The organism is Oceanobacillus sp. HCA-5259 (genome assembly GCF_037892815.1).
GTDB lineage: Bacteria > Bacillota > Bacilli > Bacillales > Amphibacillaceae > Oceanobacillus > Oceanobacillus indicireducens.
Window position 1 is genome coordinate 1 of the sequence record NZ_JBBKBV010000005.1, and the last position, 115,343, is coordinate 115,343.

Consider the following 115,343-nt stretch of genomic DNA (forward strand, 5'->3'; position numbering starts at 1 on the left):
AAAAATCGTAGGGAGGAACAATTATGGAAAAAATAGTTGCAAGTATGGCAGGTAATGTATGGAAAATTGTTAAGAACGAAGGGGATGTTGTTAGCTCTGGAGAGGATGTCGTTATCTTGGAATCAATGAAGATGGAGATCCCGATTCCAGCTGAAGCTGATGGCGTAATCAAAGAATTGAAAGTCGCTGAAGGGGACTTTGTTAATGAAGGAGACGAAATTGCAATTATCGAATAATCAGGGAGAAAAGGGGGCAACGGGATGATTGAAGTTCATATAGAAAATCATGTATCAACCATTACTTTAAATCGACCTGAGGCAGCGAATGCAATGTCCACCGAGTTGTTAAATGAACTAAATCAAGTACTCGATTCAGTTGATGCAAATGAGGAAAGCTTTTGTACGGTTATTACTGGCAAGGGAGAGAAAGCTTTTTGTGCGGGGGCCGATCTTAAAGAACGGAAAACGATGACTGATCGGGAAGTCGTTCAGGCAGTTCGCTATATCGGTAAAACAGTGAACCGAGTTGAAAGCATGCGCATGCCGGTAATTGCAGCACTCAATGGTGTCGCATTTGGTGGTGGTCTTGAGCTGGCTCTTGCTTGTGACCTGCGCATAGCTGCAGAACATGTGAAGCTTGGGCTTACAGAGACATCATTAGCAATTATTCCAGGAGCGGGCGGGACACAGCGATTGCCGCGCTTAATTGGGTCCGGCAAGGCAAAGCGTCTCATCTATACCGCTCAATCAATTACTGCCCATGAAGCGGAAAAGCTCGGTATTTTAGATGAGGTAGTTTCGAGCTCGGAATTAATAAACGAGTCTAGGGAAATTGCGGAAAGAATTACTGCCAATGGTCCAGTAGCTTTGGAACAGGCAAAGCTTGCAATTAATCGTGGGGCGGAAACGGATCTCGTAACAGGACTTGAAATCGAGCATCTTGCTTATCAGAAAACGATACCGACTCAGGACCGGAAAGAAGGCTTGCAAGCATTCAGTGAAAAGCGGAAACCGATTTATAAAGGGGAATAATAGTTGGGGGGAGGACTAGAACATGTCATTTATTGAGGAACTAGAACAACGGGTAGAAACGATTAAACAAGGTGGGAAAGAAAAATATCACCTAGCAAACACAGAAAAGGGGAAATTGTTTGTACGGAAACGTTTAGAGCTTTTATTTGATGAAGATTTAGATATAGAAGATGCTTTTTTCGCCAACTGTATGGCCGGAGATTTACCTTCTGATGGAGTAGTTACAGGGATTGGCAAAATCAATGGTCAAAATGTTTGTGTGATGGCCAATGATTCGACTGTTAAGGCTGGATCATGGGGGAAACGGACCGTTGAGAAAATACTTCGGATTCAAGAAACAGCACTTAACTTGGAAATTCCGATTATTTACCTTGTTGATTCCGCCGGTGCAAGAATCACCGACCAAATCGAGATGTTCCCTGGTAGAAGAGGGGCGGGCAGGATATTCCATAACCAAATAAAACTATCTGGAAGGGTGCCACAGCTTTGTTTATTATTCGGCCCATCTGCAGCAGGAGGAGCATATATTCCAGCTTTTTGTGACGTTGTAGTAATGGTCGAAGGTAATGCATCGATGTACCTTGGCTCGCCGAGAATGGCGGAGAAGGTAATCGGTGAAAAAGTGTCTTTAGAGGAAATGGGTGGTGCAAGAATGCATTGTACCGTTTCCGGTGTCGGTGACGTCCTTGTGAAAACGGAAGAAGAAGCAATAGCTTATGCAAGAAAATATCTTGGCTATTTCCCGCCGAACTTTAGGAATAAGCCTCCTGAGTCAGCTCAGAAAGCTGTGAAAGCGTCGGATAAGACGATAACAGAAATTGTTCCGGAAAATCAGAATGCGGCTTTTAATATGATTGAATTAATTGAACAGGTAATCGATGAAGACAGTTTAGTTGAAGTAAAGAAAGAATTTGCAAAAGAATTGATTACCGGCTTAGCGCGGATTAATGGCCGAAGTGTAGGGATTATTGCGAATCAGCCTCGTGTAAAAGGGGGTGTCCTTTTCACAGATTCCGCGGATAAAGCTGCGAAATTCATCCAGCTTTGTAATGCATTTAATATTCCACTTCTTTTCTTGACAGATGTTCCAGGTTTTATGATTGGTACAAAAGTTGAAAGAGAAGGGATTATCCGTCATGGTGCAAAAATGCTCGCGAGTATGAGTGAAGCTACGGTACCTAAAATTTCTGTTATCGTGAGGAAAGCATACGGTGCAGGTCTATACGCGATGGCAGGACCAGCTTTTGAACCAGACTCGGTACTTGCATTCCCAAATGCCCAAATTGCTGTCATGGGCCCTGAGGCAGCAGTGAATGCGGTACACGCAAAAAGAATCGCTGAGTTGCCTGAGGAAGAAAGAAATGCGTTTATTAAAGAGAAGCAGGACGCCTATAAGGATGAAATTGATATTTATCGTTTAGCATCAGAAATGGTTGTTGATGATATCATTCATCCGGACCGCTTACGGGAAGAGCTTATTAAACGATACGAAATCTATGAAGATAAGAATCTTACCTTCACAGAAAGAAAGCACGGTGTTTATCCAGTCTAATTTTATAGCATTAGAAGAGCCTTGACTGCAAAACAGTTAAGGCTCTCTTTTCTGTGTATTAAAAAAATGGGACAAATGCTCTGACCCTAGTTTTCAATTTACGATAACTTTATTATGTTAACTAAGGGGGAGCGGTAGAAATATAGGTGATTTTTACGTATAATAGATTAAAATCGTTATTTTAAGAGGGGCAGGAGAAAGTATTCATGGTGCAGGTTAATACAGGAACAGAGTTGAACGAAGAACAGCTTGCAGCTCTTTATCAACTGATGCAGGCAAATAATGATGAGGAAAATGCAAAGAAAATATTGGAGTTGTATCAAAAGTTACATGATAAGGAGCTCGTCGTCAGTTTCTCAGGACATTTTTCAGCGGGGAAGTCATCCATGATTAATGCACTGCTTGGAAAGGAAATTTTGCCAAAAAGTCCGATTCCAACGAGTGCAAATATTGTTAAGTTAACATCTGGAGAGGGCTGGGCAAGAGTCTTCTTTACCAAAGGGGATCCTATTGAGTATCAGGAACCTTACGATCTTGATATGATTAAGGCCTATTCAACAGATAAAGATGAAATTAAGCGAATCGAAATCAGTACGAAAGAAGTAATTATACCACATAAAGCAGCGCTAATGGATACACCGGGGATTGATGCTGCGGATGATGCTGACCGCTTAATGACGGAGAGTGCACTTCACTTAGTAGATGTCCTGTTTTATGTCGTGGACTATAATCATGTCCAATCTGAAGTTAATTTGTATTTTCTTCAATCACTACAAGAAAATCAAATCCCATTTTATTTAATAATTAATCAGATTGATAAACATAATGAAAAGGAATTATCATTTGCCAGTTTCAAAGAAAGTATCAGGCAAACCTTTACAGCTTGGAATATTCAACCTGTCGAAGTTTTTTATACATCACTTTATGATCCTTCGCTAACAATCAATGAATTCAACAAGGTAAAAAATACATTGTTTTCCATCCTAGAAAATGAAGGAGACACGCATTTCAATATTCAAGCCTCAGTCAAACAGGTTATGGAGAAGCATAAATCCTTCCTGGAACAGCAGTATGATGAACTAAAGAGCGAAATAGAAATGGATGAAGATGTAGAACAACAGTTGGCTCATATGGAAACTGCTGAGAAACTAATGAGAAATCTTGCGAAAGAGCCAGAAGAATTGGAAGAGACGTTTCAATCGGAATTAAAACAAACATTGCAAAATGCGTATTTAATGCCGAAAGAAGTACGTGATCTTGCTGAAAGTTATCTTGAAGCCGAGCAACCAAGTTTTAAAGTAGGCTTGTTTGGATCCAAGAAGAAAACCGAGGAAGAAAGGGCCAACCGCAGAGAAGAATTTGAGCAATTAATCCAAGAAACAATTCGCTCATCAATTCAATGGAAGCTGAGGGATAAATATGTTCAGCTCCTGAAGGACTATGCACTGACTGATCAAGCGTTAATCGAAGAAGTGAATAATTTCTCAATCAATTATGATCATTCTGATTTTGAAAGGTTATTAAAGCATGGCGCTCAAGTGAACGGGGAGTATGTATTAAATTATACAAATGACGTCGCAAGCGATATTAAAGCTAAATTCAGGCGGCGCTCCTTAGATCTTCTTGAAGTGATCCAGCAAGCACTAGCGGATAAGCATGCTGAAACATTGGCAAAACAAGAAACATCTTCAGAAAATCTTGAAGAAATACGGAAGGTTATCGATAAATACAATAAAATTCAAGCTGAATTGGAAAGCAAGATCAGCGTAATAGATGAAGTATTCGCCTTCCCGCGTGTCGATGAAAGAGAATGGGAACAAACGCTGACTGAAGTAAAGCGGAAAGAAGATAAATTTGTTATCGCCGAGCAGTCTATTTATGAAAAAAATCAGGAAGAAACTAAGACGGAGATAAAAGCAGTAGTGGAAACAGAAGCACAACCTACGAATCTGTCAGCTGAAGAAATGCTGAAACGGATTGAGCAGACAATCACGCTTACGGAGAAAATCCCAGGTTTTACTGATTTAATAACAGATCTTAAAAGAAAGCAAGATAGACTTAAAAATCGAACATTTACGATTGCTCTATTTGGTGCATTCAGTGCTGGTAAGTCATCTTTTTCCAACGCATTGATTGGAGAAAATGTGTTACCTGTTTCACCGAACCCAACGACGGCAACTGTCAACCGCATCCATCCAATAACAGAAGAATACCCGCACGGTACGGTCGTGGTGACAATGAAGCAGGAAGCGAAATTATATGAGGAATTAACCGATATGACGGATAAATTCTCTCCAAAGGGGGATACCCTCGATCGGTTGCTTACATGGATTGATAAGAAGAATATTGCTGAAGATGCCCGTTTAAATAAGATGTACCAAGCTTATATCCGCGCCATGATGAAAGGCTATATTGCCAATAAAGAATATATCGGGAAAAAACGGACAATCCCCTTTGATGAATTTGGCGCCTATGTCGCAGATGAGACGATGGCTTGTTTCGTTGAAGCAATCGATGTCTATTATGATAGCCCCATTACAAGACAAGGTATTAGTTTAGTAGACACTCCTGGTGCAGATTCGGTGAATGCCCGGCACACGAATGTAGCATTCAATTATATTAAACATGCGGACGCTATCCTTTATGTAACGTATTATAATCATGCGTTATCACGCGCCGACCGAGATTTTCTTTTACAACTCGGCCGGGTAAAAGAAGCATTTCAATTGGATAAAATGTTTTTCATTGTTAATGCTGCCGATCTTGCGGAAAGTAAAGAGGAATTACAGCTCGTCACGACTTATGTCACAGACGAATTAACAAAACTTGGGATTCGGAATGCCAGATTATTTCCAGTATCTAGTAAACAGTCGCTTAGTGAGAAGGTAAAACAACTTCCATTAAACGGGCAAATGGAAGCATTTGAAAGCCAATTTTATTCCTTTATTCATCATGACTTAGCTTCATTAACAATTGACAGTGCCTTATGGGATATGAGGCGAGCGTATGAAACAATGGAACACTATATTTCCTCTATCACACTTGATGAAGCAGATAAAGAGCAGCAAAAAGAGCGGATAAAACAAGACCAGACACAAGCCGCTACATATGTTCGCACATATGAAACGGATGTCTATATGCAGCAGCTCGAGCAACGGATTGAGAAGCAGCTCTACTATGTTATAGAGCGACTTAGTATTCGTTATCACGATATGTTTAAGGAAATGTTCAATCCAACAACAATTACTGAAAATGGCAGAAAAGCAACTGCCGAGTTGAGGAATGCGCTAGAGAACTTAATCGAATATATTCAATTTGAACTTAATCAAGAACTTCAAGCCGTATCTTTAAGGATGGAACGCCATACATTACGATTGGCAAATGAGGTATACCAGGCAATGCATAAAAGAAATAAGGAGATTAATTCACTATTTGCTTTACCGGACCAGTTTGATTATGAATTATATACACCGGATTATGAGGAGAAAATGCCAGCTATACAAATGAAACTCTTCCAGCCTATTATTGGAAAATATAAAGGAACAAAAGCATTTTTCGTACAAAATGAAAAAGAAACAATGAAAGAAGAACTGTATCAAATGCTTTTACCATCAATTGAAAAGTTTATCCAAGCAAATCAAGAGAGGATGGTTTCAGGTTACAAAGAGCAGTGGCAAGAACTAATCAAGGTGATGAAAGAGTCAACCATCCAACGACTGGAGCAACAAGTTTCTAATTACTTCACGATATTAGCAGCACCAGCAGAACTTCCAAGATTAGGTGAAACACTAGAACAGTTGGAAAAACTCATAATGGAAGAAAAGGTAGGAGTAGATATATAAATGGAAAAGAATAAGATTTTATTAGTAGACGGAATGGCATTGTTATTTAGAGGATTTTTCGCTACTGCCTTCCGAGGAAACTTTATGAAAACAAGTGAAGGAATACCAACAAATGGAATTTATCAATTTTTACGGTATTTCCTTGATGCAGTTGACATGTATGAACCGAGCCACGTAATTTGTTGCTGGGACATGGGGAGCAAAACGTTCCGTAATGAAATTTATCCAGATTATAAAGCAAACCGCGAGGCACCTCCGGAAGAGCTTGTACCACAATTCGACTTAATTAAAGAAGTCGTCGAAGCTTTCAACATCCCAAATGTCGGTCTGGAAAATTATGAAGCAGATGACTGTATTGGTACCCTTGCTCGTCTATTTCAAGCAGATCACGAGATTATTATTCTAACGGGAGATCAGGATATGCTTCAGCTAGTTGATGAGAATATACACGTCTCAATCATGAGAAAAGGACAAGGGAACTATGAATTGTTTACAAGAGAAAACTTCTTTGAGAAAAAAGGGATATATCCACACCAAGTCGTTGATATGAAAGCATTAATGGGAGATAGCGCAGATAATTACCCAGGTGTAAAAGGAATAGGGGAAAAAACGGCGCTTCGATTAATTAAAGAGTATCAATCCATTGAAGGACTTCTAGCTAATACGGATCAATTAACAAAAGGGATCCGTACCAAATTAGAAACCGATCTTGAGATGCTTCACATTTCAAGGGAACTTGCTGAAATTAAATGTGATGTACCCGTCTCTTGTGAGCTGGAAACGGCACAGAAAAGATTTGATCGAACAAAGATTGAACCGAAACTGGAATCGCTCGAATTTAAAAATTTAGACCGGATGCTCGCAATAAGTGCCAAATAGGAGGAAGTCTATGTATTTTCCATCCATAAGAGACAAGTGGATAACTGGCATCGTCTGGATAATTTCGCTACTTGGGATATTATTTCCACTCTTAAAAGGGCAGGTTACAACCATGTTCATTATGTTCGGATTAGCTGCATTTCTGCTCTGGTTCTGGTTCCGGACTGGATATAAAATAGAAGGGGACAAGATAAAAATCTATTATGGCCCGATTCGGCAGACTGTTCATATCCCGGACATTAAATTAATTGCTTTGTCAAAAATGCCGCTTAACTCTCCGGCACTATCCTTAAAACGAATACAAATATCTTGTAGTAAACTTGACGTAGTTGCTATATCGCCGGAAAATAGGGATCAATTCATCTCTATGCTCTTAGATATAAGACCGGAGATTCCGGTTGATGACCGATTGCTTCCAAAAAATAAATAAAAATACAGCCTCGTACAAAAATGTATGAGGCTGTTTTCTATGCTTATTCTTTGATATAAGGTAGATGCCTTGCGTATCGATTGTTAAATCTTTTACGTATTTTATCAACGCCCAGAAGGCACTCTTGTGGTGAATATAAAGCGCTGGAGCAGATTCCATTGTATACACCGTCCATAATTTCCTGTCTGTTATTTGCCATAGCGAACAAAAAATAAGAATATTATAATTTACTTACTGCTTCTTTTATATCTTCTGCTCTCGTTACAGCGGATATGAAAGAAACACCATCAGCTCCAGCTTTTAATACTGAGCTCGCATTTGTTGTATTAATCCCACCGATTCCGACTATCGGAAACTCAGGGAATTCTGCACGCAAGAAACGGATCCAATCCAACCCGACACTAGATTTTGCATCCACTTTCGTTGTAGTAAGGAACACTGGACCAGCACCTATATAATCAATATATTCTAGCGCACTATTATTTAATTCGTCCTGATTTGAAACAGATAATCCAATGATTTTATTAGGAAACATCTCCCGTAATTCTTTCACCGATTGATCATCTTGCCCGACATGTATCCCATCTGCATCTAATTTGTCTACTAATTCTACATCATCATTAACAATAAATGGAATTTGATGTACGCTACAAACTGCCTGCAATTCTTTTCCTAACTTAATTTTACTATCTCCTGAAAGGGAGCCTGGACCTTTTTCCCGAAATTGGAAAATTGTAATTCCAGCTTGTATAGCTTGCTCCAGAACAGCAACGGGATTACCTTTAACATTTTGACTACCCATAATGAAATATTTCCTTAAGCTTAATGGATTAAATGATGACATCGTTACTCCACCTCAGTTGTCGTTAAATTATTTGTATGGATACGCGGTGCCCAATGATTCGTCGGTCCGCTACCAGCTCCTAAGTCCAAAGAATACTTGATCGCGAGCGTTACATAATGTTTTGCCTGTTTAACCGCAATGTTAAGAGGGAGGCCTTGGCTTAGATTAGCAGTTATCGCTGCTGCATACGTACAACCTGTACCATGTGTATTATTTGTATTTATTCGGGGAGCCGAAAAGCTATGGATCCTTGAACCATCATAAAGGAAATCAACCGCATCGCCTTCGCGGTGACCGCCTTTAACTAGTGCAGCTTTCGCGCCAAAATTTTTCACAAGCATTTCGGCAGCCTGCTTCATGTCCTCATCGGTTTCAACTTTTTCACCTATTAGATATTCTGTTTCTGGAATATTTGGAGTTACAATTGTTGTAAGCGGAAGCAAATTCTTCCGCAGATAATTACGGGAATCGCGTTCAATCAATGTGTCACCGCTTGTGGCAACCATGACCGGGTCCATAACATAAGGTGCATCCAAATGCTTTATTTTATTATAAATCAATTTCATCATATCCTGATTGGCAATCATCCCTGTTTTAAATGCATGGATAGGCATATCAGAAATAATCGAGTCTAGTTGCTGTTCGATCATTTCTAGAGAGACGTGGGAAACAGCTTGAACACCTGTCGTGTTTTGGGACACGATGGAGGTGATAACCGACATCCCATAAGTTTTCAATTCCTGAAACGTTTTCAGATCGGCGTGAATTCCAGCACCGCCGCTCGGGTCCGTACCCGCTATCGTTAGAGCACATGCAACATTCTTCATTGAACATTCTCCTTCATCAACTTACTTATTTTAATTTTTTATTAAGCCCTTGGTGGAAACTTTAGATACGACGAGCAGTCCAAGAATTGCTCCAGATATACTGCTTACAAGGAATGGGGGGATGAAAACAAATGCACCGGCCGATGTTCCCATAAATACATAAGCAAATGGCACTGCAAATAATGCACCAATAACCCCACTGCCAATTCCTTCACCTAATGCGGCGAGTGATTGCTTCTTGGTTTTCTTATACAGGAACCCTGCAAGAAAAGCACCGACCATTGCACCTGGGAAAGCTAATAAAGTTCCTAACCCGAGCATATTGCGTAATAGACTGATCATGAAGGCAATAATGACTGCCGGACCAGGTCCCAAGGTGACAGCGGCTATGACATTAATCGCATGCTGTACTGGATAAGCGCGGGCTACACCGGCGGGAAACCAGATTAATTGTGCGCTGATTGTTCCAATTGCGATAAAGACGGCCATCGTCGTGATGAGACGAGTTTTATTCATACTTGACCTCCAATCTTAAGGGGAAAATCAACCAATAAAAAAGCCAAGTCATGATTAGACCTGGCTTCACAAGAAAATAGTTATGAGAACAATCTCACTACTTCCCTACGCTGGCATTAACCAGATCAGGTCGATAAGAGTCGGAAACACACTTTCCTCTCAGCCCAGTTAGGGCACCCCTAGTAGTTTCATATTATTTAGTTCGAATCTAGCATAGCAAAAGTTTTCATAAATGTCACATGTTTTGAAAAAGGTAAGGGTGCAGTGTATCACCCGGATACTTTTGATCTTAAGAAATATCTGCAACAGCACAGGACATGGCGGCAATGTGCGAAAGCTGTTAAATAAAAAGACGGGCAGCTAAACATAAAGGTTTTAGCTGTCCGCTTATTAATCAATCGCCCCAAAGTTGACAATTGTCACATCGATATCAAATTCTATTTTGGCATCTTGATATTTTTCCATCCATTCCTTGTTAGTCGTCTTACTTCCTTTTCTTGAAGTGATATACTTTCTCCCAAGACCCAATGCATCTGAGTTTACTTCTTGAAGTTTCGCGAATAGGTTTTCATATTCTCTTACAAAGTATTTCTCTATATCACGTTCGAATTTCCGAGAAGTATCTTCTGATTTAATGTCCATTGGGATTGAGGTTTCTAATAATTCCAGTTTCATTGTGATATCTGCCTTAAACGCTAACGAATCAGAGTCGACAATTTTTATTTTCCCTTTACCTGTATTAAGCATTAAAGAAAGATAAATCGAATCTTCAATTTCTGACGGTTCTCCTTTATAAGCAATTATCTCGTCCAGATAATTTTCACGAGGGACGCCTACATCAATTGGGGTTCCTCTCAAACGCTGTCTCAATAAATTAGCCATGAATGATTCTTTTACTGATATGCTAGCAACATACTGGTCTGCCCGAAAAGCGGCTGCACCAGTTAGTGTAGGTTTACCATCCACTACGTCTATTACTGGAAGTATCGGATCAATGCCGACTTGTTGCACTAATCGCGTGAAAAACTGTAAGGTAATTCGTGGTAAAGTACCCTTTTCGACCTCTTTACTTATTAAGTCTTGTAAATACTCTGTTCGATTTAATTCTACACTTTGTTGCTCTATTTCAAGAATTTCTCTTGCAGTTTGATTGGTTACGGCTAGCTGCATAATTTCAGAAACAGTTGCATCACGAACTTGTGTATTTAGAAAGGGAAGAATGCCTGATTCAGCTGCTTCTTTTCCATAAAATTCTATACTGATTTTTCCGGGGACTAATGGATAGGGCGATTGTTTTTCAGCTTCTGAACGGGCCTCTTTAATCGTACGGCCCCTTCCAATCAACAAACTTGTCATTTCCGGAGCATGCGGATCAAAAATATAAGGAACGAGTGTCGTTTCAATCATTCTTTTTTCCCCTTCATCTATTAGATCAACTCCACGTGAATTAATGATTGCCAACTTCTCAATTTGCGTCGTTTCCAGACAAGCCTGCAGAAATACAATAAATATGAATAACGGTATTAACTTAGCAGTTCGCATGTATTCACCCTCCTTATTTCTTCCGTATTTTTTTCTTTAAAAGAACGAGTGGCAAAAGAAGGAAGGGATAAATATATACAATCCCATAGGATACCCTGCTAACATTATCAATCAAACGCTGAATGATAAAATGCTCATTAAAAAAAGGGATCAGAATTAGAAGGATACTTGCACTTGTGTAAACACTAATTTCGTTCGAAAGATTATAAATACGTTTCGCTATATAACTTATGCACCACATAAGAAGAATCACTTTTGGCATCGCAACCATCATCCATTCTGCAATGACAACGTAGTCCAACCGCTCGATGATAGGAGAGGTTTGAATTTTAAACAAGTTTAATACAACCCAAATTCTTCTTTCCAATTGAGCTGGACTTAAAAATCCAATCGCTATGTTTGTAGAAAGAAGGACGAGGAAAGTGAAATAGGATAGTCCTAAGAAAACAGGCTTACCAATCTTTTTTTTATTTGCTACAAAGGGATAGATAAAAAACAAGATTTCAAATCCTGTAAATGTATAAGACGCAGCAATTGTGCCTCGTAAAATATCCATTATATCTTTATCCATCACAGGCAGAAAGTTGAGAAAATCCATTTGTCGAATTGGTTGAATTAATAAAACAAATAACCAAGAAGAGAACATAAAGAAGAGAAAGGTGACGCCAACAACTGCTTTTAGACCGCCAAATACCGTATAGATAGCAATAATAAGAAGCATACATCCCAGCACGAATGCATTACTATCCGGTAAAACAAAAACCTTAATAATCTCGATATAGGTTACGAGTGTGGATAAGATATAGAATATAAAATAAAGGATGTATACCGTTCCGAGCACTTTTGAAATAAAACAGCCAAATAGGTCGGCCTGAACGCCGAGGATATCCGTATTTTCATATTGCCTCAATATATATAACATGACAAAAAGGAGCAGGGCAATATAGAGGTAGGCAATGAGTATCGAAATCCATGCGTCATGCCCTGCTTCCATAAAGACAATTCGTGGGATTCCAATCAATCCAACACCCAGCTGCATGGAGGCAATAATAAAAAGCATATAGAAAGAACGGAATTGTTCACCTTTTGGTATTTGAAGATTAATTTTCATATACAATCCCTACTCATCAATATCTCTTCTTTCCATAGCTTTCTCTTTGTTAAAAAATCGTTTATCTTTTGGTCGATACGATAAAAATCGTTGATATTTCGTTTGCTCTGGCAGACTGTAAAAAGTTTTGTTAAAATCGGCCAGCCGGAGTGGGTACAATGGTGATAGGTAAGGCCTGCCTAAAGACTCCAAACGGACTAAATGGATGACTAATAAACAGATACCAAACATCAGCCCGATAATCCCGTAAAAACCAGCAAGGAAAAAGAGTGGAAAACGAACAAATCTTACCGTATTACCCATGATATAACTAGGCGTCGCATAAGAAGCTAAAGCACTCATTGTAACCAAAATGATCAGAATGTTACTTGAAATACCAGCTTGAACCGCAGCAGTTCCAACAACCACACCACCAACAATACCAATGGTCTGACCAACTTTAGTGGGCAGTCTTGCTCCAGCTTCCCGTAATAGTTCAATTACAAGTTCGATCAGGAGTACTTCAATGAGCGGAGGAAAAGGAACAACCGCCCGAGATTCACCGAGTGAAACTAAAAGCTGGGATGGAACTAGTTCATAATGATACGTAGTTGCAACGACATACATTGGTGTTAACAGTAAAGTCACAAATGCAGCGAGAAAGCGAAGAAAACGGACAAACATGCTTAACATCCAATGAAAATAGCGATCTTCTGTGGACTCAAAGAAACTGAATAATGTGGAAGGTGCAATTAAAGCGAACGGGCTGTCTTCAACCAAAACGACAATTTTACCTGCTTTTACTGCATACATACAGCGATCCACCAATTCAGTAGATACAAATTGCGCAAATACAGAGGTGGAGGAATCTAAAATATATTGTTTAAGCATATGAATGTCTTCAACCATATCAACTTCAAGGTCGGTCAGCCGTTGCCTCATTGTATTAACATCTGTTTCATTTGCAACTGATTTAAGATAGATTATTCTCGTTTCTTTTGGATTTCTTTTGCCGACTTCAACTTTTTCCATTGCAAGGTCTGGTGTATTCATCCGCCAATTGATTATATTTAAGTTATTTTTAAGGGATTCTGTAAAAGCAATTGTCGGACCAATAACCATTGATTCCGTTTCCGCTTTTTCCAGTGCCCTTTTTTCCATTTTGCCCAGTTCGTACATGATAACTTGATTTTCTTGTTCGATGTAGAGACCGATATAGCCCTCGGTAATTTTATTTCGGAGAGCCGTAATGCTGGACAATTGTTTTCCCGCGGAGAGCGGAATCTCACTTAATATGGAGTCTGTTGTCCATTCTGTTTGCATATCTAATAATTTAGTCAAGACTTGTTGCTCGGCTTTAGTTTCATCAATAAGATAGGGAATATAAAAAAAAGCAATTTGCTTATTTTCTTGCTTATAAACCGTGAAACTCAGATCCTGATTATTGAGAATCTCTATATCCAGCTTGTTTTTCAATTCCTCTATAGAAAGCGGGAAATCCGCTTGATTTGCTCGTTTCTTTACAGGGCGCATAAGTGACCTCCATCTATCTAGCTAGTCCATTTTAGTATGGGTAAATCAGTTAAATTTATCCCATATTTCCTCTTCTTTTATAAATAGTTTTGATTGATGGAAGAAATATTTTAAGTTTGAATAATTAAATTAATTATTATTTCAACTCCCTCAGCCCCTCAACAAAAGTTGGATTTTTTCAAGAACTGTTTATTTGAACAAGTTAATGGAAACAATAAATAAATGTATCATTCAATTAATTTATAAAGGAGAAGAAAATGGCTGGGAACGAAACTAAGGATCGATCGATTTACTCCAAACGTAATCTGTGGTCTGGTATTTTATTTGGGGTTGGTCTAATCGCTTTTATAGACGAGACGGTATTTCATCAAATTCTACGCTGGCATCATTTTTACGACAAATCCACGACTGATATCGGGCTAATTTCTGACGGTCTTTTCCATGCTTTTAGTTGGTTTGCAACCATTGGGGGCTTGTTTATGTTCGCTGATCTCAGACGACGTAACGCACTGTGGTTAATGAGGTGGTGGGGAGGAGTGTTTCTTGGTGCAGGGGGGTTCCAGTTATATGATGGTACAATTCAGCACAAATTAATGCGGATACACCAGATTCGTTATGTAGATCATTTAATCATCTATGACGTGATTTGGAATACAACAGCTATTTTAATGATTATAATTGGTCTAACCCTTATTGTCCAGACAAGAAATAGCCAACAACCAGGGAAGGATGCCTCACATGAACATCAATAACCACATTCATCATACAATTGGAATAATACCTCAGCTACTTTTGGCACTACCGTTTATAATGGCTTTCGTCATGTATATCCTAGCTGTAATTGTCTCCAACAGGCGACAGAAACCTTGGCCAATATATCGAACGGTTTATTGGGCTTTTGGAATTCTTTTCGCTATTATCTCGGTTGCAGGCCCGTTAGCTGATCGTGCACATGTAGACTTCGCAGCTCACATGTTCGGCCACTTATTTTTAGGGATGCTTGCGCCATTGCTTTTAGCACTCGCTGCACCGATGACACTTATGCTACGAACACTAAGCGTTCCCTTGGCAAGAAGGATTTCAAAGGTTTTAAGAAGTTGGCCATCACGGATATATACCAATCCAGTTGTTGCATCCTTTCTTAATATAGGTGGACTTTGGTTATTATACACTACGGATCTATACTCGCTCATGCATAAGAGTATCCTTTTACATATAATCGTGCATTTCCATGTATTCTTAGCCGGCTACTTATTTACCGTGTCCATGATCTATATTGATCCGATACCTCACCGCACTTCTTTTTTGTACCGGGCAATCGTATTTGTTATTGCCTTAGCTGGACATGGTATTTTATCAAAGTACATCTATGCGAACCCGCCTCACGGAGTGCCCGCAGATCAAGCAGAACTTGGTGGCATGGTTATGTATTATGGTGGGGATATGATTGATATTGTTATTATCTTCATCCTTTGTTTACATTGGTTTAGAGCAACCCGACCTCGAATAAAATTAGCCTAAGGTCTATAGATGAAGATTTGTTTGTCTTAAAGCTTGCATGGAATTACCAATAACCTGTAGTAAATTTCAGCAGATATCATAAAGAGAGTTAAAGGAGTCATCCCATATGCGATTATTATGTTAGTGTTTATTATTGTCTTATCATTTATCCCAGAGATAGCCACCTATCTCGTTGATAATGTGGACTAACATGTTAAAAACATGTTCAATGAAACAAACCTTGAATATGTTTTGTAAAATATTGATGACAGCTCGGTAAAAGTTACCATTAATACTTTTCTCATCCTGCCGCACTATATAATAATGAATGTTTTTAGCTTAGACACATTAACATACACGAAAGGAAAATGTATATGGCAAAAGTTGCGGTAGACTTGATTCCACCTTAAAAGAATTTAAAAAGGAAGGAATACAAGTTGAAGGTGTTGTAGGCGATGTTTCAAAAAGAGAGGATCAATTCCAACTTGTGTCCCAAGCGGCAGAGGCGTTTGGACAGCTTGATGTATTTGTAAATAATGCGGGTATAGAAGTTGTAGGTCCTTTCCTAGACATTGAAGAAAACCAATTAAACAAGGCGTTTTCAGTCAACGTGAATGGTGTAGTTTTTGGCACACAAGCGGCTGCAGAGCAGTTTATAAAGCAAAAAACGAAAGGGAAAGTTATCAATGCTTGTAGTATCGCAGGCCACGAATCGTATGAAATGTTGGCCGTATATTCTGCGACGAAGCATGCCGTCCGTTCCTTCACCCATTCGTCCGCCAAGGAATTAGCTAAGCATAATATCCGAGTAAATGCTTATTGCCCTGGAGTAGCTGATACTTCGATGTGGACCCGTATCGACGAAGAAATGATTAAGTATAATCCGGAAATGAAAAAGGGAGATGCATTTAAAGAGTTCTCTTCTGGTATTTTATTAGGAAGACCGCAAGAACCAGAGGACGTTGCTAACCTTGTGTCTTTCTTAGCATCAGATGACGCTGACTATATTACAGGACAAGCTATTATCACAGATGGCGGTATTGTATTTAGTTAATAAATATCACTTTATCGAACATATGAATGATTATCCAGCAGGTGACGAATCGAGTAATGATTGGTCACCTGCTTGGTTTATCAGGCGTTTTCTATTTTTTCCTTTAACTTTTTTTGTTTCATAATTTTACTTATTGGTACATTCGTATAGAGGAAGAGTCCCATAATCAGCAAACTGAAAAACCATTCGGTTACTTGCCTGTAAATCAGCATTTGATTATACCCATCTACTCCGTACTTTTGTAGCAAGAGTGCCTTTAACCCGGCAAGAGTGAATCCACGAATAACGAATAGCAATTGTATATATTGAAACCACTTGAAAATGCCTTTTTCGAAAAAAGGGGAGTGCTTTGCTTTTTTGGCCAACCTTGCAAGTATACAAAATCTACTGCAAAGTATAATGCTAAAGGCCGTTTTATAAGAAGTGTAAATTTCCATCACCCTTCAACTGATGACCGTATGCATCTTCAATAAATGAAATTACATCCTCGTCAAGATAGACAAATCCAAGATTTTCTTTTTTGGTGCGATAGACTTGATACGCTTTTTTGGCTGTAGCTGCATTTTCACCATACATTTCCTTAGCTATCTCAAACCATTTATTAGCAAGCTGTTGGCCATTTTCAGAGTCAGGGGTTACTTGGTCAGCAATTGCTTGTCGTATATCGCGAAATAAATTGATAAAGTCCGCAACAACTGGTGTATCCTGACCGACTTTTGGCAAGGTATTCAGGATCTGCAATTCTTCATTTGAGAAATATTTTTCTCTTTTCTCGGTAACTTTGCTATTTATAGGCGAGAGGTACTTGAACGTATTAAAAATATCCTCCCAATTTTTATGACCGCCGAGCTCGATGACTTGAATAACACTTTCTAACGTATGTTTGTTCTTTTTTAATTGCTCAATTTTCGATTGAATCAATTCCATTTGCATCTGTAATAATTCCATTGGAGATTTTTCTTGATTCGTTATGATAGCCTTTATTTGTATCAGTGGGAAGCCTATCTCTTTTAATGTCAGTATGTAATAAAGCTGGGTAACTGCCTCTTCGTCATAATAACGATGCCCACCCTCGCTAATTTTAGATGGCTTTAAAATATCCATTTCATCATAATATAGATCGAATACAAATGATCCACCTCCAGTGTTATTCGTATTATACAATATGACGTAACGTAAGATTCAAGAGTTATGTAAAAACTAAAATATTTCAGATGCTGATATATAAGTTTTGAACCGAGGCAAGCAGGATTTTAAATTTTAATGGTGAATTGAATAAGGGGGAGGTGTTTATATGCGCGTGTAGCTGCGATTTATGATATTCATGCGAACTATTCTGCATTAAAAGCAGTTCTGCAAGAGATTAGAAATTCAAATGTTGATCAAGTGATAGTCGGTGGGGATTTAGCTTGGAGGCCTGAACCACGGCAAGTCATGGATCTGCTAATGGATTATAAAGACGAGTTTGTTTTTATTAGAGGCAATGTTGATCGTGAAGTTTCTTACCGTTATGGAAAAGAAAAAGGGTTAGACGATTTAACAGCAGCATTAAATCATTGGTGCGCAGATCAATTAACCGAAGAACAATTACAATTCCTTCAAAATTTACCCGAAAAAACAACGATGACAATTGATGGCTTAGGAGAAATCTTATTTGTACACGGATCACCCCGCAGTGATGAAGAAGCGATTCGAATACAACCTACTGAAGAGGAAATTAGACCAATGGTTGAGAAGGTACGACAAGATATTATCGTTTGCGGGTCATACGCATATTCAGTTTGATCGCATGGTTGCCGGTAAACGAATTATAAATGCAGGTAGTGTTGGATTGCAGAGCAGGGCTGCCGGAGCTTGTTGGGCATTACTTGGGCCTGACGTTGAATTAAAAGTCACGCCTTACGATACAAAAGCCGCCTCCGAAAGAATTCTCAAATCCAATGCTCCTTATAAAGAAGATTTTGCTGATCATTATTTAAACCCACCTTATGAGGGACCTTAGCCAATCTTAATTGCTAAGGGATAGATACATACCTTAGAAAGCGCGGAACTTTTACTAGATTTTCAAAACAACCCTTCTATGTACAGAACGATATATTCTGAAATGAATAATTGGAAGAGGGATGCAGATGTTATTAAGTATTTAGGAAAGTTCCCGCAAGCTCCTCTCGTTGTTATTGGACGGGATAAAGCGTACAACATTAAATTAGGAATGATGGAGGGTATACTGGAAGCGGAATTACGTTTATTGGAGGGGAAGTGGCAAGAACTTATTATGCAGCAAGCTAAACTGAGCAAGAACAGTGAATTAATATTTGCAAAGGATGCAAGCCATATGATTCATCTTGATAGACCAGATGTAATAATTGGAGCAATCCATAAACTTTTATCATGGATTGAAGTAAGATAGTAAAATGATGTTAGGGGTTTTACAATGAGTAATGATTGGAAATCGTGTCCTACTGAAATAAAGGTATTTATCTTTAATTTGAAAGAGAGGATTAAAGAAATTATAGATGATAACTTTGTAGGATTTTATATACACGGTTCTTTAGCGATGGGAGGGTTTAACCCTAAGCGTAGTGATATCGATATTTTGGTTGTTATGGAAAAACCTCTAAAACTTGAAGAAAAAAGAAGTTTAGCACAGTTTTTTCTAGACTATTCTTCTTCACCGTATCCGATTGAAGTAAGTTTCCTAAGTAAGAAACAATTAATGGATTGGCAGCACCCTTGCCCATTTGAATTCCACTATAGCGAGCATTGGAGAGAGCGATATGAAAATGATTTGTTTCAAGGGACATATCAATATATTAATGAAGTTATTCAAACGGACCCAGATTTAGCAGCTCATATAACCATTACGAACTACAGGGGAATATGTATAGAAGGAAAACCTATTGATGAAGTATTTCCTAAAGTCCCACTGGATGATTATTTATCGTCCATAATGGGGGATTATCTGGAATGTATAGAAAACATTGCAGAAGATCCGATTTATTGTTCATTAAATATGTTGAGGGTGCTTTGGTTTCTAGATGAAGGAGTTATTTCCTCAAAGCAAGAGGCAGGGGATTGGGGACAAAGAAATTTACCGATGAAATTAAGAAATACAGTGAAGAAAGCTGCTGAAAATTATGCGGATGGGAAAGATGGCTGGTCTTTTGAAAAGTTTGAACTTTTGTTGCTGAGGGACTATATCGCTGGAAAGGTGCAAGAGCTGCTCAAAAAAATGAAAACCCCTTGACATGAAATGGATCTCATAAACTAAATTTAAATTGAAAAGCAGCCCGTGATGATTTTAGTAATGGAGCGAAATCTTTTGTGAGTGTAGCCTGGTATGGGGCATGATCACATATGAGTTGTTGTCTTTTTACTAAGTTTAACCCGGGCTGCTTTTTAGAGACTTAAACGGCCACTCTTTCTATCAATTCAACGGAAACCTCCTTTTAAAAAAACACATTGTAGATTCCCGCTTCTTACATTAGAATACCTTGAACAATAAGACCGAGCACTAATCCAAGAAAGATAGAGGACAATGTCCCTAACAAGAAATATTCCGCCCAGTTGCGATCATCTAACTGTTTGAAGCGGGCGATGGATTTAGCCGCAATGATAAAAGCGATGGATGGGTAAGCGCCTATCACAGTAAGTAGTATAACAAGTAATCTTTCTATATAACCGATTAGCTTTCCTCGAGAGCGGGACGGGGAAGAGTAGGTGAAATAGTGATATTCTCCTGTAAAACTATTTTCCGTATTCGGTTGATTCCTTTCTTGTACATCAATCATTCTATTACGTAATGTTAATTCCCCTTCAAAGTTCGCGAATTCCGATGGCAAAGAACCAACAATGTATTTCACAATATGTCCACTTACGCTTGTGGCCAGAATATAAATTATAATAATAAACAAAACCGTATTAACAGGATGTAAACTGCTTGTCCCAGATAACTCTATCAAACTTGCAGTCATATCCGCAAAACTAATTTGAAAGAAGAGTATACAGGATAACAGTATGATTGCTGCATGTAACGCTTGGTCCACCAAGAAAAAAACCAGCTGTTTCATATTATCTGCTCGTGTGCTTTTTACAGAGTCTATTAGTTTTATTTTCAATAAATCAATTAATAGGTGCGTAATAATAATAAAAGATAGAGGCAGTATAAAATAGTGAATGATATGTTTAAATTCAAATTGATATGCCCAAATAATCGCAAGTGCTATTCCTGAGACTAGTAAATGATGGAGCAAATGTTTCTTTAAGTACTTTAATTTATCCTTAACCATTTGATCTGTCTGCAGCCAGAAATCAGCAATTAAATGGGCGAGGAACAACAATAATACAATCATTAAACTCACCTCTCTTTAGGTAAATATACTTGAAGACGGTTGTTTATATTTTGTCTAATGTTGAGTTGGAGTTCTTCAGTTTGATTATTAACTGGTCCCATCTCCAATGAATTTAACACATCTACAATATTATAAAATGTATCTAAAATGACATCCGCCTTGCCATTTTTCATATGACTCGATATAGTGGATTTCGTTCTGCCAAGATATTCGCTGACTTTGTTTTGTTGACCAAGCATTAAATATAATGAACAGACAAGGGACTGTATCTCCGTTTGTTCGTTTATTTGCTCTTGTTTTAAAGATAAACTTGTATTTAATAATGTAGCGAACTCCCTACTGTAAACTTCGAACCCGCTTGCGTCTTTTCGCGGGGCTAACTCAAAGCGAAATTGCATTCTCTTTTGCTGATTTTTAAGGAAATCATTAGCTAATCTAGACTGCTTCATTAATGGATGTATCCACGTTTCGATGTTTATATCATTTAAATTTCCTTCAATATTGCCAAATGAGAGACCGAAATATGGGGGATGGTCTGTGTATTTCCAAATACGACTTAAATAGAAAGCGAGTATATAAGTAGATGCAAATCCATTACTTACAACGACTAATTCATCACCAGCTCGGTGTGCGACTTTTGTTGTTGTAATATATTGTGTCCAGTAAGCGATGCTGATCTGCAAATCCTGGAGGTAATCACTCAACTCATTGCCGATATCTTCCTTGGAAGAATTACTTACGTCCATGATGAAAACTGAAACTTGATTTCCCATGAATAATCAGCTCCTTTTTCTTTTACTTGCACAGAAGTTCGTTTATATAATCGAACATACCATGAGTTTGATTGTTTAGTCAAACCTTCTAAAAGTTAGATCTTTTAATCTAACAAATTTGTACTCGTAAAGAATGCTAGCTTGCTTTCAAATGTTTATGGACTGGTCTAAATGAATGGTATGAAAATCTCGGTATTGTATATAAGCTTGCGGAGCTTCCATCGTTTAATTAGATAATTGGAAGAGCAGAGGTATTTAGGCGAAAAACTAGTTAGGGAGATGATCTAGAAAATGCTAAAATCAAATAGACTTCAGTTTCGAAAGATGGTGGAAAGTGACATTGAGAAATATCACTCATGGAGAAATGATTTTGATGTTATGAAAACAACAAGTCCATCGCTTGATTTATACTCTTTTGATGAAACAAGAAATTTTGTGGAAAATGTTATTCTCAACTCAACATCTTCCAGGAGCTATATAATCGAGGAGAGAGAAGGGAAGAGGGCAATAGGAGTAACATCACTGATAAATATTGATACAAAAAATAGAAATGCGGAATGTATCATTGATATTGGTGAAAAGGATTATTGGGGAATAACTTCATTAAAGTATGCACTAAGTCAAAATAAATATAGTAGGGTGTAATTAACAAATCGCGAATATATTAGAGTACATCCAGGAGTTCAAGTGAAGATACTGGATAAAATATAAACCTTTATCATCCAGTATCTTTATTAGAGGGGCTATCTAGAAGGTTTTTTCGTTATATGTTCGTTTCCAAGTTTAAAAAATTGCTAACTTCTTTTACATAATCTGTAAGTGGATAAGCTTTATATAAACGGCTCGATAATCGGATCGGATCTCCAAAAAAATACCTCTCATATTGGGTCTGCCTCGTTCCAAATGAACTCATTGTCAGATCCCAGGCCAACCTAAATATTTTCACACGATCCTCAGCATTCTTGGTTGCTGCTTGAAGGTACTGATTAAGATCGGTTTTAATAGGGGAGCTGAATGCATTTTCTGTAGGTAGACCAACCAGTCCGCTTAATAGCTCCCATCCTAACACTCCCATATCCATTTACTTTTATAATGTGAATTCATTTATACTATATTATTATATTAGTCGGTATGTTTGCCTATTCCATTACTTAAGCTCCATGCTTGGTTCATCTATTTAAAACCGGGTTTTATTTTTTTGATAAGAATGAATGAATATAACCACAGGAATTTACTCAGTTATGAGAAAATAAAAACATTCTTTCCATTAAAAAGACCCACTTTTATTTTGTCTAAAAAATGACATTTTCTGTTTATAAAGGAAACGAGCTGTTTTCTATATTGCTCTTTACAACTATTTTTCTTATGATTAGTGTAAGGGATTTTATATAGGAGTGGAAAACATATGAATAATGGTATCAACAATGCTAAACAGCGAAATTATAATCCGCTGATTTGGTTACTATCCATCTTGGTTGTGGGAGTTATTGTGGCAACGTATTTCTTGCCGGAAATCCCAGGTGGTACAATATGGGGAATTGAATTAACGGTATTGCCGATGCTGAATGCTATATTCAACAGCTTTACCTTTGTTTTTTTATTGATTGCGTTAGCCATGATTAAAAAGAATAACATTAAATTACATCGCAGATTTATCATCGCTGCATTTGTAACAACCTTTTTATTCTGTATCTCGTACTTAACGTATCATTCTATGGCTGCATCTACCAGCTACGGTGGAGATGGCCCGCTAATGTACATTTATTATTTTATACTTATCACACACATTATTCTTGCCGCATTAATCGTGCCGCTTGCATTAATCACACTCGGGAGAGGCTTGAATATGCAAGTGGAAAAGCATAAGAAAATTGCACGCTGGACAATGCCACTCTGGTTGTATGTAAGCCTTACTGGGGTATTGGTATACTTCATGATTTCACCATACTACTAGGCAAAATTCATGCCATAAAAAGGAAAATGGGAAACCAGATTTTTCATGGTTTCCTTTTTTTATAGCACGCTATACTTTGAATAAGAATGATAAGGATTTTACTGCAAGATATGTTTTTAGGAGGAAGAAAATTGTCAGCGATAACAATCGTTAAAGCTCTAAATAATAATGTCGTCATGGCCGAACACCCCGGAGAGGGAGAGGTCATTGTAATAGGGAAAGGAATTGGCTTTAATCGAAAAGAGGGTGATTCCCTCTCGGCGGCACAAGCGGAAAAACTATTTGTATTAAAAAATGAAAAAGAACAAGAACAATATAAAAAGTTGCTGCCGCAAATTGATGAAACCTGGCAAAGTGCGATTATCGAAGCTATTGGCCATATTAGTGAACGTGTGTCAGGCAAGTTAAATGAACACATCCATATCGGTTTAACGGATCACCTTTTGCTTGCGATGGAGCGTGTGCGCCAAGGACATACAATTGTCAATCCGTTTTTAACCGAAACAATCGCACTATATCCATTCGAGCAGGAACTAGCAAAAAAAGCTGTCGAAATAATTGGAGATAAGACAGGCATTTATTTGCCAAAGGATGAAATCGGGTTCATTACGCTTCATATACATAGCGCATTAATGAATAAGGATTTAGGAGAGATAAATAGACATTCACAGCTTGTTACAAACTTAATTCATATTATTGAGAGTGACTTTGAACTTATTCTCGACAAGGAAAGCCTAGATTATATGCGACTTGTCCGACATTTGCGATTTACGATTGAACGTGTCGTACAGGGAGAAAAAGTGAAAGAACCAGAAAAGATCGCACAGCTATTGAAATATGAATATCCATTATGTTATAATCTGTCTTGGAAGCTAATAAAAGTTATGCAAGAGTTTTTGAAGAAAAAGGTATATGACGCTGAAGCGGTTTATTTAACTATGCATCTTCAACGTTTAAAAAAATATGAATAGCAATTATATCTATACGTGTTACTGGATAGGCAGGCATAAGTATGGAAGATAATTGAAAAGACTTCACATGGGAATTCCCATGCTTCTTTTCGATATCTTCTAAACTTATGCCTGTTTTTTTATTTCATTTTTATTAGCTTAAATAAAAATAAGTGGAGGAATAGGAAGATGTGGAAAAAGTTTTTTGGTGTTTTACAGAAACTTGGTAAAGCATTGATGCTTCCGGTGGCGATGCTGCCAGCAGCTGGTTTACTGTTAGGATTAGGAAATGCGGCGCAACAGGATGCGATGTTACAGCTTTTACCGTTTCTTGATGCGGATTGGATACAATTAAGTGCTCGCGTGATGGAAGATGCAGGGAATATTATTTTTGCTAACCTGGCACTTATCTTCGCAGTCGGAGTTGCAATTGGACTTGCAGGTGACGGTGCAGCAGCACTTGCTGCGTTAGTCGGATACTTGGTAATGAATCAGGTGATGGGATCATGGTTAGGTCTATCTGCTGAAACGGTTGCATCAGAACCAGGATTTGCAAGTGTACTAGGAATCCCGACATTACAAACAGGGGTATTTGGCGGGATTATTATCGGTTTAATAGCGGCTTATGCTTATAATCGTTACCACGATATTGAAATGCCGTCCTTCTTAGGATTCTTTGCTGGTAAACGATTCGTTCCGATTATGACAGCAGCCCTTTCATTCATTGCAGGGTTGTTGATGTTGCTTGTTTGGCCTCCGGTTCAAGATGCAATGAACAGTGCATCACTATGGCTAATTGAAGAAGGAACATATATCGCAGTTTTTGCATTTGGGTTTATTAAACGTTTATTGATTCCGTTTGGTTTGCATCATATATTCCATGCGCCATTCTGGTATGAATTTGGAACATATACAACGGCTGCTGGAGAGATCGTAAGAGGGGATATGACAATTTTCTTTGCACAGCTAAGAGATGGTGTTGAAATAACTGCCGGTAATTTCATGGCTGGTGAGTTCCCAATCATGATGTTTGGACTTCCAGCTGCAGCACTAGCAATGTACCATACAGCACGCCCGGAAAGAAAGAAACTGGTTGCTGGTTTACTCGCTTCAGGTGCGTTAACTTCTTTCCTAACGGGAATTACGGAACCACTTGAATTCTCATTCATGTTCTTGTCACCAGTCCTATTTCTAATTCATGCGGTACTTGATGGATTATCTTTTGTGCTTATGACGTTTTTAAGTGTTAATATTGGTTATACCTTCTCTGGTGGGGGAATAGACTTCTTCTTATTCGGAATCTTGCCAGGCCAAGAACCTTGGTGGTTAGCCGTTATTGCAGGTCTTGTGTTTGCCGTGATTTATTACGTGATTTTCCGTTTTATGATTCAGAAATTTAATCTCAAGACACCTGGACGTGAAGCGGATAATGGCGAAGATGGGGATGAAGCTACTGGTAATGATCAAAATAGTTTACCTACCCAGGTACTTGAAGCAATGGGTGGAAAAGAGAATATTGCCCATTTGGATGCATGTATTACAAGACTTCGCGTATCTGTTAACAATCAAAGTGAAGTCGACAAAGAACGTTTGAAAAAGCTTGGTGCTTCAGGTGTATTAGAAGTTGGAGAGAATATACAAGCTATCTTTGGTCCACGTTCAGAGATTATTAAAGGTCAAATGCAAGATATTATGGCAGGTAAAACACCGCGAGTAGAAGAAGAACAAAAGAAAACAGACACTGGCTCGACTAGCCCTGTTCAGAATGATTCATTTGTTTCTCCAATGACGGGTGAAGTCAAACCGATCACCGACGTACCTGACCCTGTATTTGCAGGGAAAATGATGGGGGACGGATTTGCCATTCTACCAACTCACGGTACAATCGTTTCGCCGGTGAACGGGAAAATTGTCAACCTGTTCCCAACAAAACATGCAATTGGTATTGAATCCGATTCTGGATGTGAAATATTGATTCACTTTGGAATCGATACAGTGAAGTTGGAAGGTAAAGGCTTTGAAGCGCTTGTCGCGCAAGATGATGAAGTCAAAGTAGGACAGCCTTTATTAAATGTTGACTTAAATTATGTAAAAGAAAATGCACCATCGATTATAACGCCAATCATTTTTACAAACCTAAAAGACGGTGAAACAGTAAGTTTAACAAAACAAGGTAATGTAGAAATTGGTGATGAGGAAATTATTGAGATTCAGTAATACGTATGAGAACCCCACTTTGTAGTTGATGGCAAAGTGGGGTTTTTTGCATGAGCAGATGGTTATGGTGCGCAATTCCTGAGTGGCGTGCGAGTTTGTACGGTAATGGTGCACAATTAATGGGATAAAATATTTAAACCCTGAAGGACTTGAAATGAAGAATTACAGGAAGCAGTTGTATTAAAACAAATAATAAATAACAATAACGTATTAAATGAGGATATCCACTCAATTAAACTGTATAATGAGCAATTAATAAAATTAATATCTAACTTGCACAAGGATTCTATTTCCTATAAAATAATAATTGTCAAAATCTTGTCATTCTAGAGAGAGGAGTGTTCCCCCATGAAGAAAAAATCACTTGAGTTTTTACCTATTGTATATGGATACTCCACTGCTGTTTTTCTAGAAGTCTCTTTCTAAGGGTAGTATGTCTAAATTTGATCTCCTGGAGAAACGGCAGAAGAAACTTCTAAATGATGAGGTGAATAAATGGAAAACGAAAAAATTACGAGAAAAAACCCACCCAATATGCCTGTACCAATCGGTAATTACAGTCATATTACAAAAATTCCAAAGAATGCAGAGTTTTTTATATTCAGAGTGGGAACAATTATTTAGCAAAAATTATCCGGCAATGACGATTGGAAATATTACTGAATTAGGTTTACCTGAAATGAAAATTGAAATTGAAATTTGGGCAGCTAAAGTATAAAATTCAAACACACTTCACCACAACCATGGAACTCCTGAAACCAAGCGATTCCATGGTTTTTATTACGATCTGCGTGATTATATTTCTAGTGATGAAATTGAATGGGGAAGATGTAGAAAACTTGGATTTTACAGACAGCGTATGTTAATAATGTTCTAAATGAAAAAGTGGATAATAAGGTAAATATCAAAAAGAGGGATAAGAATGGGGGATCTTAACAGATTAGAACCAGTTAAAGCTGCACAAAAATTTATCAAAAATTATTTTCCATATTGCGATGGAGCTTTATTAGCAGGAAGTGTCGTTCGTGACGAAGCAACAAAAACATCGGATCTTGATATCATAATATTTGATAAAACATATAGCTCTTCTTATAGGGAGTCAGTAATTGAGTACGATTGGCCGATAGAAGTGTTTGTACATAACCTGAATTCTTATCAAGAATACTTTGCTAGTGATTATAAACGCGCTAGACCATCACTGCCACGAATGGTTTCAGAAGGTATCATACTTAAAGATAAGGGGGTGATTAACTCCATCAAAAGGGAAGCAAAAGAATTATTATCGAAAGGTCCGGAAAAGTGGTCAACTGAGATAATCAATACGAAGCGATACTTTATTACGGACACCCTTGATGATTTTATTGGTTGTAATAATAGAGCAGAAGGAATTTTCATTGCTAATACGCTCGCAGAACTTGTTAGTGAATTTGTATTACGAACTAATAATAAGTGGCTTGGTGCTTCTAAATGGATAGTACGTTCATTAAGAGAATACGATACAAACTTTGCCGAGCAATTTGTTGAAGCATTTGATATATTTTATAGAAGTAGTTCAAAAGATAAAGTAATTAAGTTAGTTGATGAAATTTTGAAACCCTATGGAGGACGGTTATTCGATGGTTTTTCTTTAGGTAAAAAATAACCGCCATTAAACAAATAAGCGCTTTAGAAGACCTTGATGGTAATGAGGATTTGGAAGATATTTTAGATTGTTGTGGATGGATAATGAAAATTATAGTTAGGGCTGGACTTGCCCTTGTGATAGATAGAGAAAATCAATATACAAGAGACCTGTACCCAGCATATAAAATATTTTCTAAACATTATCCAGAGAAGGAAGCTCAAATGAAACAAGCACTTAAATATGCTATTGAGCCAGTTATAAATGCTGATGATGTCATTGCCTTTTTAGATGATTTTGGAAATTGGATGATACTAGAATCGAAAAATGGTTAAAAGCTCATAATCCTAAAAAAGTAAAAAATTTGCAGCTATTAAATGAAGATGATCTTACTGCTGACTGCTAAAAGGAGGACTTTATTTGTTTCTTAAAGATGTTTTGTCCCAAACCTTTTTGGCTTTTGCTGAAAAGGAATGTAAGGGATCTAGCTTATTATACGAACATTTGTCCATTAAAATTGCCGCAGATGATGACCTTCTTGAAGTATGTAGTCACGCACGAGAAGGGCAACCTATTCCCAACCTCTTTTTTGGTGCAGTGCACTATCTCTTATTAAAAGGAACGGAACATCCATTAAAAGAGTATTTTCCGAGTATCGTAGGTAATACAAAATCATATAAAGGATCATTTGAATTCTTGAAGGATTTTTGCTTTAAATATCGACAAGAAATGGAGTCAATTCTTAAAACTAGGCTTGTTCAAACAAATGAAGTAAGGAGATGTGCTTATCTTTATCCTGTTTTTTGTACGGTTTACGAGAAAGCAAGGAAACCATTAGCACTAGTCGAAATCGGAACAAGTGCGGGATTACAGCTTCTTTGGGATAAATATTCCTATTCATACGGGACAAATAATATTTATGGTGACAAAGATTCAAAACTTACTATTACAGCAGAAATAAGTGGAGAAAACATTCCAAACCTGCGTGTCACACCGCCGCCGGTCTCTACTAGAATCGGATTTGATTTAAATACAATTGATCTAAATGATGAGGAAGAGAAATTATGGCTTAAATCCTTAATATGGCCCGAGCATAGAGAGAGGTTGTTTATGTTTGAAGAAGCTGCAGGTTACATGAAGGAATATCCTGTACGCTTGGTGGATGGAGATGGAATAAGTTTATTATCCAAATATGTTGAAGAGGTCCCGGAAGACAATGTGATTTGCATTTTTCATACTCACGTAGCTAACCAAATACCAAAAGAAAAAAATGATCAATTATTGCAAACCATTGAAACTATTGGTAAGAAAAGAGATGTATTCCATATCTACAATAACATTCAAGATAAATACTTACATCTAGATTATTATTTGGATGGTGTTGAGTATCGAAATACGATTGCGAAAACCGATGGGCACGGTAGGTGGTTTGAATGGTTATTGAAAAATGAAATGTAGTAGAAATTTAGAATTCGACGTCTTTATAACGTGCTTATATAACGAACAAATAAAGTTATGAATGAGAAAATCATCGGGGTTATAAACTTTATAACGAACAAAAGGGATATAAAGCTAAATATATGAAAAGTAAACGAGGGGGTGGTTAAAGTGAAAATACTTGAAACGAAGAGACTGTATTTAAGGGAAATGGTTTTAGAAGATATAGAAGAGTTATCAAAGGTTCTTTCTGACCCTAAATCGATGCAACACTACCCAGAGGCATTTAGCAAAGACAAGGTGGGAAAATGGATTCAATGGAATATTGATAACTATAATAAATATAACCATGGATTATGGGCTGTAATCTTAAAAGGTGGAGAAAATTTCATTGGAGATTGTGGAATTACCATGCAAATAATTGAAAAAGAAACAGTACCGGAGCTTGGATTTCATATTATAAAGGACTATTGGAATAAAGGATATGCAACAGAAGCCGCACTTGCATGTAAGGAGTATGCGTTTAGGGTATTAAATTATCCCAAGCTTTTTTCGTATACTACAGCTCAAAATATTCCATCGCAAAAGGTAGCGGAAAAAATAGGGATGCAGAAATATAAGGTATTTGAAAAAAATGGAGAAAAACAAATTGCTCAAGTAGCCGTTAATACTTTGAATCAGTAAATTTGCTCAAATAGGATATTTAAATGCATGTAGCATCTATCTAAGATATTCATGCAAACTGTTCGGCATTTAAATGGGAGATGAACATATGAATATTAATTCTATATCAATTAGAAAAATGAAACATACTGATTATGAGGTAATGGCTCAATGGCTAAGTACAAAAGAGGTTTTAGAATTCTATGGGGATGCGAATTCTCCATTTACATTGCAACAAGTTAAGAATAAATATGAACCAAGAGTGAATGGTGATATACCTGTAATTCCTTATATCGTTGAGTTAGACAACACTCCCATTGGTTTTATGCAACAATATAAATTAAATGAGGAAAAACAAAAAGAATTTGGATATCCTAAACATTCAACTGTTTATGGAATTGATCAAGATGTAGATATGATTATTTTAGACCCTGCTGTTTCCAATGTTAGGGCAATAAGGTGTTATGAAAAATGCGGATTCAGAAAGATTAAAAAAATTAATAGGGGATTATTTTGAGTTCTACTGCTAATTTGCCTCTAACAGACGTTGAAAAAGCCAAGCTTAGAAAAGCTAAAGTAAAGATTATGGAGTTACATACTTTTGAGAAAGAACATATAGCAGAGATGTTAGACGTTTCGCTTGAAAGAGCTAAGATTTTAAAGGGATTAGCAGACTTAAAGCGCGTTCCTTCGATTGGTTTTTAACTAGCTGAAAAACTAGTTTTTCAATTGGGATTTTCTTCATTATTGGAAGTCAAGGAAAGAAACGGTGCCAAGCTCTTTGATGAATTAGAGCAAAAGTTAGGCGTGTGGACTGATAGTTGTGTTGAAGATCAAATACGCTGCGTAATTCACTTTGCTAAAAATCCTCAGAGTAAAAAACAATGGTTTGATTTTACAGAAGAACGTAAGACTTTTTAGCAATTTACGCTGTTGCTCATTCAATTGAATATACTTGTGCGTGTATTGATATTAAACCATCAACGGTATAGAGATGGATTAACAATGATAAATTATTTAAATATAACTTTAATGTCGTATCAGAGAAACAAGGGGAATAGATATTAGTTTTACTTCATATCTTTTTTCCTCCTCTAGTTAACATAATATAAATTATGAGAAGCTACATTAAAAACAGCATTTATTATCTCAATAACAAAGTATACTCTTGATAGTGAGATATTTTAACAAAAACTACGAAATGTACTTAAATCAAAAAACCATGCAAATGATATGCACGGCTTTTTTGTGTAAAACGATTTAAATACAATTGTTTTTCTTATCTGTCCTCATAGAACTGGCGATTGAGTGTAATATACTCAGATTCTGATTCCGGAACTTCATCCTCAATGAAAATCGCTTCCACCGGACAAACTGCTTCACAGGCTCCACAATCTATACAAATATCTGGATCGATATAAAACATATCTTCGCCTTCTTCAATACAATCAACTGGACAAACTTCAACACATTCGCCAGCTTTTTCAGTTTTACATGGTGATGTAATTACAAATGCCAAATCGAACGCCTCCTTTAGCAGCTAAGTTTTACCACGTTAATTATACATGAACCCTTGCTAACGAACAAAGATTATTAGAGTTTAAACAACTCTAGGCCTTTTTGAAATTAAATTTCTTTAAAATAATCCTTTAAAAATCCACCAACTCGGTTGCTATTGTCGATAATGAAGTAAAACTCGTCTGTTTCATTGATTACATCATAAACTTTTCCCGCGGTTAATTTATTATGGACAACGAATTTTGCTGCATTTGTATGAACGCACTCAATTTGTTTAATTGCTGCTCTTTTTTCCCAATCTAAATGAATCATATTCTACTCCTTCTTAGTTTACATAATAAAGTTATCGTAAATTTGTGGTTTTTACTCATTGAATAAATGTAAATACTGACCGTATCCTTCTTCTTTCATCTTCTCTTTAGGTATAAAACGCATTGCTGCGGAATTAATACAATATCGTAATCCGCCTGCCTCGGCCGGCCCATCTTCAAAAACATGTCCTAAATGGGAATCAGCAGAGCCGCTTCTCACTTCTGTACGGATCATGCCATGGGATGTATCCATATTTTCTTTTATTTCATATTGGTCAATCGGTCGTGTAAAGCTTGGCCAACCGCAATTTGCATCGTACTGATCTTTCGACGAGAATAACGGTTTTCCGGATATGATGTCTACATATATTCCATCTTTAAAATTATTCCAGTACTCATTTTTAAATGGCAACTCCGTACCATTTTCCTGAGTTACATGATACTGTAATGGTGTTAATTTTTTCTTTAATTCCTCTTTGTCATACGTTTCTTTCCAATTGTTATTAATAAAATCTTCTCTTCCTGAACCTTTTTTGTATAAACGATAGTGGAACGACTGTTTCTTATAATAATCCTGGTGTTCTTCTTCTGCCGGATAGAACGTCTTAGCTGGAAGTATCTTTGTTACAATCGGCTTGGAGAATTTCCCACTTGCCTCAAGCGCCTGTTTTGATTCTTCCGCAATCGCCCTTTGTTCTTCATTGTGATAGAAGATTGCTGTTTGATACGATTCCCCTCTATCATTGAATTGTCCACCTGGATCAGTCGGGTCAATCTGTTGCCAGTACGTTTCTACAAGTTCTTTGTATGGCATCAATGCAGGGTCAAATGTAATTTCAACTGCTTCGACATGCCCTGTTGTATTGGAACATACTTGTTCATAGGTAGGGTTTTCTACATGACCACCTGTATATCCTGAAACGACACGTTCAATACCCGGGCGGCTGTCAAAGGGTTCAACCATGCACCAAAAACAGCCGCCGGCAAACGTAGCTTTTTCTAAAGAATTAGACATGAATTATTCCTCCAGTGCTCTAGTGATAATATCTATTTTTCCGTTTTTTTATTTAAAATGCAAGTATACTGCATATTTTTCATATATAAAGCTTTGGAGTTGATAAACCAGTTCTCTTTTCCACTTTCTTCTCTACCTTTTCCGTTGCTATATCTTTTTCTTTTTCATTTCCTTTTTCTTCACCTGTACCCTCTGCTTCCTTTTTTTCCTCCCCTTCCTCCTCTTCGGGGTCATCGATATTTTTAAAGGCTTTTACCATCCGATACATGGCTGGTAAATTTTTTAACATTGGCCCGTACTCCTTAATAATTGGTGTCGTCGTTTCTACGACTCTTAAAACCTGCTGTATATTATTCAGTATACCCGAAAAACCACTAATACCTTTACTGATTTGAGGATTATTTAATAAATTTCCCGAAGTTAGTTGCTGCAAGCTTACTGGAAAACGGCTGCGTCGCACTGGAGGTTGTGGGGGATTTCCAAACAAAAAGGAATTCATTCCTTGAGGTGGTTGTTGCCTATAATGGTAATTCAGGTTTCTTTGTCTTGGTCCGAGCATCTTCTCACCCCTGCCTTCTATTGCTTACTTTTATAATGTACGTAACACCTGATGAAAAAGTGTAGGCAATATATTATTTCCCGGGCAAGCGCAGGAATCAGCATAAAATTGCATGTTTGCAGTGTTTTCTTCGGTTTCTTTGACGAATCCTGTCAAATAAATTTCAAACAAACGTTTGATTTAATATATTCTGTCCATCCACACTGTATTTACCATTGAGCGCAAACGAATCAAAAAAGAGGATGGAACTGTTCTGCACCTTCCTCTTCCGTTCCCTTACAAAAAATTGCATTAAAAAATGAGGCTGATCATTCCCTAGCCTCATTTTTATCTATTATGATATAAATCCCATACTTCATCAAACGTGCGAAGTGCGCCTGGAAATGGACTATTCCACTCCAGGTAATCACTTATTTCATTGTAATCATCCGAATGCTTTGGGAAATCGTGCTCTCGAAAAACCCACTCGGCCAACTTACATTTGTCATCGGGAACTTTCATCCCGCGGAAAGTCATCAAATGCTGATAAAATGTCTTCAAGAAAACACCTCAATCTATTCTTCTCATCAGGTTGATGAATCATTTTGGTTCATAAATTCCTCATGTTTTTTTAACTTTCTCTTATACACTATCTTAGATAACTGCACGCCTATTTCGTAAAGAAGAATTAATGGGACGGCTACAACGAGCTGTAAAACAAAGTCAGGAGGTGTGATTAACACTCCAATTATGATCAAGCCGAAATATGCATATTTTCTATTTTTAATCATGAAGTCTGGAGTAAGTATGCCTAGACTCGTTAAAAACATAACAATAATCGGTAATTCAAACAGTAAAGCAAATGGTACTGTAACTCGAAATAGGAATGAAAAATAGCGATCGACTGTAAACATAATATTAAACATTCCGTCGTTCAACGATAACAGGAATGGCATGATCAGTTCTACGAAAACAAAATAGCCAAAGATGAGTCCACCAATAAATAAAAGAAATACTACCGGTATATAACCGATTGTCGCTTTTCTTTCGTGTGGAAGTAAACCAGGCTTAACAAAGGCCCAAATTTGATACGTAAGAAGTGGAATGGTTCCAACAATCGCAACCAGCCCTGCCATGGAGAAATAAATCCAAATAATTTCTGTTGGACTAATTGCCGTTAATTCCAAGTCTATATCGTTAACAAAAAACCAATAAATATCTCTAATGTAGATAAATCCGACAATGAAGAAACCGATAAAGAAAAGCGCGGTAACGATTAATCGGTTACGCAGTTCAGAAAGATGGTCAACGAGATTCATCTCTTTTTCTTCAATTTGACCTTTTTTAGCCATTTAAGAAACACCCCTAATCGAAAAAACACATAAAAGAAGATGTAAGGTAAAATAGAAACTTACATCTTCTTTTATCCGAAATTATTTTTTGAATTGGAATAATGTATTACTGTTTATTATTCTCTTCATCTTCAGTTTCAGTTAATCCCTTTGTTGCATTCTTAAATTCTTTCAGTGAATGCCCAAAAGCTTTACCAATTTCCGGAAGTTTATTTGGGCCAAATACAATAAGAGCAACAATTAAAATTAATATTAATCCAGGGATTCCGATATTACTTAGCATGTTCCTTCACCCCATTTATTTGGACTTGGTGTCATCATTCACAATGGATTTAACTTCTTTTATTTCATCTGTAACACCGCTAGTTAAATCATTTGTGGACTTCTTAAATTCCCGTAACGTATCACCAGCAGCCTTACCAATTTGTGGAAGTTTATCTGGTCCGAAAACAATAAGAGCAACAATCAGAATAAGAATTAATCCTGGAAACCCTATATTTGCCAGCATGTTTATCATCTCCGTTTTAAGTATAAGTCTATGATGCTAACCATTAGTATATAGCATTAGAAGAATCTGTACAAGTTCTATTCCTTATTCTTCCGTTCATAAACAAGATAATAATAATCATAAGGGTTCTTTTCATCTTTCTTCCCTTTCGTTTTCCCGGTTAATTCCCATTCATCTAAGGAAATGGATGGGAAGAACGTATCTCCTGCAAAATCTTCATCAATCCATGTAATGTATAACCGGTCAGCAAAAGGAAGTACTTGCTTAAAAATATCTCCTCCACCAATCACAAAATATTCTTCTTGCGGATTGTCATCATTCCATGTTTTGATTGGTTCCAAGTCATGGATCACTTCGACTTCTTCTGGAAATTCATAGTTCCCTCTTGTAAGGACAACATGCTTCCGATTCGGTAAGACGCGACCAATCGATTCAAATGTTTTTCTCCCCATAATGATCGTGTGACCTGTCGTTGTTTCTTTGAAATAACGTAGATCATCCGGCAAATGCCAAGGTAAATCATTGTCGGACCCAATTACATGATTACGGTCCATTGCTACGAGTAAGGAAATCATCGTTAACTCCTCCTTTCTATACAGCAATCGGAGCTCTAATAGCTGGATGCGGATTATAGTCAATTAATTCAAAATCGGATAGTTCAAAATCAAATACCGATTGCTTGTCCGTATTCAATTTCAATTTCGGTAACGGACGTACCTCCCTTTTGAGTTGAGTCTTCACTTGTTCCAGATGGTTGGAATAAATATGAGCATCTCCAATCGTATGGACGAATTCTCCTACTTCCAAATCGCATTCATGGGCAATCAAATGCGTCAAGAGCGCATAACTAGCGATATTAAATGGTACACCTAGGAATGTGTCTCCACTGCGCTGGTATAATTGGCACGACAATTTGCCGTCTGCTACATAAAACTGGAATAGTGTGTGACATGGTGGTAAGGCCATGAATGGAATGTCTTCCGGGTTCCATGCGGACACGATATGTCTGCGTGAATCGGGATTATTGCGGATCGAGTCAATGACATCCTTCAGCTGGTCAATCGCTTCTCCTGATTTTGTTTCCCAGTGACGCCACTGCTTACCGTAGACAAATCCTAAATCACCGTATTTACTTGCAAACGCATCGTCGGTTAAAATTTTTTCCTTGAAAGTTTCCATTTGTTTTTTGTATTCTAAATTAAAGGCCTCATCCTGTAAACTACGATGACCGAAATCCGTCATATCCGGTCCATCATAATCGTCACTCTCCACCCACTTTTCAAAAGCCCATTCATTCCAAATATTATTATTGTTTTCTAAAAGGTAACGGATATTCGTATCCCCTTTAATAAACCAAAGCAGCTCAGAAGCAATCAGATTAAAGTTTACTTTCTTCGTTGTAAGTAATGGAAAGCCTTCACTTAAATCAAAGCGCATTTGGTGACCGAAAACAGAGTATGTACCTGTTCCCGTCCGGTCCGCTTTCTTATTTCCATTTTCTAAAATTAAACGGCATAAATCCAGATATGCCTGTTCTCCTTGTACCATGTCGATACCCTCCCATTGTTAATATTCCCCTTCTTTCTCCCATCTATTTATCTGTTCCCCACTCTTTATGAAACTGATCTAGAAATAAAAGCATCCAGCGATGGCGTTCCATTGCAATCTGTTTTGCGTAAGAAGTATGGAGCTTATCTTTTATTTTCAATAATTTATCATAAAAATGTTGGATGGAAGTATGCGGATTACCCTGTTTATAGATCAATTGATTGTTCGCTCCACCATACTGGAAAGTCCGTGCAATCCCAATTGCTCCGATAGCGTCCAGCCGGTCAGCATCTTGTACAATCTTCCCAGTCCAAGTAGCAGGTGTTTTTCCCTCTTTAAAAGAAATAGTTGAAATAACATGATTGATATCATGTTTCGCTTGATTATGGATGGAGATATGATCTAAAAATATATTCATTTCATTAATCGCTTGGTCTGGGTCTGAGAAGAGTTTACGGTCCCCAACATCATGAAGCCATCCGGCAGCCTCACATAAGAAAGGGTCACGGCCTTCTTCTTTTGCGATTTTCTTTGCCATTAAAGCAACACGTCGCATATGTTCATAATCATGTCCTGTTGGATCATTATGGAATAACTGATATGTAAATTCACGAATTTCGTTTAATTGCTGCTGTTGGATTTCGTCCATCCTCTACCCCCTTTTTTCTATATTACTTTATTTTGTATAGGAATGCATTTGATTCATTCGTTTTTCCGACAAACTAATATTTAAAAAGATTCAGAAAAAAATACTGTAAATTTCTTGACTAGTCTAATTAAATGAGTTATCATAGGTTCAACAAAGCAGAAGTACGGATTCATTAAACACAAGACAGCTTCCAAAGAAGTGGGTGTAATTGTAATCCTACTCTCTAGAAAGCTGTCTCTTTTAATGTTTTTTGGCCTCTACTTTGTATTATAACCACGTTTTACGTGAAAGGTTTTAGGAGGAGTTTACATGCAAAACGGAGTAGTAAAATGGTTCAACGCAGAAAAAGGGTTTGGATTTATTCAGCTGGAAGAAGGAAATGACGTCTTCGTACATTATTCAGCAATCCAAGAAGAAGGTTTCAAAACGTTAGAGGAAGGTCAAGAAGTTTCCTTTGAAATCGTTGAAGGCGAACGCGGCCCGCAAGCAGCTAACGTAACAAAATTATAAAAAATTCCTAAGCAGTATTCGTAACAGAATACTGCTTTTTTTGTTTTCCGGAATCCTGAAAATCCTCAGGATTCTTTTTTACCCTCCCTTTTTAGACTTTTCTAAATTCGAGTAGTCTTTTAGCTAAACTTCACACAACGTTCAAATACTTTTATAACTAAAAGGTTAGTAAAATCGTTATTTCAAAGAGTATGCGAAGTATTGAACATATTGTGAAAAGTATCTGGAAGGGATAAATTCTATTTTCATTTTGTGTATGATGAAAATAGCAGCACATCAAACTTCTAGGAGGGGTGAAGGAATGAATACTGAAAAGAGAAAGCAGTTGAAATCCAGTCCAGAAAGTGAACCAAATCTAAAAGGAACGCTTATCTCCGTTTCTGTTTTAGGAGTTGTTATCTTAGTAACTTGGTTTGGAGTATTGATGCTATACCTTTCCAGATAAAAAAAGGGAGTGATACAGATGCATTTACACAAGTATGAAAAGTATTGGCTTGGGCTTGGGATAATTGGCCTTATCGCATTCTTATTAATTTTAGGTTTCGGAGCCTTTTATCTAGGGACACACCCACAAAGCCATGGTGAGTTGATTGATCCTGAAAATTTGGAGATGAATGAAGCTTTCCATGAAGAAAATCTTGGCTTGACCAAGGTCGATGAAGGCAGATACGTGTTAAATGTGGTTGCCTCTGCTTTCAATTATAATCTCGGTACAGATGAATCAGGCGCACCGATAAGTCATATCGAAATACCTGCTGGTTCGAAAGTGCTCGTCCAGGCTACGAGTCCAGATGTCGTTCACGGTCTAAATTTCGCTGGAACGAATATCAACATGATGGTTGAGCCCGGTTATGTAAGTGCTTTGGAAGTACAGCTTGATAACCCAGGAGAATACACACTCGTATGTAATGAGTACTGTGGTGTCGGTCATCATATGATGTTTGGGACAATGGAGGTCGTTGAGTAATGGAAACAGCAACAGCACCAGCTAAACAATCTAACGTTTTCCGTAATAAAGGAACAATGGAGCTTCGTTTATCGAAAAATGAACGCAGACTTGTCATGTCCTATATGTATGTCGCATTTATTTCCTTATTTATTGGTGGATTAATGGGATTATTACAAGTACTTGTCCGTTCCGGTAACTTTGAATTGCCTTGGGGAATTAATTATTACACGATCCTAACTGTTCATGGCGTTATTCTAGGCCTAGTACTTACAACTTTTTTCATTATTGGTTTCCAAAATGCCCTAATGGGTAAAACAGTAGGATATTCTAAGAAACAATTGAACTGGGCGTGGATTGGCTTTGCCGTCATGACAATTGGTATGGTTATAGCTGCAATCACCATCTTAGTAGGTAAAGCTAACGTACTTTATACCTTCTATGCTCCACTGCAAGCGCATCCTGCATTTTATACCGGGATCACACTTGTAGTTGTCGGCAGTTGGATTAACGCATTCGTCAATTTCCGTCAGTTCTATTTGTGGAAGAAAAAACATCCAGATGAAAAATCACCACTGCTTGCCTTTATGGTTGTCATTAATATGCTTATGTGGTTGATTGCAACACTTGGAGTTGCTACAGCAATGCTCGTTCAATTTATACCTTGGTCACTTGGTTATAAGAACACAATTAATGTATTACTAAGCCGTACCTTATTCTGGTATTTCGGTCACCCGCTTGTTTATTTTTGGTTATTGCCGGCATATATGGCTTGGTATGCAATTATTCCGAAGATTATCGGAGGGAAAATTTTCAGTGATACACTAGCAAGATTTTCATTTATTCTATTCTTGTTCTTCTCTATCCCAGTTGGTCTGCACCATCAGCTGACAGAACCAGGACTGGACTCAACATGGAAGTTTATTCAAGTCATCTTGACATTTATGGTTGTCATCCCAAGCTTGATGACTGCCTTCTCCATGTTTGCGACGTTTGAAATTACGGGTCGTAAAAAAGGATACGGGGGATTGTTCGGCTGGCTCAAACATTTGCCATGGAGTGATGTAAGATTCCTCGCACCATTTATCGGAATGCTCGCATTTATCCCAGGTGGAGCCGGTGGAATTGTTAATGCTTCTTATCAAATAAACACACTTGTTCATAATACGATTTGGGTTACAGGACATTTCCATTTAACAGCAGCAACGACAGTAGTGTTAACATTTTTCGGGATTGCTTATTGGCTCATCCCCCACTTGACGGGACGTAAGTTAACAAAATCAGTGAACCGTCTCGGAATTATTCAAACGATTCTTTGGACAGTCGGAATGCTGATTATGTCAATATCTATGCATATCCAAGGTTTAATTGGTGGACCGCGTCGTTCCGCCTACTCCGATTACGGGGGGACGGCACAGGCTACAGAATGGGGAGCTTATCAGATGGCTCAAGCAGTCGGTGGTACGATTCTTTTCATTGCGATCGTATTAATGGTATACATTTTCGTTAAAATGATTTTCTTCTCTCCAAAAGGTGAAGAAGAATTCCCGATTGCTCAGGAAGAAGACAATGCAGAACCAACGCCAAGATGGACAGAGAACTGGAAGTTGTGGATTGCCATTACGCTTGTATTGATTCTCTTTGCATATACAGTTCCGATAATGGATGTCATTCAAAATGCACCTCCAGGATCAGCACCATTCGATTGGCCAATTGGAAATAGCTAATCAACATAAGAGGACAAAGATTCATTAAACGAATCTTTGTCCTTTTTTGCAGCTCTAGTAATAATTCCGAGTTATGCTTGACTTTTCGTTCATAATTTAATACAACGCTCGTGATAGTTTCCCATGCAATTAGAAATTATATATCCGGCTGTATTTTTCTGTTAGGTAATTAACTAAAAGTGTCGGGTTTAAAGATTCATTGGTGATGTCCTGTAGCAGCTCCAAGGGCTTTTTCATTTTGCCATATTGATGAATATTTTCTTTCAGCCAATTCGTAATCGGAGACAAATCGCCAGACTGCACAATCGAATCTACATCCATCTGCTGGTTCAACGTACTGTAAAATTGCGCAGCATACATATACCCTAACGCATAAGACGGGAAATAGCCGAAATCTCCACTCGACCAATGGATATCTTGTAACACCCCTTCTCCATCATTCGCGGGCTCAATACCAAGATAATCAACCATTTTCTCATTCCATAAGGCAGGAAGATCTTTCACTTCGATTTCTCCATTAATCAACGCTTTCTCCAGTTCATAACGAACCATAATATGGAGTGCATACGTAAGCTCATCTGCTTCAATTCTGATTAATGTCGGTTTTACTTCATTGATCGCTCGGTAAAATTCATCAACATCCAACTCTTTGAAAAAATCCGGTGCGAAGGATTTAAACTTCTCATAGTTCGCCTTCCAAAATCCATCGCTTCTGCCGATCAAGTTTTCCCAGAATAATGATTGCGACTCGTGAATGCCCATGGATGTTCCGGTGGCAAGTGGTGTGTGGGCAAGCTGTGGATGGATATTTTGCTCGTATAAAGCATGACCACCTTCGTGAATAATTCCAAACACTGCCATGCGGAAATCATTTTCGTCGTATCTCGTTGTAATCCGAACATCGTGCAGATTTAATGTAATTTCAAACGGATGAATCGTATCATCTAATCTTCCCGCTTCAAAGTCATAGTTCATCTGCTTTAATACATCAATTGCAAAGTTACGTTGTTGTTCTTTCGGAAAATAACCAAGTACAATGGACGAATCAACATTCGCCTTACTATTATTCACTTTTTCCCGTAACTGAGTTAAGGATTCACGTAGTGCTGGGAATACTTCATCGAGCGTTTTTACGGTCATGCCTGGCTCATATTGATCTAATAGAGCATCATAAATATGGCCTTCGTATCCCCAATAATTCGCGAACCTTTTATTGAAGTCCACTAACTTTTCCAAATAGGGCTGGAATAATTGGAAATCAGCTTTCTCCCTGGCTTCTTGCCATGCTGCTTCAGCTTGTCCTTGTAAAGTGACATATTCCTTGTACTCAGCTTGAGGAATCTTATGGTTCCGTTCATAATCCAATTCACATTCTTCAACTGCTTTTTGAATGACTTCATCATCCGTCTTGTTCTTTAGTTCGTCAATGAATTGTTTCATTTTATCAGATGTCTGCATCTCATGAACTTTAGCAGAAAGAATTCCAATTGCTTTTGAACGGGATTCAACACCTTTTTTTGGTATTTTCGTCCGTAAATCCCAATGGGCGAGTGAAATTAATTCATGATAAGCATCAATTTCTTGTAAGTATGCCAGAAAATCTTTTTCCAAATTGCTTTTAGTCATCATTTATTCCCCCTTTACTTTTTTACCAAAATATTGATAATAATTCGTTTGGATAAAACCATTGAATAACTTTCTCTTCTTCGTTGCCTGCTGACCATATTGTTTTTCAAATGTCTCAAATGCTGTAATGATATAGACACTCCAGGATGGATAGTTCCTCATCACTTGACCAAGGTCATTATACATCTGAATGACTTCATCCCGCTCATTTAGCCGTTCACCATACGGCGGGTTACTTACCAAATATCCATTTTCCTTCTGTATAGACAGATCTGCTACTTGCATTTGTTTCCATGTTACAAGATCGCTTAGCCCCGCTTCAATTGCGTTTTCACTTGCTGCTTGGATCATCTTATGACTGATGTCAGAACCTGTTATATCTAAAGGCTGATCATAGTTGGCAAGATCTTCAGCTTCTATTAAAGCTTCATCCCAAAACTTGCTTCTAATCCATGACCATTTTTCTGAAACAAATTCCCGGTTAAAACCTGGTGCGATATTCTGTCCGATAAGGGCTGCCTCAATTGGAATGGTTCCCGAGCCACAGAACGGATCGATAAACGGCTCATCCGGCTTCCAGTTCGTTAATAAAACGAGGGCTGCAGCAAGTGTTTCTTTTAAGGGAGCTTCCCCTTGTCCAACCCGGTAACCGCGTTTATGAAGACCTGCTCCAGAAGTGTCTAATGTTAATGTCGCCACATCATTCAACAGGGAAATTTCTACTTTAAATAATGCTCCTGTTTCCGGCATTTTAGAGACCATGCCATATTTCAATTTCAATCGCTCTGCAATTGCTTTCTTCACGATTGCTTGACAGTCTGGAACACTATATAACGTTGATTTAACGGATTTGCCACTTACAGGAAATTGTCCATCCTCTGCAATATAATTCTCCCAATTTAATGCCTTCGTTCCCTCGAATAATTCATCAAATGTTTTGGCTTCAAATTCACCTACGATAATTTTCACACGGTCTGCTGTACGCAACCATAAATTACAGCGCGGGATTGCAGAAATAGGAGCTTCAAAGATCACTTTTCCATTATCTACTTCTACTTCATAGCCTAATTGCTTAACTTCCATTGCGACAATTGATTCAAGTCCCATCGCTGCTGTTGCAAGTAATTTCACCTTTTGCATACATGATAATTCCCTTCATTTACAGATTATTTTTAGTGTACCATATCAAAGTAAATAAAAAACCTATTTCAGCTACAAAATGTAGCTGAAATAGGTTTTATCATTTTTTATGGAAGACCGTTGAATACTCGATAAGCCATGTTCTGTCCCGCTGTACTGCAAACGGCGGTCTTTAACCTCGTACATTGGGTGTAATCATCTATCTACAGACAAATGTCTGTCCCTCTTTCGGTTCAATTCCCTAATCAAGAGTGCCCCTACCAAAGTTTGGGTTGCTCACTCGTGGGGTTTACCTCGTTCCACCTGAATTGTTTCCAATCCAGCTCCGTCTCTGTGGCACTTTCAAGGAGTGTCTTCCTTATCGTTAGACTTAGGAATTTCTCCTGCCGTTAACCAAATTGGCTACCTTGACTTATCGTTTCGTCAAGCACGAACACTACAAGCATCTCAGCCTGTGTGAGCATGGACTTTCCTCTGCGCAAACGCAGCGATTACATGAGTACTCAACTACCTGCTTACTTTATTTTAGCATAAGATCATCAGAAAGACAATGCACGGCAGTACTTACCAACTATTCCTCAGAGTTGGAGACTTTCTTGCCAAAAACTGCTTTTTCAAGATTGGACAAGCGTTTTAACACATCATAATTCACTTGTGTATTCTGTTGCGGAGCACGTGTTCTCGTATGCTGTTGTTCCACAGAAGATTTCTTTAGTCGATCATTTTCTTGTTGCAATCGCTGGATTTCTTGTTGAAACGCGTCATAATCTTGAATGACAACATCTAAAAATTCATCTACTTCCTTTTGGCTGTAACCACGGAACTCTGCTTTAAAATCTTTTTCATAAATATCTTTCGCATTTAATTGGATTTGATCGAAACTCATCTCTATCACCTCTTATTTTACGATTTTCCAGTTTCAATTATATGATATTATTTGGTTATAGATTCATTACATTATATATCATAACATATCTGTTTATCAAAGGTTATTATTAAATGGGTGTGTAGTCAAGTTGGGTCAATGCTTATAGATATTAATGCTTTTCCACAAAATTGAACCAGGCAGAAGAGTAAAATAAGAAATATATTTGGATTCAGTGATAATCAGTGTAAAGTACAAGAAAATATTTGGCGGTGAAGAATAATTGAGTGAAGATGTATTGCAGGAAATAAAGTATGCGTAACTAAAAACACACCAAGTTAAATTTTATTATGGTGTGTTTTTTAATAGTAATAACAAAGTGATTTACTAGATTATTTTATTTTATTATTAAGCGTCCAAATCAGTCGGAGTAAACGAAAATGGCAACAACTTCTCCATCGTAAATGTTTTAATATCCTGATTTAGATTGGTGAGATGGATTTCCATATCTTGCGAGAAAAATTCGCTCATCACTTGTCTGCAAGAACCGCATGGTGGTACGGGACGGTTCGTATCTGCTGCAACAGCCATTTCTTCAAATTCTGCTTCCCCATCCGATATTGCTTTGAATATTGCTACTCGCTCCGCACATAAACTGACCGGGTAAGCTGCATTTTCAATATTGCAGCCTGTATAAACTTTCCCTGATTTCGTTCGTACTGCCGCTCCCACTGCAAATTTCGAATATGGCACATACGCGTTTTCCATACTATCAATCGCTTGTTGAACTAATGATTGTTGATACATAATTCTCCCCCATTATTTGTTAGTATTTTCTAATTCCTGAAGTAATTGGTCAAAGATATAGAGAATAGATTTATACAGTTCCATATACCGCTTCGGCCGGGCATCTATAAAGTAGCTATGCATAAGCAGTAGCTCCATATTCTCTCTTGTAGATACGACCTGGTGCGGGTGAACGTTCACTTTCCTTTGCTTCACTATTTCTAGTGTTGCTTCTTCCCATTGTTCAAGCAGTTCATATACCGGATCTGTCTCTCCCTTTACCATTTGAAAGAAGTCCCTGTCCCGGCGATTTTTAGGTGGAGCAGTATTTTCAAATCTTTCTTTAAGACGAATGAGATGCTCTCTTAACTTAGCTGTTTGTTCTCTAACCATTAACATGACTGACCACCTTGTGTGTAAATTATGAAAGTCTAATTCTCTTTCTATCTATATTGTAATAAACTTCCGATCGTAGTTTCAACTTTTTCCATCTCTTGTTGTTGCTTTTGAAATAACTTCCAGATTTCATGATCAGTTCTATTCTTTATTATAACATCTATTTGTTCGAGTTGCTCTGCTATTTCCATTAAGAGTTTTTCTGTGTCCTGCTTCTTAATTCCGTCAGCTACATATAGTTGTTGCAATGCAAATGACATTAGCATCTCCTCCCTTTCCCTTTAGTCATTCGCGCTAGGAAGTTTAGTCTCCTGCCCCGTCGACAAAACTAGAAGTAATCAGTCAAAACTAGTTGTTTTTCTCAAGCAAAGTGGTAAAATATTCACTTCAATTCCGTTTTTCTAACTCACAATTTCATGGTATGATTTCTGTGTATATTTACCGAAAAACGTCTCCTAAATATGTCTCTTTATCATTTTTGTTATATAATGAATATGTACGGTTACTTCCAGACGTTTAATGTAGTAAGGGAGGATTATCGGTTTAGTCAGTAGGAGGAGAAATAATGAACTATCCAAATGGGCGGAAAAGGCGTCCATTGCAAAGGGTAAATAGAGAGATAAAAAATCATAAATATAGTAATCGGGGAATGTCGCTGGAGGAAGACATAAACACGACAAATGAATATTATCTTGCACATAATCAGGCTGTTGTGCATAAAAAACCAACCCCTGTTCAAGTCGTACGGGTGCATTATCCACAGCGAAGTGCAGCTGTCATAACAGAAGCTTATTATAAACAGGCATCCACGACAGATTATAATGGATTGTATCGTGGCAAATATATTGATTTTGAAGCAAAAGAAACAAAGAATAAAACACGATTTCCATTAGCTAATATTCATGAACATCAAATTGCTCATATGGAGCAGATCATTAATCACGGGGGAATAAGTTTTATAATTATCCGCTTTTCAAGCTATAATGAAACATATTTACTTGAAACAGAGAAACTTCTGCCCTTTTGGTACGATCTATTTAAAAAAGGGAAAAAATCAATTTCTTATGAAACAATCCGAGATGAAGCTCATCTCATCCCTTTAAAATTTCAAGCAAGAGTGGACTATTTGTCTGTGATTGACAAGCTTTATTTCACAAAATAATAGTTCAAATGATGGAGGTTTTTACTTATGACAGATAAGATGTCGCGATCGGCAAGAAGAAATAAGAAAACAACGAAAAAGAAAACATCGGGAAAACGACCCATATGGAAGACAATTCTCTTTACGATTCTCTTTATTGGATTGGCAGCGGGAATTGTCGGTGGAGCAGTTGGGATATATTGGATAGCGACTGCACCGGATCTCGATCCTGACAAATTGAATGTTCCCCTATCTTCTACATTAAATGATAAATACGGGGAACCCTTTACCACGTTGGAATTAGAGAATCGGGAACAGGTCAAATATGAAGATTTACCTCAAGTACTAATTGACGCTGTAGTTGCTACAGAAGATGCTCGTTTCTTTGAACATAAGGGAATTGATTTACGAAGACTGGGCGGCGCTATTGTCGCTAACATTACGGATGGGTTCGGCTCGCAAGGTGCAAGTACAATTACCCATCAGGTAGTAGAGAACTTTTTCTTATCCAATGAAAAGCAAATTAAATTAAAGGTGCAGGAACAGTGGCTCGCACTGCAACTTGAAAGAAAATATTCTAAAGAAGAAATTTTAGAAATGTATTTAAATAAAATTTTCTACGGAAATAATTCGTATGGCGTTGTAGCAGCAGCGAAATCCTATTTCGGTGTGGAGGATTTAAATGATCTAACCTTGGCACAAGCGGCGATTTTAGCTGGATTACCACAACGGCCTACTGCATATAACCCATTCCGTGATCCAGAGCTTACAGCTTACCGGATGAATACGGTGCTTGATCTAATGGTACGCCATGGCAAGGTTACAGAAGAAGAAGCAAACGAGGCACGTGAAGTTGATATTGTCGCAATGCTCGCAGAACCTGAGGAAAGCTCTACGAAATACGGTGCGTTTATCGATAAAGTGGCCGATGAAATCAGTGAGAAATTAGAAGGCATCAATATTTATACAGATGGTTTAAAAATCAATACAACGCTTGATACAAATGCTCAGGAACGGGTTGAACTTCTATTAACAGATACGGAAGCTAACCCGCTGAATTATGGTAGTGATAATGTACAAGGTGCGATTGTTGTTACCGATACGAAAACAGGTGCTATACAAGCAATTGGCGGACGTCGTAATAGTACGGGCAGTCAAGAATTGAACTATGCGATAGATAAAAGGCCTAATTTGCAACCGGGTTCCACGATTAAACCAATCATGTCTTACGGACCGGCAATAGAGTATGACAAGATTTCTACGTATCACCAAATCAATGACGATGCGCCATACCAAGGACCAGGAATGGAAAAACCGATTAACAATATCACCCGTACTTACTCTGGTTGGGTTAGCGCTCGGACAGCATTAAGTCAATCCCTGAATGTTCCTGCGGTGAAACTTTTTGAAGAAGTAGGTGCAGACCGGGCGAAGAGTTTTGGTGAACAGCTTGGACTGGATATGCCAGATGACCTTTATGCTTCCGATGCTATCGGCGGTGGTAGTTTAACTGTTACGCCGCTGGAAATGGCAAGTGCCTTCAGTGTGTTTGGTAACGGAGGAGTTTATACAGAACCATATGCTGTAGAATCAGTTGAATTCCCAGACGGAAGCACGGTTGAGCTTCGGCCGGATTCAGAACCAGCTATTGAAGACTACACGGCTTACATGATCACGGATATGCTGAAAACTGTCTTTACGGACGGAACATGGGCGTCTGGTAGCATGGGCGGTTTACCGGTAGCTGGTAAGACAGGAACAACGAACGTCGATGACGGTTCAGCGGGAGACCGCTGGTTTGTAGGATATACGACCAACTACACTGTATCTACTTGGGTTGGTGAGAATATTGTAGATGGAAAACGAGTAGGACTTCCAGATTCGGTGGATTGGACGATCGCCCAGCAAATGTTCCGGGAAACGATGCTCCATGTGTCGGAAGGTATTGATACAGCCGATTTCCAACAACCAGATTCTGTTGTGAAATTAGCGATCGAACGTGGAACAAATCCACCAGAGCTCGCAAGTGATCACACACCTGCCGCTCAAAAGGTTACCGAGCTATTCGTTCGGGGGTCTGAACCGACAACAACATCGGAAAAATTTGATCAGCTTGATGCAGTTAGCGGACTGAATGCAACCTATAATGAAGATGATCATTCAATCCACGTGGAATGGGATTATGACACGGATAGTGATGTCTCCTTTGCAGTGAGTGCGAGTGTTGATGGTGGCTCCATGCAGGAATTAGCGACAACAGAGGATATGTCCTTAGATATATCCGAAGTAGAAGCTGGGGCAAAGTACACGATTCAAGTCGTAGCGATTAGCAACGAAAATAATTCCATAACAAGTGAGCCTGCATCCACATCGATTACGGTACCAGGTGGAGATGAGGAGGAAGAGGAAGAAGAAAATATACCTCCAGTCTCTGGTCTAAGCGCAACGTACGTGGAAGACCAAGGAATAATCGATGTTTCATGGAATTATGATGGTCCTCCCGCTGCTTTTGAAGTTACTGTCAACGGTGGACAAACGCAAACCGTACAGTCTCAAGGTATTGAGATAAGTGGTACATTCTCCCCTGGAGAAACCTATTCAATCAGTGTAACTCCAATTGGGCAAGAAGGTGACGTACGCGGCGATAGTCAATCAACATCTGTCAGCATACCACAAGCAGAAGAGCCAGAAGAACCAGAGGAAGAACCAGTAGAAGAGGCACCAGAACCAGAAGAAGATGAGGATGATGGTGAAGAAGCACCACCTGAAGAGGATGAAACTCCCGATGAGGAAGAACCATCCGACGAATAACAAGAAAGCAAAGAAGGAAAAAAGGAAAGCTTATCTGTCGCTATACAGATAAGCTTTCCTTTATTTTTTGCTCTCTATTTCAAGCTTTCGCATCCGTTTTTTCCCTTCTCGACAAAGATCAAGAAGTGGGCATTCCGGACAATTTGGATTTCTCGCTTTACAGTGGTACCTTCCAAAAAAGATTAATCGGTGATGCGTCTCTGACCATTCTTCCCGCGGTATTTTCCGCATCAAGGTCTCTTCTACTTCCAGTACAGAATCCTTCCAGCGGCATATCCCTAATCGCTTGGACACCCGTTCCACATGAGTATCAACCGCGATCGCCGGCTCATTAAAAGCGATGGAAGCAACGACATTCGCTGTCTTTCTGCCGACCCCTGCCAGCTTCATGAGCTCTTCCTTTGTTTCAGGAACCTTCCCTCCATGTTTATCGATCAAAACGTGGCAAAGTTTTTGGATGTTCTTTGCTTTTGTACGGTAAAGCCCGATTGAACGAATATCCTGCTGAAGTTCTTCCAGTGGTACCGCGATATAATCTTCAGGTGTTTTATATTTCTTAAATAAGTCTGCCGTAACTTTATTCACTAGTTTATCCGTGCATTGTGCGGATAACACAACAGCAATCAATAATTCAAATGGATTTGAATGGACGAGCTCGCCCTCCGCATCAGGGAACATTTCTGCAATCGTATCTAATACATGTCTAATCTCTTTTAAATTCAGCATCTAACTAGTCTTCCCCTTCCAGCCAGTTATAGTAGATTGATGTGTCTCTTTTTGCCGTTTGCGCAGGTTGCTGCTGATTTACTTGCTGATGACTGTGAAACTTCCTGCTTGTATTTCTTGCTTGCTCGACGGAATGGATTCCCTTCTTCTTCCATTCTCGCAAGATACGGTCAATATATTTAAAGTTTAATTTACCCATAAGTACTGATTCTCTAAGCCCTGCCTTAATTAGCGCCGGGCTGATCTTGTCTTCATCCAACCACGTATTAATCATTTCGATTTCAAATGGAGAAATCGGCCGACCGAACTCCTGTTCAAACAAAATAAAAATCGTCCCTGTCGTGTTTTCTTCTTGTTCTTTTTCTTCACTATAAAGTTTTTCGAGTAACGGCTGGACAGAGTAGGCTTCTGAAATTTGACCTTGCTCATTTTCCCTTGGCTCAATCGTTAATAAATCCTTTTGAATAAGCTTCATTAAAATGTCGGAGCAATGTTTCTCACTAATTGTCAATGGTTCAGCCAGTTCAGCGGGGGTTGGGAAATTGTTCTTCTCTTTGAAAAAATAAATAAGTTGTAGAACAAGCACAAGCTCGGTTTCATTTAAACCAAGCTTCGTGTAGTTTGTCAGCAATCTGCCGGGGATATGTAATTGATCGTGTAATATTTCTTCCAGTGGATTTGTTTCAAACATGTTAGGTACCTCCTTATTAGAAAACTTAGTTGTCACCAAGCATTTCGGTGACAACCTCAGTTTCACTTAAGCAGTAAGAAAAGATTTATACTTATCCTTCTGCCAAGTAAACATGCGAATTCCGATTCTTGATTACTCAACTTCGCAGACTTAAACAACCAAGTATTCTTTTTGCTTCTTTTTTTAAAGCTTAACATATCTTCTTATTGCTTTCATACAGCGTAAGTGTCTTGCTCTTTCAGTTTTTTTTGCGTTCTGATTACCGTTCAGTTTCCCGGCGGACGGATGCTTTCCACGGGCACGGCCTCAGCCTCCTCGGAAGAAAACCGCTTCCTGCGGGGTCTTCGGACACGTGCTTTTCCCGTAGGAGTCACCGTCCGCCGGGCAACTGAACTAGTAGAGAACGTTATTATTAATGGAAACTATCGCATTGTAATGAGCTATTTATTTCTAAATGAAAAATAGTGTTCCAAATTAGGTTTACCCTCGGAGCAGTCCAGACACCTCGAGACTCCTGCAGGAGGAAAGGCATAGGTGAGACCCCACAGGGCGACAGCCCGAGGAGGCTCACCAGCCGCCTGCGGAAAGCGAGAGGTGTCTGGACTGCGAACCTCCAGGTAAGAGTTGCACTTACGCTGTATGAAATCAGTAGTTTAGGTTAAGTTAATCAATTATAAATCCCTTGCTTTAAGCTGCAAGGGATTTATAATCACATTTATTTATGGATGCAATCTATTCAACAGACGCGGGAATGGAATCGTTTCGCGAATATGTTCGACACCCGTAAGCCATGCTACAGTACGTTCAAGGCCGAGACCGAATCCAGAGTGTGGAATGCTTCCATATTTCCGCAGTTCCAAATACCACTCATAGGCTGGACCGGTTAATCCGTGTTCCTCATAGCGCTGTTTCATCAAGTCGTAATCATGAATGCGTTCTGAGCCGCCAATCACTTCTCCGTATCCTTCTGGCGCGATTAAATCAGCACATAGAACTACATCATCCCGATCCGGATGCGGCTGCATATAAAATGCTTTAATGTCTTTCGGATAGTTCACGATAAAAACAGGGTTATCGAAGCTATCGGCAATTGCTGTTTCATGTGGGGCACCGAAGTCGTCTCCCCATTCAATATCATCGAATCCTTTTTCTTTCAACAATTCAATAGCTTCATCATATGTGATTCTTGGGAATGGCGCTTGTATCTTCTCAAGTTTGGATATATCCCTCTCTAACACGTCTAACTCTAGTTTACAGTTCTTCAATACAGATTGAATCAGGAACATGACATAATTTTCTTGTATAACGAGGCTCTCTTCATGTTCGATAAATGCCATTTCTGGTTCAATCATCCAGAATTCAATCAAATGTCTTCGGGTTTTAGACTTTTCAGCACGGAATGTCGGTCCGAATGAGAATACCTTTCCTAGCGCCATCGCGGCTGCTTCCATATAAAGCTGTCCACTCTGGGATAAATAAGCTTCTTCATCAAAGTATTTCGTATGGAATAATTCAGTTGTCCCTTCAGCTGAAGATGCTGTCAGAATTGGTGGATCGACTTTAACAAATCCTTGATTATTGAAAAATTCATACGTTGCCCGAATGATTTCATTACGAACTTTCATGATTGCATGCTGCTTTTTCGAACGTAACCATAAATGGCGATGGTCCATTAGAAATTCGGTTCCATGCTCTTTCGGCGTAATTGGATAATCTTCTGCTTCATGGATCACTTTAAGATTTGTTACTTGCATTTCATAACCGAAAGCAGAACGTTTATCTTCCACAATTTTTCCTGTAATATAAATCGATGTTTCCTGTGTTAGATTTTTCGCTGTTTGGAAAACTTCTTCCTCTATATCATTTTTTGCGACAACTGCTTGCATAAAACCGGTTCCGTCACGTAATTGTAGGAAGGCAATCTTCCCGCTGGAACGTTTATTTGCAAGCCAAGCTCCTATTGTTACTTCTTTTTCACTATAATCAGGTGCTTGAGAAATCGTAATCTTCATCTTTATACCTCCATAAATCGATCTTTAATGAGTTTCGACAAAACGTTTAATCCGTTTTGCCGCTTCTTTTAAGTCATCCAATGATAAACAATAGGATAGTCTCACATTTTCTGGTGCGCCAAATCCAGTACCTGGCACCATGGCGACTTTTTCTTCTTCTAATATAGCTGTTACCCATTCATCAACCGTGTCAAAGCCATTTTTCCGCATGGTTTCTGTTACATCCGGGAATAAATAGAATGCTCCTTTCGGTTTTTCACATTTGATGCCTGGGATTTCACTGATTAAGTTGTAAAAGACATCCAAGCGTTCCGCAAATATATCTCTCATTTTCCCAACTTCACTTTCGTCCATGGAAAGTGCTGCAACAGATGCGTACTGAGCAATAGAAACAGGGTTGGACGTCGAATGAGAGGAAACATTATTCATTGCTTGAATAAGCTCTTTCTCTCCAGCTGCATAACCAATTCTCCAGCCTGTCATTGCATATGTTTTTGAAACGCCATTAATAACTACCGTTTGTTTCTTTAGCTCTGGACTGATGGAAGCGATGGATACATGTTCTTCATCAGAATAAATAAGCTTTTCATAAATTTCATCTGAAACGATAAGGATATTATGCTTGAGGCAAATTTCGCCAATCGCTTCAAGTTCTTCTTTTGAATACATCATTCCCGTTGGGTTGCTCGGTGAATTGATAATAATTGCTTTTGTGTTGCTTGTAATAGCTTTTTCCAATTCTTCTAGTTGAACCTTGAAATCATGTTCTGCCTTCGTAGGAATGAATACAGGTACTCCCTCTGCAAGTTTCACTTGTTCTGGATAACTTACCCAAAAAGGGGCAGGGATGAGTACTTCATCACCTTTATTTAAAAGCACTTGGAACAGTGCATAAAGTGCATGCTTTGCTCCCATTGTGACAATGATTTCATCTTTTGCGAAGTTGAGCTGATGATCCCTCTCCATTTTCTTTTGGATTGCTTCAATTAGCTCGGAGATCCCACTAGTCGGTGTATATTTTGTAAAGCCTGCTTGCATTGCTTGAATAGCCGCTTCAATAATCGGTTCTGGTGTATTAAAATCTGGCTCTCCGGCTCCTAACCCAATGATATCATGACCTTGGCTTTTCAATTCGTTCGCTTTAGCAGTAATGGCCAGTGTCGATGAGGGAGTTATTGTTTTTACTCTGTTCGCTAATTCCATCTGTTCTTTCCTCCTAATTGAACTGTCTTAAATAACGGATATCTTCATACTGGGATCCATCATAGATTGAGCGATAATCGAATACATATCGGTCAAACTCATCATAATAGACGAGTTCCCATAGTATTTCATCATCCAGCAAAGCCGGCGTTATTTTCACTAATTGACAAGCACTGCAGTCAGACTGCCACATATCGATCATGGAAGATGGTGACAGAACCTCGGTTGAATCGACTGTCGTCAATGTTTTCTCATTTCCTTCCAGTGGGTAAAAAATAATTTTACCCTTGCCTTCTTCATTTTTTCCGTAAACGACATGATAAGCAGCTTCCCCATTAAAGTTTTCGATTTTTGATATCTCCGTAATTCCTGTTTGATTTAACAATTCCCGTTTTGTATCTTCATGGCCTTTGGTGCGTTCGGAGTTTAAATCCATGTATAAAAAGATACCATAAATAAGCATAGAAATAAACAGAAGGAGAAAGATAATCATGCTAAAAATCAACCATTTTCGTCTTGTTTCAGCCATTTTTTCACACCTCTTCAGACAGGTTCACTAATTCTTCCCTGTGTTTATAAAAAATTGTTAGCCATAGAACAAATCCAGTGGCTTATACTAAGAGTAGTAACGGCTCTCGTGCCATTATTATTCCTCCCATAAAACTGGACGGGATCACGTTGCAAAATTTTTCTCCCCCATACCATTCGTTTGCTACTGTATTTATTACAGTAGCTTTTTTCTTAAAACCATGCCCTCGCTTGTTTAATTAAGGATTGGGTGGAGTCATTTAGTATTGGTACCTCTGGTATGGAGTCTGTGAAATATCTTCCATATCGTGCTGTCACAATTCTTGAGTCACAAATGAAAACAATCCCTCTATCGCTAGACGAACGGATAAGACGTCCAAATCCTTGTTTGAATTTAATAACAGCGTTTGGTAAAGATAATTCCATAAATGGATTTTTTCCCGCTTCCTTCAATTCCTGCGATTTTGCTTCATAAACCGGGTGTGCCGGTGGCTGGAAAGGAAGTCGGACAATCATCAGACAGGATAAATCCCCACCAGGAATATCAACACCCTCCCAGAAGGAGCTTGTACCGAGTAAGATCGAACGCTCAAAGCTTTGGAAATTCTTCTTCAATCTTGTTCTGCTTCCGCTCGTAACCCCTTGGCCAATAAGCATATATTTGTCATCTGTCATTATTTCTTTCAAGAGTTTATAGGACTTCCTTAACATATCATAAGAAGTAAACAGTACAAGCATTCTCCCTTCCGTCACTTCTGCCAGAGAAAGAATTGCTTCACTCGTCGCATAGATATAATCATCCATATTTCCATATTTAATATCCGGGAAATCATTTGGAATCAGCAATTGTACCTGGTCTTTAAATGAGAATGGTGAACGGATTTGTTTTGTAATCAGCCGCTCTTCCCGAAGACCTAGTCTTTTTTCAATAAAATTGAATGAATTCTTCATCGTCAGCGTAGCACTAGTTAAAATGACGCTGTCTTTCTTCGCGAATAATTCCTCGCCAAGCAACGTTGAGACGGTAGTCGGTTCACTATATAAATAAACGGCCTGTTGATACCCCTTCGTGTCCATTTCGAGCCATTGTACATGATTAATATGCTGATCCACTAAAAAGAGCAATTCCAAATGATCAATATGCTCTTGCAAATTCTCAATGACTTGAATAAGTTCCTGCCTGTCGTTCTTCACATAATCTTCCGTATCGTCAAGGCTCTTATCCATGAGGGATAGAAAATGAATGAGATCACGGTAATAAAAAATAAGGCGATTCACCATTTCTGTTATGGTTTCCCAATTGGAAGAATTCACTTCCTCTTTACTGAATCGGAACTGGATTCTGCCAACATCACTTAATGATTTATCTTTTTTCCGTTGTTTCGTCACGTAAGCATGTAAATATTGGAAGAGATCATCAATTTCATTTTTCGTATTTGCAATTAATTCATCCCATTTATCGACCGAAAAGTTATCCTCTATATTATCGTATTTGCCAATTATATAATTGAAAAATTTCGTATCCTCCGAACGGCCAATTTGATTTAACATATAATGCATCGTTATATTGTCCAGCTTTAATCCGTAATGATAGGCTGCAGTATCTTCCAAATGATGGGCTTCATCGATAATCAATTTGTCGTAATCAGGAAGAAATTGATAATCGTTAAACATATCCGTACATAACAGGGCATGATTCGTTATAATTAAATCAGCTCGTTGGGCTCTTCGTCTTGCGCGAGTATAAAACGAATACCGGAACCAAGGAGATGTGACATCGAGCTTCCTTTCCGCATCCGCTGAAACCCTTTGGAAAAATGTATAGCCACTCGTTGGGATTTGAATTTCATCAATATCACCAGTCAAGGTTTCCGTAAGCCAGACGAGTAAGATTGCCTTCGTTAGCGTAATATCATAATTGTCGCGTTCCGGATGGGTTAGTTCATAGGCAAAGCGTTCCAAGCTTAAATAATGGTTTCTACCTTTTAACAGTGCTGCTTCAAATGGAAAATCCACAGTTTTGTGTACTAAAGGAATCTCTTCGTCAAGGAGCTGGGTCTGTAATTGTGTAGTATGTGTGCTAATGATGATGCGTTTGTTTTGTTTCACGGCCTCATATACAGCTGGAAGCAAATAAGCAAGGGATTTACCTGTACCGGTTTCCGCTTCAATTAATGCATGTTCTCCACTACAGAAAGCATCATACACCGTTTCGGACATTTCTCGCTGACCACTTCTCTTCTCATACTTTTCAAATTGTTTTTCCAGTGTACCGTTATCCTCATAAATATGATCTAGATAGTCTCCAAAAGAAGTTGTTAATATCGTTTCTTCTTGGGTCATCTTCTCTGTCATTTTAAATGCGAGTCCATTATATGTAGTAAACTTCGCTTCATTGGCAAATTCAAAACTATTCTGCTCCATCGCTTCATCCAGTAAAACAGCAAGGTTTGATTTAAACATTGGTTCCAATTTCGCCAGATTAGCGAGCGTTTCATACGGAAGACTAAACAATTTCTCTTTTAATTTCAAGAACAACCTAGCCGTGACATAAGCATCAGATAACGCCCGGTGCGGGTCATCGTGATATATATCAAGATAATCCGTAATCTGCGATAATTTATAGCTTGGTGCTTTCGGATAAAGAATCCGAGATAATTCGACCGTGTCAATAACAGGATTCCTTAAGGGTTTCCTCCCACTGTTCACTAATTCAGTATTTAAAAAACCCATGTCAAAAGGAACGTTATGGGCAATTAGATAACTATCCTCAAATAACTCCATTATTTTGTCCGCTTTTTCGTTAAAGTACGGTGCGTCTTTAACATCATCATTTGTTATATTCGTCAGATTGGTTATAAATGGAGGAATTTGTTTGTTTGGATTTAAAAAGGTATCTCTTTTATCGATAATTTCATCATTTTTAATGATTACCATACCGATTTCGATGATTTTATCGTCATTATCAGGCGAATGCCCGGTTGTTTCTAAGTCAATCACAACAAATTTATTCAATTCCACACCTCCGTCCTCTCTATTATATACGTCAATTCGTCCAAAAGAAAACTCTTATCCCATTATTGATAAGAGTCTCTTCCCCGCCTATCTCTTTAACTTGTTATTCAAACCACTGGATTTCACCAGAATATATTTTTTCTTCTTTCCCATTATCATGTAAAACAAGGAGGGCACCGTCTTCTGCAATTCCGTGGAAAATCGCTTTTTTCTCTTCTTTTAGGTTTTTAATTTTAATTTTTTCACCTATTTTAAAACCATAGCTTTCCCATTTTTTCTTCACATCGGAAAAGCCATGGGCTAAATATGCATCAAATGCCGCTTCAAATTTTTGTAAAAACTGTTGAATCAGTTCTTGAATAGACCAATGTTTCCCTGTTTCCAAATAAAGGGAGGTCGCTTTAGATGCAAGCATTCCAGGTATATCATCACTTGTATGGTTGATATTTAGACCGATACCGACCACTATATATTGAATCTGGTCCTGTTCTGCTTGCATCTCTGTTAAAATTCCAGCCGTCTTCTTCTTATTAATCAAAAGGTCATTTGGCCATTTAATCATCGGCTCTACACCTGTATAGTCTTTTAACACGTCAGCCAACACAGTTGCTGTAAGCAATGTTAGCTGGGGAGCCTCTTGCGGAAGGATTTTAGGGCGAAGCAAGATGCTTAGCCACATCCCTTTATTCCCTGCAGAATGCCATTCTCGGTTCATTCTCCCCCTGCCCGCCGTTTGTTCATCAAGAATAGCAACTGTTCCATGCTTCGCTCCATCTGCGGCAGCTTGGTGGATTAATTGCTGGGTAGAAGCGGCGGAAGATTTATGGATGATCGTCTGACCAAGCCACTCTGTTTCCAGGCCCCATTTGATCGTATTATCACTGACTTTATCCGGATGTTTAAGGATACGATATCCTTTTCTTGGGACTCCTTCAATGACATAACCGTCTTTCTCCAATGCTTTCATATGTTTCCAGACACTATTACGGGATATTTGTAAAGCATCGGAAATATCCTGACCCGATATATAAGTCTCCTCATTCTCCGATAGGATATGAATTAATCTGTTTCTCGTTGAATCCACTCTAACCATTCCTTTATGTCACGATACTGATTATTTATTTTACCGGTAACTACAGCATCTTCCGTTTTTTCAAGCAAATGTTTCACCCATACTCCTGGTTTTTTGTCAGGAAAAAGAGCTAAAAGATCATTTCCATTGATGGCTAAGTCTTCCCTTGATTGAATTGGTAACCTTTGCTTCAATTGAATTAATTGTGCCAGAGATGGTTTAACATCTAATAACAAGTCGGCTAAGCGGATAAAGGGTTCAAACCGCTCGTCGTTAAGCTGATATATTCCAATCGCATCCAAGCCTCTTTGCTTGTAACGTTCGATATCGTCAATTAAATCACTTGCAAGCCGCTTCGTCCTGTTGGAACACTTCCATTCCTTTGCCCACTCATTGATAGCTATTTCAGGCTGATGATAGTGAAAGAAAGCAATAACTTCTGCAAAACTTAAGAGAGGCTTCATGTTTTGTGGAATTGCCTCGATTAAAGTCGGATGTTCTTTAAAAACCGGTAAAACAGTCTGAACAGCTGATTTCTTTAAATAATTTATCCCGACTGACACATATTTTCCTGCAAAAAAACGTGCCATTTCATTTGTAATTCTCTCCACTGAAATATCGAGTACTGCTGATTTACAAGCTACCATTGCTGCAAATGTTTCTTCTTCAATATGAAAGCCGAGCACACTGGAAAAACGGAGGGCGCGTATAATCCGCAGTGCGTCTTCCCCGAATCGTTTTTCCCCATTGCCGACAGTCCGAATCATTCGCTGCTTTAAATCTCTTCTACCGGAAAATAAATCCGTAATATGACCTGTTTTATCCATCGCAAGGGCATTGATTGTAAAATCACGCCGTTCTAGGTCTTTTTCAATGTTACGGATGAATTCAACGTGATCTGGACGCCTACCATCCGAATAACTGCCTTCTGTACGGAATGTAGTCACTTCATAGGATTCTTTCTCATGTCTCACGATGACAGTTCCGTGTTCAATCCCAACAGGTATGACACTTGGAAATATCGCTTGAACAATATCAGGGGTGGCAGATGTCGTAATATCGATGTCTTTGATCGGCCGACCGAGCAAATAATCCCGCACACAACCACCAACAAAATATGCTTCATAACCTTCTGCTTCAAGCTTTTCTAAAATCGGCTTTGCCCGTTGAAAATATTTCGTTAACATGCCTTCACCAAATTTCTTTTACTCCAGTAGCTTTTTATATAACTTAATATATTGCTCGACAATGATGTTAGACTGAAATTTCTGCTTTACAACTTCGAGGACCCGTTCCCGGAGCGCTTGCTGATATGCCGAATCTGTAAGGATTTCGAGCGCATAAGCTGCTGCTTGCTTTGTGTCGCCCTGCTCTACAAGATAACCGGTTTCTCCATGTGTGATCACTTCAGGAATACCACCAATATTCGTTCCGATGCCAGGAACCCCGCAAGCCATTGCTTCTAATAAAACAAGTCCGAAGCTTTCTTTTTCAGAAAGTAATAGCGTTAAATCACTGATTGCAAGCAGTTCATTAATATTATTCTGTTTCCCTAAGAACAACACATCAGAATCTAATTCCAATTCCCTAACTAGCTGCTTTGTTGCTGAATATTCCGGTCCGTCACCTACGAGCAGCAATTTGCTAGGTATCTCCTGGTGAATTCGATGAAACGTGTCTATAACGTCTGGTAGCCGCTTCACTTTCCGGAAATTAGAAATATGAATGATTACTTTTTCTTCATCTTTTATCTCGAACTGTTCCTTCAAATATGGTACTTGAAAAGGATGATATTCCGCTTCATTCACAAAATTATATATGACAGATATCGGATAATCCGTCTCAATCATTTCCATCGTCTGTTTGCGTAAACTGTTCGATACACTCGTTACCGCGTCAGACTGTTCAATACCATATTTTATCATTTTCTTAAATGCATCATCAATTCCAAGTACTGTAATATCTGTCCCGTGCAGAGTCGTGACAACCTTTACTTTATGTCCGGCCATATCCCGCGCAAGAATTGCACAAATCGCATGGGGTATCGCATAATGCACATGCAGGATGTCAAGCTGTTCCTGGTCGATTACTTCTGCCATTTTCGAAGCAAGTGATAAATCATAAGGCGGATATTGAAATACTGGATAATGATTTACTTCCACTTGATGATAAAAGATCTTCGGATGTACTTTATCTAATCGAAACGGAAGGCTTGATGTAATAAAATGGATTTCGTGGCCACGTTCTGCTAACAGTTTTCCTAACTCCGCCGCAATGACTCCAGATCCACCGACAGAAGGATAGCAAGTTATCCCAATTTTCATTGCTTATTCGTCTTCCTTTGCTCGAACGATTTCCCGCCATTTAAAATCTCCTCGTTCCAGGCCATGGATAAAGATTTCCGCTCCGGCAATATTTGTTGCAAGTGGGATTTGGTACACGTCACACAAGCGCATCAGGGCTGTTATGTCAGGTTCGTGCGGCTGAGCTGTTAATGGATCACGGAAGAATATTACCATATCCATTTCGTTATCGGCAATCAGTGCTCCTATTTGCTGGTCGCCACCAAGTGGTCCTGATTTAAATCTATGTACACTAAGTTTTGTAGCTTCTTTAATTAATTTACCAGTCGTTCCGGTAGCAAACAATTCATGCTCTTTTAATACATGCTCATAAGCGATGGTAAAGCGTATCATATCTTCTTTCTTCTTATCATGGGCTATTAAGGCAATTTTCATCATAGCCTGACCTCTTTTCTTTTATAAAATATTTTCTAATCCGTACACGAGCCTATCTAACTCCATTACTTTATAAATGGAAGTTTTTATCCCATCCATAAAGGAATCCCGGCTCATGGAATCATGTTTGATCGTAAGTAGCTGACCTGGGCCACCGAAGATTACTTCCTGGTGGGCAACAAGTCCAGGTAGTCTTACGCTATGAATATGCATGCCATCTAATTCGGCGCCACGCGCTCCCTCGAGTTCTTCCCTTTCATCAGGATGACCCTGAGCTTTCGTTGTCCTTGTTTTCTGAATCATCTCTGCCGTCTTAACCGCTGTTCCAGACGGTGCATCAACCTTTTGGTCATGGTGCATTTCGATAATTTCAACATCCGGGAAATATTGTGCGGCCATCTGAGAGAACTTCATCATCAGCACAGCACCGATTGCAAAATTTGGTGCAATAATACAACCAGAATTATATTCATTCGAAAGTTCTTTTAGTTCCTTTATATTCTCCTTCGTGAATCCAGACGTACCAATTACAGCTCGGACACGGTGTTCAATCGCGAGTTTTGTGTGTTTATAACCAGGTTCAGGACTCGTAAGATCAATGAATACATCTGCATCTATCTGCTGAAAGCATTCCGCCAAGTCTTCATAGACTGGAACTTGCGCATCCGATTCCTCGGTAATCTCGTTTAAAAATTTCCCATCATTTTTACGATCGATTACAGCGACAAGGTTAAAATCAGGAACACGCTCAATCATCTTGATCGCTTCTTTCCCCATCTTACCACGTGGTCCCGCTACTATAATATTAATTGCCACTTCTGTTCCACCTCTCCTGTTGTTATTTCTTCGTCCATCTATCTTTATCCCGTGTTTCAAATTTCGACATGGAACGCTCGAAACTTTCGGATAAATCAATGTCAAGTGAATTTGCAAAACTCGCGATTACAAACAAAACGTCCCCGAGTTCTTCTTCAACCGTTTTTTCTTTCTCTGTCGTCTTTTTCGGTTTCTCTCCGTAATAATGGTTCACTTCTCGGGCAAGTTCGCCGACTTCCTCTGTCAGCCTTGCAATCATTGCCAGCGGAGAAAAATATCCTTCTTTAAATTGGCCGATATAATCATCGACCCGCTTTTGGATTTCTTGCGTCGTAAATTCTTTCTGCATTCGTTAACAATCTCCTTTTTCTCCGTGGTTGCCTACCTTTCATGTTAGCTAACCTTACGTAATTTGACAAATTTTTTCTTTGAAAAATCATGAATTTATTTTCTCCGGGCAAAATGATACTAACTTGGCATGGATATGCAAGTATTTTAGGAGGTGTTCTAGTATGCTGCTTGGATTGCGGATGAAAAATATTTTCTTCATCTTAATCGGTGCCGCGATTTATTCTTTTGGGATCGTACATTTTAATATGCAAAATAATCTTGGTGAAGGCGGCTTCACTGGTATCACCTTGCTCCTTTATTTCATTTGGAAATTAAATCCGGCGATTACGAATATTTTATTAAATATCCCTGTATTCTTAATTGGTTGGAAACTATTAGGACGGAACACCTTCATCTATACAATAATCGGAACTTCCGCAGTATCCGTCTTTTTAGCTATCTTTCAATCCTATCAATTTGCAATCCCTTTGGAAAACGATATGACGTTGGTTGCCTTATTTGCAGGAGTATTCATCGGAGTTGGTTTAGGGATTATCTTTCGCTATGGGGGCACAACGGGAGGTGTAGATATTATTGCTCGGCTTGCTAATAAGTATCTGGGGTGGAACATGGGAAATACGATGTTCTTATTCGACCTAATTGTTATTTCTTCCTCTATTCTGCTAATATTAGACCTCATCCAGGGCATGTACACATTAGTTGCTGTCTATATTGGGGCCCGTGTAATTGATGTTATTCAAGAAGGGGCATATCTTGCCAAAGGGGCGACAATTATTTCGAATCAAAGTGCAGAAATTGTGAAAGAAATTCAGAAAATGGACCGTGGTGTGACTATCTTTTTAGGCCGTGGTAGCTATACGGGAGAGAAGCTGGATATCCTTTACTGTGTCGTACCTCGAAATGAAATTGTTCGTCTGAAGAATACGATTTTAAAGGTAGATCCGTATGCTTTTGTTTCGATAAGTACAGTTCAAGATGTTCAAGGTGAAGGATTTACTCTCGATGAAAACAAAAGGCCGGTGCAATGATAAAGGCTTAAGCAGCCTGACAAGCTAAGGACTCGCAGAAGCTTTCTCAAGAAATAAATCATAAAAAAAAGAGATTGGCATACCGTTTACCAATCTCTTCTCTACCCTAGTCTCGGTTGTTCAAAAATATTAATATAAATCGTGCAAGCTCGAGTAAGGCGACAAGAGCTGCTGCAACATAAGTTAAAGCAGCGGCATCCAATACCTTCTTCGTTTCCCGTTCTTCATCATTCCGGATAATCCCAGTCGAGACAAGCTGTGTCATCGCCCGGTTGGAAGCATCAAACTCTACAGGAAGTGTAACAAGCTGGAAAAGGACAGCCGCCCCCATGAAGATAATTCCAAAAAAGAACAGCTCCATCATATTGAGGAAAATACCTGCAAGAATTAAAAAGAAGGAAATGTTTGAACCGAAGTTAGCGACCGGAACGAGTGCGCTTCTAAAACGCAAGAATGCATATTCTTCCTGGTCTTGAATGGCATGTCCAACTTCATGCGCCGCAATTGCGGAAGAAGCCATCGAACGGCCTCCGTAGATTCCGTCTGAAAGTCGGACAACCTTGGAGCGAGGATCATAGTGATCAGACAGTGTACCCTTTGTCCGTTCAATATTTACATGATACAATCCATTATCATCTAGAATCTTTCTTGCTACCTCAGCGCCTGTCATTTGGGAAGATGTCGGTTTTTTCGAGTATTTATTGTAAGCTGACTTAACTTTACCTTGCGCCCATAACGGTATAATGAGGATAAGCGCTATATAAATTAAATAGCTACCCATTTATATCCCTCCAATCGTACTTATATAAGTCAATTTTAGTCAGGATCTCGATTCCAGTCAACTATTTTGTCGCCGTCCTTTGTTTTTCTTCCCCGCCTTATTTTTTCTCCTTTATATTTTCTCCAACTCACATAAGATAATGTAATCAGAATGAACCCACCAACAATCAATAATGCTGGTAAAAGCGGAATCAACTCCGCATTTGTAAAGAGCCATTGCGGAAAACTAATCCTTTCTATGTTCAGTAACGGATACGGAAACGCGGCAGTAACGATCGAATAAATTAAGGTAGTACCGGATGTCATTCCCATTTTAGTCACCTCACCTAATCCATTTATATGATGAGGGACTCCTGTTTATCACCTTAGGATAACTTATTCTGCTTCCGGACCGTAAGCCAGTAAGCAAGGAATAAGCAAGCAATACTAAGCCAAAAGGTGAAATAACCAATTCTCTCCATGTACTGGGTTAATGAAGAATAAATAGGCATCATTCCAAATACGTAATCAATTACATCATTATGTAATGTCCATATCCCGGCAACAACAAGGTGTCTCATTTTTATTTTATAAAAAGGGGTATAGAGCACAGCTTGTATTGCCATCCCTGCATGGGAAAACATCAACATATAGCCCGCCGGACTTAAAGAGCCATCAATGATTAATGTAAGTAAGTTCATTACAACAGCCCAGGTACCGTATTTCACGAGCGTTACAAGCCCTAATGCTTCAATATAGGGGACGTTTCTGCCGAATAGGAAAAACAAAAGAAAAATCGTGAAAAATAAACTCGCTGTTGGGCTATCCGGAACAAAAATTAGGAATATATCAGGTGTGATTTCTAGTTGCGGAAGGTACCAAATATACCCATAGATTGTGCCGAATAGGTTTACAATAAAAAGTATGAAAATAAATATTTTATTAGAAAGAATATACCTAATCATCCGGTGACCCGCTCCATTCCTTAAAATAAATATCATTCCCTCCATTTTCACCCGCATTTGCTTTTATTCAGCGTAAGCGCAACTTTCTCCTGGAGGTCCGCAGTCCAGACACCTCTCGCTTTCCGCAGGCGGCTGGTGAGCCTCCTCGCGGGCAAGCCCGCTGCGGGGTCTCACCAAGCCTATCGACGAACAGGATGTTCTAATGCCGGCATTGGTCACAGGACGTGACCGTACTTAGCCGGCCTCCCGCAGGAGTCTCGAGGTGTCTGGACTGCTCCCAGGAAAGACCAAATTTGGAGCACTATTTTTCATTTTGTAAGAGGACACTTTTCATGGTGGGTTAGTTTCAATTAATAATAACCCTCTCTACCAGTTCAGTTGCCCGGTGGACGGTGACTCCTGCGGGAATAGCACGAGTCCGAAGACCCCTTAGTGCTCAGCCCGAGGAGGCTTCGGCTGTGCCCGCGGAAAGCATCCGTCAACCGGGCAACTGAACGGCGATTAGAACACCATAATTAGTGAACGAACCAGACACTTACGCTGAATGAAAGCGAGTAGTTGCTTTTGGGTTGTGAAGGTTGAGTAATTTAACTATAAGCCTTCGTGTTCCTCATTAGCAAGTATTAAATGCAACAAAAAGCACCTTTACCATTTCGATGGTAAAAGTGCTCTTCATGCTGAATAAAATTATTCTTCTTCGATCGATTCGTTAACGGATAAAATAAAATCTACCAATTGCTCTAATTCTTCATCCGTACCAGTAAATTGATCTGGTGGCATTGCTCCAATTCCGTTCACCGAAATGTCAGCAATTTCTTCCGCAGTGTGGTCAAACTCAGGACCGTACAATGCTGGAGCTGCCGTACCTTCTAATTCGGCACCGTGACACGCTAAACAGCTTGTTTCATATACTTCGTATCCCGGATGATCTGTGTCAATCACGACATCAACATCATCTGACGGCGGAACAGGTTTGTTCGCTTCTGCACGACTTTCCCAGTCAACTGCAGCTGCAGAAGTATAAGTCAACCAAATAACTGACGCTAAACCAAGTAACATCATTCCGACAGCAATTGGACGTTGATGAGGTCTGCGTCCTGGACCGTTATCCAAGAATGGTGCTAGAAGTAATGCACCGAATGCTATACCTGGAATTCCAAGCATTCCTAGCAGGATATAATTTCCGCTAGCAAATTCATATTTCAATAGTTCATACAGAAACAGGAAATACCAGTCTGGCAAAGGAATATATGCAGCATCTGTTGGATCTGCCAACCCTTCAAGTGGTGAAGGATGTGCCAATGTTAAAATTAAAAATCCAATAAGGAATACTGCACCTGCCAACCATTCTTTTAATAAAAAGTTGGGCCAAAAAGCTTCTGTTCTGCCAGGGTACTCTGAATAGTCTTTCGGGATTCGCGAGACTGTCGGTCCTTGTTTGATCCGCGAGTCTCCAACGAATTTCATGCCTTTCCCTCTTTGCATGATGCTTTCCCCTCCTTTTTATAGTGGTCCGGATATACCTTGTCTTCTAATTAAGATAAAGTGTACAGCCAATAGTGCAAATAATGCAGCTGGCAAGAAGAATACATGAATAGCAAAGAATCTAGTTAGTGTTTGTGCACCTACAATCGAGGCGTCACCCGCTAATAGAATCTTTAATTGATCGCCGATAAACGGAACTTGCTGCGCTATTTCAAGACCTACTTGTGTAGCGAAAAACGCTTTGTTGTCCCATGGTAGCAAGTAACCTGTGAATCCTAGTCCAAGCATGACGAAGAAAAGCAGGACCCCAACCATCCAGTTGAGTTCACGAGGCTTCTTGTATGCACCTTGGAAAAACACACGTAAAGTATGTAATAAAAGCATCACAATTACCACACTGGCACCCCAGTGATGCATTCCTCGAACAATTTGAGCATGAGCAACTTCAGTTTGCAAGTAATAAACGGATCGCCACGCATTTTCAATATCCGGTACGTAATACATTGTTAAAAACATACCAGACAAAATTTGAATAACGACTACGAAGAATGTCAATCCTCCAAAACAGTAGACGAATGCTGAGAAGTGGTGGGCAGGGTTAACATGCTCAGGAACTTCGTGATCAGCGATGTCACGCCATATTGGTTGAAGGTCGATGCGTTCGTCGATCCAATCGTATATTTTCTGTAGCATCTTTAATTAAGCCTCCCTGTGTGGTTTTGGATCTCCTAAGAATAGCATTCCATCCTTAATTTCCATTTCATATTCATCTAACGGCGCTAAAGGTGGTGTGCCTGGTACGTTAACTCCATCCTTGTAGTAGCGTCCATCATGACATGGGCAAAAGAATTCGTCTGGATACTGATCGCTTCCTTCCCAAGAAACAACACATCCTAAGTGTTTACATATTGGGGAAAAGGCTATAATTTCATCACTGTCATTTCTATAAACCCACGCAGAGCGGTTTACTTGTGATTCGTACCAGCCGTCTACTTGGTCTATGCTCCAGTCAATACGTTGTGGTTCTGATGTAATATCATCAACAGACAGTCCGACGTTAGCCAGATCTCCAGCACCTGTTGATTTGAGTACAGGGTCAATTGCCATTCTTACCGGAGAAATGAGCAGACCAGCTGCCATAAATCCACCTACTCCCATTAGTGTGTAGTTCAAAAATTGTCTACGGGATACTTGTTGCTTTTTTTCTTCACTCATGATTTTCCCCCCTCTATTCTTCATTAGTTGCGGACATTTTAAAAATTAATTTAGATTACTAGGACAATACCATGATAGCGCAATCTTGTACTTGGGTCAATATATAAACTAGACTCAAGCAGATAATATTCCTATTTAACAACATTTTTCAAAAAACTAAACGAAAAAGACGAAGTAGAACAAAATATAAAACCGTTATATTTACCAATAGGAACGGATAATTTCTGATAACTGGGAAATCTGATCCCGGATCACACTTTGCATTTCATTTGAATGGATATCTCCTGTTTGAATCCCCGGTAACCATAATAGATCACCTGCTAATTCTTTTTCATGCTTTCGCCAGGAAGGATCAAACGTCAGTAAAATGGTATGGTTGAATGGTTGATTCTCTGTTTCACTTATCCACTGATTCAATCGCTCTACCTCAATTGTTTTTTCTGCGTCTTTCAAATAGAAATAACTCGGAATAAGTAACACTCTACCACTTAGCTCTTGCTCGATTTCATTAGCGAATATCGTCATTATTTCTTGTTGAAAAGCATCTTTCCCTATGTCCTCATCATTTGTCAGTTGGAAAGGAATTAAAGGCATCAGAATGGTGTCAATATATTCTTTTGCTTGTACATACTTTTCCAGATCGTCTTTTCTCCACTTCATTGCAAACATTCAGCCTCTCTATATTATCAATTTTCATATACACTCAAGTTTACCCTAAGTAATGAAAAAGAATCAACCCATTCGTTAAGAAGTTGGTTGATTCTTTAGGTTTTTCTCGGTTTTCTTTAGTTCGTCGGAAAGTCTGATAAACTTATCATAATCTCTTTCATCGAGCGACTCATCAATTTGTTCAATTAAGCTTTTTCTTATTTGAGCTTGAAGTGTATAATTCATCAGCCGTTCCGCTTCCCGCTTGTCCTCATCCGTAATAAAATCGTCATCCGATAAGAACGGATTTTCTTCAAGGATGAGCGCATATTGCGGGTTCTGCCTCCATTGATGAAAGTTCAATTGGACATAAAGAGCTTCGTCATCGTTTAACCGAATATCGTGAAATGCTTTCTCCGGATCAGACGTAATTAATTTGTTGCGGTGGAAACGAAAAGCTACTCCATTTGAACATTTGGTTGAGATAATAATGCTGCGTGGACAAGCTTTCGCATGGCGAACAAAATGCAGATTACGCAGTAATTTATTATGACTCGCCAAATAAGATAAAATCCAGTTGCTTTCCCGAGCTTTCATTTCATACTGGTTCAGGAACCAATAAATAAATGCTTTCTTCTCATGCGGATGAATGACAGCGTTAGTCATATTAATCCTCCTCAGGTAGTCTTGGTGCATTCATAATCGAGATAAGAATTCTTCAATCGTGTAATCATCAGGAACAAGCTGTAAATACCTTTGAAACACGGCTATTGCTTCAGGTGTCTGCCCTTCTTCAATCAGGAAGTAACCATATTCCTTCAGAAAGTCTGTATCATCACTTAAATTCAAATACGCATCCTGATAAGCTTGAAGAGCTTCCTTATATTGTTCCTCCTCATTATAGGCTCTTGCCAATTCCCAGTCATATAAAGGCTCTAGAGATCCAATTGACTTCACGCTCGAGAGCAAGTCGATAATATCCGCATGCCTGTCCCGCTCTTTTAAAAATTCCAAGAAAAAGAGAATAGCTTCTTTATAATCCGGATCAATCGCAATTGCTTCCCTTATATATTCCTCACTAGCCGAATCATTATTCAATTGACGCGCAATCATCCCAGCAAGGAAATATAAATGTTTATTAAATGTATCTTGCTTTAGCCCTTTTTCTACAATATCAAATGCTTCTTGCAACATACCTTCATCTTGTAAAGCTTTTGCTAGATTTTCATAAACAGAATGATAATAAGGATCTAATTCTACTACGCGCTTCCAAGCTGTTATTGCTATATCATTTCTACCGGCCTGGCTAGCGGTGACACCGTATTTAAAATATTTATCCGGGGTTTTATCTTGTCCATTTTTGAAATATTCAAGTGCCTTTTCATATTCACCAATCCCCGCATAGGATTCTGCAAGGCGGTCTAATATAGAAACATCCGCAAACATTTCATGTTCCTTGGCAACTTTTTCATAATATGTCACGGCTTTTTTATATGTGCCGGTTGAAAAAGAAAGTTCTCCAAGTGCAAAATCAATTATAACTTCGTTGGGTAACTTTTGTTTGGCAGTAAGCAACTTCTGTTCCGCAACTTCAAATAGACCTTGGACCTGGTATAAGTCAGCTAGCTGGATTAATACTTGAATGTATGCTGGGTCCTCCTCTGATATTTCTGCTAAAAGAGCGATTGCCTGTTCATCATCTTCTTTTTCAATTGCAATATCAGCGAGGGTTAGAATCAGATCGTTTTCATCAGGGTATTTCTTCAAGAGTTCTGAAAGAATAAGTTCTGCTTCATCCAAGAATCCCCATTGTAAATACAATTCAGCGATTGTATATTTTTCATCATCATTTGCTTTTGGGGTATATTCTTCCAATAAGCGCAATGCTTGTTCTATTTTATTTTGTTCGACTAATTCTACTGCTTTTAAGATGGTATCCATTTCCCCATCCTTTCTTTAATCATGCTTACTGTAATAATATCGAAAACACCCTTCATATTCAATCAAATCACATTCGCCTGCAAGGTTGTTACTTCACTTCGGCTCCGCAGATCCCATACTCTTTGGGCTTCCCTTATGTTTAGAGGTGGGAGTATTACAGACCGTTAATGCGTGATAAAGTGAAACTTCATTCAGTGGGGGATTCCTTACCCCCCACTTAATGTTAGTTGAACAGAATCAGGTATTTACGGACTGTATATCCCCCACCTTCACATTGGTTTACCCTCTTGTATAGAGGTGGGGGGTATTACAGACCGTTAATACGTGATAAAAAGTAACCAAAGAAAGCATGATAATTTGACTTTCTTTGGTTAGATGGTTAGTTTGTTGTTATTCTTTTTAGGTCTTCAAAAAAGCTTGGATATGAGATGGCGACAGATGAGATGTCGTCAATAATGATGTCTTCTTTTGTAAAGAAAGAAGCGATAGCACCCATCATTGCCATGCGGTGATCATTATATGCTGATATATTTCCGCCTGCCAATTCCTGGCTTCCCTCAATAATCATTCCATCTTTTGTTGCCGTAATAGACGCTCCAAGTGTTGTTAGAACTTCGACTACGGCCGCAATCCGATCTGTTTCTTTCACCCGGAGTTCTTCAGCGTCTTTAATAACCGTTTTACCTTCTGCTTGAGTCGCAAGTAAGGCAATAATCGGAATTTCATCTATTAATCGAGGAATGATATCACCGGATATTTCTATTCCTTTTAAGCTCGAGCTGCTAATTTTAATATCACCAAGCAGTTCTCCGCCAATTCTTTCTTCATTACGAATCTCAATTTGTGCTCCCATTTGCATCAATACGTCAATAATTCCTGTCCGGGTAGGGTTTAGCCCAACCTTTTTTATAACAAGCGTACTATTTGGTTTAGCAGCCGCGGCGGCTAGGAAAAATGCTGCGGATGAGATATCACCCGGAACATAAATGTAGGCAGGCTTTAACGCTTGTTTCCCATCCATTCGAATAGTGTTTCCATCAACGTCAAGCTTTACCCCAAATGCTTCGAGCATCGTTTCGGTATGATCTCTTGTTTTAGCTTTTTCCGTTATAACCGTTTCACCGTTAGCAAAAAGACCTGCAAGTAATAATGCAGATTTAACTTGGGCACTTTTCACCGGTAAAGTGTATTGAATTGCTTGCAATTCCTTCCCGCTAATTGCCAAGGGTAATAGCTTGCCACCACTCCGTCCGAAAATAGTGGCATTCATATCTGAAAGAGGCAGTATGACCCGGTCCATCGGTCGTTCCGATAGGGAAGCATCCCCATAAATTGTTGTAAAAAGTGGTAAGCCGGATAATAATCCGATCATAAGACGGGCAGTTGTCCCTGAATTACCAAAATAAAGAGGTTCTTTTGGTTCTATCAGACTATCTGCACCATCGCTTTTGATGACAACTGTTTCCCCCTGCTGCTCGATAGATACTCCCATTTTCTGAAAGATATCCACTGTTCGCAGGCAATCCTCCCCATCTAGGAAATGGTCAATTTTTGTCCGGCCTTTTGCCAATGAACCAAAAATTACCGCACGATGAGAAATAGACTTATCTCCAGGTACTTCGAGTTCACCTATAAGAGCAGAAGATTGAGGTGAAATTCTTTTCTCCCCCACCCAATCACATCCTTTTATCAGTTTTGAATCATTGTTTCGTAACCATTTAACTCTAATTGTTGTTTACTTAGCTTCTGCGCATCCTTTGTGTAAAAACTGACACGGAGCACTCCGGTAATTCCTTCACGGATTTCCAGGATTTCAATATTTTTAATACTAATATTATGTTCGGCAAGAATTTGAGCGACCGATGCTATTGCTCCAGTCTGATCTCGAATATCGACATAAACATCATAGAATGCAGGTATTGCTCCAGCTGTTTTCGTTGGAATGCCGTCGCGATACTTCTGCGCATCCTCTAAATAGTCTATCATTGCCCGCTTTTCACTGTTGTCGATGAGTTCTTTCAATTGGATCATTTCTTCAATCCATTCTTGCAGCAAGACGGACATTTTTTTTCGGTTATGATAGAAGATGTCTTGCCACATCACTGGATTACTAGAAGCGATTCGCGTTATGTCGCGAAAACCTCCAGCCGCTAATTTTGGCAAAAAGGCATGGGTCTGTTGCCATTTTTTCGCCCGATGTACGAGTGACGAAGCGATTAAATGCGGGAAGTGGGAAATTACACCAGTCATTTCATCGTGTTCCTCTGGCTTTAAAACGACAAATTTACTTTTGGTTGGACTTAGTACATTTTTTAGTGTCGCAACCATTTCGTTTGTGCTCCGGATTGATGGTGCAAGCACATAGATAGCATTCTCAAAAAGGTGAGACTTGGCTGCCCCTATTCCCCGTTTATGGGAACCGGCCATCGGATGTCCGCCAATAAAAGCTATATTTTCATTTGTTAACTGTTCCGCAGCTTCGATAATCGCATGCTTCACTGAAGCCGTATCCGTCACAATCACTTGCCTTTCGAAAGGTATAGAATCAAGTCTTTTTATTAGCTCTATCGTTTCGGAAATTGGCGCCGCAAGGATAATAATATCAGCATCTTGAGCTGCCCGGGTAAAGTCGGTATATGCTTTATCGATAATCCCTTTCTCCAGTCCATATTGTAAGCTTTCTTCATTTAAATCATAGCCAAGAACGGTATGTTCTGGATTGATCTTGACCGCTTTCGCAAGTGACCCACCGATAAGTCCGATGCCTGCCACTAATATGTTTCTGTTTTCCATATTTTCACCTAATCTGCTCATCAAATTTCTGTAATAAGTGTTGAAGTTCCTGCATATCTTCCTTTGTACCAATTGTAATTCGGATTGAGTTCGGATACCCGAGCAACTCTCCCGGTCTTATAATAAAGCCATTTTCAATTAGATATTGAAAGACGTCTAAACCACTTGCAGGGGTGGAAACGAGAATAAAGTTTGTGTGGGACCGGTAATAATCCCAGTTCAATTCATCGAGAAACTGATAAAAACTTTCTTTTACTTCCAAGTTTTTAGCTGTTGTTTCACTAATAAATGCTTGATCTTCCAGTGCGACAGTTGCTGCTCTTTGAGCTACTGAGGTTGTATTGAAAGGACCACGGACGACGTTTAAATTATGGATTAATTCTGGATTACCGATTCCGTAACCGATACGTAAACCCGCTAATCCATACGCCTTCGAAAATGTCCGCAACGATATTAAATTGGGAAAAGATTTCGTATATGTAGTAGAATCAAGTAAATATTCATCCTCCACAAATTCTCGGTATGCCTCGTCTAAAACAACTAAAACATCTTCCGGACACTTTTTCATAAATTGGAGGAATTGGTCTTCTGTGTTCATGGTACCTGTCGGATTGTCGGGTGCGCAAATCCAGACGACTACAGTATCTACGTCGATCGCTTTAAGTATCGCTTCGAGATCATGTTTCCCGTCACTTGCAATGGGAACTTCCTTTACCGTACCCCCTTCAATAAATGTATTATGCTTATATTGTGGGAATGAATTGGCGGCCATAACGGTGTTGCTGCCTTCTTGCACGAATGCTCGGCAAATAATTTGAATAAGCTCCTCAGAACCACTCCCGAAAATTAATTGATCTTCTTCTACTGCTAATCTTTTACTAAGAGCAGTTCGAAGTTCTGCCGTATGCCCATCTGGATAAATATTTAATTCCGGTAAATGTTCCGATAAATCAGCTTTCACCTTGGAAGAATAACCGTAAACATTCTCATTGGAAGCGAGTTTGACAATTTTTTCCAAGCCATATTCTTCTTTAATCTCATGGGTTTGTTTTCCTTGCTGGTATGCAGTCAATTGACGTAATATCTGTTTTTGTTTCACTTTCTAATTTCCCCTCTTCTCAACTAATTCTGGTCGAAGCGTGATTGCTTCATTATGAAATATATGTCTGATCTCGGCCTGATTTCGGTCCGTATTTACTACCATCATAATCCGGATACAGGATTTCAAACTATTTCTCACATCGATTTCCGCCATACACATTACGGGAACATAGGTCCAACCAGAAAACTCTCTTAGTGCCCGTGCCGGAAAAGCAGCATCGATATCCTTAGTCGCAGAAATAAAAACATGGGAAACGTCTTCTGGTGCGACATCATTTGCTTCAATCATTTCCTGTAAGACACGTTTTGTATGATGGATGATTTCATCAGCTGTATTTTCCGTGACTGTAGTTGCCCCTCGTATTCCTCTTGAAACCATGTTACACCAGCCTCTCTCTAAATGTTTCTAAATGAACTTGTATTGCTTCATCAGACAACTCTTCTGTTTTTAATTTTCCGGGACGCTCTAAAAGCACCATTTTAATCCGTTGTTTCGTTGCCTTTTTATCTGCCTTCATATGATTGATGATTTTTTCCGCTTTAACAGTAAAACCTGTCAGTGGATAGTTGTTATCCACTAACCAATTCTTTAATTTATCAAACGGTAATTTACAGTTATATTCTCTTTCACTAACATGTATTGCAAATAATAACCCAATTGCGACCGCCTCGCCATGGGTGATATTTCCATATCCTAATTCAGCCTCAAGAGCGTGAGCAAGGGTGTGACCAAGGTTTAAATGACTTCGGATACCATGTTCCCGTTCATCAGCTTCTACGATCCCCTGTTTTACTTTAATTCCCGCCATTAAATGCGTTTGTAGTCTCTCTTGGTCCAAGGAGGCAAGAGAAGCTGAAAGCATTTCCTCAAAAAGGTCTTCACTGGATATCAGAGCTTCTTTTATTAATTCCGCATAACCAGACCTCGTCTCTCGCTCAGATAAACTAGTTAATGTTTCCGTATCGTAATAAACACCGACCGGCGGATAAAATGCTCCGATTAAATTTTTACCAAGGGGGTGGTTGATCGCTACCTTGCCACCGACGCTACTATCATGGGCAAGGATTGTAGTTGGTACTTGAATATAATCGATCCCCCGCATAAACGTCGCTGCCACAAACCCAGCTAAATCGCCCACAACACCGCCACCTAAAGCGATAATTAAAGAGTTGCGGTCCAAACCGGTTTCGATTGCTTTTGTCTGGGCATCATAATAGACATCGATATGCTTAGATTTCTCACCAGCTGGAATAATAAGCTGGGAGAAATCATAGGCTGATAATCCTTTTTTCACGTCATCTAAGTATAAATTTTCAATCGTTTCATCGGTAATGATAAGGATTTTGGAGTATGATTTACTTAAAAACTTATGTAACTTAAAACGGAGGCCTTCACCGACAAGAATGGAATAAGAACCGTTGCTATGCCGGACAGAAAGTTCCTGCATTAAAACCACCTGATTTCTTCACGGTACTTATCCAACGCTTCTTTAAGTTGTGGGAATTGATCATGCGGGAATTGATCGGTGATTGCCTTTGCAATTTCAAATGCGACAACATGCTCCATTACCACCGAAGCAGCAGGAACCGCACAAGGATCGGACCGTTCAATCGTTGCTGTAATCTCTTCCTTTGTATCAATATCCACACTCTTTAAAGGTTTTTTCATTAAAGTAGGGATTGGTTTCATTACTCCTCTGACTACGATTGGCATACCGGTAGACATCCCACCTTCAAAGCCACCTAAACGATTGGATGTACGATGGTAACCAAGTTCTTCATTCCACGCGATTTCATCATGGTTTTCACTTCCGTATATTTTAGCCGCATAAAAGCCTATACCGAATTCTACGCCCTTAAAGGCATTAATGCTAACAACACTGCCAGCAATCCGCGAATCCAGCTTACGGTCATAATGGACATAAGAGCCTACCCCTGCTGGAACACCTTCCACATACACTTCACAAACCCCACCAAGTGTATCACCTTCGCTTTTAGCATGGTCAATTTTTGCCATCATTTCTTCTTCAGCAGCAGCGTCAAGTACCATAACCGGAGATTTCTGCGAGATTTCTTGTCTTTCTTTCATCGACAGACTTTCTTGGTCTTCCGCCATGATACCTCCTATTTCCTTAACATATCCAGCGACTTCTATCCCAAGCTCTTTCAGCAGCTTCTTCGCTACGGCCCCTGCCGCTACCCGGGCGGCCGTTTCCCTTGCAGAGGAACGTTCCAGGATATTCCGAATATCACGATGTCCATATTTTAAAGCTCCGTTTAAGTCAGCATGTCCTGGTCGAGGGCGTGTGACTACTCGGCGCAGCTTCGTATCTTCGGGAATTGGATCCTCTCCCATAATATCTGTCCAATGCTTATAATCATCATTATGGATAACGAGTGAGATTGGAGAACCTAGCGTATAGCCATGTCTGATTCCACCCATAATTTCAACGAGGTCTGTTTCAATCTGCATGCGCTTCCCTCGCCCATATCCTTGCTGTCTGCGTAGTAAGGAATGATTAATATCATCTTTTGTTATTGGAAGATTTGAAGGGATACCTTCAAGAATTGTAGTTAATTGTTTACCATGTGATTCTCCTGCAGTTAAATATCTCAATGTACGATTCTCCTTTTCCCCATTCAATTCAGTTTTTAAGGCCACTGATTAGATTTCTAATTACTATAACATATTCAGACATCTTTTTGGACATAAATTATGTAAATATGAATAAATTTAAGATTTTGCCTTTTGGTAGAAAAAGGTGTCTAATAATTGTAAATTATATTTTTCTGGTGTAAAGATCTGTTCTGTACTGCCGACGAATAAAACACCGCTGTTACGCAATGAATTACTAAAGCCGCTATATATTTTTTCCTTCGCTTCATCCGTGAAGTATATCAGGACATTCCGACAGACGATCAAATCATAATTCGAAGGATAACTATCGGCAAGCAAATTATGTTTCTTGAAGGTTATGTTTTGCTTTAACAGCGGATCTAGCTTATACCGTCCATTTTCGTATGTAAAATGCCTTTGTTTCAAAGCAGGGGGAACTTCTTTTAAAGCTTGCTCCATGTATTCTGCTTTTTGAGCTTTCTTCAGCGCAGTTTCATCAATGTCCGTTGCAAGTATTTCCACTTTAATATTTGGAAAAAACTCTTTGAATAATATGGCTAAGCTGTATGGCTCTTCTCCTGTGGAGCATGCTGCGCTCCAAATGGTGATACGTGACTTGTTATTGGTTAGTGCTGGAATGACACGATCTTTTAAAACATCCCACCGTTTTTTGTTCCGGAAAAACTCCGATACATTAATCGTTAATCGTTCGATAAATTCTTTCATGAGTTCGTTGTCTTTGTTCATTGCTTCAAAGTATTGGATATAGCTGGAAAAACCGCGTTTATTTCTTAATGTAGTAATTCGGCGTTTCATTTGTGTTTCTTTATATAAACTGAGATCGATGTCGTGCCTTCTGTTTACACGATCAATAAACTCACTGTAATCATCAATCATCATATTCCTCCTCGTATAGAACTATTTCCAGTTACAATCAACCGATTACTTTCATACAGCGTAAGTGAAGCTATCGTCTCGGGGTCCGCAGTCCAGACACCTCTCGCTTTCCGCGGGCGGCTGGTGAGCCTTGACGTATAGGATGTGCTAATGCAGACGTTGCCACAGGACGTGGCGTTCTTAGTCTGCCTCGGGCTAACGCCCTGTGGGGTCTCACCAAGCCTATCGACGAACAGGATGTTCTAATGCCGGCATTGGTCACAGGACGTGACCGTACTTAGCCGGCCTCCCGCAGGAGTCTCGAGGTGTCTGGACTGCTCCGAGGAATGTCCTAATTTGGAACGCTATTTTTCATTTTAGGAATTAGATCGCTTATCATAGTGGTGGGTTAGTTTCCATTAATAATAACCCTCTCTACCAGTTCAGTTGTCCGGAGGACGGTGACTCCAACGGGAAAAGCACGGGTCCGAAGACCCCGCAGGGCTGTAGCCCGAGGCAGACTACGAACGCCACGTCCTGTGCGTCGAGGCTGAGGCCGTGCCTTAGGTGTACATCCGTCCTTCGGGAAACTGGACGGTAATTAGAACTCCGAAACAAGTAAACGAGCAAAGCACTTATACTTTATGATAGTAATTCGGAAGCTTTTCTTATTAGGTTTTTAAAAGTTGTTTCTGGTTGGGATATAACTATTTTCTATTTGTTATTTGTTCTTAAAAACCTCCGTTTGGGAACGGAGGTTTGTTGGTGGATTAGTAAATCCAGGTTGTATCTACTTTTTCGTAAGTAATTAATTCGCTTTCATCAAAGAATAGTTTGATTTCGCGCTCTGCACTTTCTGGTGAGTCCGAACCGTGGATGATGTTTTTTCCTACAGTGATTCCGTAATCGCCACGAATTGTGCTTGGTGCTGCTTCACTTGGATTCGTTTTCCCCATCATATTGCGTGCCGTTGCAATTACGTCCTCACCTTCCCAGACCATTGCAAATACAGGGCCAGAAGTGATGAATTCGACTAATTCACCGAAAAAAGGTCTCTCTTTATGCTCCCCGTAGTGTTGCTCTGCCAGCTCATTCGACACTAGCATTAACTTTGCCCCTGCAAGTTTGAAACCTTTTTCCTCGAATCGTTGTACAATCTTTCCAATTAAATTACGCTGTACTCCATCTGGCTTTACCATTAAAAATGTCTTTTCCATACAAACACTCCTCAAGTATAATGATTATGTAACCGCTAAAATTATACAAAATTATTAGGAAAATAACAATTATTTTCCTTATGTCCTCCGTTTTCCAATATATTTGGCAATGGATTGCAAGGTTTGTTTTGATTTGCTAGAGGGCAATTTTTCCAATGTTGCCAAAGCTTTACTCAAATATAAATCACTTAATTCATAAGACTTCTTAATTGCATCTGTTTGTTTCAATCGCTCAATGACAGCTTTCATATCATCAGGATGAACGTTGGCCGGATCTCTAAACACTTCTCTCGTATAAGAATAAAATTCTTCATTATCCATTCCATATAATACAGGGAGCGTGATATTTCCTTGCAGGAGATCATTGCCCGCTGGTTTACCGAGTTGCTTTGAAGTTTCCGTGAAATCCAATATATCATCGATAATTTGATAAGACATGCCAATATAGTAACCATAGCGATACATCCGCTTTATATCTCTGTCCGACAAGCCGGACAGAATAGCGCCCAGTTCACAGCTTGTTGCAATTAATAATGCCGTTTTTCTTTTGATTCGTCGCAAATAATCCCGTAATGTCTGGTCCCAGTTAAATTTATCCTCGATCTGCTCCATTTCACCGATCGCTACCTCGACAAGCGATTTAGATAGCGCCTTGTGAACTTTTGGATTGTTAATCATCGTTATTTCTTCCAGCGCCCTCGCTAGAATATAATCCCCTGTATACATCGCTACTCGGTTGGAGTAAGTATGTTTGATAGTCGGTTTCCCTCTTCTCAAGGTCGCTTCATCAATCACATCATCATGCACGAGCGTTGCCATATGTATTAATTCAAGCGCGATTGCTGCTCTATTAATATTCTCGGCATCATAATGACCCATTTGCCCCGCAAGAAGAACAAATACAGGACGAATTCTTTTTCCTCCTGCATGCAATAAATCTGTCGAAGCTTGACGTAAAACCGGGTGTTCCGCTTGAATCGATTGATTTAAAGATGCCTCGATCAAGTCGAGATCTTTTTTTAAGTATCCGTATGTTTTAGGAAGTTTCATATGTGTCACCTATACTTTTAAATTGCAACTTAGCTGGTATATTTAGCGAATCTGCTTTGTTCCCATATGCATTGCCGCTACGCCAAGGGTATAGCTTTTCACCTCGACAAAAGAAAAGCCCGCTTCTTGAAAGAGTTCTTTTAACTTATCTTTGTCAGGGAAATGCTTAGTCGATTCGTTCAGCCAGGAGTATTCATCATAACTTTCCGCAAAAAGCTTACCAAAAAGGGGCATGATGAAACGGAAATAAAAGAAATATAATTGCCTGAAGCCAATAATTTCCGGCTGCGAAGTTTCTAAACAAACTACCTTACCATTCGGTTTCACAACCCGGTACATCTCTTTTAATACCGTTAAATAATCACGGACGTTTCGTAAACCGAAACCGATTGTCACGTAATCAAACGTATCGTCTGGAAAAGGTAGTTCCATTGCATCTCCATGTACAAGATCAAGCTGTGATAAATTTAATGCATCACGTTTTTCTTCGGCGATAGAAAGCATATTTTTGCTGAAATCCAAACCGACGACTTCTCCTTCGTCACCGACAGCTTCAGCAAGGGTTAGAGCCCAGTCTCCTGTGCCACAGCAGACATCCAGCGCTTTTGCACCTTTTTCCACGTGCATTCTGTCCATCACATCTTTCCGCCATAATTTGTGCTGTTGGAAAGAAATAATGGAATTCATGGAATCATAATTTTGATATATCTTTTCGAATACGTGATGGACACGTTCTTCTTTTGTTTGTTTTTGCATATTTACCCTTCTTCCACATTCGAGGCTTTCATCGCAACATGATCCGCTCTTCTCTGTTTAAAGTAGTTATAAATTTCCCCAGAAGAATGGGGGAGTTGCTTTAACCCTTGTTGGAGGATCAGCCATTCTTTATGGAGAATATATCTAAATTTATCCTCTTTGTTCATATACGTATTGGAACGTTTAACATCTAACAAACTGTTAAGCACAATTTCATCTGCCATTACCCGTTCCTTCTCCTCTTGGAGCGTTGAAATATAGAACCACTGTGTTATGTTATCTACAAATTCATCGTGTTTAAAGTATGCTGCAACTGTTTTTAATAGCAATGTGTTGATTTGCACTTTCAAGTCGATATACTCGTTAAGGCTTGCGAATTCCTGATAGTAAAGTTTCATTTTCAACTCATTGATCGCTTTAATTGCAGACGCTAGTTTATGTATAAAATCAAACTCATCTATTTGTGAGAGCAGATAGTAGTATAAGCCACTATAATAATCACCAGCAAGCACGTGTAGCTGTCTGGATAGATTTTCCTCCGTGCTTTCATCTGCTTTACTTTCATTAACCAGTTCGTGGGTATCTAATGCTATCTGAACAAGCATGGTCGTAACAATATATGCATCACGCTTTGTATGGGGAAGCGCGGAATTAATTGGAACGAGATTTGATAGAATAAATAATTTATCATCTTCTATCACGGGCTTTTGAATATTTTTCCATAGAAAGTCATATCTTATTTTTTCTTCTATTGCTTTTTTAAATCGAAGTATTTCATTTACCGAGTTACTCAAGAGAGATCACCTAAGCCCTTTCGTCTATAGAAGTGCCTTAGCTATTATAGCATATTTAATTACAATCTACATCTTCCCATTTATGTAGAAGTAAAATTTGTAAAACTAGTGAAACTCACTTTTATTCGTTGCTCATTTCTCCATTATTTGTTTGAATAACAGCTTTGCCGCGGATCTTTACTGCAGATGTATGCTCGGTGAATTGCGCAATCATGATTTCATCCTTATCAAGCTTTTCTGTATGGTGAAATTTCGTATCGGTACCTCGGGTGAGTCCAATGACATTCACACCGTCTTCCAGCGCTTTGATAACAATATAATCTGTTTTGAAATTTGGCTCTTTCATGCTTTCATCCCCTTAAACACCTTATATTTTAAATTTACCAACTTCTATACTCTCATGATTTGCATGCTTTTTGCAACATTGTAGAATGCATTAAAAAAGGGTACGTATAAAACGTACCCTTTATAAGCCCTATGTAGCAAGTTATTTAACAGCATCTTTAAGAGCTTTTCCTGGTTTGAACGCAGGTACTTTGCTTGCAGGGATTTCGATTTCTTCTCCAGTTTGTGGGTTACGGCCTTTACGTGCTGCACGGTCGCGCACCTCGAAGTTACCGAAACCGATCAATTGTACTTTTTCACCTTGTTTAAGTGAATCCATGACAGTTTCAAATACAGCTTCAACTGCTTTTGTTGCGTCTTTCTTAGAAAGCTCAGTTTTCTCAGCTACTGCATTGATTAAATCAGTTTTGTTCATGACATTCACCTCCTCCCGAAATGTTAAACTTGACAGTGTAACAAACAAAAACTACTTAATTCATTTGTTCACATCTTTGTCTCCTTTTATACCTTGTTACCAAAATCAATTAGTAACAAGGCTAATATTAAACGAATTCGCTTTGAAATTCAACAATATATGCGCTTTTTCTGCATATTTTTTATAAAAACAGCTACTTCGCTCCATTCGTCAGATATTTCAGATGTGAAAGCAGTTTTCATTTGAGTACCCTATACTATACCTATTCGACAAGGATTTCTATTTTCCTGCCGTCCAAAAATAAAAAGCAGCCTTTTTCAGCTGCTATAAAATGATTGCCAATAATCCGCCCGATCCTTCATTGATGATGCGCTCTAATGTATCCTTCAGTTTATATCTGGCGTTTTCTGGCATTAATGAAATTTTTCCTTGAATACCTTCTCGTACAATTGAATTGAGAGATCTTCCGAATATATCCGATTCCCAGATAGATAATGGGTCGTCTTCAAAATCCTGCATTAAATATCTCACAAGTTCTTCACTTTGCTTCTCCGTCCCGATAATCGGTGCGAATTCTGATTCAACTTCGACTTTAATCATATGAATGGATGGAGCAACTGCTTTCAGTCTTACGCCAAATCTTGTACCTTGCCGGATAATTTCCGGTTCATCGAGGATCATATCTTGTACACTCGGAGCTGCAATTCCATAACCCGTCTGTTTTACCATCTGCAGGGCACTTGCAATCTGATCATATTCCCGTTTCGCATGGGTAAATTCCTGCATAAGTTCCAATAGATGGTCTTTCCCCCGGATTTCTTCACCAACAATTTCTTTTAATATTTCATCATACAATTCCGGCGGAGCGTGGAGATCAATTTCCGCAATTCCTTCTCCCATCTCCATACCGGCTAAGTTTGCCTGGTCAATGTATTCATATTCTGAAAATGTTGCAACAATCTCATCGACATCTCTTAAACGTTTAATGTTCTTCACTGTTGTTTGAATTGCGCTCTCATAATTCTCCCGCAGCCAATGCTCCTCTTTAAGGACCATCACCCAGCTTGGTAGATTTACATTCACCTCAAGTACAGGGAATTCAAACAAAGCTTCGCGGAGAACTTTATAAACATCTTGCTCTGTCATATTCTCCACACTGACAGCTACAACGGGGATATCATACTTCTCAGCTAACTCCGTTCTTAAAAATTCTGTTTCCGGGCTTGTCGGGCGAACGGAATTCACAACCATAATGAATGGTTTGCCAACATCCTTTAATTCCTCGATTACCTTTTCTTCAGCCTCTTCATAGTCCGAACGGGCAATCTCTCCAATTGTGCCATCGGTTGTTACGACAATTCCAATGGTAGAGTGTTCTTGGATTACTTTTCGCGTTCCAATCTCTGCCGCGTCATGGAATGGTATAGGTTCTTCATACCAAGGAGTGTGAATCATTCGTGGTCCATTTTCATCTTCAAATCCTTTTGCTCCTTCGACTGCATAACCGACACAATCGACAAGCCGCACATTCACATCGAGACCTTGTTCTACATTGACGGTGACTGCTTGATTAGGGATGAACTTGGGCTCCGTTGTCATGATTGTTTTCCCTGCAGCGCTTTGGGGCAGTTCATCCATTGCTCTTGATCTGTCACTTTCATCGGTGATATTTGGCAGGACGACGAGTTCCATAAACCTTTTAATAAATGTTGATTTTCCCGTACGGACAGCTCCGACTATTCCAAGATATATATCTCCGTTTGTCCGTTTAGAAATATCTTTAAAAATATCGATTTTCTCCAAAGAAATCCCTCCCGATCCTAAAAACTATTAGAAATACAGCGGAATATTACTTGACATTACAAGTCTATGATGTTGTCCTAATAAAATATGCATGATTAATCAATACTAGAATGCATTTATATATCTTCCATTATTCTTCGCCTCCATGATATGAAAAGCTATTGGAAAACTAATATGTTATGGAAAACTCCAGATCCCCCACCCTCTCCTTCCGGGGGCACCTGACGAGCCTCGACGCGCAGAATCTGCACATGTAGGCATTGACCACATACAAGAGAGAGAATAGTCTGCCTCGTGGATAAGCCTGCTGAGGGCCTTCTCGATGCTTCTCATTCCGCAGAAGTCAGGAGGCGGCCGAGGCAAACTAAAGGTTCGCACTTTAATTTATACACTCAAAAAATTAGACAGCCTAGCTAACATATCTTCCGGGAGCAGTCCGGATACCTTGAGACTCCTGCGGCAGGACTAGCCTAGGTAAGACCCTGCAGCATGCAAAGTGTGCGAGGAGTAACCTGACCGCCTGTGAAAAGGAGAGGTATCGGGACAGTGGATCTCCAGATAGAAAACCGATGATATATATCAATTAAAGCGAACAATAAAAAACCCTCGGAACAGTATATGTGCCGAGGGTGTTGGTTTATGCATGTTTTTTTGGAGGCTATTCCTCCTCCATCATTAAGACCGGTTCTCCGTCTTTTACCGTGTAAGGAAGCGAATAGGCTGGTGCAAAGGGAGTGTGGTCGGTTAAGAGATAACGGATGTCGTCTCCCTCTTCATAGTCATGATCATATTCGTCTAACGCTTGCTGTAAGTCAATCCGGTAGTCTACATATAAGTTTCCTTCCACATCCATAATAATCGGCAAGTTCTCCTGACTATACGGACTTACGACAGTCGGCGGTTCATCTAGTTTCAATTTCTCATGATCGATGAGATAAATACCATCTTCTACCTTTTCACCAAAAGCCGGGTATGTATGTTCATCACGAAATGTATTCATTCGAATATTAACACTGCGGATGGCTTCCGTAATTCTTAAATCAATCACTTTAACAGTTGGATCAACTTCTGGATTAATTAAAATATATTGATAATAGCCACCATTTTCAAAAGCGTTGCCTGGGATTTCTGCAATCGCATTGTGCTCCTTCAACAAGTTAAAATCTATTAAATATTTCTCAAAAATTGGTGTGTCGCTCGGTTTCGTGCGAATTGGCACGAGGCCATCCGTCTGTTCTTGATAAGTATTTACGGCAGACTGGACTGTTTCAAGCTGTGTAGCATGCGGTACTTGATTCTCTACTCGTTCACTGTCCGGGTACAGGCAGCCCGCAAGCAGGACGAAGGAGAAGGCAAGTACGGCTATTTTTATGTATGAAGCTTTCACTTTTTACCCTCCTGATAACTATCTTGTAGGACCTGTAAACACGACAAAAAGAATAATCAGTGCACCGGATACTAAGCTGAAATAGGCAAGTAAAGAAACGATTCCCGCTATCCAGCCCTTTAATTTTTGTCTGCTTAACCAGATCAGACCCATTGCTAAAAATAATAAAATCATCCCCGCAAACGATACGTACATTTTAAACATGGATATGCTCATTTTATTTCACCCCTAATTTATAGAATCTGCTTAGGAACACCACATATTATACCATAAGCAATTCATATAATTATATCAAGATGTATAAGCTTGTAAAAAAAACCGGAACAGAGGGGGCCGCTCCGTTCCGGGTGACTAGATAATACCCTTGCAGACTCTATCCACGAATGCTTGTGCGATTTATTGTATGCGAGAATGCAACGTTCTGTATCCTCATCTGCCTACTGACCTAATTAATTATCGAATAAATTATTCATGGTTTGAGGATTCATTGGAACTTTATTCTTAACAATTGCTTCTACGATCTTATCCTCTTTATCCTTGGAAACAGGTTTGTTCGCTAATCTAGATAAGCGTTGGATAAGTTCGCGGACCGTTTTTTCATCAGAAAAGTCAGCGTGTTTTACGGAATCTGCCACCTGGTAAATCTCCTCAGGGGATATGTTCGCTTTTTGATTGATTTTATCGAACATGCCTTTTTGAAAATTATTCACTACATTTCCTCCTTGATTCTTTATTTCAACATAGTATATGCAAGGAGAAAGAATGCGTGTGAATCAGGAGTACAGATCCTTAAGCATCTGATCAAGTCCGGCCATCTCTTCACGCTTGTCTCTTGTCATCAATTGAGTGACCGCATCTTTAGGATTTTTATTTTCAAAAAGAATCTGGTAAATCCCTGAAGTGATCGGCATTTCAACCGCTTGTTCTTCAGCAATCTGATACGCGGCCTTAACTGTACGCACCCCTTCAACAACCATGCCCATTTCACTTAGGACATCATCAAGCTGGTGTCCTTTACCCAGCAAGTTTCCAGCACGCCAGTTCCTGCTATGGACACTTGTACACGTAACAATCAAGTCACCAACACCGGATAATCCTAAGAAACTAATCGGGTTCGCTCCTAGCGATGTTCCTAATCGGGTAATTTCAGCAAGTCCTCTTGTGATAAGGGCTGATTTAGCATTGTCACCATACCCCAACCCATCTGAGATACCTGCGCCTAGGGCGATAATATTCTTTAATGCTCCGCCTAATTCAAGCCCTAACACATCTTGACTTGTATACACTCTAAATGTATCACTATTGAATAGATTTTGAGCATGTTTACTCTTCTCTGGATTCTTCGCCGCAACTGTTACCGTTGTCGGGTGTCGCAATGCAACTTCTTCAGCATGGCTTGGACCCGATAGAACAACGATATCGTCGGAAGGATATTCCGGAAATTCTTCAGCAATCATTTCCGATACGCGCTTCAATGTAACGGGCTCAATTCCTTTCGTTGCGTGAATGATCGTTGCTCCGTCCGGTAAGACATGTTGTAAAGAACGGGTCACTTCCCGGATTGCCTTTGCTGGAACAACAATTAAGACAGCCTCCGTTCCCTTCACTGCCTCATTTAAGTCAGAGAAGGCTTGGATTCCTTCAGGTAATTCTACATCTAAATATCTTTCATTGCGCTTTGTATTGTTAATCGCTTCAGCTTGCTCCGCCCGGTGGCTCCACAATCTTACGGAATGACCATTATCAGCTAAAACGATACTTAAGGCAGTCCCCCAGCTCCCTGCACCTAACACTGCAATTTTTTTCATATAACTTTCTCCTCTCTGGCTACTGACGTCTTCTTACAAAAATGTTGATCGGTGTGCCAGTATAGTCAATCGCTTCCCTAATCTTATTTTCTAAAAATCGCTTATACGAGAAATGCATTAACTCCGGATCATTAACAAAGATTACAAAGGAAGGAGGCTTCACAGAAACCTGTGTCGCATAGAGAACCTTCAAACGCTTCCCTTTAAATGTCGGAGTTGGGTTCACCGCAATTGCATCCATAATCACATCGTTCAACAAATTGGTAGGTATCCGTTTTGCATGGTTCTCACTGACCATTTTAACAACCGGAAGCAATGTGTGCAGTCGCTTTTTCGTCTCCGCAGATAAAAATACAATCGGTGCGTAATCCAAAAATTGAAACTGCATTCTGATGTCCTCTTCGAATTTCTGCATTGCCTTTTGATCAGATTCGACGGTATCCCATTTATTAACTACAATGACAACTGCCCGCCCTTCTTCATGGGCATAACCGGCCACTCGTTTATCCTGTTCAATGATTCCAGTTTCAGCATCAATCAAGACAAGGGCAACGTCCGCCCTTTCAATCGCCTTTAAAGTCCGCAGCACACTATATTTCTCCGTCGTCTCATATACTTTCCCGCGTTTTCGCATACCTGCCGTATCGATGATGACATAGTCTTGTCCATCCCTAGTGAATGGAGTATCAACCGCATCTCGTGTCGTCCCTTCCATATTACTTACGATGACACGATCTTCATTTAAGAGTGCATTTACTAAGGAGGACTTACCGACATTCGGCCGCCCGATTACACTGAAGTAAATCGTTTCATCATCATCTTCTGGTTCTTCTTCTGGAGGAAAGTGGCGAATCACTTCATCCAGTAAATCACCAAGACCGAGACCATGAGCGCCTGAAATAGGAAAAGGCTCTCCAAATCCAAGAGAATAATATTCGTAAATAGTTTCTTGCATCTCTGGATTATCTATTTTATTCACACCTAAAACAATCGGTTTGTTGGATTTAAATAATAATTTAGCAACTTCCTCATCCGCTCCAGTGATTCCTTCTTTACCATTTACTAGAAAAATAATAACATCTGCCTCATCGATTGCAATTTCAGCTTGTTGGCGCATTTGAACAAGCAATGGTTCGTCGCCCGCTTCAATTCCTCCTGTATCGATGAGATTAAATTCTCTATTCAGCCATTCCGCTTGCGAATAGATCCGGTCTCTTGTAACACCGGGAATATCTTCTACAATTGAAATTCTTTCACCGACTAATCGGTTAAATATCGTTGATTTGCCTACATTAGGTCTTCCAACTATTGCAACAACTGATTTTCTCATGAAAGGAACTTCCCTTCTACACCATACTTTATTACTTCATTCATTCTAGCAAAATCAACCGATTTAAACAATTTTAAACCGAAATCAATGTTTTACAATGATGTACAATTCCTCGCTTAAGGAATGCGCAATTCCGTCTGTTATCGCTTCCAGATTTGCAGCAATCATTTCCAGTTCTTGCTTGGATTCACAAATAAAAATTGGTGCGCCTCCATCAATTTTTGATTGATCTGTTGTAATGACGGCAAGGATGGCTTTCTCGATATTCATCATTCATCCCTCGTTTCATGATAGGATTTTGATTCGGTAGGCATGCGGATTGCGCTTTCGAGCACTGGAACGGCACCGATAATTTTAATGGCAAGGTCAATATCACGGTTTTGCGGAAGAATAAACATACCGATTCTGCCGTCGTCCAAATCCCGTTTAATAAGCGGTGTTAAAGCTGGTGTTCCCGAGTCACGAAAAATCCCAAGTGAAACAGAAACGTCGTGAAGCATTGCCTGTCGTTGCCCTAAATTAGCTAAGGTCTGCACGACATTCCGGTTTTTCGGATAGATGATGAATCCGGCACCGTATTTCAATATTTCTTCACGTCTTTCTTTTAACCCAATATTCATAATATAAATATTATCAACATACAACCCCGCACCATCAAACTTCAAAGGGGTATATTCGATATTAGCGATGCTTTTAATCGTTTTGCCACTCATTAGGCGTAACCCTAGAAGGACGGAAACAACACCTCCAGCGATCGCAATGGGAAGGCTAAAATAAATATACAATACTGTAGAAATAAGCGCCGTGAAAATACAAAGATAATTTCTGCTTTCAAATGAAATTGCAATCCCTTCAATATACACTTTCCCACGGGGAACTAGCTCCAAGGGGTCAATCTCAGTCAATGTATTCCTCTCCATATTACGGACCTCCCGAAATTGCGTAGCGGCAACCGTTAGTAACGTAACTGCCGTATATTCTCGCTCAATTAATGCAGGAACTGCAATCGCCCCTAAAGAGGCCGCAATAAATCCAAGAGAAACGTGAATGATTTTCCCGTGGAGATAGGTTGGATACTGTCTATAATCAGTTCTCAACATTAGAATCCTTGCCATCGTACCGACAAACACGCCAAATAAAATGGCATACTTAAATTCGCTCATATTCTCACTCCTTGGCATTCAGTCTGCCAAAAAAGCAAGTCTGGTATACACCAAGAAAAAGGTCCTCCTTTCGCAGGAAGACCTTTCATTATTATTTATATTTGTCGAGCTGATCGCCAATAACGTCTCCGAGTTGGAATCCGGAATGGTCGTCATCTTTTTCATAATTTTTTACTTCGACTTGCTCTTTCTCCTGTTCCAATTCTTTGATACTTAAGGAAATACGTTCGTCTTCTTCGTTCACGTCAAGCACTTTAACATTCACTTGCTGACCTACTTCAAGCACTTCATCTGGTGTGCCGATATGACGGTTCGCAATCTGAGAAATGTGAACAAGTCCTTCTACTCCAGGGAATAATTCAATAAAAGCACCAAAGCTAACTAAGCGTTTAACGGTTCCTTCTATCACATCACCTTGAGAAACGCGTTCCCCGATGTTTGTCCAAGGTCCTGGTAAGGTCGCTTTATGGGATAGAGAAATTCTTTCATTATCTCTGTCGACGGATAGCACTTCCACTTCAATCTTGTCACCTTCTGAAACAACATCGGAAGCTTTTTCAACATGGTAGTGGGCTAATTGGGAAATATGAACTAGTCCATCAATACCGCCGAGATCAACGAATGCACCAAAGCCTGTTAGGCGTTGTACAGTTCCTTCAATTACTTGACCTTGCTCGAGAGAATCAAGAAGTTCTTTCTTTTTCTCCTCTTCTTCCTTTTCAACTACGGCACGGTGAGAAAGGATAACGCGATTTTGACTGCGGTCGAGTTCTTCTACAATAACTTCTAATGTTTTACCTTCATAATCACTGAAATCTTCTACATAATATGTTTCTACGAGTGATGCAGGGATGAAACCACGCACACCCACATCAACAACAAGTCCACCCTTAACAACTTCTTTTACAACGGTTTCAAAAACTTCCTTGTTGTCATGCTTTGCTTCAAGGTCTTCCCATGCTTTTTCAGCATCTACTGCCCGCTTGGACAATACTACTTCTTCATCTGTCAATTTCTTCACTTGTAGGGTAACAGAATCCCCTTCGCTTACAACATCGCTTGGAAGCTCGACATGTAAGCTGGAAAGTTCACTAATTGGGACAATTCCCTCTGTTTTATAACCGATATCTACGAGAACTTGTTTTTCCTCTACTTTTACAACTGTTCCCGTAACCGTATCTCCTACATTTAATTCTGGTATTTCGTTAAATTCGTTAGTCATAACCTTAGCCCTCCTAATAGCATCATAGCGATATAAAATTATTCTTTCTATAACTTCTAATAATTACATTTCTTTGTCAAGTAAAGTATTCTAATTTTGCTTATTTTTATACTTTTCCACTTCTTGCAAGATAGAGTGGACGACTTCATGGATGGAAAGGGATGTGGTATCAAGTTCAACCGCATCATCTGCCTTAACTAAAGGTGCTGTTTCACGGTTAGTGTCTATTTCATCTCTTTTCTCAATTTCAGCTTTTAATTGTTCTAAATCCGATGGGATGCCTTTTGCAATATTTTCATCATGACGCCTTTTTGCTCTTTCATCAACAGATGCCACGAGAAATATTTTCACTTGTGCACCGGGAAGGACATGGGTACCAATATCCCGGCCGTCCATCACAACTCCACGGTCTTTCGCTAATTCCCTCTGCCGTTTCAACATCTCTTGGCGTACGGCAGTAAGCTTAGCAATATAAGATACATTCGCAGATACAGGCTGGTAACGGATTTCTTCTGTTACATCTTTTCCATTCAAAATAACACGTTGTCCTGTCGAATCGTTGGCAAGTTCGATATTCGTCTCTAGTAACAAGTTTAAAACTGCTGCCTCATCGGAAGGATCAACTCCATCGTTAAGCGCCTTCAACGTTAATGCACGATACATCGCACCTGTATCCACATAGATATAATTTAATTTCTCGGCTACAATTTTTGCGACCGTGCTCTTACCAGCAGCTGCCGGACCATCAATCGCAATAGCTATATGTTCTTCCTGCATCTACAAACTTCCGTCCTCTCATAAGCATGTGGGTAATTTCTTCATAAGTACTGTAAGTAATAATCATTTCTATCTCTTGTTTATCATAGCATAATTCAATTTGACTGGTCTACAATCTCTACTTAAGATAATTCTTTTTTTCTCATTTCCCGCTGTTTTTCAAAACAGTAACTGATGACTAATTGTTGATCCATCGGTTTTAATCCAAGGAACTTTATTGAAGCTGTATGGATTCCGTTTCTCAGTTGCAAGAAAACGACTTGACCCGCTGTCTGTATATAATGATATTTCCCTGAGCTAAAGCTGAGTACGAGCCAGACATTAATCACTTCATGTATATCCAGTAGATCTTCCCTTGGCACGATTAATGATAACCCGCCACCGCTTATGTCGGAAGTAACCGTTGTAAAAGCTTCCTTGTCCTCATTTTGACGATGGATAGCGGCATCAATTGTTGCATCCACACGTACAAACTGTCTCCGCTGAATTCGCTCAATATCTTCTAGCTCTGGTTTACAAAGTGCTAAAGCGGGGACATTCATCTTAACTCTATCTGCAAGTGTCGTCTGAAATTGATAAACTGCTTCATCATCACCTACGAAATCAACTTTAAAAGAGGCACCTATTTGGAAAAATTTGGTCTTCCCTGTTTGTTTATGTACGGGATAATCAATAAGAAGATAGTTGTCGTTGATGTCAACAACTTTACAATAATATTCATCCGCTTGCAATCCAGGTTCTTTAAATGTTAATCCCAGTTTTGTGCCAATCTTTATCATTGGTCCTTTCATATCTTCACCACGATTCTATCTGCCTTCATTACGGAATGATTGTATATATTTATTATTACAGATTTAAGAGAAAAGGGGAAGGCTTTTTGCCTCCCCCCTTTACCTGTATTAAAAAAATATAAAATAAAGATGCAGTGGACAACTATAGTTGCTAGCAATCGCCACATCCGTTCTGGAGCTTTTTCAGGAATACTTCAATTCCTTGCCCCCGAGTTTTTCGACTTTTTCTTCTCTGCCATCCATGGCGTTAATGAAGATGCGGTACGTATCATTGTTGAATGTACCTAAGAATTCATAAGTAAGCACTTCTTCATCCACATCATTCGTAATAATCGCTAGGCCGCTTTCTTCTATTTGGACATTCGGATTAACGAATTCACGTGCTTCTTCTTCCGTTAGTTCCGGTTCATCGATTTCTCGTTCATGATGATTACTATAATATTCGCTTGCTGTCACTCCTAAGACATCTCCATTATCTAGCGCTACTTTCACCTCTACGGAATCAGAATAAATCCGAATGCCATCCTGATTATAATTGAACGAATACATTCCGACATTATTCAGCTCCATACTTTGATATAGTTCCATATCGTCAAAGTCAAATTGCTCCAAATATTTTTCCGCATGTTCTTGTCCTTCATGCAAACTAAGCTTCTTATTTTCTACCGGACGTTCGATTAATAATGTTAACGGATAACCTCCTTTTTGAGAGAGGTCCATGTAAGCGCGTTTCTCACCATTTTGATAAGATACACTGTAAATTGGAATATCGGCGCCATCTCCAGAAGGTGTAATTTCAATATTTTCTTTCGAATTGATATCGAAAATCTTTCTGCTTTTATCTAATGCTTCCTCTTCACTCAATTCTTTTCCGGGTAGATTTTCGAAGTGATCTTCTGGTTTTGTACTAACCCCGATTAAACCGGATTGGCTGTTCGCCTCAGCGTACCCCTCCACTTGCTTCTCCACAGTTTTAAACCCATCGATAATCGTGTTATCTGTTTGGTCATTGTTAACCAATGCAAGCTGAACATCCATCCACCGCAAATTATTTTCAAGTGCTAAATGCTGTACATGCCGCAATTCATCCTTAATATCATTTGCTTGCACGTAAAGATTCTCTAGAACTTTCGTTTCATCTTCAGTTAGCGGGTCATCATCCAAGTTGCGAATTGCCGTGCGGTACGTGAAATCACCAATATTCGAGAGAAACTCTTCTGTTTTATTAAATGGCAAGAGCCCAAGTGGTAATTGGGAAACATTGGAATGGGCTTCTGAAGTAATCCGCCAAATATCAACGAACTTAGGTGATAACCGTTCATGGGAGTTCATTGCCAGCACTGTTCCAATCTCATCATGCAGTAAATCCATATAATAACTAAGTTCGTGGAATGATTTTTGATAACTGTTTTCCGCCTGTATTAAAATCGCATTTTTCTCCTGGTGTTCTTGGTAGCCCCAAATGGCTGCACCAACTAATCCGAGCGACAGAATACCAATGGTAATCCAACGAATCATACTATTCACGCCTTCCTATTTACAAAAGATATGCTTACCAATTTGCTTAATCTGCGGCCTTGACCATATCCAAGGCGAGGTTGCCGTATCCGGGTTAAAATAATAAATGGCATTGGATGAAGGATCCCAACCATTAATTGCATCAAGCACAGCCTCTTTTGCCACATCATTCGGTGTGAGCCAGATTTGACCATCTGCTACGGCTGTAAAAGCCCGTGGCTCAAAGATGACACCTGAGACTGTATTGGGAAAACTAGGACTCGCTACCCGGTTAAGAATTACGGCTGCAACTGCAACCTGACCTTCATATGGCTCTCCCCTTGCCTCCCCATATACCGCATTTGCCATCAATTGAATATCATTCTGTGAAAAGCCTTGCGGAACATTGACTGCGGTTGTATTATCTACCGGTACATTTTGCTCTGTTTGTTGTGCTTGGCCAGCCTGTTGCTGCCCGCCTTCCGTTCCGCCATAATGACTAAAGCGATTACCCTTGGAAATTTGTTCTTTCACATAAGCTTCATTGAACTGACTCGCTTTTACTAGTTTATTCTTTGTCTCCTGACCAGCGAGCCCATCAATGTTCATACCGAATTCATATTGGAAATTGCGAAGAGCCCAATATGTTCCCCACCCGAAAACTCCGTCAATATTTCCGTTGTAAAATCCTAAATATTGTAATCTCGCCTGTAATTCAATAACATCATCCCCAACTGCACCATGTTGAATAACCTGGGGACTGAATGCTTGTGCCTCTTCTTTTCCGTCGAAGAATAAAGGTAATAGAAACAAACCGAAAACGATGAAAAAACTAATCTGTCTGTATCGCAAGTCTAACCCTCCTCAAAAAACGATTCGTCATGCCGAAGAATCTTTGCTTATCTTCCGCGAAATGTTAACTAAGTTATCAGAGTATAAGCGTCCGTTTCCTCTCACCTTTTAATTTGATTTCCTTATCTTTTACAAGCTGAAAGATATACGAACGGTTACACTTTGATAAAGCAATGACTTGAGGATAGCTTTTGTTGCTAATCTATTTTTATACACTTTTATGAAATAAAAAGCATGTACAGCTAGGGATACTGTACATGCTTTTGTAACGACGTATTCTGTTCTTTAATTCAAATCAGGTTGATTAGCAATTTTCATGCGGTGAAGTCCGAATATCCATAAGATAATCATAAATGGGACAAGGTAGTAAATCCAGTTGCTCGAAACTGACTGCAAGATGTAATTATAGATTCCATGAAGTAGAAACGGGATGAAAAAAGCGAGCCAAAGATTAAACCTTGTCTTACTTACACGTGTCTTCGCTTTTCCGAAATAATACCCCATAATAACACCGAATAATGCATGAGATGATACAGGGAATATCGCTCTTGAAAAGGCATACTCAATGCCATTTGTCAGTAAATATAAGATATTTTCCACCGAGGCGAAACCCAAACTGATTGCCACCGCATATACAATTCCATCATAATGGTCATCAAATTCGTCATGGTGGTACATGGAGAACATAAAAATAAACCATTTTAAAAATTCTTCCAGTAATGCTACTTGGAAAAAGGATGTCAAGAAAATATTTAACACGAATCCTTCCTTTACAAATGCATGCTGCACAAACATAATCGGAAATACAATCAGACAGCCTAATAGAAAAGACCGTACAATTAAAGGGATTGGTTCCGTATATTCATCCTTTAGATAAAAAAAGGACATCAATGCTACAACAGGGGCAAGTCCCACAGAAAAAATAGCAATCATAGTTATAAACCTCTTTCCAAGTACAATACTTTTATCGTATCATGAAGTTATCCTATTGGAAATAGTGAAAATGTGAAGCAGGTGATTTCGTTGAAGAAAATCTTGATTATCCATACAGGTGGAACAATTTCGATGCTGGAAAACAAGGAAACTGGAGCAGTTAACGTTACAGATGAACATCCATTGACTAAACTGCAGGATCAATACAACAAATTTGCCGATGTGGATGAATTCGTTGTTTTTGACCTGCCTTCCCCACATATTACACCAAAGAACATGTTGGAACTGGCAGAGTACATTAAACAATCCATACCTAAATACGATGGGATTGTCATTACTCATGGTACAGATACACTGGAAGAGACGGCGTATTTCCTTGATCTGGTGATCGATACTGAAAAGCCGATTATCATTACCGGTGCCATGCGTTCCAGTAATGAAATCGGATCAGATGCACTCTATAATTTAATCAGTTCCCTCCGCGTTGCCTGCGCGGAACAAGCAAATGGCAAAGGTGTACTAGTTGTTATGAACGATGAAATTCATACAGCTGCAAACGTCACGAAGACCTCAACAAGCAATGTCGCAACCTTTCAAAGTCCGCAATATGGCCCAATTGGAATTGTTACGAAAGAATTGATTGTTTTCCATCACAGCATTTTAAAAAGGGAGCATTATCCTGTTACGAAAGTTCGATCTAAAGTTTTTCTTCTGAAGGCATTTGCTGGGATGGATGAGGATTTAATTCACGCGCTCCACTTAGGGAAACCGGATGGACTTGTTATTGAGGCATTTGGCCAAGGTAATTTACCAGGAGCGATTATGGATGCACTTACGATAGTTATAAATGATAATATCCCAATCATCCTCGTCTCCCGCTGTTACCAAGGAACCGTTCAGCCAACTTATGCTTATTCCGGTGGCGGTAGACAATTAAATGAAATAGGTGTAATCTTCGCTAATGGACTAACCGGCCCTAAAGCAAGAATCAAATTACTCCTTGCCTTAGAACAAACGACGAATATGGAAGAGTTGAGCAAACTATTTTCTGAACAGTAAAGGAGCTAGCAGTCGCTAGCTCCTTTATAAATTATACTTTCATTGTCCGCTTCGCCGCGATCGAGCGTGCAATTGCTTCTCCGTGAAAACGTCCATTTTCAATAAAGATAGCATTGTTGTTAAACCCTGCCGCTACGACACCTGCTACATAGATTCCTTGTATGTTTGTTTCATACGTATCTTCATCATACGCTGGAATTCCACTCACTGGATCTGTTTCGACACCCGCGTCGTGTAAAAATTTGATATCTGGTTGGTAACCGATCATGGCGAAAACAAATTCATTATCAATACGCCGCTCGACTCCATCCACTTCATAAAAAACCGCATTTTCAGTAATTTCTTTTACATTCGCATTAAATACCATCTCGATCTCATCTTTCCTAACTAAAGAATCAAATCCCGGAAGAATCCAAGGCTTAACGCTCGAAGAATATTCCTTTCCGCGGTAAAGGACTGTCACATTTGCTCCTGCCTTATGGAGTTCGATCGCTGCATCTACTGCGGAGTTTTTCCCACCTATAATTAAAACGTCTTTATTGTAATAAGGATGTGCTTCTTTAAAGTAATGGCTAACCTTAGGCAAATCCTCACCCGGAACATTGAGACGGTTTGGTTGGTCATAATAACCTGTCGCGATAATTACAAATTTTGCTTTGTATTGTTTTTTCTCATTATGATTAGCTTCCGTATTGAGCAAAAAGCCTTTATCTTTCTTTTCAATCTTGGTTACTTCCTCAAAGGATTGAATGCGCAGAGCTTTTCTTTTTGCTACTTCTCTGTAATATACCAGTGCTTCATTTCTGACTGGCCGCTGTTTCTCGGTAATAAAAGCAATATCACCGATTTCCAGATTGTCACTGGAGCTGAAAAATGTTTGGTGTGTCGGGAATTTGTACAAGCTATTCACGACGTTTCCTTTTTCAATTAACAGAGGGTTGATGCCTCTGTCTTGCAAAGCAATCGCTGCAGCCATTCCACAAGGTCCGGCTCCAACAATAATAACTTCCTCCTGTTGCATTTACTGCCACATCCTTTTCACATGCTCTAATAATATTCTACTATAATTTGCTTATCGGATAAACCAAGATGGTTAAAAACAGAAACTTATATTCTACTGAACGTCATCAGTCTAAAAACCGTTAAATATCCTTGGTGTAATTACCTATTATGATCATAGATACGATTCCAGGAGCTTTTACCCAACAGAAAAAACCCCTATCCTAAGATGATAAGAGTTTTTTGTGTGATTAGCTAAAGTTTCTTATACCCAACCGCGGAACCTTGCTGCTTCGGCCATTTTACGGACCCCTATCATATAAGCAGCTAGCCGCATATCAACTTGCCTCGTTACGGAAAGATTATAAATGTTATTAAAGGAATCAATCATAATCTCATGTAGTTTTTGATCAATTTCTTCTTCAGACCAGTAATAACCTTGGTTATTCTGTACCCATTCGAAATATGATACTGTTACTCCACCAGCTGAAGCAAGTACGTCAGGCACTAAAAGAATATCTCGATCGGTTAAAATTTTTGTCGCTTCAGCTGTTGTAGGCCCATTGGCAGCTTCGACAATAATACTCGCTTTAATATTATGTGCATTCTCCCGTGTGATTTGATTCTCTACTGCAGCAGGAATGATAATGTCACAGTCGAGTTCAAACAACTCTTTATTCGTAATTGTACTATCGAACAGGTTGGTAACCGTGCCGAAACTGTCTCTCCTGTCAAGAAGATAGTCAATATCAAGGCCATCAGGGTCGTGCAGCGCGCCGTGTGCATCCGCAATTCCCACAATTTTCGCCCCTTGATCATAAAGGAATTTCGATAGATAACTACCCGCATTTCCAAACCCTTGAATGACGATACGGGCCCCTTCAATATCAATTCCGCGTTTTTTCGCAGCTTCGTTTAGTACGATTGTAACCCCTTTTGCTGTAGCAGATTCTCTACCATGTGAACCACCAAGAACAATCGGCTTCCCGGTAATAAATCCAGGATTATTAAGTTCATCAATCTTACTGTACTCATCCATCATCCAAGCCATGATCTGTGAATTCGTGAATACGTCTGGTGCCGGAATATCTTTCGTCGGTCCAACGATTTGACTAACCGCACGAACGTAACCACGGCTAAGCGTTTCCAATTCACGGAAGGACATATGACGCGGATCACAAATTATTCCACCCTTTGCTCCGCCATATGGTAAGTTGACAATACCCGCTTTCAAACTCATCCAAATAGATAAGGCTTTTACTTCTTTTTCCGTTACGTCCGGATGGAACCTGATGCCACCTTTCGTCGGGCCTACAGCATCGTTATGCTGGGCGCGATATCCAGTGAACACTTTCACCTTGCCATCATCCATACGTACCGGAATGCGAACAGTCATCATACGAAGCGGGTCTTTTAATAATTCATATACCTCATTGGAGTATCCCAACTTTTCCAAAGCCGTCATAATTACTGCTCTTGTTGAACTTAAAACATCTAGATTTTCATGATTTTCTTCGGTAGAATCTACTGCTTTATCGGCTACCATGAAATTTACCCCCTAGAATACATATATTAATAAACCTTCTACTAAGAAGTTAGTATACACTTTCACTGTAAATATGCAATTAAAATACTATGGAACAACTATATTATTTGTCAGATGAAACTAGTTGTAAAAATGATTCATAATCTGTTTTACAGCCTGCTTTTCATAAATAATTTTCCCGTATTCCTTTAGACGATGGGAAGTAAGAATACTTGAATGAGAATACTCCGACATGATTGCAATGATGCTTTCTTTTTCAATCTCGGGAAGGGACTCTTCATCAAATAACATATAATAATGATCATCCAAATAATATACTTGCCCATCTTCTATTCCAAGTGGCGATAAATAGGATGCAACGTCGATTAAATCTTCAATGTCCTCAAATAAAAATATTAATTCATGGCTTTCGTCAAGTGTCACTTTCATTTCAATAAAATCTTCGTCTTCATTTTCCATATCACTCATTTGTGTCACGACTACATGCATACCTTGAGCCTGCATCATGAAAACTTGAACAAGCAGCATTCCATCAAGTTCTATATCTAATTCATCACTTGCATCATACATCATTTCACTAAATAAACTCCGGACACTAGCTGCATCGTGCCATATTTCATCACTCGTGAAACCACGCTCAATTAAATCGTCAAAAGTCAAAAATATGGTGAACTGATGACTGGATAGTCTTTCCACACGCATACAGTATCCCCCTTAAAAAATATTACTTAACAACAAAGACAACGGTCTATACATGCAGATGAAACATTGGATGTATACAATACTATATGCAATTAATCAATTTTTAGGTAGTAAGCTAATCCGTAAAGTCTGTTCCTTATTAGAGTTTATGCAACAGAGTCGTAATTTCATCCTGCCAGACATAAATTGCCGTTCCCAATCCCGCCAAAACAATAATCACCGTAAAAAGAAATCGCAGGAGTGGTTTGCTTAGCTTAATTTTAGTCCGTTTATTTTTTGTATGTACCTCTTTTCTCGGAGGTAAATTCAACACATCAATTTCATTTATGATTTGATCAGCGAACGATTCTTCATCATTTTCATTTCCTTCTTCAATATCCTGAAAAAGGGTCCTCAACTCATTCGCTTGATCTTCCTCTTTATGTTCAAGCTGCGTACTCAACTTAGAAAGCACCTCACTTTTTGAAGCGAATAAATAATCCTAAAAGAAAGTCTACTATAAAATGAAGTGTAATAGTAACAAAAAGATTTTCCGTTATTAGAAAGAGGTAACCTATTAAAAGACTGATCACCAATATGGATATGAATAATACCGGTTTCCTTAAATAACGGAGATGAACGAGCGCAAATAATATACTTGCAGGCATATATCCGATTGTACTTTGGATCACGCCGCGGAATAGTAGTTCCTCTGAAATTGCTACTAGTAAAGCTATACCAAAAATAAACGAAATGGATCTGTTTCTAAAAATCCTTTCATTTATTCCGCCATCATCAACTGCAGATTCAGGCAGCAATCTAATTAATAGCAAGTCCATCCCGACAATGAATATAGCAGGTAGAACACCAAAGTAAATAACTTCCTGTGTGTCCCAAACAAATAAAGTTGTCCAATCACGAAATCGATCAAATAAAAACAAGCTTAGCAAGAGAGCAATTCCAAGAAATATCCCTTGGGAAAACAATAGATTAATTTTTAGTTCCCGATCTGATAATTGTTTGATTAATTCACTTTGCTTCATGTTCTGCTCCAAGTAGTAGCTTTCGGAGTTTTCCCCTCCAATCGATATCTTCCTGTAGACTAGGGGGTAACGCTTGAGCTTCCCATTGTTCCAGATCGATCCCACAGTTACTGCAGCACTCGAAGATTGGCGGATCGTAACCCGATTGAAACTTTTTATACAACTGCTTCCGTAAGCAATCATCTGACTCTGCCCAACGAATCATCTCTTGCAACTCTTCCATTTTATACAGACTTCGTGATTGGATCCACTTGACAAGATGCTCATATACATTACGCCAATGCTCAGCTTCATAGACAACTTTCTTACCATTAATCATACCATGTTTTTCAAAATGAAACCGTAAAAATCTCCATTTTATTTCACTGATTTGAAAGAGTTCATCTAAATCATGCAACGTTTCTTTCGTCAGTTCAATTCCTTGTTCACTCAACACTTTTAACTGTTGCATAATCATCCGGATTTCACCGGATTCTGGTAATTCATTTTCAATAATACTCTTTGGAATTGCAGCATCATAACGCCCATAGAGTAATAAACAAATACTTGGTTTTCCGTCTCGGCCTGCCCTTCCGACCTCTTGAATATATGCTTCCATTTGCGACGGAATATGATAATGAATAATTAAACGGATATTCTGCTTATTAATTCCCATTCCAAATGCACTTGTGCAGCAAATTACATCAATTTGATTATTCATGAACTGTTGTTGAATCTGGATTCTATCGATTGGCTCTACGCCACCATGATAGAAAGCAACTTGATGTTCAGGTAATTTCTCTGTTAAAATACGTGCGAGATTTTCAGCTTGGATTCTGCTCGAAAAATAAATTAAAGCAGGTCCATAATGTTTATTGAGGTATATAGTTAATAATTCAAGCTTCTCTTGATCAGAAGTTACATCTTGAATCGCAAATGTTAAATTGTTCCGGTCCATTGGATAGACCCGCTTCACCATTCGGGGGCGGTCCAAACTTTTAATAATATCCGCCTGAACAGCAGGGGTTGCTGTTGCACTTAATGCAAGCACTGGTGGATGATGCAAATTTTCAATTACCTTTCCAAGTTTTAAATAATCCGGACGGAAGTCATGTCCCCATTGGGAAATACAATGGGCTTCATCGATAACGAATAAACTAATTTTAAGTTGCGACAATCGCTTGAGTAGTTGCGGCTGCTGTAATAATTCTGGAGAGATATAAAGTAATTTATAATGATGCAACTGTTCCATTACCATCTGTCTTTCGGAATAGGTGACAAAGCTATTTAATGCAACAACTCTTTTAAAGTTTTTAGCTTTCAATTCTTTTACCTGGTCGATCATCAATGATATTAAAGGTGAAACGACAACGGTCAGACCATCCAATAACAGGGATGGCAGCTGATAGCAAATCGACTTTCCAGAGCCGGTCGGTAAAATGCCAAGCACGCTTTTACCTTGCAGTACATCGGAAATAATTTCTCGTTGCCCTAGGCGGAACGAATGATAATGAAAATGTTTCTGTAATTCATTTTCCAAATGAAGGGTTTCACCCATGTCGACTTCCTCCCTCCCTCAATTTGTGATGAAAGACGAGCATTAAGCGTATTTGGAAAAAACTTATCTCTGGGTGGACATTTTCTTTAATCGTCTTCAATTTAAATGAATTCGTTTCTTGAATCGCTTGTAAAATTTCCTTCGTGTCTCTTTCCGATACATAATCCGAAAAGGGGAAAGCAGGATCATACAGTGCGATTTCAGCTAAATGATCGTAAATTGTATTAATTTTTAAGCTCCGTATGCGAGAAATCTCTTCAGGAGTAAGTCCTTGCTTGAACAAATCATATGTCTTCCCTGGTGAGCCGACAAATTTTACTGTCTGGCCAAGATCAGCAACTAGCGGGTATAGAGCACTGTAGTCTGATTGACTTATTTCAATCTTTTGCAACAACATATGTATCATACCGACCAAGAGCAAGCGGATATCAGCTGCTTCTCTGTTATACTGGACCGCAAGTTGATCGAGACTTTTCCCGTAATGATTATATCCTGAAAATCGGTCAATGAATATTTGAGCTTCCTCTTCGGGAAAAGCAGCCAGTAACTGAACAAGTTCATCATATAATTCTTCCAAGTAACTTCTCTCATTTTCTTTAATCTGCTTATAAAATTGTCGTACAAACCGTTCAGTAGCCGGCTGATGAATAACGGGAATAAACGAGAAATTACTTTCTTTCGTATTACTTAATGTTTGAACGAGTAATAGTAATCTATTATAAAATACGTCGGCTTTATCAAAATACAGAATCCCCTGAAAATAGTGAAAGGGAATTCTGCTCTGGTGAGCGGCAAGCCACGTTTCTCCCTCAGGTAAACAGCGTACTGCTTGGCGTCCCTTTTCTTCAACAGTTTCTTCCAAGAAACCTGCTTGAATTAATGCAGTTATTTTCTCATCAAAGATTTGCTTCCTCAGCCCTCTATAAATTCCAAAGAATGCCTGGTTGGAGAAAATATGGGCATCTTGAAGGGTCTGGATGCTCCTGCTGCCTGTTAGTAAATGATAAATGCTTGATGTACTCCGCTCTTGTTTAATTTGTTTTGCTGCTGTTAAGAGTATACCGTTAAAAATCAATTATCTCACATCCATTCCTAATCATCTTATTGAAATTATTCGTGACTAGTTTTACAATAAGGAGTGTTTAATGGGGGTAAAATAAATGTATGTTATCGTGAATCAGGATACTTGTATCGCTTGTGGAAATTGCGGGGCCAATGCACCGAAGTTATTTGGATATAATGAGGAAGGGTTGTCTTTTGTTAAAATTGATGGCAATACAGGGACGAAAAAGGTAAAAAGAAGATTAAGAGACGACCTTCTGGATGCTTATGAAGCTTGTCCATCTATGTCCATTCATATTAGCAAAAAACCATTTCAAACGGACAAGTAATAGATGTTACCCAAGTCATATTATAGTAAAATTTAAAGTAACAGCCAAGTGTTTCACTAAAACTATTGAAAACTGCGAGAATCAGTTAAAATTCTCGCAGTTTTCATTTAATATCAGCGATTATATTTACAGCGGTTGGAACAGGTAGCGGTGAATTGAAGTTATAGCCTTCTAATTGATTGAACGGGAGTTGGTCAAACTGGACTTTGGTATATCCAAAGCTTTTTGCTGTTAGTAATATTGCTTCAACCATTTGAATCGTTACATCTGCTTCTTGAATAGATTCTTGTACGAACTCCACTATAACTGTTTCCCCGGCTTCTTCCACAGTGAATTCAATATCTGCATCCATCACCGGTTTAATTTGACTATCGGAGTACGACTGTTTTAGTGCATGTAATGCCTCTTCAACTGTCGAATCATTGTCCAGAGGAACAATGATATAGTTACCACCATACAAAAAATAGCTTTCCCGCTGCTTAGCGTACGTAGATAAGTCAATTGTTTGCGTCGTTTCGCTCGCGTCATTTACAAACGTTACCTCTTCAATACCATATGGAAGGAACATTTCGCCCAATAATTGTGGTAGTAATTCATTCGAATTCGAATCCTCAAGTAACTCGTTCTGCATAGTTAGGACGACTTGCTTCGTGTCGAGATCGATTGAAAACTCTGCACCCTCCAATATATAATGATCTGGTAAAAGGTCGAAAGCATTTAATATTTCATCCAACTGTGCGTAATAACTCTCCATGTCTGCTTCTTCTGGTACAAGAAAGGTTAACGGAATAACATACTCCCCTGTTGCATTATAAGTTGCAAAGTGAATGACTTCCCTGTCTGACGGTACATCGGTAAGTACCCCGCCACTAATAAGAGATATCTCCATTAGTCCCTCCCGCTCGAATGTTTCCGTACTTTCCATATTATCGTCGGAAGTATGGGACGATTCCTCTTCTATTCCGAAAATTGCACGTTCATCGGTTGCATCTGTTTCCATTGTTGTTTGTTCCGTTATGTTATGATTGACAACAAAAGGTAAGCCCAGAAGCAAAAGGAAGATCGAAAGAGCAGCAACATAAGGAATAAATCTCTTGCTCTTTCTTTGAGATTTTCCCTTGAACTGCAAAGTCAATTTTTCATATATTTCCTGTTGGGGGCGCTTGTCCTTATGCTGGGGCAGATTTTCCAATAGTTTAATTATCTTCTCATCATCTCGGTTAGTCACCCAACTCTCCCCCTTTCTTCTCTTTCGCAAACAAATTCTTCAACTTCTTTATTGCACGGTGCTGCAAGGTTTTCACATTGCTTACTGTCATATTCAGTATCTCTGCCGTTTCTTTCAGGCTATGCCCTTGTATGTAACGGAGAACAACTACTTGTTTCTGATTAATACTGCACTTATCTAGAAGGCGATACAATACTTGCATATCCTCCTGTTGGATAACGACTTCATCTGGAGCGGCCTCTGTCGTAGGGATGAATTCCGTCCATTCACTGAGATCGACTGTTTCGTTTGTATGTTTTTTCTTTCTTTTTTGCTTACGGAAGTGATCAAATACGGCATGTCTAGCTATCGAGAAAGCCCATGTTTTTTCACTGCTGTCTCCACGAAAGCGGTCATAGGATTTAATAATACGAATATATACTTCTTGAACGATATCTTCTGCCACAGTTCTGTCTTTAACCATATAGAAGACATAATTATAAATGTCCTGATGATACGTCTCATAAAAATGATTAAACAGAGCTTTCATCTGCTTCCCCCATTCCTCCTATTAGACGTCATTCCAATCAAAAACGTTTCACATTCATTTAGCGTATGTGTTTTGCTCATTCACTAATTTTAGGGTTCTAATCGACGTTCAGTTGCCCGGCGGAAAGCGAGAGGTGCCTGGACTGCGGACCTTCAGAAGTAAGTTGCACATACTACGCTGAATGAGAGTGATTAGTAGTTCTTTTTGAAAAAGCCTTTTATATTAAAATAAGGGTGTCTTGGGATGATTTGCTTTCTTTTTTAAGGTGTGAAGTCTAAATACTTTAGCGATGAAACTTGTATGTTCTAATTATAGATCATAAAAAAGGTTGGAACAAAACTTTGATGTTATGTTCCAACCTAATCTTGCCTTTTATTGCAAATCGAGGATGATTCGATCTCCACCGCTTAAGGTGTAATCTTTAGCTGGTACGTCGGATATTTCGTCGTTTACGAATAGATGCCAGCTTGTGCCTTCTTCTTCACTGATTGCGACCCGTTCAATGGAGGTCAGCTCGTCATCTTCATCTGTTTCGATATAGAACGTATCATCTAGAACTTCCAGTAAATTTGCACCATCTTCAATTTCAACTTGCTGTTCATTAATAAATTGTTCCCCATCATTGATTGAAATCGTGAGCCGGACCTCATTTTCCGGAACATCGTTCATTTCACCAGTTTCATTTGTACTAACTGTTGTTGTCGTCTCTTCATTACTGTTCCCGCATGCTGCAAGGAATAGGAGAACTGCAAAAATGATGAGAACGTTTATTAATCGTTTGTTCATTTGTAGCAACCTCACTTTGTAATCTGTTTCTTATTGGACTGGGGAATTACAAAAGTAAAAGTAGTACCTTGCAGTAACTTACTTTTCACGCGAATCGTACCTTGGTGAGCATCGATAATGTTTTTCGCAATAGCAAGTCCAAGGCCTGTCCCTTTCTTCTCTTTATTCCTTGTCCTTGATTTATCCGCTTTATAGAATCGTTCAAAGACAAACGGCAAGTCCTCTTCAGGAATACCGCTGCCATTGTCGGCAATCTCTCCAAGAAATTCTGTTTCATTCACTGTAACTTTAATATGAACATATCCTTGTTCATCAGTGTGTCGAATCGCATTATCAATCAGATTAGTGAAAACTTGTTCGACCCTGTCCGAATCAAAAGTTGCCTGATTTGTTGTGATATTCGTAGACAGTTTTACTTCTACATGATTCTCCTCGGCAACTCGTTGGAACTTCTTAATAATCCTTTCGATAAAGGGTTCTACCTCCACTGTTTCCAGGTTCAACTGAATATGTCCTGCTTCCATTCGTGCTAAATCTAATAATTCATTAACAAGTCTGCTCATTCGCAATGATTCATCATGAATGATGGCCGCAAGTTCATTTTTCTCCGATTTAGATTCTGCTACATCATCAACAATCGCTTCACTGTATCCTTGCAGCATTGCAATCGGCGTCCGCAATTCATGTGAAACATTTGCGATAAAATCTTTCCGTAGCTTATCCAGTCTCCGTTCTTCCGTCATATCTCGAATGACGGCAACTGCGCCTCGAACATAATTCTCATCGTACAATGGTGTCATCAGCATGACATAATCTCTTCCCTGTAGATGCATTTCGTGAACGACTTCTGTTTCTCCTCCGATTACTTTCTCTAAAGCCTTCCTTAATTCATCCGGTAATTTCTGTTGGTTTGCATTCGGTTCGATATTTCTTTCAAAATACCAGTCTTCGATATACTTCTCAGCTGGTGGATTGATCACAATAATATCTTCGTTACGGTTAAGCGTTATGACTCCATCAGCCATCGATTTTACAATACTTGCGAGTTGTTCCTTTTCTTGACTAACAGCATTAATATGATACTTCAGCTGTCTTCCCATCCGGTTGAATTCCCTGGCCAGATCTCCAAGCTCATCATGAGTTAAAACAGGAACTTTCGTATTAAATTCTCCTCGTGTCAAATCGGCTGCAGCTTCTCGCATTTTAATTAGCGGAGACGTTATCCGCGTTGAAAGGAATACTGCAAAGAATACAGTAAACACAATGGCAAAGCCTGCAGCAATTAAGATGATCTTCTGTGTCTCTTCCTTCGTTTGATTTACAACATCAAGGGATTGATAAATATAGACTGCACCATCATTTAAGAGTGGCTTACCAACAATTATTGCTGCCGTTGTATCGTCCGGCAGCACAATAAGTTTTTGAATTTCCCGTTCCAAGGTAATCACTTCAAGGAGATCCGGTTCATTTTCGATCCAGTCCAAATCAATAGCACTAAGTTCATTATCACTGCTCATCGACAGCCAGAAATCCCCTGTCGGATAAAGAATTGCAATCCTGCTTGCGGGATCTTTAATTAATTCGGCTGTTTCATGAATAAAACTCCGATCATCCTGCTGGTCAATGATTGTAGCAATCTTTGTAGCTGTTTCAAGCATATCCTCTTCTGCTTCATTAATATAGAAATTCTCAAAGAACTGCATGAGAAGCATAAACAGAATGAATAAAACAATAAACACAAGAAGGATAATTGTTAATGCCAATTTAATAACAATATTATTACGCCATACCATTATTCGTCCTCAACAACCTCGAATTTATAGCCGACACCCCAAACAGTAACAATCATCTTTGCAGCTTTATCTGAAACAGAACTTAACTTCTCTCTCAGTCGCTTGACATGCGTATCAACTGTACGCAGATCTCCAAAGAATTCATATTGCCATACTTCTTTCAGCAAGACTTCCCGGTTAAATACCTTATCAGGCGCTTTAGCGAGGAAACAAAGTAATTCATATTCTTTTGGTGTCAGGTTTACTTCTTCACCATCTGCGGTAACACGGTGGGCGTCATGATCAATTGTCAGATGCGGGTATACAAGAACATCTCTTGCCGAGCCATCTGCATTTGTTAATGAAGAAGAGGTCACTCTTCTTAGGATTGCTTTTACTCGTAGGACAACTTCGCGTGGACTAAATGGCTTCACAATATAATCGTCCGCCCCGACTTCAAAGCCTTGTACACGATTTGATTCTTCTCCTTTTGCTGTTAACATTATAACCGGTGTTGATTTTTGCTTTCGTAATTCCTCACATACTTCAATACCGTCCATTTCAGGCATCATGAGATCTAGGATGATACAGTCATAGTCCTCTTCCAATGCCATTTCCAAAGCTTCGTGACCATTCTCCGCTTCATCGATCTCATAATTTTCCCTTTCTAAATACATCCGAACAAGCCTGCGGATCCTTTCTTCATCATCAACTACTAAAATTCTTACATCGGTTTCCATGAATAAATTCCCCCACAATCTCTAATCTTTCATATATTCCACTAAACTCAATTATTACAAAACCCTTACATCAAATCTCTATCAATCATTATAAACGAATCCGTAATAAATGTATAAGAAAAGAGACAAATGCAGCCGAATTCTAACGATGCGGTGCATTTGTCTCTTTTTTTATTCCTGATATTTAAGCGTATGAGTGTAATCCGGCAAGGACTAGGTTCACGACAACCAAGTTAAACATAATGATACCGAAACCTACAACAGCAAGCCAACCTGATTTTTCACCGTGCCAACCACGGGATAGACGTAAGTGCAGGAAGGCAGCATAGAAGAACCATGTAACAAGTGCCCATACTTCTTTCGGATCCCAGCCCCAGAATCTGCCCCAGGCGATTTGTGCCCATATCGCAGCAAATATTAGTCCACCGAGGGTAAAGACTGGGAATCCAATTGCAACAGCACGATACATAATCTCATCAAGAAGGTCAGCTTTCACACCGCGCAGTAAAGGCTGGATTGCAGCAGCGACCCGTTTTCTTAAAATAAGTACGGTGATCCCATAGATGAGTGTACCGGTTAATAGAGACCAGATGACCGTATTAAACTTCCTGCCAGCGTCCTCTCCTTGCATCCAGGCTGGAGCTTCGAACAACGGCTCCATTACATTCTCTGAACGTAACACACCATTATTTGGAGAAACAATTGCCGGGAGGTGGTATTCTGTCTCTATAATTTGATTTCCATCTTGATATTCAAAAGTCGCTTTATAACCCGCGATATTAAATGCAGACGTGATCACGATAAAACCAATAACTATAAACAATGTATACATAACAATTTCAAGCCACGTATTCCTTTTTGTCCGCTTCGTCTGATCAATCTCCTTAATCAGGTACATTAATCCAGCAACGAAACTGATGAACAAAATACCTTGACCAATCGCTACAGTCGATACATGAATCCAGAGCCAGTAACTATTTAGTGATGGGACTAATGGAGCTACCTCTGTCGGGAACATACTCGCATAAGCAATAATTAACATTGCAATCGGTAAAGCAAATAGTCCTAAAAATCCAAGTCGATACATAAAATAAATAATAATGAATGCAAGAACCATCGCCATCCCGAGGAATGTGACAAATTCAAACATGTTTCCAAGCGGAGCATGGCCACTTGCTATCCATCTTGTAAAGAAATACGTTAATTGTGCTAAGAATCCAAGGATTGTAATAGTGATTGCAATATTGCCAGCGACTTCTTTTTTGTTTTCTTTATTACGTTTTTCACGAATTGTCGCTCCGAAAAATAGCGTCGCAATCAAATATAAGATAAAAGCAGCAAAAAGCATATTACTGCTTAAATTGACTAAATCCATCAAACACCCTCCTATAGAAGTTAGTAGACTAGACAAATAGATATACTACTTGTCTAGCTCCTGCCTATCTTCGACCATTTTTATATTCGTTTGTTCAATCGCTTTCTCTATATCTTTCGACAAGCCAAACCAGTTCTTATTCGTATGGGCAGCCAATAATACACCATCGTCTTTCGGGTGGATCCAGACTCTGCGATGTTGCCAGTACATTCCTTGAATAACACCAATCATAAAGATAGCTGCGCCAATTCCAAAGAAGATCAATGTATGGTCCACACGTAACGTCAGGCCACTGACATAATGGGTATCGAAATCCTGAATAGCAATTTTATATTCATTCTCTCCAGTTGCATCGATATTTCTACCGATACCAAGGAAACTTATTTCAGGTTCCGTTTCGTCTGGCGGGTAGACGAGCAATACAAATGCTGGATTTCTTGGATAATTTGTTTCTGAAGCCGGTGTTCCATCATCTGCTAAATAATAATCTGGATAATACTGATCAATCACTACCCTGAAATCATTATCCAGTATGTATTCTGATTCTGGATTAAATAAATCAATGGTAAAGGAATCAATCGCTTTTGCATCTTCATCATCCGTTTCATGGATTTTAAAGGTCATACTGCTGAATTCATTCTCCTGATACCCTTGTTGATATAGTGTATATCCGTCAAATTTCGCAGGTTTATTCATTTGGATGGATTCTGTTAGAATAGGTTCCAGTTCAGGTTCAGCACCTGGTATATCCTCATTTGCATCCTTATATATGACAGCATCTGTTTGGAAATTACTAGCTACCGCTCCAGTTTGTTCGATTGCATCTTTGAATCGCTCATCATCTGGATCGTGCAAGTCTAAATGAAACTTTTTGTTTTCAATATAGTATTCACCGTTTGTTCCAGGGATAACGATTGTCTCGCCTTCCCTCACCCAGACATACTCATCAGTGAACATAATCGGGGTTGTCCGTAATATTGCTGCAAGCAGAATGATAATGAGTCCGATGTGGTTGACATATGGTCCCCATCTCGAAAACCTGCCTTTTTCAGCTAAAATATGGCCGTTCTGCTCAGTTATTTTATAACGTTGCTTCTTCAATTTTTCTTTTACTTGTTCAATTTCCGCGTCACTGACTTCTTTTGATTCACTGTAAAAACGCTGTCTGTTCAGAAATGTCTCATGACGGCGCGGCTTTTGAATCTTCAGTGCTTTGTAAAGTGGTATAAAACGGTCTAGACTACAAATAACTAAGGAGACACCAATTAAACCTAATAATAGCAAGTACCACCAAGCACTGTACATTTCATGAAATCCGAGTAAATAATAGATCTTACCAATCAACCCGAATTGATCTTCATAATAGATTGCAGGGTCCCTTGATACAGCATTCTGTGGAATGAATTGTTCTTGCGGAAAAATCGTGCCAATCATAGAAGCGACAAGCGCAAGGACGATGAGCCAGACTCCTACTTTAACGGAAGAGAAGAAACCCCAGACTTTATCGACCATTGATTTCCGGTAAGTCTGTGAACGGCGTGCAGATCCTTCATATCTCATATTAAGTAATTTCTTCTGATCATTGCCGTCAATATGCTGATTCCCTTCTACCGGTTTCCCGCATGCTTCACATAGGACCGTTCCCTCCGGGTTAATATGACCGCATTCACATTTGATCTTGTTCATTTATATCCCTCACAGTTGTCTTTACCAAATCTGGAATAAACATATTTTCTGGTAAGGTAACTTTCATACCTATTAATTTGGTGTTATTTCGTTCAAATATCCTTCCAGCAGATCCAAAGTCAAAGCACCGTTCACTACTTCCTGTATCTCGCCGTCAGGGTTAATGAAAAATGTGCTCGGAATTGGACCAACTTTATATAAATCCCTAATTTCCCCATTTTTGTCATGAGGGATTGGGAATGTCAAATCATAGCGATCGATGAAACGATCAATGACAAGCTCCGTAGTATCCAGACTAACAGCTACAATTTCCACCCCTTTATCCTTATACTTTGGATAAAGTTCTTGCATATACGGCATTTCCGCTTCACAGGGTTTACACCAAGTTGCCCAGAAGTTCAACATGACACCTTTCCCCTCGTAGTCACTTAAGCGCAACGTTTCCAAATCACTATTCTTATTGATTTGCGTTAACTGAAAGTCTGGCGCCGGATCCCCTACTCGGTAAACCGTATTATCTTTTTGCAGGTTCGATACAATGGCAAAAATAAGCGCACCAACAAGCGCAGCTAAGATGACGCCCCTATATATTAACCTGTTTCTTTTTTTTTGTTTTTTTCTCTTTTTCGCTTTCTCTATACTCATCAAAATCACTCCCAGTGTATTGTACCATCATAGCGGCTTAGAGAATTAACAATTCTATGTCAAAACTGGTACAATTTACTTCGCGATATTCTTTAATTGTTTCACTTCTTTAGGGGTCAATGGTCTCGTTTCACCGGGGGATAAACCATCCAACGTCAAGAAGCCATACCTTTCTCTTTTTAATTTTTGTACAGGGTATCCGAGTGCCTCCATCATCCTTCTTACATGACGGTTCTTCCCTTCCACCAATGTTAGTTCCAGTATCATTGTATCTTTTTTTCTATCGGCAGATAATATATTATACCGGACCGCTTTTAGTAGTTCTCTATCTGCTGTTACACCCTTTCTCAGCTTTGCCAACTCTTGTTTACTCGGGATCCCTTTCAGTTTAGCTACATAAACCTTCTCCACACCATGGCTTGGATGCATAAGTGTATTGGCAAGATCCCCATCATTCGTTAAGAGAATTAAGCCGGAACTATCATAATCAAGTCTCCCGACAGGGTAAATCCTCTCTTCGACCTCCGGAAAGAAATCAAGAACAGTCTTTCTTCCTTTATCATCTTTTGCACTTGAGATGATGCCTCTTGGCTTATACAACATATAGTACACGTGCGCTTCCTTTTCAATCGGCACACCTTCTACTTCAATCTCATCTTGGGCAGAAACTTTCGTACCCAGTGTCGTAACAACTTGATTATTTACTTTCACCTTGCCACTTGCAATTAACTGCTCCGCCTTCCTCCTTGAAGTAAGCCCGCTCTGAGCAATAACTTTTTGTAATCTTTCCAGTGCCATTCTTTCATCATCCTAAAAATTATTTTTTCGCGTTTTCCGTCCATAAGGTGAAACTTCATTCAGTGGGGGTTTCCTTCCCCCCCACTGAATGTTAGTTGAACAGAATCAGGTATTTACGGACTGTGTATCCCTACCCTTCACATATTGATTTTCCTCCATGTTTAGAAGTGGGGGTACTACAGACCGTTAATACGTGATAAAACAATAATAGCGTTTAATCTAGATTAAACGCTACAAATTAGCTTATCCAAATACAATGCTAACTATTATTATCGCAACAATTATACCAACCAGGTCCGCTAATAGTCCAACCTTAAGTGCATAACGCATCTTTTTTATTCCAACTGCACCAAAATAAATCGTAAGGATATATAGCGTCGTATCTGTACTACCCTGCATGGTCGAAGCTAATCTTCCAATAAACGAATCTGGTCCATATGTTTGAATCAATTCTGCTGTCATTCCTAGCGCCGCTGTACCTGAAATTGGTCTAATGAGTGCGAGCGGTAATACTTCCGGCGGGACTCCGATAAAAGTAAGTACCGGTGTGAGTAACCCGATCAGTGCATCCAGAGCTCCAGAACTTCTTAAAATCGTAATCGCTACAATCATACCTACCAAAAAAGGAAGTAAAGAAAATGCCAATTTGACACCTTCCTTCCCTCCTTCAACAAACAGTTCATAACTGGGCAGCTTTTTCCAAGAGGCTGTGACTAATACAATTAATAAAAAACAAGGGATGATCCATACGCTTATTGTAGTCATCCAACTCATCCTATTTCCTCCGTGACTCTTTATTATAGTAATACCGATC

General features: G+C 39.2%; 124 protein-coding genes, 1 other RNA gene, 4 pseudogenes and 1 riboswitch (1 of these 130 running past the window's edge). Of the genes and pseudogenes, 34 read left to right on the top strand and 95 right to left on the bottom strand.

Annotated elements, in window-relative coordinates; all coding sequences use genetic code 11:
* Positions 1 to 23 precede the first annotated feature (23 nt).
* From WKU33_RS04335 to WKU33_RS04360, 6 genes are all read left to right on the top strand, one after another.
* The gene (locus WKU33_RS04335; protein ID WP_188857442.1) at positions 24 to 236 is read left to right on the top strand and encodes an acetyl-CoA carboxylase biotin carboxyl carrier protein subunit; all 213 of its coding nucleotides are present in this window, start codon (positions 24 to 26) and stop codon (positions 234 to 236) included.
* Between the two features lie 24 nt (positions 237 to 260).
* Positions 261 to 1,031 carry an enoyl-CoA hydratase gene (locus WKU33_RS04340; RefSeq protein WP_336251676.1) on the top strand — a complete coding sequence of 257 codons (771 nt, stop codon included), beginning with the start codon at positions 261 to 263 and terminating at the stop codon, positions 1,029 to 1,031.
* 22 nt (positions 1,032 to 1,053) lie between these two features.
* Positions 1,054 to 2,583, top strand: coding sequence for an acyl-CoA carboxylase subunit beta (locus WKU33_RS04345; protein ID WP_156856494.1), 1,530 nt, complete (start codon positions 1,054 to 1,056; stop codon positions 2,581 to 2,583).
* A 206-nt stretch (positions 2,584 to 2,789) separates the two neighbouring features.
* Positions 2,790 to 6,425 (top strand): dynamin family protein, encoded by a 3,636-nt coding sequence (locus WKU33_RS04350; protein ID WP_340453406.1) that lies wholly within the window; start codon positions 2,790 to 2,792, stop codon positions 6,423 to 6,425.
* On the top strand, positions 6,426 to 7,304 hold the full coding sequence (locus WKU33_RS04355) for a 5'-3' exonuclease (protein ID WP_340453408.1): 879 nt from the start codon (positions 6,426 to 6,428) through the stop codon (positions 7,302 to 7,304).
* Positions 7,305 to 7,314: 10 nt separating this feature from the next.
* Positions 7,315 to 7,734: a PH domain-containing protein gene (locus WKU33_RS04360; protein ID WP_156856497.1), complete on the top strand. Its 420-nt coding sequence runs from the start codon at positions 7,315 to 7,317 to the stop codon at positions 7,732 to 7,734.
* Positions 7,735 to 7,954: 220 nt separating this feature from the next.
* Here WKU33_RS04360 and thiE read toward each other — a convergent pair whose 3' ends face one another.
* The 6 genes from thiE to WKU33_RS04390 form a co-directional block, all read right to left on the bottom strand.
* Complete coding sequence (gene thiE / locus WKU33_RS04365; RefSeq protein WP_340453411.1) at positions 7,955 to 8,578, bottom strand: thiamine phosphate synthase; 624 nt, start codon at positions 8,576 to 8,578, stop codon at positions 7,955 to 7,957.
* A gap of 2 nt (positions 8,579 to 8,580) precedes the next feature.
* Positions 8,581 to 9,405, bottom strand: coding sequence for a bifunctional hydroxymethylpyrimidine kinase/phosphomethylpyrimidine kinase (gene thiD, locus WKU33_RS04370; RefSeq protein WP_188857278.1), 825 nt, complete (start codon positions 9,403 to 9,405; stop codon positions 8,581 to 8,583).
* Positions 9,406 to 9,435: 30 nt separating this feature from the next.
* Complete coding sequence (gene thiW / locus WKU33_RS04375; protein WP_340453414.1) at positions 9,436 to 9,921, bottom strand: energy coupling factor transporter S component ThiW; 486 nt, start codon at positions 9,919 to 9,921, stop codon at positions 9,436 to 9,438.
* Between the two features lie 85 nt (positions 9,922 to 10,006).
* A riboswitch (TPP riboswitch) is annotated at positions 10,007 to 10,112 on the bottom strand.
* Positions 10,113 to 10,311: 199 nt separating this feature from the next.
* Positions 10,312 to 11,463, bottom strand: a complete 1,152-nt coding sequence (locus WKU33_RS04380) for a Ger(x)C family spore germination protein (RefSeq protein WP_336251564.1) — start codon at positions 11,461 to 11,463, stop codon at positions 10,312 to 10,314.
* A gap of 13 nt (positions 11,464 to 11,476) precedes the next feature.
* On the bottom strand, positions 11,477 to 12,574 hold the full coding sequence (locus WKU33_RS04385; RefSeq protein ID WP_156856502.1) for a GerAB/ArcD/ProY family transporter: 1,098 nt from the start codon (positions 12,572 to 12,574) through the stop codon (positions 11,477 to 11,479).
* A 9-nt stretch (positions 12,575 to 12,583) separates the two neighbouring features.
* Entirely contained in the window at positions 12,584 to 14,086 is a 1,503-nt protein-coding gene (locus WKU33_RS04390) for a spore germination protein (RefSeq protein WP_336251563.1), read from the bottom strand.
* Positions 14,087 to 14,343: 257 nt separating this feature from the next.
* Here WKU33_RS04390 and WKU33_RS04395 point away from each other — a divergent pair, with 257 nt between their 5' ends.
* The 3 genes and pseudogenes from WKU33_RS04395 to WKU33_RS04405 form a co-directional block, all read left to right on the top strand.
* Positions 14,344 to 14,838 (top strand): DUF2243 domain-containing protein, encoded by a 495-nt coding sequence (locus WKU33_RS04395; RefSeq protein WP_340453418.1) that lies wholly within the window; start codon positions 14,344 to 14,346, stop codon positions 14,836 to 14,838.
* Entirely contained in the window at positions 14,825 to 15,607 is a 783-nt protein-coding gene (locus WKU33_RS04400) for a cytochrome c oxidase assembly protein (protein WP_340453420.1), read from the top strand. Before WKU33_RS04395 ends, WKU33_RS04400 begins: the two co-directional genes overlap by 14 nt.
* A gap of 367 nt (positions 15,608 to 15,974) precedes the next feature.
* Positions 15,975 to 16,640, top strand: a pseudogene (locus tag WKU33_RS04405) (SDR family oxidoreductase); the annotation flags it as partial.
* Between the two features lie 80 nt (positions 16,641 to 16,720).
* Here WKU33_RS04405 and WKU33_RS04410 read toward each other — a convergent pair.
* Together WKU33_RS04410 and WKU33_RS04415 are read right to left on the bottom strand one after the other, a co-directional pair.
* Complete coding sequence (locus tag WKU33_RS04410) at positions 16,721 to 16,936, bottom strand: hypothetical protein (RefSeq protein ID WP_198042625.1); 216 nt, start codon at positions 16,934 to 16,936, stop codon at positions 16,721 to 16,723.
* 118 nt (positions 16,937 to 17,054) lie between these two features.
* Complete coding sequence (locus WKU33_RS04415; protein ID WP_340453422.1) at positions 17,055 to 17,744, bottom strand: MerR family transcriptional regulator; 690 nt, start codon at positions 17,742 to 17,744, stop codon at positions 17,055 to 17,057.
* 249 nt (positions 17,745 to 17,993) lie between these two features.
* On the opposite strand from WKU33_RS04415, the gene WKU33_RS04420 reads away from it, so the two are divergent.
* From WKU33_RS04420 to WKU33_RS04435, 4 genes are all read left to right on the top strand, one after another.
* Positions 17,994 to 18,425, top strand: a complete 432-nt coding sequence (locus WKU33_RS04420; RefSeq protein WP_232334396.1) for a metallophosphoesterase family protein — start codon at positions 17,994 to 17,996, stop codon at positions 18,423 to 18,425.
* Between the two features lie 4 nt (positions 18,426 to 18,429).
* Positions 18,430 to 18,642, top strand: a complete 213-nt coding sequence (locus WKU33_RS04425) for a hypothetical protein (RefSeq protein WP_232334393.1) — start codon at positions 18,430 to 18,432, stop codon at positions 18,640 to 18,642.
* Positions 18,643 to 18,720: 78 nt separating this feature from the next.
* Positions 18,721 to 19,050, top strand: a complete 330-nt coding sequence (locus WKU33_RS04430) for an alpha/beta fold hydrolase (RefSeq protein WP_340453425.1) — start codon at positions 18,721 to 18,723, stop codon at positions 19,048 to 19,050.
* Positions 19,051 to 19,074: 24 nt separating this feature from the next.
* Positions 19,075 to 19,887 carry an aminoglycoside adenylyltransferase domain-containing protein gene (locus WKU33_RS04435; protein WP_156856509.1) on the top strand — a complete coding sequence of 271 codons (813 nt, stop codon included), beginning with the start codon at positions 19,075 to 19,077 and terminating at the stop codon, positions 19,885 to 19,887.
* Positions 19,888 to 20,119: 232 nt separating this feature from the next.
* On the opposite strand, the gene WKU33_RS04440 is transcribed toward WKU33_RS04435, so the two are convergent.
* Together WKU33_RS04440 and WKU33_RS04445 are read right to left on the bottom strand one after the other, a co-directional pair.
* Positions 20,120 to 20,992: a DUF3307 domain-containing protein gene (locus WKU33_RS04440; RefSeq protein ID WP_340453427.1), complete on the bottom strand. Its 873-nt coding sequence runs from the start codon at positions 20,990 to 20,992 to the stop codon at positions 20,120 to 20,122.
* Positions 20,993 to 20,997: 5 nt separating this feature from the next.
* Positions 20,998 to 21,765: a hypothetical protein gene (locus tag WKU33_RS04445; protein ID WP_156856511.1), complete on the bottom strand. Its 768-nt coding sequence runs from the start codon at positions 21,763 to 21,765 to the stop codon at positions 20,998 to 21,000.
* 291 nt (positions 21,766 to 22,056) lie between these two features.
* Here WKU33_RS04445 and WKU33_RS04450 point away from each other — a divergent pair, with 291 nt between their 5' ends.
* Positions 22,057 to 22,410 (top strand): GNAT family N-acetyltransferase, encoded by a 354-nt coding sequence (locus WKU33_RS04450; protein ID WP_156856512.1) that lies wholly within the window; start codon positions 22,057 to 22,059, stop codon positions 22,408 to 22,410.
* Positions 22,411 to 22,528: 118 nt separating this feature from the next.
* On the opposite strand, the pseudogene WKU33_RS04455 reads toward WKU33_RS04450, so the two are convergent.
* Positions 22,529 to 22,813, bottom strand: a pseudogene (locus WKU33_RS04455) (4-hydroxyphenylacetate 3-hydroxylase C-terminal domain-containing protein); the annotation flags it as partial.
* A 357-nt stretch (positions 22,814 to 23,170) separates the two neighbouring features.
* Between WKU33_RS04455 and WKU33_RS04460 the strand changes: the two are divergent.
* The 11 genes and pseudogenes from WKU33_RS04460 to WKU33_RS04510 all read left to right on the top strand — a co-directional run.
* Entirely contained in the window at positions 23,171 to 23,719 is a 549-nt protein-coding gene (locus WKU33_RS04460; RefSeq protein WP_340453430.1) for a DUF420 domain-containing protein, read from the top strand.
* A 131-nt stretch (positions 23,720 to 23,850) separates the two neighbouring features.
* Positions 23,851 to 24,690, top strand: a complete 840-nt coding sequence (glcT, locus tag WKU33_RS04465; protein ID WP_156856514.1) for a glucose PTS transporter transcription antiterminator GlcT — start codon at positions 23,851 to 23,853, stop codon at positions 24,688 to 24,690.
* Between the two features lie 168 nt (positions 24,691 to 24,858).
* The gene (gene ptsG / locus WKU33_RS04470; protein WP_340453433.1) at positions 24,859 to 26,886 is read left to right on the top strand and encodes a glucose-specific PTS transporter subunit IIBC; all 2,028 of its coding nucleotides are present in this window, start codon (positions 24,859 to 24,861) and stop codon (positions 26,884 to 26,886) included.
* Between the two features lie 495 nt (positions 26,887 to 27,381).
* Positions 27,382 to 27,604, top strand: a pseudogene (locus tag WKU33_RS04475) (hypothetical protein).
* A 204-nt stretch (positions 27,605 to 27,808) separates the two neighbouring features.
* A complete protein-coding gene (locus tag WKU33_RS04480) occupies positions 27,809 to 28,528 on the top strand; it encodes a nucleotidyltransferase domain-containing protein (RefSeq protein WP_156858093.1) in 720 nt (239 codons plus the stop codon).
* Between the two features lie 50 nt (positions 28,529 to 28,578).
* Positions 28,579 to 28,842 (top strand): hypothetical protein, encoded by a 264-nt coding sequence (locus WKU33_RS04485; RefSeq protein ID WP_156858092.1) that lies wholly within the window; start codon positions 28,579 to 28,581, stop codon positions 28,840 to 28,842.
* 85 nt (positions 28,843 to 28,927) lie between these two features.
* On the top strand, positions 28,928 to 29,965 hold the full coding sequence (locus WKU33_RS04490; RefSeq protein ID WP_336251549.1) for a DUF2332 domain-containing protein: 1,038 nt from the start codon (positions 28,928 to 28,930) through the stop codon (positions 29,963 to 29,965).
* A 150-nt stretch (positions 29,966 to 30,115) separates the two neighbouring features.
* Positions 30,116 to 30,628 (top strand): GNAT family N-acetyltransferase, encoded by a 513-nt coding sequence (locus tag WKU33_RS04495; protein WP_156855835.1) that lies wholly within the window; start codon positions 30,116 to 30,118, stop codon positions 30,626 to 30,628.
* Between the two features lie 88 nt (positions 30,629 to 30,716).
* Positions 30,717 to 31,124 carry a GNAT family N-acetyltransferase gene (locus tag WKU33_RS04500; RefSeq protein ID WP_340453439.1) on the top strand — a complete coding sequence of 136 codons (408 nt, stop codon included), beginning with the start codon at positions 30,717 to 30,719 and terminating at the stop codon, positions 31,122 to 31,124.
* Positions 31,121 to 31,312 (top strand): hypothetical protein, encoded by a 192-nt coding sequence (locus WKU33_RS04505; protein ID WP_340453441.1) that lies wholly within the window; start codon positions 31,121 to 31,123, stop codon positions 31,310 to 31,312. The genes WKU33_RS04500 and WKU33_RS04505 overlap by 4 nt, the downstream gene beginning before the upstream one ends.
* Before the next feature lie 15 nt (positions 31,313 to 31,327).
* Positions 31,328 to 31,528: pseudogene (locus WKU33_RS04510) on the top strand (helix-hairpin-helix domain-containing protein); the annotation flags it as partial.
* 358 nt (positions 31,529 to 31,886) lie between these two features.
* On the opposite strand, the gene WKU33_RS04515 reads toward WKU33_RS04510, so the two are convergent.
* From WKU33_RS04515 to WKU33_RS04565, 11 genes are all read right to left on the bottom strand, one after another.
* Complete coding sequence (locus tag WKU33_RS04515; RefSeq protein WP_156855837.1) at positions 31,887 to 32,126, bottom strand: indolepyruvate ferredoxin oxidoreductase subunit alpha; 240 nt, start codon at positions 32,124 to 32,126, stop codon at positions 31,887 to 31,889.
* A gap of 107 nt (positions 32,127 to 32,233) precedes the next feature.
* Positions 32,234 to 32,437: a DUF6501 family protein gene (locus WKU33_RS04520; protein WP_156855838.1), complete on the bottom strand. Its 204-nt coding sequence runs from the start codon at positions 32,435 to 32,437 to the stop codon at positions 32,234 to 32,236.
* A 51-nt stretch (positions 32,438 to 32,488) separates the two neighbouring features.
* Complete coding sequence (gene msrB, locus WKU33_RS04525) at positions 32,489 to 33,451, bottom strand: peptide-methionine (R)-S-oxide reductase MsrB (RefSeq protein ID WP_340453444.1); 963 nt, start codon at positions 33,449 to 33,451, stop codon at positions 32,489 to 32,491.
* Positions 33,452 to 33,530: 79 nt separating this feature from the next.
* Positions 33,531 to 34,010 carry a VrrA/YqfQ family protein gene (gene vrrA, locus WKU33_RS04530; protein ID WP_340453446.1) on the bottom strand — a complete coding sequence of 160 codons (480 nt, stop codon included), beginning with the start codon at positions 34,008 to 34,010 and terminating at the stop codon, positions 33,531 to 33,533.
* A gap of 327 nt (positions 34,011 to 34,337) precedes the next feature.
* Positions 34,338 to 34,550 (bottom strand): YozE family protein, encoded by a 213-nt coding sequence (locus tag WKU33_RS04535; RefSeq protein ID WP_156855841.1) that lies wholly within the window; start codon positions 34,548 to 34,550, stop codon positions 34,338 to 34,340.
* 26 nt (positions 34,551 to 34,576) lie between these two features.
* The gene (gene tatC / locus WKU33_RS04540; RefSeq protein WP_156855842.1) at positions 34,577 to 35,341 is read right to left on the bottom strand and encodes a twin-arginine translocase subunit TatC; all 765 of its coding nucleotides are present in this window, start codon (positions 35,339 to 35,341) and stop codon (positions 34,577 to 34,579) included.
* A gap of 106 nt (positions 35,342 to 35,447) precedes the next feature.
* Positions 35,448 to 35,624 carry a twin-arginine translocase TatA/TatE family subunit gene (gene tatA, locus WKU33_RS04545; RefSeq protein ID WP_156855843.1) on the bottom strand — a complete coding sequence of 59 codons (177 nt, stop codon included), beginning with the start codon at positions 35,622 to 35,624 and terminating at the stop codon, positions 35,448 to 35,450.
* 15 nt (positions 35,625 to 35,639) lie between these two features.
* The gene (gene tatA / locus WKU33_RS04550; RefSeq protein WP_156855844.1) at positions 35,640 to 35,849 is read right to left on the bottom strand and encodes a twin-arginine translocase TatA/TatE family subunit; all 210 of its coding nucleotides are present in this window, start codon (positions 35,847 to 35,849) and stop codon (positions 35,640 to 35,642) included.
* A 77-nt stretch (positions 35,850 to 35,926) separates the two neighbouring features.
* Positions 35,927 to 36,424: a dihydrofolate reductase gene (locus tag WKU33_RS04555; protein ID WP_340453449.1), complete on the bottom strand. Its 498-nt coding sequence runs from the start codon at positions 36,422 to 36,424 to the stop codon at positions 35,927 to 35,929.
* Between the two features lie 16 nt (positions 36,425 to 36,440).
* The gene (locus WKU33_RS04560; protein WP_336251545.1) at positions 36,441 to 37,397 is read right to left on the bottom strand and encodes a thymidylate synthase; all 957 of its coding nucleotides are present in this window, start codon (positions 37,395 to 37,397) and stop codon (positions 36,441 to 36,443) included.
* Between the two features lie 43 nt (positions 37,398 to 37,440).
* On the bottom strand, positions 37,441 to 38,046 hold the full coding sequence (locus WKU33_RS04565; RefSeq protein ID WP_336251544.1) for an HD domain-containing protein: 606 nt from the start codon (positions 38,044 to 38,046) through the stop codon (positions 37,441 to 37,443).
* A 309-nt stretch (positions 38,047 to 38,355) separates the two neighbouring features.
* Between WKU33_RS04565 and WKU33_RS04570 the strand changes: the two genes are divergently transcribed.
* The 4 genes from WKU33_RS04570 to WKU33_RS04585 all read left to right on the top strand — a co-directional run bounded on the left by WKU33_RS04570 (position 38,356) and on the right by WKU33_RS04585 (position 41,229).
* Positions 38,356 to 38,556, top strand: a complete 201-nt coding sequence (locus WKU33_RS04570; RefSeq protein WP_156855848.1) for a cold-shock protein — start codon at positions 38,356 to 38,358, stop codon at positions 38,554 to 38,556.
* A gap of 301 nt (positions 38,557 to 38,857) precedes the next feature.
* Positions 38,858 to 39,001, top strand: a complete 144-nt coding sequence (locus WKU33_RS04575) for a cytochrome c oxidase subunit 2A (protein ID WP_156855849.1) — start codon at positions 38,858 to 38,860, stop codon at positions 38,999 to 39,001.
* 18 nt (positions 39,002 to 39,019) lie between these two features.
* The gene (locus tag WKU33_RS04580) at positions 39,020 to 39,523 is read left to right on the top strand and encodes a cytochrome B5 (RefSeq protein ID WP_156855850.1); all 504 of its coding nucleotides are present in this window, start codon (positions 39,020 to 39,022) and stop codon (positions 39,521 to 39,523) included.
* A 56-nt stretch (positions 39,524 to 39,579) separates the two neighbouring features.
* The gene (locus tag WKU33_RS04585) at positions 39,580 to 41,229 is read left to right on the top strand and encodes a b(o/a)3-type cytochrome-c oxidase subunit 1 (RefSeq protein WP_336251577.1); all 1,650 of its coding nucleotides are present in this window, start codon (positions 39,580 to 39,582) and stop codon (positions 41,227 to 41,229) included.
* A 129-nt stretch (positions 41,230 to 41,358) separates the two neighbouring features.
* Here WKU33_RS04585 and WKU33_RS04590 read toward each other — a convergent pair whose 3' ends face one another.
* The 7 genes from WKU33_RS04590 to WKU33_RS04620 all read right to left on the bottom strand — a co-directional run bounded on the left by WKU33_RS04590 (position 41,359) and on the right by WKU33_RS04620 (position 46,302).
* The gene (locus tag WKU33_RS04590) at positions 41,359 to 42,858 is read right to left on the bottom strand and encodes a carboxypeptidase M32 (RefSeq protein WP_445321680.1); all 1,500 of its coding nucleotides are present in this window, start codon (positions 42,856 to 42,858) and stop codon (positions 41,359 to 41,361) included.
* Positions 42,859 to 43,995, bottom strand: a complete 1,137-nt coding sequence (locus WKU33_RS04595; protein WP_336251543.1) for a THUMP domain-containing class I SAM-dependent RNA methyltransferase — start codon at positions 43,993 to 43,995, stop codon at positions 42,859 to 42,861.
* A gap of 127 nt (positions 43,996 to 44,122) precedes the next feature.
* Positions 44,123 to 44,498, bottom strand: an RNA gene (gene rnpB / locus WKU33_RS04600) — RNase P RNA component class B.
* Positions 44,499 to 44,566: 68 nt separating this feature from the next.
* A complete protein-coding gene (gene gpsB, locus WKU33_RS04605; RefSeq protein ID WP_156855853.1) occupies positions 44,567 to 44,881 on the bottom strand; it encodes a cell division regulator GpsB in 315 nt (104 codons plus the stop codon).
* A 387-nt stretch (positions 44,882 to 45,268) separates the two neighbouring features.
* Entirely contained in the window at positions 45,269 to 45,667 is a 399-nt protein-coding gene (locus WKU33_RS04610; RefSeq protein WP_336251492.1) for a cytidine deaminase, read from the bottom strand.
* A gap of 12 nt (positions 45,668 to 45,679) precedes the next feature.
* Positions 45,680 to 46,045, bottom strand: a complete 366-nt coding sequence (locus WKU33_RS04615) for a YppE family protein (protein WP_336251491.1) — start codon at positions 46,043 to 46,045, stop codon at positions 45,680 to 45,682.
* Between the two features lie 44 nt (positions 46,046 to 46,089).
* Positions 46,090 to 46,302, bottom strand: coding sequence for a hypothetical protein (locus tag WKU33_RS04620; RefSeq protein WP_156855856.1), 213 nt, complete (start codon positions 46,300 to 46,302; stop codon positions 46,090 to 46,092).
* Between the two features lie 305 nt (positions 46,303 to 46,607).
* Between WKU33_RS04620 and recU the strand changes: the two genes are divergently transcribed.
* Together recU and WKU33_RS04630 are read left to right on the top strand one after the other, a co-directional pair.
* Positions 46,608 to 47,204 carry a Holliday junction resolvase RecU gene (recU, locus tag WKU33_RS04625; RefSeq protein ID WP_336251490.1) on the top strand — a complete coding sequence of 199 codons (597 nt, stop codon included), beginning with the start codon at positions 46,608 to 46,610 and terminating at the stop codon, positions 47,202 to 47,204.
* 27 nt (positions 47,205 to 47,231) lie between these two features.
* Complete coding sequence (locus WKU33_RS04630; protein WP_340453453.1) at positions 47,232 to 49,994, top strand: PBP1A family penicillin-binding protein; 2,763 nt, start codon at positions 47,232 to 47,234, stop codon at positions 49,992 to 49,994.
* 60 nt (positions 49,995 to 50,054) lie between these two features.
* On the opposite strand, the gene nth is transcribed toward WKU33_RS04630, so the two are convergent.
* The 12 genes from nth to WKU33_RS04690 all read right to left on the bottom strand — a co-directional run bounded on the left by nth (position 50,055) and on the right by WKU33_RS04690 (position 63,144).
* Positions 50,055 to 50,720 carry an endonuclease III gene (nth, locus tag WKU33_RS04635; protein WP_156855859.1) on the bottom strand — a complete coding sequence of 222 codons (666 nt, stop codon included), beginning with the start codon at positions 50,718 to 50,720 and terminating at the stop codon, positions 50,055 to 50,057.
* 4 nt (positions 50,721 to 50,724) lie between these two features.
* Positions 50,725 to 51,411, bottom strand: a complete 687-nt coding sequence (locus WKU33_RS04640) for a DnaD domain-containing protein (protein ID WP_156855860.1) — start codon at positions 51,409 to 51,411, stop codon at positions 50,725 to 50,727.
* Positions 51,412 to 52,130: 719 nt separating this feature from the next.
* Positions 52,131 to 53,423 (bottom strand): asparagine--tRNA ligase, encoded by a 1,293-nt coding sequence (gene asnS, locus WKU33_RS04645; protein WP_340453457.1) that lies wholly within the window; start codon positions 53,421 to 53,423, stop codon positions 52,131 to 52,133.
* Positions 53,424 to 53,447: 24 nt separating this feature from the next.
* On the bottom strand, positions 53,448 to 54,626 hold the full coding sequence (locus tag WKU33_RS04650) for a pyridoxal phosphate-dependent aminotransferase (RefSeq protein ID WP_340453458.1): 1,179 nt from the start codon (positions 54,624 to 54,626) through the stop codon (positions 53,448 to 53,450).
* 13 nt (positions 54,627 to 54,639) lie between these two features.
* Positions 54,640 to 55,155: a cell wall elongation regulator TseB-like domain-containing protein gene (locus WKU33_RS04655; protein WP_156855863.1), complete on the bottom strand. Its 516-nt coding sequence runs from the start codon at positions 55,153 to 55,155 to the stop codon at positions 54,640 to 54,642.
* A gap of 212 nt (positions 55,156 to 55,367) precedes the next feature.
* Positions 55,368 to 58,175: an ATP-dependent DNA helicase DinG gene (gene dinG / locus WKU33_RS04660; protein ID WP_340453462.1), complete on the bottom strand. Its 2,808-nt coding sequence runs from the start codon at positions 58,173 to 58,175 to the stop codon at positions 55,368 to 55,370.
* Positions 58,176 to 58,272: 97 nt separating this feature from the next.
* The gene (locus tag WKU33_RS04665) at positions 58,273 to 59,262 is read right to left on the bottom strand and encodes a biotin--[acetyl-CoA-carboxylase] ligase (protein WP_308425590.1); all 990 of its coding nucleotides are present in this window, start codon (positions 59,260 to 59,262) and stop codon (positions 58,273 to 58,275) included.
* Positions 59,229 to 60,428 carry a CCA tRNA nucleotidyltransferase gene (locus WKU33_RS04670; protein ID WP_336251483.1) on the bottom strand — a complete coding sequence of 400 codons (1,200 nt, stop codon included), beginning with the start codon at positions 60,426 to 60,428 and terminating at the stop codon, positions 59,229 to 59,231. Before WKU33_RS04670 ends, WKU33_RS04665 begins: the two co-directional genes overlap by 34 nt.
* Before the next feature lie 18 nt (positions 60,429 to 60,446).
* On the bottom strand, positions 60,447 to 61,565 hold the full coding sequence (bshA, locus tag WKU33_RS04675) for an N-acetyl-alpha-D-glucosaminyl L-malate synthase BshA (RefSeq protein WP_340453464.1): 1,119 nt from the start codon (positions 61,563 to 61,565) through the stop codon (positions 60,447 to 60,449).
* Between the two features lie 3 nt (positions 61,566 to 61,568).
* Positions 61,569 to 61,979 (bottom strand): methylglyoxal synthase, encoded by a 411-nt coding sequence (gene mgsA / locus WKU33_RS04680; RefSeq protein WP_188856815.1) that lies wholly within the window; start codon positions 61,977 to 61,979, stop codon positions 61,569 to 61,571.
* A 21-nt stretch (positions 61,980 to 62,000) separates the two neighbouring features.
* Entirely contained in the window at positions 62,001 to 62,795 is a 795-nt protein-coding gene (gene dapB / locus WKU33_RS04685; RefSeq protein WP_188856750.1) for a 4-hydroxy-tetrahydrodipicolinate reductase, read from the bottom strand.
* A 22-nt stretch (positions 62,796 to 62,817) separates the two neighbouring features.
* Positions 62,818 to 63,144 carry a nucleotide pyrophosphohydrolase gene (locus tag WKU33_RS04690; protein ID WP_188856751.1) on the bottom strand — a complete coding sequence of 109 codons (327 nt, stop codon included), beginning with the start codon at positions 63,142 to 63,144 and terminating at the stop codon, positions 62,818 to 62,820.
* 163 nt (positions 63,145 to 63,307) lie between these two features.
* Here WKU33_RS04690 and WKU33_RS04695 point away from each other — a divergent pair, with 163 nt between their 5' ends.
* Positions 63,308 to 64,174 carry a YitT family protein gene (locus WKU33_RS04695; protein WP_188856752.1) on the top strand — a complete coding sequence of 289 codons (867 nt, stop codon included), beginning with the start codon at positions 63,308 to 63,310 and terminating at the stop codon, positions 64,172 to 64,174.
* Between the two features lie 106 nt (positions 64,175 to 64,280).
* On the opposite strand, the gene WKU33_RS04700 is transcribed toward WKU33_RS04695, so the two are convergent.
* The 36 genes from WKU33_RS04700 to prsW all read right to left on the bottom strand — a co-directional run bounded on the left by WKU33_RS04700 (position 64,281) and on the right by prsW (position 96,714).
* On the bottom strand, positions 64,281 to 64,955 hold the full coding sequence (locus tag WKU33_RS04700) for a zinc metallopeptidase (RefSeq protein ID WP_188856753.1): 675 nt from the start codon (positions 64,953 to 64,955) through the stop codon (positions 64,281 to 64,283).
* A gap of 35 nt (positions 64,956 to 64,990) precedes the next feature.
* Entirely contained in the window at positions 64,991 to 65,266 is a 276-nt protein-coding gene (locus WKU33_RS19065; protein ID WP_188856754.1) for a sporulation protein YpjB, read from the bottom strand.
* A gap of 53 nt (positions 65,267 to 65,319) precedes the next feature.
* The gene (locus WKU33_RS04710) at positions 65,320 to 65,898 is read right to left on the bottom strand and encodes a DUF1405 domain-containing protein (protein ID WP_188856816.1); all 579 of its coding nucleotides are present in this window, start codon (positions 65,896 to 65,898) and stop codon (positions 65,320 to 65,322) included.
* A gap of 687 nt (positions 65,899 to 66,585) precedes the next feature.
* Positions 66,586 to 67,383: a menaquinol-cytochrome c reductase cytochrome b/c subunit gene (locus WKU33_RS04715; protein ID WP_188856755.1), complete on the bottom strand. Its 798-nt coding sequence runs from the start codon at positions 67,381 to 67,383 to the stop codon at positions 66,586 to 66,588.
* Between the two features lie 18 nt (positions 67,384 to 67,401).
* Positions 67,402 to 68,076 carry a menaquinol-cytochrome c reductase cytochrome b subunit gene (gene qcrB, locus WKU33_RS04720; RefSeq protein ID WP_188856756.1) on the bottom strand — a complete coding sequence of 225 codons (675 nt, stop codon included), beginning with the start codon at positions 68,074 to 68,076 and terminating at the stop codon, positions 67,402 to 67,404.
* Positions 68,077 to 68,082: 6 nt separating this feature from the next.
* Complete coding sequence (locus WKU33_RS04725) at positions 68,083 to 68,598, bottom strand: QcrA and Rieske domain-containing protein (protein ID WP_188856757.1); 516 nt, start codon at positions 68,596 to 68,598, stop codon at positions 68,083 to 68,085.
* A gap of 201 nt (positions 68,599 to 68,799) precedes the next feature.
* Entirely contained in the window at positions 68,800 to 69,267 is a 468-nt protein-coding gene (locus tag WKU33_RS04730; RefSeq protein ID WP_340453468.1) for a YpiF family protein, read from the bottom strand.
* Positions 69,268 to 69,342: 75 nt separating this feature from the next.
* Entirely contained in the window at positions 69,343 to 69,912 is a 570-nt protein-coding gene (locus WKU33_RS04735) for a ReoY family proteolytic degradation factor (protein ID WP_340453469.1), read from the bottom strand.
* 30 nt (positions 69,913 to 69,942) lie between these two features.
* Complete coding sequence (locus WKU33_RS04740) at positions 69,943 to 71,187, bottom strand: tetratricopeptide repeat protein (protein WP_340453471.1); 1,245 nt, start codon at positions 71,185 to 71,187, stop codon at positions 69,943 to 69,945.
* Between the two features lie 379 nt (positions 71,188 to 71,566).
* On the bottom strand, positions 71,567 to 72,859 hold the full coding sequence (gene aroA / locus WKU33_RS04745; protein WP_156855879.1) for a 3-phosphoshikimate 1-carboxyvinyltransferase: 1,293 nt from the start codon (positions 72,857 to 72,859) through the stop codon (positions 71,567 to 71,569).
* 17 nt (positions 72,860 to 72,876) lie between these two features.
* A complete protein-coding gene (locus WKU33_RS04750) occupies positions 72,877 to 73,980 on the bottom strand; it encodes a prephenate dehydrogenase (RefSeq protein WP_340453473.1) in 1,104 nt (367 codons plus the stop codon).
* Positions 73,981 to 73,984: 4 nt separating this feature from the next.
* On the bottom strand, positions 73,985 to 75,079 hold the full coding sequence (gene hisC, locus WKU33_RS04755; protein ID WP_156855880.1) for a histidinol-phosphate transaminase: 1,095 nt from the start codon (positions 75,077 to 75,079) through the stop codon (positions 73,985 to 73,987).
* 3 nt (positions 75,080 to 75,082) lie between these two features.
* A complete protein-coding gene (aroH, locus tag WKU33_RS04760) occupies positions 75,083 to 75,460 on the bottom strand; it encodes a chorismate mutase (protein ID WP_336251475.1) in 378 nt (125 codons plus the stop codon).
* 1 nt (position 75,461) lies between these two features.
* Positions 75,462 to 76,529, bottom strand: a complete 1,068-nt coding sequence (gene aroB, locus WKU33_RS04765; protein ID WP_340453476.1) for a 3-dehydroquinate synthase — start codon at positions 76,527 to 76,529, stop codon at positions 75,462 to 75,464.
* Entirely contained in the window at positions 76,529 to 77,698 is a 1,170-nt protein-coding gene (gene aroC, locus WKU33_RS04770) for a chorismate synthase (RefSeq protein ID WP_340453478.1), read from the bottom strand. The genes aroB and aroC overlap by 1 nt, the downstream gene beginning before the upstream one ends.
* Positions 77,699 to 77,815: 117 nt before the next feature.
* A complete protein-coding gene (locus WKU33_RS04775; RefSeq protein ID WP_156855884.1) occupies positions 77,816 to 78,595 on the bottom strand; it encodes a CheR family methyltransferase in 780 nt (259 codons plus the stop codon).
* A 749-nt stretch (positions 78,596 to 79,344) separates the two neighbouring features.
* Positions 79,345 to 79,791, bottom strand: a complete 447-nt coding sequence (gene ndk / locus WKU33_RS04780) for a nucleoside-diphosphate kinase (protein ID WP_156855885.1) — start codon at positions 79,789 to 79,791, stop codon at positions 79,345 to 79,347.
* A gap of 78 nt (positions 79,792 to 79,869) precedes the next feature.
* Positions 79,870 to 80,841, bottom strand: a complete 972-nt coding sequence (gene hepT / locus WKU33_RS04785) for a heptaprenyl diphosphate synthase component II (protein ID WP_156855886.1) — start codon at positions 80,839 to 80,841, stop codon at positions 79,870 to 79,872.
* Positions 80,842 to 80,883: 42 nt separating this feature from the next.
* A complete protein-coding gene (locus WKU33_RS04790; protein ID WP_336251470.1) occupies positions 80,884 to 81,597 on the bottom strand; it encodes a demethylmenaquinone methyltransferase in 714 nt (237 codons plus the stop codon).
* A gap of 2 nt (positions 81,598 to 81,599) precedes the next feature.
* Positions 81,600 to 82,391: a heptaprenyl diphosphate synthase component 1 gene (locus tag WKU33_RS04795; protein WP_156855888.1), complete on the bottom strand. Its 792-nt coding sequence runs from the start codon at positions 82,389 to 82,391 to the stop codon at positions 81,600 to 81,602.
* A gap of 121 nt (positions 82,392 to 82,512) precedes the next feature.
* Positions 82,513 to 82,737, bottom strand: a complete 225-nt coding sequence (mtrB, locus tag WKU33_RS04800) for a trp RNA-binding attenuation protein MtrB (protein ID WP_156855889.1) — start codon at positions 82,735 to 82,737, stop codon at positions 82,513 to 82,515.
* A gap of 141 nt (positions 82,738 to 82,878) precedes the next feature.
* Positions 82,879 to 83,151 (bottom strand): HU family DNA-binding protein, encoded by a 273-nt coding sequence (locus tag WKU33_RS04805; RefSeq protein ID WP_156855890.1) that lies wholly within the window; start codon positions 83,149 to 83,151, stop codon positions 82,879 to 82,881.
* A gap of 324 nt (positions 83,152 to 83,475) precedes the next feature.
* Positions 83,476 to 84,954 carry a stage IV sporulation protein A gene (spoIVA, locus tag WKU33_RS04810; protein WP_156855891.1) on the bottom strand — a complete coding sequence of 493 codons (1,479 nt, stop codon included), beginning with the start codon at positions 84,952 to 84,954 and terminating at the stop codon, positions 83,476 to 83,478.
* Positions 84,955 to 85,612: 658 nt separating this feature from the next.
* Positions 85,613 to 86,341 carry a hypothetical protein gene (locus WKU33_RS04815; RefSeq protein WP_156855892.1) on the bottom strand — a complete coding sequence of 243 codons (729 nt, stop codon included), beginning with the start codon at positions 86,339 to 86,341 and terminating at the stop codon, positions 85,613 to 85,615.
* 18 nt (positions 86,342 to 86,359) lie between these two features.
* Positions 86,360 to 86,557: a DUF2768 domain-containing protein gene (locus WKU33_RS04820; RefSeq protein WP_156855893.1), complete on the bottom strand. Its 198-nt coding sequence runs from the start codon at positions 86,555 to 86,557 to the stop codon at positions 86,360 to 86,362.
* 233 nt (positions 86,558 to 86,790) lie between these two features.
* Entirely contained in the window at positions 86,791 to 87,051 is a 261-nt protein-coding gene (locus WKU33_RS04825; RefSeq protein WP_156855894.1) for a stage VI sporulation protein F, read from the bottom strand.
* Positions 87,052 to 87,114: 63 nt separating this feature from the next.
* The gene (locus WKU33_RS04830; RefSeq protein WP_336251467.1) at positions 87,115 to 88,149 is read right to left on the bottom strand and encodes an NAD(P)H-dependent glycerol-3-phosphate dehydrogenase; all 1,035 of its coding nucleotides are present in this window, start codon (positions 88,147 to 88,149) and stop codon (positions 87,115 to 87,117) included.
* Positions 88,150 to 88,168: 19 nt separating this feature from the next.
* Complete coding sequence (gene der / locus WKU33_RS04835; RefSeq protein ID WP_156855896.1) at positions 88,169 to 89,479, bottom strand: ribosome biogenesis GTPase Der; 1,311 nt, start codon at positions 89,477 to 89,479, stop codon at positions 88,169 to 88,171.
* Positions 89,480 to 89,563: 84 nt separating this feature from the next.
* Positions 89,564 to 89,749, bottom strand: coding sequence for a capping complex subunit for YIEGIA (locus WKU33_RS04840; protein WP_235760798.1), 186 nt, complete (start codon positions 89,747 to 89,749; stop codon positions 89,564 to 89,566).
* A complete protein-coding gene (locus WKU33_RS04845; RefSeq protein ID WP_336251466.1) occupies positions 89,749 to 90,642 on the bottom strand; it encodes a YIEGIA family protein in 894 nt (297 codons plus the stop codon). The genes WKU33_RS04840 and WKU33_RS04845 overlap by 1 nt, the downstream gene beginning before the upstream one ends.
* Positions 90,643 to 90,733: 91 nt before the next feature.
* Positions 90,734 to 91,864: a 30S ribosomal protein S1 gene (gene rpsA, locus WKU33_RS04850; protein WP_340453487.1), complete on the bottom strand. Its 1,131-nt coding sequence runs from the start codon at positions 91,862 to 91,864 to the stop codon at positions 90,734 to 90,736.
* Between the two features lie 90 nt (positions 91,865 to 91,954).
* Positions 91,955 to 92,641 carry a (d)CMP kinase gene (cmk, locus tag WKU33_RS04855; protein ID WP_156855899.1) on the bottom strand — a complete coding sequence of 229 codons (687 nt, stop codon included), beginning with the start codon at positions 92,639 to 92,641 and terminating at the stop codon, positions 91,955 to 91,957.
* 122 nt (positions 92,642 to 92,763) lie between these two features.
* Positions 92,764 to 93,420: a flagellar brake protein gene (locus tag WKU33_RS04860; RefSeq protein ID WP_336251464.1), complete on the bottom strand. Its 657-nt coding sequence runs from the start codon at positions 93,418 to 93,420 to the stop codon at positions 92,764 to 92,766.
* Between the two features lie 195 nt (positions 93,421 to 93,615).
* Positions 93,616 to 94,950: a germination protein YpeB gene (ypeB, locus tag WKU33_RS04865; protein ID WP_336251463.1), complete on the bottom strand. Its 1,335-nt coding sequence runs from the start codon at positions 94,948 to 94,950 to the stop codon at positions 93,616 to 93,618.
* Positions 94,951 to 94,965: 15 nt separating this feature from the next.
* On the bottom strand, positions 94,966 to 95,754 hold the full coding sequence (gene sleB, locus WKU33_RS04870) for a spore cortex-lytic enzyme (protein WP_232334359.1): 789 nt from the start codon (positions 95,752 to 95,754) through the stop codon (positions 94,966 to 94,968).
* A gap of 312 nt (positions 95,755 to 96,066) precedes the next feature.
* Positions 96,067 to 96,714 (bottom strand): glutamic-type intramembrane protease PrsW, encoded by a 648-nt coding sequence (gene prsW, locus WKU33_RS04875; RefSeq protein ID WP_156855903.1) that lies wholly within the window; start codon positions 96,712 to 96,714, stop codon positions 96,067 to 96,069.
* A 90-nt stretch (positions 96,715 to 96,804) separates the two neighbouring features.
* On the opposite strand from prsW, the gene WKU33_RS04880 reads away from it, so the two are divergent.
* Positions 96,805 to 97,773 carry an asparaginase gene (locus WKU33_RS04880; protein WP_198042605.1) on the top strand — a complete coding sequence of 323 codons (969 nt, stop codon included), beginning with the start codon at positions 96,805 to 96,807 and terminating at the stop codon, positions 97,771 to 97,773.
* Between the two features lie 31 nt (positions 97,774 to 97,804).
* Here the strand turns inward: WKU33_RS04880 and WKU33_RS04885 are convergent, their stop codons facing one another.
* The 7 genes from WKU33_RS04885 to WKU33_RS04915 form a co-directional block, all read right to left on the bottom strand.
* Positions 97,805 to 98,794 carry a YpdA family putative bacillithiol disulfide reductase gene (locus WKU33_RS04885; protein ID WP_340453490.1) on the bottom strand — a complete coding sequence of 330 codons (990 nt, stop codon included), beginning with the start codon at positions 98,792 to 98,794 and terminating at the stop codon, positions 97,805 to 97,807.
* A gap of 243 nt (positions 98,795 to 99,037) precedes the next feature.
* Positions 99,038 to 100,318 (bottom strand): Glu/Leu/Phe/Val family dehydrogenase, encoded by a 1,281-nt coding sequence (locus tag WKU33_RS04890; protein ID WP_340453492.1) that lies wholly within the window; start codon positions 100,316 to 100,318, stop codon positions 99,038 to 99,040.
* Positions 100,319 to 100,438: 120 nt separating this feature from the next.
* On the bottom strand, positions 100,439 to 101,020 hold the full coding sequence (locus tag WKU33_RS04895; RefSeq protein ID WP_188856780.1) for a genetic competence negative regulator: 582 nt from the start codon (positions 101,018 to 101,020) through the stop codon (positions 100,439 to 100,441).
* A 139-nt stretch (positions 101,021 to 101,159) separates the two neighbouring features.
* Complete coding sequence (locus tag WKU33_RS04900) at positions 101,160 to 101,462, bottom strand: hypothetical protein (RefSeq protein WP_340453495.1); 303 nt, start codon at positions 101,460 to 101,462, stop codon at positions 101,160 to 101,162.
* A 13-nt stretch (positions 101,463 to 101,475) separates the two neighbouring features.
* Positions 101,476 to 102,042: a CPBP family intramembrane glutamic endopeptidase gene (locus WKU33_RS04905; protein WP_340453497.1), complete on the bottom strand. Its 567-nt coding sequence runs from the start codon at positions 102,040 to 102,042 to the stop codon at positions 101,476 to 101,478.
* Positions 102,029 to 103,579, bottom strand: a complete 1,551-nt coding sequence (locus WKU33_RS04910) for a RecQ family ATP-dependent DNA helicase (protein ID WP_340453499.1) — start codon at positions 103,577 to 103,579, stop codon at positions 102,029 to 102,031. The genes WKU33_RS04905 and WKU33_RS04910 overlap by 14 nt, the downstream gene beginning before the upstream one ends.
* A complete protein-coding gene (locus WKU33_RS04915) occupies positions 103,572 to 104,654 on the bottom strand; it encodes a helix-turn-helix domain-containing protein (RefSeq protein WP_340453500.1) in 1,083 nt (360 codons plus the stop codon). Before WKU33_RS04915 ends, WKU33_RS04910 begins: the two co-directional genes overlap by 8 nt.
* 85 nt (positions 104,655 to 104,739) lie before the next feature.
* Here WKU33_RS04915 and WKU33_RS04920 point away from each other — a divergent pair, with 85 nt between their 5' ends.
* Positions 104,740 to 104,970: a ferredoxin gene (locus WKU33_RS04920; protein WP_340453501.1), complete on the top strand. Its 231-nt coding sequence runs from the start codon at positions 104,740 to 104,742 to the stop codon at positions 104,968 to 104,970.
* 103 nt (positions 104,971 to 105,073) lie between these two features.
* On the opposite strand, the gene WKU33_RS04925 is transcribed toward WKU33_RS04920, so the two are convergent.
* The 11 genes from WKU33_RS04925 to WKU33_RS04975 form a co-directional block, all read right to left on the bottom strand.
* Positions 105,074 to 106,198, bottom strand: a complete 1,125-nt coding sequence (locus WKU33_RS04925) for a hypothetical protein (protein ID WP_340453503.1) — start codon at positions 106,196 to 106,198, stop codon at positions 105,074 to 105,076.
* Positions 106,191 to 106,727: a sigma-70 family RNA polymerase sigma factor gene (locus tag WKU33_RS04930; protein ID WP_340453505.1), complete on the bottom strand. Its 537-nt coding sequence runs from the start codon at positions 106,725 to 106,727 to the stop codon at positions 106,191 to 106,193. The genes WKU33_RS04925 and WKU33_RS04930 overlap by 8 nt, the downstream gene beginning before the upstream one ends.
* Positions 106,728 to 107,099: 372 nt before the next feature.
* Positions 107,100 to 107,513: a DUF4430 domain-containing protein gene (locus WKU33_RS04935; RefSeq protein ID WP_156855914.1), complete on the bottom strand. Its 414-nt coding sequence runs from the start codon at positions 107,511 to 107,513 to the stop codon at positions 107,100 to 107,102.
* Positions 107,514 to 107,524: 11 nt separating this feature from the next.
* Positions 107,525 to 109,306, bottom strand: coding sequence for an ATP-binding protein (locus WKU33_RS04940; RefSeq protein WP_156855915.1), 1,782 nt, complete (start codon positions 109,304 to 109,306; stop codon positions 107,525 to 107,527).
* Positions 109,306 to 110,025 (bottom strand): response regulator transcription factor, encoded by a 720-nt coding sequence (locus WKU33_RS04945; protein ID WP_156855916.1) that lies wholly within the window; start codon positions 110,023 to 110,025, stop codon positions 109,306 to 109,308. Before WKU33_RS04945 ends, WKU33_RS04940 begins: the two co-directional genes overlap by 1 nt.
* Before the next feature lie 184 nt (positions 110,026 to 110,209).
* Complete coding sequence (gene ccsB, locus WKU33_RS04950) at positions 110,210 to 111,400, bottom strand: c-type cytochrome biogenesis protein CcsB (RefSeq protein WP_156855917.1); 1,191 nt, start codon at positions 111,398 to 111,400, stop codon at positions 110,210 to 110,212.
* A gap of 45 nt (positions 111,401 to 111,445) precedes the next feature.
* Positions 111,446 to 113,086 carry a cytochrome c biogenesis protein ResB gene (gene resB / locus WKU33_RS04955; protein ID WP_156855918.1) on the bottom strand — a complete coding sequence of 547 codons (1,641 nt, stop codon included), beginning with the start codon at positions 113,084 to 113,086 and terminating at the stop codon, positions 111,446 to 111,448.
* A 72-nt stretch (positions 113,087 to 113,158) separates the two neighbouring features.
* Positions 113,159 to 113,731, bottom strand: a complete 573-nt coding sequence (gene resA, locus WKU33_RS04960) for a thiol-disulfide oxidoreductase ResA (protein WP_156855919.1) — start codon at positions 113,729 to 113,731, stop codon at positions 113,159 to 113,161.
* Positions 113,732 to 113,806: 75 nt separating this feature from the next.
* Complete coding sequence (locus tag WKU33_RS04965) at positions 113,807 to 114,529, bottom strand: pseudouridine synthase (protein WP_308425591.1); 723 nt, start codon at positions 114,527 to 114,529, stop codon at positions 113,807 to 113,809.
* A gap of 243 nt (positions 114,530 to 114,772) precedes the next feature.
* Positions 114,773 to 115,303: a spore maturation protein gene (locus WKU33_RS04970; protein ID WP_156855921.1), complete on the bottom strand. Its 531-nt coding sequence runs from the start codon at positions 115,301 to 115,303 to the stop codon at positions 114,773 to 114,775.
* A 1-nt stretch (position 115,304) separates the two neighbouring features.
* Positions 115,305 to 115,343 carry the 3' end of a nucleoside recognition domain-containing protein gene (locus tag WKU33_RS04975; protein WP_156855922.1) on the bottom strand. Its footprint extends 546 nt past the window's final position, so only the last 39 of its 585 coding nucleotides appear in the window; its start codon lies off the right edge, out of view; its stop codon occupies positions 115,305 to 115,307.

Excerpts from the sequence above, each read along its gene's own strand:
- WKU33_RS04820 (WP_156855893.1), bottom strand. The coding sequence starts at position 86,557 with ATGAGCATATCCATGTTTAAAATGTACGTATCGTTTGCGGGGATGATT.
- WKU33_RS04830 (WP_336251467.1), bottom strand. The coding sequence starts at position 88,149 with ATGAAAAAAATTGCAGTGTTAGGTGCAGGGAGCTGGGGGACTGCCTTA.
- WKU33_RS04790 (WP_336251470.1), bottom strand. The coding sequence starts at position 81,597 with ATGCAAAAACAAACAAAAGAAGAACGTGTCCATCACGTATTCGAAAAG.
- WKU33_RS04935 (WP_156855914.1), bottom strand. The coding sequence starts at position 107,513 with ATGAACAAACGATTAATAAACGTTCTCATCATTTTTGCAGTTCTCCTA.
- WKU33_RS04595 (WP_336251543.1), bottom strand. The coding sequence starts at position 43,995 with ATGCAAAAGGTGAAATTACTTGCAACAGCAGCGATGGGACTTGAATCA.
- WKU33_RS04350 (WP_340453406.1), top strand. The coding sequence starts at position 2,790 with ATGGTGCAGGTTAATACAGGAACAGAGTTGAACGAAGAACAGCTTGCA.
- WKU33_RS04775 (WP_156855884.1), bottom strand. The coding sequence starts at position 78,595 with ATGATTGATGATTACAGTGAGTTTATTGATCGTGTAAACAGAAGGCAC.
- WKU33_RS04560 (WP_336251545.1), bottom strand. The coding sequence starts at position 37,397 with ATGGTACAAGGAGAACAGGCATATCTGGATTTATGCCGTTTAATTTTA.
- WKU33_RS04615 (WP_336251491.1), bottom strand. The coding sequence starts at position 46,045 with ATGTTAATGGTTAGAGAACAAACAGCTAAGTTAAGAGAGCATCTCATT.
- WKU33_RS04620 (WP_156855856.1), bottom strand. The coding sequence starts at position 46,302 with ATGTCATTTGCATTGCAACAACTATATGTAGCTGACGGAATTAAGAAG.
- WKU33_RS04740 (WP_340453471.1), bottom strand. The coding sequence starts at position 71,187 with ATGGATACCATCTTAAAAGCAGTAGAATTAGTCGAACAAAATAAAATA.
- WKU33_RS04695 (WP_188856752.1), top strand. The coding sequence starts at position 63,308 with ATGCTGCTTGGATTGCGGATGAAAAATATTTTCTTCATCTTAATCGGT.
- WKU33_RS04805 (WP_156855890.1), bottom strand. The coding sequence starts at position 83,151 with ATGAACAAAACTGATTTAATCAATGCAGTAGCTGAGAAAACTGAGCTT.
- WKU33_RS04930 (WP_340453505.1), bottom strand. The coding sequence starts at position 106,727 with ATGAAAGCTCTGTTTAATCATTTTTATGAGACGTATCATCAGGACATT.
- asnS (WP_340453457.1), bottom strand. The coding sequence starts at position 53,423 with ATGAAGATTACGATTTCTCAAGCACCTGATTATAGTGAAAAAGAAGTA.
- tatA (WP_156855844.1), bottom strand. The coding sequence starts at position 35,849 with ATGCTGGCAAATATAGGGTTTCCAGGATTAATTCTTATTCTGATTGTT.
- WKU33_RS04570 (WP_156855848.1), top strand. The coding sequence starts at position 38,356 with ATGCAAAACGGAGTAGTAAAATGGTTCAACGCAGAAAAAGGGTTTGGA.
- WKU33_RS04450 (WP_156856512.1), top strand. The coding sequence starts at position 22,057 with ATGCTAAAATCAAATAGACTTCAGTTTCGAAAGATGGTGGAAAGTGAC.
- thiE (WP_340453411.1), bottom strand. The coding sequence starts at position 8,578 with ATGTCATCATTTAATCCATTAAGCTTAAGGAAATATTTCATTATGGGT.
- WKU33_RS04415 (WP_340453422.1), bottom strand. The coding sequence starts at position 17,744 with ATGGATATTTTAAAGCCATCTAAAATTAGCGAGGGTGGGCATCGTTAT.
- WKU33_RS04885 (WP_340453490.1), bottom strand. The coding sequence starts at position 98,794 with ATGCAACAGGAGGAAGTTATTATTGTTGGAGCCGGACCTTGTGGAATG.
- nth (WP_156855859.1), bottom strand. The coding sequence starts at position 50,720 with ATGCTGAATTTAAAAGAGATTAGACATGTATTAGATACGATTGCAGAA.
- thiW (WP_340453414.1), bottom strand. The coding sequence starts at position 9,921 with ATGAATAAAACTCGTCTCATCACGACGATGGCCGTCTTTATCGCAATT.
- WKU33_RS04360 (WP_156856497.1), top strand. The coding sequence starts at position 7,315 with ATGTATTTTCCATCCATAAGAGACAAGTGGATAACTGGCATCGTCTGG.
- WKU33_RS04670 (WP_336251483.1), bottom strand. The coding sequence starts at position 60,428 with ATGTTAACGAAATATTTTCAACGGGCAAAGCCGATTTTAGAAAAGCTT.
- WKU33_RS04430 (WP_340453425.1), top strand. The coding sequence starts at position 18,721 with ATGTACAGAACGATATATTCTGAAATGAATAATTGGAAGAGGGATGCA.
- qcrB (WP_188856756.1), bottom strand. The coding sequence starts at position 68,076 with ATGCTACAGAAAATATACGATTGGATCGACGAACGCATCGACCTTCAA.
- gpsB (WP_156855853.1), bottom strand. The coding sequence starts at position 44,881 with ATGAGTTTCGATCAAATCCAATTAAATGCGAAAGATATTTATGAAAAA.
- WKU33_RS04940 (WP_156855915.1), bottom strand. The coding sequence starts at position 109,306 with ATGGTATGGCGTAATAATATTGTTATTAAATTGGCATTAACAATTATC.
- WKU33_RS04585 (WP_336251577.1), top strand. The coding sequence starts at position 39,580 with ATGGAGCTTCGTTTATCGAAAAATGAACGCAGACTTGTCATGTCCTAT.
- WKU33_RS19065 (WP_188856754.1), bottom strand. The coding sequence starts at position 65,266 with ATGGGAATGACATCCGGTACTACCTTAATTTATTCGATCGTTACTGCC.
- WKU33_RS04445 (WP_156856511.1), bottom strand. The coding sequence starts at position 21,765 with ATGGGAAATCAAGTTTCAGTTTTCATCATGGACGTAAGTAATTCTTCC.
- WKU33_RS04845 (WP_336251466.1), bottom strand. The coding sequence starts at position 90,642 with ATGAGCGAATTTAAGTATGCCATTTTATTTGGCGTGTTTGTCGGTACG.
- WKU33_RS04730 (WP_340453468.1), bottom strand. The coding sequence starts at position 69,267 with ATGTTTGCAATGAAGTGGAGAAAAGACGATCTGGAAAAGTATGTACAA.
- rpsA (WP_340453487.1), bottom strand. The coding sequence starts at position 91,864 with ATGACTAACGAATTTAACGAAATACCAGAATTAAATGTAGGAGATACG.
- recU (WP_336251490.1), top strand. The coding sequence starts at position 46,608 with ATGAACTATCCAAATGGGCGGAAAAGGCGTCCATTGCAAAGGGTAAAT.
- ypeB (WP_336251463.1), bottom strand. The coding sequence starts at position 94,950 with ATGATTCGTTGGATTACCATTGGTATTCTGTCGCTCGGATTAGTTGGT.
- WKU33_RS04340 (WP_336251676.1), top strand. The coding sequence starts at position 261 with ATGATTGAAGTTCATATAGAAAATCATGTATCAACCATTACTTTAAAT.
- WKU33_RS04335 (WP_188857442.1), top strand. The coding sequence starts at position 24 with ATGGAAAAAATAGTTGCAAGTATGGCAGGTAATGTATGGAAAATTGTT.
- WKU33_RS04440 (WP_340453427.1), bottom strand. The coding sequence starts at position 20,992 with ATGATTGTATTATTGTTGTTCCTCGCCCATTTAATTGCTGATTTCTGG.
- mtrB (WP_156855889.1), bottom strand. The coding sequence starts at position 82,737 with ATGAAAGAGCCAAATTTCAAAACAGATTATATTGTTATCAAAGCGCTG.
- WKU33_RS04700 (WP_188856753.1), bottom strand. The coding sequence starts at position 64,955 with ATGGGTAGCTATTTAATTTATATAGCGCTTATCCTCATTATACCGTTA.
- resB (WP_156855918.1), bottom strand. The coding sequence starts at position 113,086 with ATGAACAAGATCAAATGTGAATGCGGTCATATTAACCCGGAGGGAACG.
- vrrA (WP_340453446.1), bottom strand. The coding sequence starts at position 34,010 with ATGCTCGGACCAAGACAAAGAAACCTGAATTACCATTATAGGCAACAA.
- WKU33_RS04690 (WP_188856751.1), bottom strand. The coding sequence starts at position 63,144 with ATGCAGAAAGAATTTACGACGCAAGAAATCCAAAAGCGGGTCGATGAT.
- WKU33_RS04750 (WP_340453473.1), bottom strand. The coding sequence starts at position 73,980 with ATGGAAAACAGAAACATATTAGTGGCAGGCATCGGACTTATCGGTGGG.
- prsW (WP_156855903.1), bottom strand. The coding sequence starts at position 96,714 with ATGATTGCTATTTTTTCTGTGGGACTTGCCCCTGTTGTAGCATTGATG.
- WKU33_RS04435 (WP_156856509.1), top strand. The coding sequence starts at position 19,075 with ATGAGTAATGATTGGAAATCGTGTCCTACTGAAATAAAGGTATTTATC.
- WKU33_RS04710 (WP_188856816.1), bottom strand. The coding sequence starts at position 65,898 with ATGATTAGGTATATTCTTTCTAATAAAATATTTATTTTCATACTTTTT.
- tatA (WP_156855843.1), bottom strand. The coding sequence starts at position 35,624 with ATGCTAAGTAATATCGGAATCCCTGGATTAATATTAATTTTAATTGTT.
- WKU33_RS04890 (WP_340453492.1), bottom strand. The coding sequence starts at position 100,318 with ATGGTAGCCGATAAAGCAGTAGATTCTACCGAAGAAAATCATGAAAAT.
- WKU33_RS04965 (WP_308425591.1), bottom strand. The coding sequence starts at position 114,529 with ATGGCACTGGAAAGATTACAAAAAGTTATTGCTCAGAGCGGGCTTACT.
- WKU33_RS04970 (WP_156855921.1), bottom strand. The coding sequence starts at position 115,303 with ATGAGTTGGATGACTACAATAAGCGTATGGATCATCCCTTGTTTTTTA.
- aroH (WP_336251475.1), bottom strand. The coding sequence starts at position 75,460 with ATGGTTTCAAGAGGAATACGAGGGGCAACTACAGTCACGGAAAATACA.
- ccsB (WP_156855917.1), bottom strand. The coding sequence starts at position 111,400 with ATGGATTTAGTCAATTTAAGCAGTAATATGCTTTTTGCTGCTTTTATC.
- WKU33_RS04860 (WP_336251464.1), bottom strand. The coding sequence starts at position 93,420 with ATGATAAAGATTGGCACAAAACTGGGATTAACATTTAAAGAACCTGGA.
- WKU33_RS04725 (WP_188856757.1), bottom strand. The coding sequence starts at position 68,598 with ATGAGTGAAGAAAAAAAGCAACAAGTATCCCGTAGACAATTTTTGAAC.
- thiD (WP_188857278.1), bottom strand. The coding sequence starts at position 9,405 with ATGAAGAATGTTGCATGTGCTCTAACGATAGCGGGTACGGACCCGAGC.
- WKU33_RS04500 (WP_340453439.1), top strand. The coding sequence starts at position 30,717 with ATGAATATTAATTCTATATCAATTAGAAAAATGAAACATACTGATTAT.
- WKU33_RS04385 (WP_156856502.1), bottom strand. The coding sequence starts at position 12,574 with ATGAAAATTAATCTTCAAATACCAAAAGGTGAACAATTCCGTTCTTTC.
- WKU33_RS04355 (WP_340453408.1), top strand. The coding sequence starts at position 6,426 with ATGGAAAAGAATAAGATTTTATTAGTAGACGGAATGGCATTGTTATTT.
- WKU33_RS04610 (WP_336251492.1), bottom strand. The coding sequence starts at position 45,667 with ATGTATCAACAATCATTAGTTCAACAAGCGATTGATAGTATGGAAAAC.
- WKU33_RS04390 (WP_336251563.1), bottom strand. The coding sequence starts at position 14,086 with ATGCGCCCTGTAAAGAAACGAGCAAATCAAGCGGATTTCCCGCTTTCT.
- WKU33_RS04905 (WP_340453497.1), bottom strand. The coding sequence starts at position 102,042 with ATGAAGCAAAGTGAATTAATCAAACAATTATCAGATCGGGAACTAAAA.
- WKU33_RS04735 (WP_340453469.1), bottom strand. The coding sequence starts at position 69,912 with ATGACTAACGCTGTCATTCATCCGCATGAGAAGAAAGCATTTATTTAT.
- WKU33_RS04640 (WP_156855860.1), bottom strand. The coding sequence starts at position 51,411 with ATGTTTGAAACAAATCCACTGGAAGAAATATTACACGATCAATTACAT.
- WKU33_RS04555 (WP_340453449.1), bottom strand. The coding sequence starts at position 36,424 with ATGATTTCCTTACTCGTAGCAATGGACCGTAATCATGTAATTGGGTCC.
- WKU33_RS04715 (WP_188856755.1), bottom strand. The coding sequence starts at position 67,383 with ATGCAAAGAGGGAAAGGCATGAAATTCGTTGGAGACTCGCGGATCAAA.
- WKU33_RS04575 (WP_156855849.1), top strand. The coding sequence starts at position 38,858 with ATGAATACTGAAAAGAGAAAGCAGTTGAAATCCAGTCCAGAAAGTGAA.
- WKU33_RS04565 (WP_336251544.1), bottom strand. The coding sequence starts at position 38,046 with ATGGACGAAATCCAACAGCAGCAATTAAACGAAATTCGTGAATTTACA.
- WKU33_RS04345 (WP_156856494.1), top strand. The coding sequence starts at position 1,054 with ATGTCATTTATTGAGGAACTAGAACAACGGGTAGAAACGATTAAACAA.
- WKU33_RS04840 (WP_235760798.1), bottom strand. The coding sequence starts at position 89,749 with ATGAATATCGAGAAAGCCATCCTTGCCGTCATTACAACAGATCAATCA.
- cmk (WP_156855899.1), bottom strand. The coding sequence starts at position 92,641 with ATGCAGGAAGAACATATAGCTATTGCGATTGATGGTCCGGCAGCTGCT.
- WKU33_RS04520 (WP_156855838.1), bottom strand. The coding sequence starts at position 32,437 with ATGATTCATTTAGATTGGGAAAAAAGAGCAGCAATTAAACAAATTGAG.
- WKU33_RS04655 (WP_156855863.1), bottom strand. The coding sequence starts at position 55,155 with ATGGCTGAAACAAGACGAAAATGGTTGATTTTTAGCATGATTATCTTT.
- WKU33_RS04380 (WP_336251564.1), bottom strand. The coding sequence starts at position 11,463 with ATGCGAACTGCTAAGTTAATACCGTTATTCATATTTATTGTATTTCTG.
- tatC (WP_156855842.1), bottom strand. The coding sequence starts at position 35,341 with ATGGCTAAAAAAGGTCAAATTGAAGAAAAAGAGATGAATCTCGTTGAC.
- der (WP_156855896.1), bottom strand. The coding sequence starts at position 89,479 with ATGAGAAAATCAGTTGTTGCAATAGTTGGAAGACCTAATGTAGGCAAA.
- mgsA (WP_188856815.1), bottom strand. The coding sequence starts at position 61,979 with ATGAAAATTGCCTTAATAGCCCATGATAAGAAGAAAGAAGATATGATA.
- hepT (WP_156855886.1), bottom strand. The coding sequence starts at position 80,841 with ATGAAACTTCCTAAAACATACGGATACTTAAAAAAAGATCTCGACTTG.
- WKU33_RS04650 (WP_340453458.1), bottom strand. The coding sequence starts at position 54,626 with ATGGAATTAGCGAACAGAGTAAAAACAATAACTCCCTCATCGACACTG.
- WKU33_RS04590 (WP_445321680.1), bottom strand. The coding sequence starts at position 42,858 with ATGATGACTAAAAGCAATTTGGAAAAAGATTTTCTGGCATACTTACAA.
- WKU33_RS04895 (WP_188856780.1), bottom strand. The coding sequence starts at position 101,020 with ATGCGTGTGGAAAGACTATCCAGTCATCAGTTCACCATATTTTTGACT.
- WKU33_RS04395 (WP_340453418.1), top strand. The coding sequence starts at position 14,344 with ATGGCTGGGAACGAAACTAAGGATCGATCGATTTACTCCAAACGTAAT.
- WKU33_RS04460 (WP_340453430.1), top strand. The coding sequence starts at position 23,171 with ATGAATAATGGTATCAACAATGCTAAACAGCGAAATTATAATCCGCTG.
- WKU33_RS04665 (WP_308425590.1), bottom strand. The coding sequence starts at position 59,262 with ATGGTTAGAGTGGATTCAACGAGAAACAGATTAATTCATATCCTATCG.
- WKU33_RS04920 (WP_340453501.1), top strand. The coding sequence starts at position 104,740 with ATGTATGTTATCGTGAATCAGGATACTTGTATCGCTTGTGGAAATTGC.
- WKU33_RS04630 (WP_340453453.1), top strand. The coding sequence starts at position 47,232 with ATGACAGATAAGATGTCGCGATCGGCAAGAAGAAATAAGAAAACAACG.
- bshA (WP_340453464.1), bottom strand. The coding sequence starts at position 61,565 with ATGAAAATTGGGATAACTTGCTATCCTTCTGTCGGTGGATCTGGAGTC.
- msrB (WP_340453444.1), bottom strand. The coding sequence starts at position 33,451 with ATGTCTAATTCTTTAGAAAAAGCTACGTTTGCCGGCGGCTGTTTTTGG.
- aroB (WP_340453476.1), bottom strand. The coding sequence starts at position 76,529 with ATGCAGGAACTTTCTGTCCGGCATAGCAACGGTTCTTATTCCATTCTT.
- WKU33_RS04945 (WP_156855916.1), bottom strand. The coding sequence starts at position 110,025 with ATGGAAACCGATGTAAGAATTTTAGTAGTTGATGATGAAGAAAGGATC.
- ndk (WP_156855885.1), bottom strand. The coding sequence starts at position 79,791 with ATGGAAAAGACATTTTTAATGGTAAAGCCAGATGGAGTACAGCGTAAT.
- WKU33_RS04580 (WP_156855850.1), top strand. The coding sequence starts at position 39,020 with ATGCATTTACACAAGTATGAAAAGTATTGGCTTGGGCTTGGGATAATT.
- WKU33_RS04400 (WP_340453420.1), top strand. The coding sequence starts at position 14,825 with ATGAACATCAATAACCACATTCATCATACAATTGGAATAATACCTCAG.
- WKU33_RS04480 (WP_156858093.1), top strand. The coding sequence starts at position 27,809 with ATGGGGGATCTTAACAGATTAGAACCAGTTAAAGCTGCACAAAAATTT.
- ptsG (WP_340453433.1), top strand. The coding sequence starts at position 24,859 with ATGTGGAAAAAGTTTTTTGGTGTTTTACAGAAACTTGGTAAAGCATTG.
- WKU33_RS04425 (WP_232334393.1), top strand. The coding sequence starts at position 18,430 with ATGGTTGCCGGTAAACGAATTATAAATGCAGGTAGTGTTGGATTGCAG.
- WKU33_RS04910 (WP_340453499.1), bottom strand. The coding sequence starts at position 103,579 with ATGGGTGAAACCCTTCATTTGGAAAATGAATTACAGAAACATTTTCAT.
- resA (WP_156855919.1), bottom strand. The coding sequence starts at position 113,731 with ATGAGTATAGAGAAAGCGAAAAAGAGAAAAAAACAAAAAAAAAGAAAC.